106 protein-coding genes and 5 pseudogenes are annotated in these 109,018 nt (G+C 67.4%); 59 read left to right on the top strand and 52 right to left on the bottom strand.

Going from position 1 to position 109,018, the window contains the following annotated elements; translation table 11 throughout:
• The 3 genes and pseudogenes from NGJ44_RS17000 to apbC all read right to left on the bottom strand — a co-directional run.
• A pseudogene (locus tag NGJ44_RS17000) lies at positions 1-1,074 on the bottom strand (translocation/assembly module TamB domain-containing protein); the annotation flags it as partial.
• Positions 1,071-2,963 (bottom strand): autotransporter assembly complex protein TamA, encoded by a 1,893-nt coding sequence (locus tag NGJ44_RS16995; RefSeq protein WP_251864655.1) that lies wholly within the window; start codon positions 2,961-2,963, stop codon positions 1,071-1,073. The gene NGJ44_RS16995 and the pseudogene NGJ44_RS17000, both read right to left, overlap by 4 nt.
• A gap of 3 nt (positions 2,964-2,966) precedes the next feature.
• On the bottom strand, positions 2,967-4,058 hold the full coding sequence (gene apbC / locus NGJ44_RS16990; protein WP_251864654.1) for an iron-sulfur cluster carrier protein ApbC: 1,092 nt from the start codon (positions 4,056-4,058) through the stop codon (positions 2,967-2,969).
• 101 nt (positions 4,059-4,159) lie between these two features.
• Between apbC and NGJ44_RS16985 the strand changes: the two genes are divergently transcribed.
• Complete coding sequence (locus NGJ44_RS16985) at positions 4,160-4,432, top strand: hypothetical protein (RefSeq protein WP_053246808.1); 273 nt, start codon at positions 4,160-4,162, stop codon at positions 4,430-4,432.
• Between the two features lie 151 nt (positions 4,433-4,583).
• Positions 4,584-6,689 (top strand): annotated as a pseudogene (metG, locus tag NGJ44_RS16980) (methionine--tRNA ligase); the annotation flags it as partial.
• A 28-nt stretch (positions 6,690-6,717) separates the two neighbouring features.
• On the opposite strand, the gene NGJ44_RS16975 reads toward metG, so the two are convergent.
• The 3 genes from NGJ44_RS16975 to NGJ44_RS16965 form a co-directional block, all read right to left on the bottom strand.
• Positions 6,718-7,458 carry a sulfurtransferase gene (locus NGJ44_RS16975; RefSeq protein ID WP_251864652.1) on the bottom strand — a complete coding sequence of 247 codons (741 nt, stop codon included), beginning with the start codon at positions 7,456-7,458 and terminating at the stop codon, positions 6,718-6,720.
• Positions 7,459-7,512: 54 nt separating this feature from the next.
• Positions 7,513-8,307: an META and DUF4377 domain-containing protein gene (locus NGJ44_RS16970; RefSeq protein ID WP_251864651.1), complete on the bottom strand. Its 795-nt coding sequence runs from the start codon at positions 8,305-8,307 to the stop codon at positions 7,513-7,515.
• Between the two features lie 130 nt (positions 8,308-8,437).
• Entirely contained in the window at positions 8,438-8,971 is a 534-nt protein-coding gene (locus tag NGJ44_RS16965; RefSeq protein ID WP_053245275.1) for an META domain-containing protein, read from the bottom strand.
• A gap of 291 nt (positions 8,972-9,262) precedes the next feature.
• On the opposite strand from NGJ44_RS16965, the gene NGJ44_RS16960 reads away from it, so the two are divergent.
• Complete coding sequence (locus tag NGJ44_RS16960) at positions 9,263-10,411, top strand: acyltransferase family protein (protein ID WP_251864650.1); 1,149 nt, start codon at positions 9,263-9,265, stop codon at positions 10,409-10,411.
• On the opposite strand, the gene NGJ44_RS16955 is transcribed toward NGJ44_RS16960, so the two are convergent.
• Positions 10,392-10,748 carry a helix-turn-helix domain-containing protein gene (locus NGJ44_RS16955; RefSeq protein WP_286012380.1) on the bottom strand — a complete coding sequence of 119 codons (357 nt, stop codon included), beginning with the start codon at positions 10,746-10,748 and terminating at the stop codon, positions 10,392-10,394. The two genes, NGJ44_RS16960 and NGJ44_RS16955, sit on opposite strands and share 20 nt — an antisense overlap.
• A gap of 585 nt (positions 10,749-11,333) precedes the next feature.
• Here NGJ44_RS16955 and NGJ44_RS16950 point away from each other — a divergent pair.
• Positions 11,334-12,143: a response regulator transcription factor gene (locus NGJ44_RS16950; RefSeq protein WP_082308374.1), complete on the top strand. Its 810-nt coding sequence runs from the start codon at positions 11,334-11,336 to the stop codon at positions 12,141-12,143.
• A gap of 32 nt (positions 12,144-12,175) precedes the next feature.
• Here the strand turns inward: NGJ44_RS16950 and NGJ44_RS16945 are convergent, their stop codons facing one another.
• Positions 12,176-12,784: a TetR/AcrR family transcriptional regulator gene (locus NGJ44_RS16945; protein ID WP_053245277.1), complete on the bottom strand. Its 609-nt coding sequence runs from the start codon at positions 12,782-12,784 to the stop codon at positions 12,176-12,178.
• Positions 12,785-12,989: 205 nt separating this feature from the next.
• Here NGJ44_RS16945 and NGJ44_RS16940 point away from each other — a divergent pair, with 205 nt between their 5' ends.
• From NGJ44_RS16940 to NGJ44_RS16920, 5 genes are all read left to right on the top strand, one after another.
• Positions 12,990-14,459, top strand: a complete 1,470-nt coding sequence (locus NGJ44_RS16940; RefSeq protein ID WP_502802138.1) for an efflux transporter outer membrane subunit — start codon at positions 12,990-12,992, stop codon at positions 14,457-14,459.
• 17 nt (positions 14,460-14,476) lie between these two features.
• Positions 14,477-15,544, top strand: coding sequence for an HlyD family secretion protein (locus NGJ44_RS16935; RefSeq protein ID WP_251864648.1), 1,068 nt, complete (start codon positions 14,477-14,479; stop codon positions 15,542-15,544).
• Positions 15,544-18,288: a ribosome-associated ATPase/putative transporter RbbA gene (rbbA, locus tag NGJ44_RS16930; protein WP_251864647.1), complete on the top strand. Its 2,745-nt coding sequence runs from the start codon at positions 15,544-15,546 to the stop codon at positions 18,286-18,288. The genes NGJ44_RS16935 and rbbA overlap by 1 nt, the downstream gene beginning before the upstream one ends.
• A gap of 1 nt (position 18,289) precedes the next feature.
• Positions 18,290-19,417, top strand: coding sequence for an ABC transporter permease (locus NGJ44_RS16925; RefSeq protein ID WP_251864646.1), 1,128 nt, complete (start codon positions 18,290-18,292; stop codon positions 19,415-19,417).
• An 86-nt stretch (positions 19,418-19,503) separates the two neighbouring features.
• Positions 19,504-19,983: a hypothetical protein gene (locus NGJ44_RS16920; protein WP_353506962.1), complete on the top strand. Its 480-nt coding sequence runs from the start codon at positions 19,504-19,506 to the stop codon at positions 19,981-19,983.
• A gap of 15 nt (positions 19,984-19,998) precedes the next feature.
• On the opposite strand, the gene NGJ44_RS16915 is transcribed toward NGJ44_RS16920, so the two are convergent.
• The 8 genes from NGJ44_RS16915 to NGJ44_RS16880 form a co-directional block, all read right to left on the bottom strand.
• Entirely contained in the window at positions 19,999-20,613 is a 615-nt protein-coding gene (locus NGJ44_RS16915) for a WG repeat-containing protein (protein WP_251864644.1), read from the bottom strand.
• Between the two features lie 116 nt (positions 20,614-20,729).
• Positions 20,730-21,710 (bottom strand): Bug family tripartite tricarboxylate transporter substrate binding protein, encoded by a 981-nt coding sequence (locus NGJ44_RS16910; RefSeq protein WP_251864643.1) that lies wholly within the window; start codon positions 21,708-21,710, stop codon positions 20,730-20,732.
• Between the two features lie 72 nt (positions 21,711-21,782).
• Complete coding sequence (gene tcuB, locus NGJ44_RS16905) at positions 21,783-23,000, bottom strand: tricarballylate utilization 4Fe-4S protein TcuB (protein WP_251864642.1); 1,218 nt, start codon at positions 22,998-23,000, stop codon at positions 21,783-21,785.
• Complete coding sequence (gene tcuA, locus NGJ44_RS16900; RefSeq protein WP_251864641.1) at positions 22,987-24,396, bottom strand: FAD-dependent tricarballylate dehydrogenase TcuA; 1,410 nt, start codon at positions 24,394-24,396, stop codon at positions 22,987-22,989. Before tcuA ends, tcuB begins: the two co-directional genes overlap by 14 nt.
• A gap of 78 nt (positions 24,397-24,474) precedes the next feature.
• A complete protein-coding gene (locus NGJ44_RS16895; RefSeq protein ID WP_251864640.1) occupies positions 24,475-25,401 on the bottom strand; it encodes a LysR family transcriptional regulator in 927 nt (308 codons plus the stop codon).
• Positions 25,402-25,455: 54 nt separating this feature from the next.
• The gene (locus NGJ44_RS16890) at positions 25,456-26,355 is read right to left on the bottom strand and encodes a c-type cytochrome (RefSeq protein ID WP_053243805.1); all 900 of its coding nucleotides are present in this window, start codon (positions 26,353-26,355) and stop codon (positions 25,456-25,458) included.
• On the bottom strand, positions 26,352-27,695 hold the full coding sequence (locus NGJ44_RS16885; protein ID WP_251864639.1) for a cytochrome c: 1,344 nt from the start codon (positions 27,693-27,695) through the stop codon (positions 26,352-26,354). Before NGJ44_RS16885 ends, NGJ44_RS16890 begins: the two co-directional genes overlap by 4 nt.
• Before the next feature lie 193 nt (positions 27,696-27,888).
• Positions 27,889-28,587, bottom strand: a complete 699-nt coding sequence (locus NGJ44_RS16880; RefSeq protein WP_053243807.1) for a glutathione S-transferase N-terminal domain-containing protein — start codon at positions 28,585-28,587, stop codon at positions 27,889-27,891.
• A gap of 134 nt (positions 28,588-28,721) precedes the next feature.
• Here NGJ44_RS16880 and NGJ44_RS16875 point away from each other — a divergent pair, with 134 nt between their 5' ends.
• From NGJ44_RS16875 to prpF, 4 genes are all read left to right on the top strand, one after another.
• Positions 28,722-28,877 carry a hypothetical protein gene (locus tag NGJ44_RS16875; RefSeq protein ID WP_200907968.1) on the top strand — a complete coding sequence of 52 codons (156 nt, stop codon included), beginning with the start codon at positions 28,722-28,724 and terminating at the stop codon, positions 28,875-28,877.
• Between the two features lie 109 nt (positions 28,878-28,986).
• Entirely contained in the window at positions 28,987-29,694 is a 708-nt protein-coding gene (locus tag NGJ44_RS16870; protein WP_053243824.1) for a GntR family transcriptional regulator, read from the top strand.
• Positions 29,691-32,306, top strand: coding sequence for a Fe/S-dependent 2-methylisocitrate dehydratase AcnD (gene acnD / locus NGJ44_RS16865; protein ID WP_053243825.1), 2,616 nt, complete (start codon positions 29,691-29,693; stop codon positions 32,304-32,306). Before NGJ44_RS16870 ends, acnD begins: the two co-directional genes overlap by 4 nt.
• 64 nt (positions 32,307-32,370) lie before the next feature.
• Entirely contained in the window at positions 32,371-33,555 is a 1,185-nt protein-coding gene (gene prpF / locus NGJ44_RS16860; protein ID WP_053243826.1) for a 2-methylaconitate cis-trans isomerase PrpF, read from the top strand.
• A gap of 30 nt (positions 33,556-33,585) precedes the next feature.
• On the opposite strand, the gene NGJ44_RS16855 is transcribed toward prpF, so the two are convergent.
• Positions 33,586-34,587, bottom strand: coding sequence for a fimbrial protein (locus tag NGJ44_RS16855; protein ID WP_251864638.1), 1,002 nt, complete (start codon positions 34,585-34,587; stop codon positions 33,586-33,588).
• Positions 34,588-34,652: 65 nt separating this feature from the next.
• Complete coding sequence (locus NGJ44_RS16850; RefSeq protein WP_251864637.1) at positions 34,653-35,648, bottom strand: fimbrial protein; 996 nt, start codon at positions 35,646-35,648, stop codon at positions 34,653-34,655.
• Positions 35,649-36,108: 460 nt separating this feature from the next.
• On the opposite strand from NGJ44_RS16850, the gene NGJ44_RS16845 reads away from it, so the two are divergent.
• From NGJ44_RS16845 to NGJ44_RS16810, 8 genes are all read left to right on the top strand, one after another.
• Entirely contained in the window at positions 36,109-36,696 is a 588-nt protein-coding gene (locus tag NGJ44_RS16845; RefSeq protein WP_200907969.1) for a cysteine dioxygenase family protein, read from the top strand.
• 8 nt (positions 36,697-36,704) lie between these two features.
• Positions 36,705-37,889, top strand: a complete 1,185-nt coding sequence (gene metC, locus NGJ44_RS16840) for a cystathionine beta-lyase (protein WP_251864636.1) — start codon at positions 36,705-36,707, stop codon at positions 37,887-37,889.
• 42 nt (positions 37,890-37,931) lie between these two features.
• Entirely contained in the window at positions 37,932-39,494 is a 1,563-nt protein-coding gene (locus NGJ44_RS16835) for a rhodanese-like domain-containing protein (RefSeq protein ID WP_053243830.1), read from the top strand.
• Positions 39,495-39,560: 66 nt separating this feature from the next.
• A complete protein-coding gene (locus tag NGJ44_RS16830) occupies positions 39,561-40,385 on the top strand; it encodes a transporter substrate-binding domain-containing protein (RefSeq protein ID WP_053243831.1) in 825 nt (274 codons plus the stop codon).
• Between the two features lie 39 nt (positions 40,386-40,424).
• Complete coding sequence (locus NGJ44_RS16825; RefSeq protein WP_053243832.1) at positions 40,425-41,120, top strand: amino acid ABC transporter permease; 696 nt, start codon at positions 40,425-40,427, stop codon at positions 41,118-41,120.
• Between the two features lie 3 nt (positions 41,121-41,123).
• Entirely contained in the window at positions 41,124-41,816 is a 693-nt protein-coding gene (locus tag NGJ44_RS16820) for an amino acid ABC transporter permease (RefSeq protein ID WP_053243833.1), read from the top strand.
• Positions 41,817-41,837: 21 nt separating this feature from the next.
• Positions 41,838-42,563: an amino acid ABC transporter ATP-binding protein gene (locus tag NGJ44_RS16815; protein ID WP_053243834.1), complete on the top strand. Its 726-nt coding sequence runs from the start codon at positions 41,838-41,840 to the stop codon at positions 42,561-42,563.
• Positions 42,564-42,669: 106 nt separating this feature from the next.
• A complete protein-coding gene (locus NGJ44_RS16810) occupies positions 42,670-43,536 on the top strand; it encodes a LysR substrate-binding domain-containing protein (protein WP_053243835.1) in 867 nt (288 codons plus the stop codon).
• 46 nt (positions 43,537-43,582) lie between these two features.
• On the opposite strand, the gene NGJ44_RS16805 is transcribed toward NGJ44_RS16810, so the two are convergent.
• The 3 genes from NGJ44_RS16805 to NGJ44_RS16795 are packed head-to-tail and all read right to left on the bottom strand — an operon-like array spanning position 43,583 to position 46,026.
• Positions 43,583-44,380 carry an aldolase gene (locus NGJ44_RS16805; protein WP_053243836.1) on the bottom strand — a complete coding sequence of 266 codons (798 nt, stop codon included), beginning with the start codon at positions 44,378-44,380 and terminating at the stop codon, positions 43,583-43,585.
• Positions 44,381-44,388: 8 nt separating this feature from the next.
• Positions 44,389-45,039 (bottom strand): glutathione S-transferase family protein, encoded by a 651-nt coding sequence (locus NGJ44_RS16800; protein WP_053243837.1) that lies wholly within the window; start codon positions 45,037-45,039, stop codon positions 44,389-44,391.
• Positions 45,040-45,066: 27 nt separating this feature from the next.
• The gene (locus NGJ44_RS16795) at positions 45,067-46,026 is read right to left on the bottom strand and encodes a Bug family tripartite tricarboxylate transporter substrate binding protein (protein WP_353506961.1); all 960 of its coding nucleotides are present in this window, start codon (positions 46,024-46,026) and stop codon (positions 45,067-45,069) included.
• 135 nt (positions 46,027-46,161) lie between these two features.
• Here NGJ44_RS16795 and NGJ44_RS16790 point away from each other — a divergent pair, with 135 nt between their 5' ends.
• Complete coding sequence (locus tag NGJ44_RS16790) at positions 46,162-46,689, top strand: XRE family transcriptional regulator (protein WP_053243838.1); 528 nt, start codon at positions 46,162-46,164, stop codon at positions 46,687-46,689.
• A gap of 25 nt (positions 46,690-46,714) precedes the next feature.
• Here the strand turns inward: NGJ44_RS16790 and NGJ44_RS16785 are convergent, their stop codons facing one another.
• The 12 genes from NGJ44_RS16785 to NGJ44_RS16730 all read right to left on the bottom strand — a co-directional run bounded on the left by NGJ44_RS16785 (position 46,715) and on the right by NGJ44_RS16730 (position 57,191).
• Positions 46,715-47,671, bottom strand: a complete 957-nt coding sequence (locus NGJ44_RS16785) for a tripartite tricarboxylate transporter substrate binding protein (protein WP_053243839.1) — start codon at positions 47,669-47,671, stop codon at positions 46,715-46,717.
• A gap of 51 nt (positions 47,672-47,722) precedes the next feature.
• The gene (locus NGJ44_RS16780) at positions 47,723-48,364 is read right to left on the bottom strand and encodes a 3-oxoacid CoA-transferase subunit B (protein WP_053243840.1); all 642 of its coding nucleotides are present in this window, start codon (positions 48,362-48,364) and stop codon (positions 47,723-47,725) included.
• Positions 48,357-49,025 (bottom strand): 3-oxoacid CoA-transferase subunit A, encoded by a 669-nt coding sequence (locus NGJ44_RS16775; protein ID WP_053243841.1) that lies wholly within the window; start codon positions 49,023-49,025, stop codon positions 48,357-48,359. Before NGJ44_RS16775 ends, NGJ44_RS16780 begins: the two co-directional genes overlap by 8 nt.
• Positions 49,026-49,070: 45 nt before the next feature.
• Positions 49,071-50,066: an acyl-CoA dehydrogenase family protein gene (locus NGJ44_RS16770; RefSeq protein WP_251864635.1), complete on the bottom strand. Its 996-nt coding sequence runs from the start codon at positions 50,064-50,066 to the stop codon at positions 49,071-49,073.
• A 21-nt stretch (positions 50,067-50,087) separates the two neighbouring features.
• Positions 50,088-51,245, bottom strand: a complete 1,158-nt coding sequence (locus NGJ44_RS16765; RefSeq protein ID WP_251864634.1) for an acyl-CoA dehydrogenase family protein — start codon at positions 51,243-51,245, stop codon at positions 50,088-50,090.
• Between the two features lie 2 nt (positions 51,246-51,247).
• Positions 51,248-52,024, bottom strand: coding sequence for an SDR family NAD(P)-dependent oxidoreductase (locus NGJ44_RS16760; protein WP_053243877.1), 777 nt, complete (start codon positions 52,022-52,024; stop codon positions 51,248-51,250).
• Between the two features lie 21 nt (positions 52,025-52,045).
• Positions 52,046-53,203 (bottom strand): thiolase family protein, encoded by a 1,158-nt coding sequence (locus NGJ44_RS16755; protein WP_251864633.1) that lies wholly within the window; start codon positions 53,201-53,203, stop codon positions 52,046-52,048.
• Positions 53,200-53,604 carry a Zn-ribbon domain-containing OB-fold protein gene (locus tag NGJ44_RS16750; RefSeq protein ID WP_053243878.1) on the bottom strand — a complete coding sequence of 135 codons (405 nt, stop codon included), beginning with the start codon at positions 53,602-53,604 and terminating at the stop codon, positions 53,200-53,202. The genes NGJ44_RS16755 and NGJ44_RS16750 overlap by 4 nt, the downstream gene beginning before the upstream one ends.
• Positions 53,601-54,398, bottom strand: a complete 798-nt coding sequence (locus tag NGJ44_RS16745) for an enoyl-CoA hydratase/isomerase family protein (protein ID WP_053243879.1) — start codon at positions 54,396-54,398, stop codon at positions 53,601-53,603. The genes NGJ44_RS16750 and NGJ44_RS16745 overlap by 4 nt, the downstream gene beginning before the upstream one ends.
• Before the next feature lie 58 nt (positions 54,399-54,456).
• Positions 54,457-54,921, bottom strand: a complete 465-nt coding sequence (locus NGJ44_RS16740) for a MaoC family dehydratase (RefSeq protein WP_053243880.1) — start codon at positions 54,919-54,921, stop codon at positions 54,457-54,459.
• A gap of 5 nt (positions 54,922-54,926) precedes the next feature.
• A complete protein-coding gene (locus tag NGJ44_RS16735) occupies positions 54,927-55,898 on the bottom strand; it encodes a Bug family tripartite tricarboxylate transporter substrate binding protein (protein ID WP_053243881.1) in 972 nt (323 codons plus the stop codon).
• Between the two features lie 69 nt (positions 55,899-55,967).
• Positions 55,968-57,191, bottom strand: a complete 1,224-nt coding sequence (locus tag NGJ44_RS16730) for a CaiB/BaiF CoA transferase family protein (RefSeq protein ID WP_053243882.1) — start codon at positions 57,189-57,191, stop codon at positions 55,968-55,970.
• A gap of 221 nt (positions 57,192-57,412) precedes the next feature.
• Between NGJ44_RS16730 and NGJ44_RS16725 the strand changes: the two genes are divergently transcribed.
• Complete coding sequence (locus tag NGJ44_RS16725) at positions 57,413-58,225, top strand: crotonase/enoyl-CoA hydratase family protein (protein ID WP_053243883.1); 813 nt, start codon at positions 57,413-57,415, stop codon at positions 58,223-58,225.
• 52 nt (positions 58,226-58,277) lie between these two features.
• Complete coding sequence (locus NGJ44_RS16720; protein WP_251864657.1) at positions 58,278-59,177, top strand: LysR family transcriptional regulator; 900 nt, start codon at positions 58,278-58,280, stop codon at positions 59,175-59,177.
• A 23-nt stretch (positions 59,178-59,200) separates the two neighbouring features.
• Here the strand turns inward: NGJ44_RS16720 and NGJ44_RS16715 are convergent, their stop codons facing one another.
• The gene (locus tag NGJ44_RS16715) at positions 59,201-59,578 is read right to left on the bottom strand and encodes a VOC family protein (protein WP_053243885.1); all 378 of its coding nucleotides are present in this window, start codon (positions 59,576-59,578) and stop codon (positions 59,201-59,203) included.
• A gap of 434 nt (positions 59,579-60,012) precedes the next feature.
• Between NGJ44_RS16715 and NGJ44_RS16710 the strand changes: the two genes are divergently transcribed.
• The 3 genes from NGJ44_RS16710 (at position 60,013) to yddG (ending at position 62,595) form a co-directional block, all read left to right on the top strand.
• Positions 60,013-60,363: a hypothetical protein gene (locus tag NGJ44_RS16710; protein WP_053243886.1), complete on the top strand. Its 351-nt coding sequence runs from the start codon at positions 60,013-60,015 to the stop codon at positions 60,361-60,363.
• Between the two features lie 113 nt (positions 60,364-60,476).
• Positions 60,477-61,676: an MFS transporter gene (locus NGJ44_RS16705; protein WP_053243887.1), complete on the top strand. Its 1,200-nt coding sequence runs from the start codon at positions 60,477-60,479 to the stop codon at positions 61,674-61,676.
• A 22-nt stretch (positions 61,677-61,698) separates the two neighbouring features.
• Complete coding sequence (yddG, locus tag NGJ44_RS16700) at positions 61,699-62,595, top strand: aromatic amino acid DMT transporter YddG (RefSeq protein ID WP_053243888.1); 897 nt, start codon at positions 61,699-61,701, stop codon at positions 62,593-62,595.
• Between the two features lie 193 nt (positions 62,596-62,788).
• On the opposite strand, the gene NGJ44_RS16695 is transcribed toward yddG, so the two are convergent.
• The gene (locus tag NGJ44_RS16695) at positions 62,789-63,436 is read right to left on the bottom strand and encodes a hydrolase (protein ID WP_251864632.1); all 648 of its coding nucleotides are present in this window, start codon (positions 63,434-63,436) and stop codon (positions 62,789-62,791) included.
• A gap of 164 nt (positions 63,437-63,600) precedes the next feature.
• Positions 63,601-64,782, bottom strand: a complete 1,182-nt coding sequence (locus NGJ44_RS16690; RefSeq protein WP_251864631.1) for a LysR family transcriptional regulator — start codon at positions 64,780-64,782, stop codon at positions 63,601-63,603.
• On the opposite strand from NGJ44_RS16690, the gene NGJ44_RS16685 reads away from it, so the two are divergent.
• Both NGJ44_RS16685 and NGJ44_RS16680 read left to right on the top strand, forming a co-directional pair.
• A complete protein-coding gene (locus NGJ44_RS16685; RefSeq protein WP_053243890.1) occupies positions 64,739-65,380 on the top strand; it encodes an HD domain-containing protein in 642 nt (213 codons plus the stop codon). The two genes, NGJ44_RS16690 and NGJ44_RS16685, sit on opposite strands and share 44 nt — an antisense overlap.
• A 38-nt stretch (positions 65,381-65,418) precedes the next feature.
• Positions 65,419-66,330 (top strand): annotated as a pseudogene (locus NGJ44_RS16680) (catalase); the annotation flags it as partial.
• 175 nt (positions 66,331-66,505) lie between these two features.
• Here the strand turns inward: NGJ44_RS16680 and NGJ44_RS16675 are convergent.
• Positions 66,506-67,495, bottom strand: coding sequence for a GlxA family transcriptional regulator (locus NGJ44_RS16675; RefSeq protein WP_251864656.1), 990 nt, complete (start codon positions 67,493-67,495; stop codon positions 66,506-66,508).
• Between the two features lie 569 nt (positions 67,496-68,064).
• Between NGJ44_RS16675 and NGJ44_RS16670 the strand changes: the two genes are divergently transcribed.
• Positions 68,065-68,568, top strand: a complete 504-nt coding sequence (locus NGJ44_RS16670; protein ID WP_152967948.1) for a hypothetical protein — start codon at positions 68,065-68,067, stop codon at positions 68,566-68,568.
• 140 nt (positions 68,569-68,708) lie between these two features.
• Here the strand turns inward: NGJ44_RS16670 and NGJ44_RS16665 are convergent, their stop codons facing one another.
• The 4 genes from NGJ44_RS16665 to NGJ44_RS16650 form a co-directional block, all read right to left on the bottom strand.
• Entirely contained in the window at positions 68,709-68,918 is a 210-nt protein-coding gene (locus NGJ44_RS16665) for a hypothetical protein (RefSeq protein WP_053243893.1), read from the bottom strand.
• On the bottom strand, positions 68,915-70,084 hold the full coding sequence (locus NGJ44_RS16660) for a PepSY-associated TM helix domain-containing protein (RefSeq protein ID WP_053243894.1): 1,170 nt from the start codon (positions 70,082-70,084) through the stop codon (positions 68,915-68,917). Before NGJ44_RS16660 ends, NGJ44_RS16665 begins: the two co-directional genes overlap by 4 nt.
• A 10-nt stretch (positions 70,085-70,094) precedes the next feature.
• Positions 70,095-72,278, bottom strand: a complete 2,184-nt coding sequence (locus tag NGJ44_RS16655) for a TonB-dependent receptor (RefSeq protein WP_053243895.1) — start codon at positions 72,276-72,278, stop codon at positions 70,095-70,097.
• 281 nt (positions 72,279-72,559) lie between these two features.
• Positions 72,560-73,615 (bottom strand): DUF72 domain-containing protein, encoded by a 1,056-nt coding sequence (locus NGJ44_RS16650; RefSeq protein ID WP_053243914.1) that lies wholly within the window; start codon positions 73,613-73,615, stop codon positions 72,560-72,562.
• A gap of 186 nt (positions 73,616-73,801) precedes the next feature.
• Between NGJ44_RS16650 and NGJ44_RS16645 the strand changes: the two genes are divergently transcribed.
• The 3 genes from NGJ44_RS16645 (at position 73,802) to NGJ44_RS16635 (ending at position 76,252) form a co-directional block, all read left to right on the top strand.
• Complete coding sequence (locus NGJ44_RS16645) at positions 73,802-74,056, top strand: hypothetical protein (protein ID WP_082308206.1); 255 nt, start codon at positions 73,802-73,804, stop codon at positions 74,054-74,056.
• Between the two features lie 218 nt (positions 74,057-74,274).
• Positions 74,275-75,537 carry a phosphoadenosine phosphosulfate reductase gene (locus NGJ44_RS16640; protein ID WP_251864630.1) on the top strand — a complete coding sequence of 421 codons (1,263 nt, stop codon included), beginning with the start codon at positions 74,275-74,277 and terminating at the stop codon, positions 75,535-75,537.
• A gap of 64 nt (positions 75,538-75,601) precedes the next feature.
• Positions 75,602-76,252, top strand: coding sequence for an IbrB-like domain-containing protein (locus NGJ44_RS16635; protein WP_251864629.1), 651 nt, complete (start codon positions 75,602-75,604; stop codon positions 76,250-76,252).
• Positions 76,253-76,270: 18 nt separating this feature from the next.
• Here the strand turns inward: NGJ44_RS16635 and NGJ44_RS16630 are convergent, their stop codons facing one another.
• The 3 genes from NGJ44_RS16630 to NGJ44_RS16620 all read right to left on the bottom strand — a co-directional run bounded on the left by NGJ44_RS16630 (position 76,271) and on the right by NGJ44_RS16620 (position 78,948).
• Positions 76,271-77,380, bottom strand: a complete 1,110-nt coding sequence (locus tag NGJ44_RS16630) for a porin (RefSeq protein ID WP_053243899.1) — start codon at positions 77,378-77,380, stop codon at positions 76,271-76,273.
• Between the two features lie 816 nt (positions 77,381-78,196).
• On the bottom strand, positions 78,197-78,724 hold the full coding sequence (locus NGJ44_RS16625) for a DUF488 domain-containing protein (RefSeq protein WP_251864628.1): 528 nt from the start codon (positions 78,722-78,724) through the stop codon (positions 78,197-78,199).
• Positions 78,721-78,948: a hypervirulence associated TUDOR domain-containing protein gene (locus NGJ44_RS16620; RefSeq protein WP_053243901.1), complete on the bottom strand. Its 228-nt coding sequence runs from the start codon at positions 78,946-78,948 to the stop codon at positions 78,721-78,723. Before NGJ44_RS16620 ends, NGJ44_RS16625 begins: the two co-directional genes overlap by 4 nt.
• Before the next feature lie 279 nt (positions 78,949-79,227).
• Here NGJ44_RS16620 and NGJ44_RS16615 point away from each other — a divergent pair.
• Positions 79,228-79,512 (top strand): annotated as a pseudogene (locus NGJ44_RS16615) (hypothetical protein); the annotation flags it as partial.
• Here the strand turns inward: NGJ44_RS16615 and NGJ44_RS16610 are convergent.
• Positions 79,507-79,749: pseudogene (locus tag NGJ44_RS16610) on the bottom strand (Arm DNA-binding domain-containing protein); the annotation flags it as partial. The pseudogenes NGJ44_RS16615 and NGJ44_RS16610 overlap by 6 nt on opposite strands.
• A gap of 357 nt (positions 79,750-80,106) precedes the next feature.
• On the opposite strand from NGJ44_RS16610, the gene NGJ44_RS16605 reads away from it, so the two are divergent.
• The 5 genes from NGJ44_RS16605 to NGJ44_RS16585 all read left to right on the top strand — a co-directional run bounded on the left by NGJ44_RS16605 (position 80,107) and on the right by NGJ44_RS16585 (position 87,571).
• The gene (locus NGJ44_RS16605; RefSeq protein WP_048939786.1) at positions 80,107-80,718 is read left to right on the top strand and encodes a type IV toxin-antitoxin system AbiEi family antitoxin domain-containing protein; all 612 of its coding nucleotides are present in this window, start codon (positions 80,107-80,109) and stop codon (positions 80,716-80,718) included.
• A 95-nt stretch (positions 80,719-80,813) separates the two neighbouring features.
• Positions 80,814-82,289, top strand: a complete 1,476-nt coding sequence (locus NGJ44_RS16600) for a DUF3375 domain-containing protein (protein WP_251864627.1) — start codon at positions 80,814-80,816, stop codon at positions 82,287-82,289.
• Positions 82,290-82,320: 31 nt separating this feature from the next.
• Positions 82,321-82,995 (top strand): DUF4194 domain-containing protein, encoded by a 675-nt coding sequence (locus tag NGJ44_RS16595; protein ID WP_040436294.1) that lies wholly within the window; start codon positions 82,321-82,323, stop codon positions 82,993-82,995.
• Complete coding sequence (locus NGJ44_RS16590) at positions 82,992-86,369, top strand: ATP-binding protein (protein ID WP_251864626.1); 3,378 nt, start codon at positions 82,992-82,994, stop codon at positions 86,367-86,369. Before NGJ44_RS16595 ends, NGJ44_RS16590 begins: the two co-directional genes overlap by 4 nt.
• On the top strand, positions 86,366-87,571 hold the full coding sequence (locus NGJ44_RS16585; RefSeq protein WP_048939784.1) for a DUF3322 domain-containing protein: 1,206 nt from the start codon (positions 86,366-86,368) through the stop codon (positions 87,569-87,571). Before NGJ44_RS16590 ends, NGJ44_RS16585 begins: the two co-directional genes overlap by 4 nt.
• A gap of 21 nt (positions 87,572-87,592) precedes the next feature.
• Here NGJ44_RS16585 and NGJ44_RS16580 read toward each other — a convergent pair whose 3' ends face one another.
• Positions 87,593-88,837, bottom strand: a complete 1,245-nt coding sequence (locus NGJ44_RS16580; protein ID WP_048939783.1) for a type II toxin-antitoxin system HipA family toxin — start codon at positions 88,835-88,837, stop codon at positions 87,593-87,595.
• Positions 88,837-89,244, bottom strand: a complete 408-nt coding sequence (locus NGJ44_RS16575) for a helix-turn-helix domain-containing protein (RefSeq protein ID WP_048939782.1) — start codon at positions 89,242-89,244, stop codon at positions 88,837-88,839. The genes NGJ44_RS16580 and NGJ44_RS16575 overlap by 1 nt, the downstream gene beginning before the upstream one ends.
• Positions 89,245-89,949: 705 nt before the next feature.
• Between NGJ44_RS16575 and NGJ44_RS16570 the strand changes: the two genes are divergently transcribed.
• The 14 genes from NGJ44_RS16570 (at position 89,950) to NGJ44_RS16505 (ending at position 100,664) form a co-directional block, all read left to right on the top strand.
• Positions 89,950-90,711: a hypothetical protein gene (locus NGJ44_RS16570; protein ID WP_251864625.1), complete on the top strand. Its 762-nt coding sequence runs from the start codon at positions 89,950-89,952 to the stop codon at positions 90,709-90,711.
• Between the two features lie 110 nt (positions 90,712-90,821).
• On the top strand, positions 90,822-91,040 hold the full coding sequence (locus tag NGJ44_RS16565; protein WP_251864624.1) for an AlpA family transcriptional regulator: 219 nt from the start codon (positions 90,822-90,824) through the stop codon (positions 91,038-91,040).
• 41 nt (positions 91,041-91,081) lie between these two features.
• Positions 91,082-91,948, top strand: a complete 867-nt coding sequence (locus NGJ44_RS16560) for a ParA family protein (protein ID WP_095377261.1) — start codon at positions 91,082-91,084, stop codon at positions 91,946-91,948.
• Positions 91,932-92,180 (top strand): hypothetical protein, encoded by a 249-nt coding sequence (locus NGJ44_RS16555; protein ID WP_009618214.1) that lies wholly within the window; start codon positions 91,932-91,934, stop codon positions 92,178-92,180. Before NGJ44_RS16560 ends, NGJ44_RS16555 begins: the two co-directional genes overlap by 17 nt.
• Positions 92,173-93,831: a ParB family protein gene (locus NGJ44_RS16550; RefSeq protein WP_251864623.1), complete on the top strand. Its 1,659-nt coding sequence runs from the start codon at positions 92,173-92,175 to the stop codon at positions 93,829-93,831. Before NGJ44_RS16555 ends, NGJ44_RS16550 begins: the two co-directional genes overlap by 8 nt.
• A 17-nt stretch (positions 93,832-93,848) precedes the next feature.
• A complete protein-coding gene (locus NGJ44_RS16545; RefSeq protein ID WP_043223311.1) occupies positions 93,849-94,409 on the top strand; it encodes a DUF2857 domain-containing protein in 561 nt (186 codons plus the stop codon).
• Between the two features lie 2 nt (positions 94,410-94,411).
• Positions 94,412-95,605: an STY4528 family pathogenicity island replication protein gene (locus tag NGJ44_RS16540; RefSeq protein ID WP_251864622.1), complete on the top strand. Its 1,194-nt coding sequence runs from the start codon at positions 94,412-94,414 to the stop codon at positions 95,603-95,605.
• 127 nt (positions 95,606-95,732) lie between these two features.
• Entirely contained in the window at positions 95,733-96,032 is a 300-nt protein-coding gene (relB, locus tag NGJ44_RS16535) for a type II toxin-antitoxin system RelB family antitoxin (RefSeq protein ID WP_009618210.1), read from the top strand.
• A complete protein-coding gene (locus NGJ44_RS16530) occupies positions 96,019-96,306 on the top strand; it encodes a type II toxin-antitoxin system RelE/ParE family toxin (RefSeq protein ID WP_124136600.1) in 288 nt (95 codons plus the stop codon). The genes relB and NGJ44_RS16530 overlap by 14 nt, the downstream gene beginning before the upstream one ends.
• A 28-nt stretch (positions 96,307-96,334) precedes the next feature.
• Complete coding sequence (locus NGJ44_RS16525; protein WP_027350501.1) at positions 96,335-96,526, top strand: hypothetical protein; 192 nt, start codon at positions 96,335-96,337, stop codon at positions 96,524-96,526.
• 123 nt (positions 96,527-96,649) lie between these two features.
• Entirely contained in the window at positions 96,650-97,429 is a 780-nt protein-coding gene (locus NGJ44_RS16520; RefSeq protein ID WP_251864621.1) for a PFL_4669 family integrating conjugative element protein, read from the top strand.
• Complete coding sequence (locus tag NGJ44_RS16515) at positions 97,426-97,974, top strand: DUF3158 family protein (protein WP_251864620.1); 549 nt, start codon at positions 97,426-97,428, stop codon at positions 97,972-97,974. The genes NGJ44_RS16520 and NGJ44_RS16515 overlap by 4 nt, the downstream gene beginning before the upstream one ends.
• Positions 97,971-98,354, top strand: a complete 384-nt coding sequence (locus NGJ44_RS16510) for a single-stranded DNA-binding protein (protein WP_219800255.1) — start codon at positions 97,971-97,973, stop codon at positions 98,352-98,354. The genes NGJ44_RS16515 and NGJ44_RS16510 overlap by 4 nt, the downstream gene beginning before the upstream one ends.
• Before the next feature lie 294 nt (positions 98,355-98,648).
• Positions 98,649-100,664 (top strand): DNA topoisomerase III, encoded by a 2,016-nt coding sequence (locus NGJ44_RS16505; RefSeq protein ID WP_251864619.1) that lies wholly within the window; start codon positions 98,649-98,651, stop codon positions 100,662-100,664.
• A 519-nt stretch (positions 100,665-101,183) separates the two neighbouring features.
• Here the strand turns inward: NGJ44_RS16505 and arsN2 are convergent.
• From arsN2 to NGJ44_RS16480, 5 genes are read right to left on the bottom strand one after another with little or no spacing between them, the layout of a single operon-like run.
• Positions 101,184-102,014 carry an arsenic resistance N-acetyltransferase ArsN2 gene (gene arsN2 / locus NGJ44_RS16500; protein ID WP_251864618.1) on the bottom strand — a complete coding sequence of 277 codons (831 nt, stop codon included), beginning with the start codon at positions 102,012-102,014 and terminating at the stop codon, positions 101,184-101,186.
• Positions 102,011-103,102 carry an ACR3 family arsenite efflux transporter gene (arsB, locus tag NGJ44_RS16495; RefSeq protein WP_251864617.1) on the bottom strand — a complete coding sequence of 364 codons (1,092 nt, stop codon included), beginning with the start codon at positions 103,100-103,102 and terminating at the stop codon, positions 102,011-102,013. The genes arsN2 and arsB overlap by 4 nt, the downstream gene beginning before the upstream one ends.
• A 9-nt stretch (positions 103,103-103,111) precedes the next feature.
• On the bottom strand, positions 103,112-103,609 hold the full coding sequence (locus NGJ44_RS16490) for an arsenate reductase ArsC (protein ID WP_024537141.1): 498 nt from the start codon (positions 103,607-103,609) through the stop codon (positions 103,112-103,114).
• Between the two features lie 12 nt (positions 103,610-103,621).
• Entirely contained in the window at positions 103,622-104,086 is a 465-nt protein-coding gene (locus NGJ44_RS16485) for an ArsI/CadI family heavy metal resistance metalloenzyme (protein ID WP_011829938.1), read from the bottom strand.
• 11 nt (positions 104,087-104,097) lie between these two features.
• Positions 104,098-104,427, bottom strand: a complete 330-nt coding sequence (locus tag NGJ44_RS16480) for an ArsR/SmtB family transcription factor (RefSeq protein ID WP_024537143.1) — start codon at positions 104,425-104,427, stop codon at positions 104,098-104,100.
• Between the two features lie 348 nt (positions 104,428-104,775).
• On the opposite strand from NGJ44_RS16480, the gene NGJ44_RS16475 reads away from it, so the two are divergent.
• The 6 genes from NGJ44_RS16475 to NGJ44_RS16450 all read left to right on the top strand — a co-directional run bounded on the left by NGJ44_RS16475 (position 104,776) and on the right by NGJ44_RS16450 (position 108,812).
• Positions 104,776-105,012 carry a hypothetical protein gene (locus NGJ44_RS16475; protein ID WP_062737789.1) on the top strand — a complete coding sequence of 79 codons (237 nt, stop codon included), beginning with the start codon at positions 104,776-104,778 and terminating at the stop codon, positions 105,010-105,012.
• 25 nt (positions 105,013-105,037) lie between these two features.
• Positions 105,038-105,430, top strand: a complete 393-nt coding sequence (locus NGJ44_RS16470) for a hypothetical protein (protein WP_003141051.1) — start codon at positions 105,038-105,040, stop codon at positions 105,428-105,430.
• A gap of 250 nt (positions 105,431-105,680) precedes the next feature.
• A complete protein-coding gene (locus NGJ44_RS16465; protein ID WP_251864616.1) occupies positions 105,681-106,397 on the top strand; it encodes a DUF5983 family protein in 717 nt (238 codons plus the stop codon).
• A 290-nt stretch (positions 106,398-106,687) separates the two neighbouring features.
• Positions 106,688-107,485 carry a GTPase gene (locus NGJ44_RS16460; RefSeq protein WP_251864615.1) on the top strand — a complete coding sequence of 266 codons (798 nt, stop codon included), beginning with the start codon at positions 106,688-106,690 and terminating at the stop codon, positions 107,483-107,485.
• Between the two features lie 65 nt (positions 107,486-107,550).
• A complete protein-coding gene (locus NGJ44_RS16455; RefSeq protein ID WP_251864614.1) occupies positions 107,551-107,916 on the top strand; it encodes a DUF3085 domain-containing protein in 366 nt (121 codons plus the stop codon).
• 344 nt (positions 107,917-108,260) lie between these two features.
• Positions 108,261-108,812 (top strand): STY4534 family ICE replication protein, encoded by a 552-nt coding sequence (locus tag NGJ44_RS16450; RefSeq protein WP_096219557.1) that lies wholly within the window; start codon positions 108,261-108,263, stop codon positions 108,810-108,812.
• Positions 108,813-109,018: the final 206 nt, after the last annotated feature.

Here is a 109,018-nt window from a genome sequence, read left to right as displayed (position 1 = left end):
ATCCCGGGGCGGGCCATCCCGGGGCGGTGTGCCGCCATCCTGCGCGCGCAGGTCCAGCGCCGCGGAAAGCGAGGAGTCGTCGGGCAGCCGCGCGTCGGCCCGGACGGACCGGATCACCAGCGGCGTGCGCGGCGCCAGGTCGGCCGAGACGTCCAGCGCCAGCCCCGAGCCGCGCCCTTCGAGTTTGGCCTGGATGCCGTCCAGCGACCCGGCGGCGTCGGCTTGCAGCAGCACCCGGCAGGCGGGCGCGGGCGGGCCGACGAACTCCTGCCCGCGGCCGGCCGGCGCTGCCGCGGACTTGCCGGATGTGGCTGACGCGGCGGCCCCGCCCCTGCCGGCGGGGGCCGGCTGCGCCTTGTGCCCCGCGGCGTAAACTTGCCCGATGCGGTCGGCCTCGCACAGGGGAGACTGCGGGCCCGAGCCGTGCGCGGCCACGTCGAGCCGCGCGACGAACGGCCAGGGGTCGGCCATGGCGCTCAGTTCGGCCACGCCGGACACCGCCGCCGTGCCGGCCTCGTGGCCCACGTCGAGGTTGAGCAGCCGCAACTGCGCGCCGTTCGGCCCCGCCGCCAGCGAGGCGCTGAGCCGGCCCAGGCTCACCGGCAGGGGCTCGCCGCCCTGGGTCAGCGTGAACGCGCCCAGCGCGAGCCGGTCGAGCGCGATCTTCACCGGCAGCGCCGGCATGGTGAAGGGCCCTGCGGCGGTTTCCTCCGGTTCGTCCGGTTGCGCAGCCGGCAGGGACACGCTCACCGAATCGGCCGAGAGGTTCCTCACATGCAGCAGCCGGTCGGCCAGCGCCTTCCAGCGCACGTCCAGGTCCAGGCCGCTGATCTCGACGCGGGCGCCGCCCGTTTCCAGTTCCAGCCGCCCCACCTTCAGGCCGCGCAGCAGCGAGCCGCGCACATCCACCGCCTGGCCGCCGAACTGCTGGGCGGCCGTGGTCAGGAGCAGGCGCGTGCCGTGCTCGGAGGCGGCCAGCCAGAACACGAAGCCCGCCGCCAGCACCGACAGCATGACCAGGCCCGGCAGCCACCACACCAGCACGTGGCGCAGGAATTTACGCAACAGCTTCAAAAAGCGATCCCCAGCGAAAAATGCAGGCGCAGGTCGCGCTCGCGCTGCCCGTACGCCACGTCCAGGAACAGCGGCCCCGCCGGCGTGCGCACGCGCGCCCCCACGCCATAGCCCACGGACATGGACATGTCGCCGAACGACCGGGCCGCGTCGCCCGCGTCCACGAACACGCCCACGCCCCAGCGCTCGTCGAAATAATGGTCGTACTCCACGCTGCCCACCAGCAGCGTGGGCGCGCCGACGACGGCGCCGTCGCGATGCAGGCCGATGCTCTGGTACTTGTAGCCGCGGATGGAGCGCGCGCCGCCGGTCCGGAAGCCGAAGTCGTCGGGCACCTGGGTATCGTCGTTGGCCCAGATGCGGCCCACTTCCCCGCGCACGGTCAGCACATCGCGCTTGCCGATGGGCCACCATTTCTGGCCGCGCAGGCGGACGCGGGCATAGGGTTTGCCGGTGTCCAGCACCACGCCCACACCGCCACCCACGGCAATGAGGTTGCCCTCGCGCGGATCGTATTTATTGTCCACGTCGCGGCGCAGCCACTCGGCCGTGGTGGTGACGGTAGGCAGGGTGTATTCGTCGCCATCCTCGATCTTGACGTGATCCTGCGCCAGCAGCACGCCCCAGCGGGTTTCGTATTCGACGCGGCTGTCGCCCGCGCCCTTGCGCTCCTGCGAGCGCGTCGCGCCCAGCGCGTAGCGCGTCACGTCCAGGCCCTGGATATCGGAATGGTCGTACAGCACGCCCACCGAGTTCTTGTAGCCCCGCTCGTCGGGCGGCAGGGTGAAATCCGTGTAGGCGCGCTGGCGCAGGCGGTCCACGCTCAGGCCCGATTCCATGGTCACGGGCTCGCCGAAGACCACGTTCTGGCGGTAAACGGTTTCGAACCGGACGCCCGCCTCGTCGTCCACCCCCAGCGACACGCTCAGCCGCTTGGGCGGCGCTTCGACGACGCGCACCTCGACCGGCAGCGTGACCTCGCCGTCGGAGTCGTAGGCGGACGGCGGGGCGGGCATGGCGCCCGACACGGCGGGGTCGCCCGCCGGCGCCGACGACGCGGCGTCCGCCGCGCCCGGCGCCCGGGCCCGGTCGGACGCAGGCAGGGGCTGCTGGACGGCGTTGCCGGGCTGCTCGAGCGAAACGAATGCGCCGCGGAAAAAGGCGGTGGATTGCAGATCCTGCTGCCACTGGTCGAGCTTGTCCTGCTCATAGGCCGAGCCGGGCGTGTAGCGCACGTAGCGCCGGATCAGCTTTTCCGGCACGCGCTTCAGGCCGTCGGTCTTGAGCTCGCCCATGTGCACCAGCGGGCCGCTGTCGATGGCCACGCGCAGGGCCGCGGTGGCATCCTCGGCCTGGACCTGGGCCGAGGACGAGGTCATGCGCGCCAGCAGGAAATCGCGCGACGACACGTCGTCCAGCAGCGTGGACTTGGCCTTGTTCCACTCGCTGTTGATGAAGGGCTGCCCCGGCTTGAGCAGCCAGTTCTCGCGCAGCTTGCCCACCCGCTCGGCGTACTCGGGACGCGCGATGCGGCCGGTGAAGACGAGCTCGACCGAGCTGACCATGGTGCGCTTGCCCGGCACGATGCCGATGTCCCAGGTTTCGCCGCCGATGTCGGTGCCGCTCTCGAGCGTCACCGTGGGCGAGAAATACCCTTGCGTGGCCAGCGCGGCCAGCGTGGCGTCGCGCGCGCGGCGCCGCAAGCGGTTGATTTCGCCGCCGTCCTGGTCTTCCGCGAGGCGGGCGATGGCGTCAACCGCCTCGGTGATTGACTGCAGCGCGGCCGGCGGCACGCCGCCGGGGTCGACCACGATCTCGGGGCGCTTGGCCCAGGCTTCTCCCGAAAGCACGCACACTCCGGCCAACAAGGCCCCGGCCGCCCACCGCATGCGTCAGGACGGCTGCTGCACGACGATGGACGGGAACTTGCCGGCCATGTCGCGGGGAAGCGCGGCGACGCCGGCGGCCAGCTTGCGGGCGATGCCGCGGTAAAGGGCGGCCGCCTCGCTGCCGGGGTCGGAAGCCACGGTGGGCCGGCCGGCATCCGTCTGCTCGCGGATGGCCAGCGTCAGCGGCAGGCTGCCCAGCCACGGCGCGTGATACTGCTCGGCCATGCGCCGTCCGCCGCCCTCGCCGAAAATGTGCTCGGCATGCCCGCACTGCGAGCAGATGTGGATGGCCATGTTCTCGACCACGCCGAGAATGGGCACTTCCACCTTCTGGAACATGCGCAGGCCCTTGCGGGCGTCCAGCAGCGCCACGTCTTGAGGCGTGGTGACGATGACCGCGCCCACCACGGGCACCTTCTGCGCCAGCGTGAGGGCCACGTCGCCAGTGCCGGGCGGCATGTCCACGATGAGGTAGTCCAGGTCGCGCCAGTTGGTCTGGCGCAGCAGCTGCTCCAGCGCCTGCGTGACCATGGGGCCGCGCCAGATGGCGGGCGCGTCGGCGTCGATCAGGAAACCGATGGAATTGGCCTGCAGCCCGTGTCCGGTCAGCGGCTCCATGCTTTTGTTGTCGAGGCTTTCGGGCCGGCCCGAAATGCCCAGCATGGTGGGCACGCTGGGGCCGTAGATGTCGGCGTCGAGCACGCCCACGGACGCGCCCTGGGCAGCCAGCGCCAGCGCCAGGTTGACCGCCGTGGTGCTCTTGCCCACGCCGCCCTTGCCCGAGGCCACTGCAATGATGTTGCGCACGTTGGGCAGCGGCTTCAGGCCCTTTTGCACCGCGTGGGCCGCCACCTTCCAGCGCACGGCGACCTGCGCGCCCGGCACGCCCGCGGCGTCCAGCGCGGCGACCGCCGCCTCGCGCACGCGCTCGCAGTCCTGAGCGCTGGCCGGATAGCCGAGTTCCAGCGCCAGCGATACGCGCGCGCCCTCCACCTGGATGTCACGATCTTTTACAGACGCGGCCAGGTCCAGACCGGTTTCGGTGTCGCGCGCGGCGCGCAGCGCGGCGCGGATGGTTTCTATCGTTATACTCATGTCAACAAGGTTCCGTAGGCAGCGCGGCTTTTGCGTGCCGGTATGCCCTAAAGGATAGCGGATACGCGGGAACCTTTCGCTGCGTTTTGCATCCCACCTCCATGACCGATACTCTCTTTCGCTTCTTCCGTGCCGTCGCATTCGCCGTCCTGGGCCTGATCGGCATGGCCATGGCGCTGGTCTTCATGCTGTCCACGGCCATCGCCGTGGCGATCCTCTACGTGGTCGCCAAGGTGCGCGGCAAGCCGTTCGGCGTGCGCGCCTACTGGAGCCAGCGCCAGGGCGCCCGCTCCGGGCCGTTCCAGGCGGCTTCCGCCCCGTTCACGCCGCCCCGCGGCGACGTGATCGACGTCGAGGCGCGCGAAGTCCGCTGAGCGCCGCACCGCCGCGGCCAGTCCGCGGCTTGCGCCAGCCGCCTTCCCCATCCGCCAGGCCGGCCGCGTTCGCGCGCGCCGGCCTCGTTGCTTTCCGGCCCCGGGTTTCCCCGGGCGCGGGCGCGGCGCCGGTTGGCGCCATGCCCTAAAATGGCCGGCTCCCCCCCTTTTCAACCCTCAGACGGCAACCATGTCCCGTACCCTTTTCGTCACCACCGCCCTGCCCTACGCCAACGGATCTTTCCACATCGGCCACATCATGGAGTACATCCAGGCCGATATCTGGGTTCGTTCGATGCGAATGGCCGGGCACACGGTGCATTTCGTGGGTGCGGACGATGCGCATGGCGCGCCCATCATGCTGAAGGCCGAAAAAGAAGGCATCACGCCGCAGGCGCTGGTCGCCCGCTACGCGGCCGAGCGCCCGCAGTACCTCGACGGCTTTCACATCCGCTTCGACCACTGGCACTCGACCGACTCGGCCGAGAACGTGGCGCTGTCGCAGGACATCTACCGCGCCCTCAAGGCGCAGGGCCTGATCGAAACGCGCTCCATCGAGCAGTTCTACGACCCGGTCAAGGGCATGTTCCTGGCCGACCGCTACATCAAGGGCGAATGCCCCAAGTGCCACGCCAAGGACCAGTACGGCGATTCCTGCGAGGTCTGCGGCGCGGTCTATGCCCCCACCGATCTCATCAACCCATATTCGGCGCTCACGGGCGCCACGCCGGTGCTGAAGTCCTCCGACCACTTCTTCTTCAAGCTGTCCGACCCGCGCTGCGTGGAGTTCCTGCAGCAATGGACGGCGGGCTCCAACCGGGCCGGCGTGAAGCATCTGCAGTCCGAAGTGCTGGCCAAGACCCGCGAGTGGCTGGGCGCCGACGACGGGCAGGCCAAGCTGGGCGACTGGGACATCTCCCGCGACGCGCCCTATTTCGGCATCGAGATTCCCGATGCGCCCGGCAAGTACTTCTATGTGTGGCTGGACGCGCCCGTGGGCTACCTGGCTTCGCTGAAGGCGTACTGCGCCAGGCAGGGCATCGACTTCGACGCCCTGCTCGACCCGCGGGGCGACACCGAGCAGGTGCACTTCATCGGCAAGGACATCATCTACTTCCATGCCCTGTTCTGGCCCGCCATGCTCAAGTTCGCCGGCCGCAAGACGCCCGACCAGCTCAACGTGCACGGCTTCATCACCGTCAGCGGCGAGAAGATGTCCAAGAGCCGCGGCACCGGCATCTCGCCGCTGCGCTACCTGGAGCTCGGCATGAACGCCGAATGGCTGCGCTACTACATGGCCGCCAAGCTGAACTCGCGCGTCGAAGACCTGGACTTCAACCCCGAGGACTTCATCGCCCGCGTCAACAGCGACCTGATCGGCAAGTACGTCAACATCGCCAGCCGCGCCGCCAGCTTCATCACCAAGCACTTCGACGGCCAGCTCGCCTATAGCGGCGACACCCAGGCCCTGGCGGCCGAATACGCGCAGCAGGCCGAGTCCATCCGCGCCGCCTTCGAGGCCCGCGAATACAACCGCGCGATCCGCGAGATCATGGCCTGCGCCGACCGCATCAACCAGGCGTTCGACACCGCGCAACCCTGGGTGCTGGCCAAGGGCATCGGCAGCGCCGACGCCGAGACGAAGGCGCGCCTGCAGGATATCTGCTCGCGCTCGCTGGCCGGCTTCAAGGCCCTGTCGGTCATGCTGGCGCCGGTGCTGCCGGCCCTGGCCGAACGCGTGGCGCGCGAACTCTTCGGCGCCGACTCGGAATTCACCTGGGCCGACGCCGCCGTGCTGCCGCAGCGCGTGGCGCCGTTCAAGCACCTGATGCAGCGCGTGGAGCCGCAGATGCTCGAAGACCTGTTCGAGCCGCCCGCCGCGCCCGCGGTGGTGCCCGGCGGCGAACCCCTGGCCGACACCATTTCCATCGACGATTTCGCCCGCGTGGACCTGCGCATCGCGCAGATCGTCAATTGCGAACACGTGGAAGGCTCCACGAAGCTGCTGCGCCTCACGCTGGACGTGGGCGAAGGCCGGCACCGCAACGTGTTCTCCGGCATCAAGTCGGCCTACGAGCCCGAAGACCTGATCGGCAAGCTGACCGTCATGGTGGCCAACCTGGCGCCGCGCAAGATGAAATTCGGCGTGTCCGAAGGCATGGTGCTGGCGGCCAGCCACGCCGACGAGTCGGTGGACGCGGGCATCTACGTGCTCGAACCCTTCCCCGGCGCCAAGCCCGGCATGCGGGTGCGCTGACGGCGCGGCCGCCCCGGCGAGGGCCTCCTTACAGGTCTTTGCTGGGCGCCAGCGCCGGGTCCAGGGAAACGCGTTCGTCGAACACGAAGCACTTGCCCTCGAAACCCGGCCCGCCGGTTTCCTCGAAGTATTTCAGGATGCCGCCATCGAGCTGGTACACGCGCTCGATGCCGGCCTCGCGCAGGTAGATGGCGGCCTTTTCGCAGCGAATGCCGCCGGTGCAGAAACTCACCACCGTCTTGCCCTCCAGTTCCGCGCGGTGCGCATCCACCGCGGCGGGAAACTGCGTGAAGCGGTCGATGCGCCAGTCGATGGCGCCGCGGAACGTGCCCTCGTCCACCTCGAACGCATTGCGCGTGTCCAGCATGACCACCGGCCGGCCCTCGTCGTCCGTTCCGCTCGACAGCCAGCGCGCCACCGTGCGCGCATCCACGCCCGGCGCGCGCCCGGCCTCCGGACGGATGGCGGGCCGGTCCATGCGGATGATCTCGCGCTTGATCTTCACGAGCATCTTGCGAAAGGGCGCCGCCTCGCTGTAGCTGAATTTCACTTCGAGGTCGGCGAACGCCGGATCCTGCCGCAGGGACGAAAGAAACGACTCGATGCCGCGCGCCGCGCCGGCGAGGAACAGGTTGATGCCCTCCCCGGCCAGCAGGATCGTGCCTTTGAGCTCCAGCGCGCGCGTCTGCTCCAGCAACGCGGCGCGGCGCTCGGCCAGGCGGTCCAGGGACACGAATTTGTAGGCGGCGATATTGACGACGGAAGCCATGGATTCAGCGTGCGGGCGAAAAACCGGGGATTTTAAAGCCCCGGCCGGCCGCTCTCAGCGCCGCACGATTTCCTGCTCGACCACGGCGTCCAGCACCCAGCGCGCCGCGGACGCATCGGCGGCGGGATCGGGGTCGCGCACCTCGACCACGCGCAGCCGGTAGCGGATGCCGGGCTGGAACTGGAAGCCGGTGATCTCGCCATGCCAGAGCTGCCAGGGCTGGGAGGCGCTGTCGCGCACCTGGTAGCACAGGGTCCGGCCCGCGCCGGCGCTGCACGGCACGCGCTCCGAATTCACGTACACCAGCTTGGTCGGCCCCATCTGGCCGCCGGCCGCCGGATCGGCGCGGCGCCCGAAATCCAGCGTGTCGCCGCTGGCCAGCACGAGCGTCAGGCGCTGCGGATTGCCGGACTTGTCGAACGCGCTGGCGGTGATGCGCGTGAGCCCGTCCAGGAAATCGCGCTCCAGCTTCATGTTCTGCGGCGCGCAGGCCATCATGGTGGCGACGGGACGGGCGCGCACGATGAGCAGGCCGTTGGCCACGGTATAGGGCGCGTTGTACTGGTTGCAGCCCGCGAAGCCCGCCACGCGCGGCTCGCCGCGGTCGCGGATGAATTCCAGCGTGAGCGGGCGGGAGTTGGAAGAGGGATGCGGAATGGGCCGCAGCGCGCCGCCCGGCAGGCTCCAGCGGGCCAGCTCCCAACCCGTCTGGGCGTAGGCGTCGGAGGCGGCGGCGGGCTGGTAGCGGGGATCCTGCGCGTGCCCGCCGCCCGGCGGCGAGGCGCAGGCTCCCAGGCCGATGACGAGAGCGCAGGGCGCGATCCAGCGCCGGGCAGCGGAAAGCAACATAGGACACCTCCAGGAAAACCGCCGCGGCCGCCGGGGGCCGCGTTTCGTCGGCATTGTAGGCCGCATCGCGGCCGCCGCCGCGCCGCGCGCGAACCGGCTGAAACCGATAGAAATGCCGGCGCGGCGGGCGTCAGGGCGTGGGAGGGTCTTGGCGGCGCACGAACTCCAGCACGTCGCCGCCGCGCAGGTTGAAAGTGAGGTGGCGCGGCGCTCCGCCGCTGTCCAGCGTGAACGTGTCGATCGTGGTCAGGGCGCGCAGGTAATCGGCCTCGAGGGTGGCGCGCTCCCGCGGCACGCACGCCATGCGCGTGGAAGCGGCCGGGGCGATGGAGAGCTTGCCGGCGTCCAGCCTGTAGCTGCCCATGTACTGGTTGCAGCCTGAGAAACCGTTGACGCGGTACTGCCTGGCCTGGGCCAGGAAGGTGAGGCGGATGGGCTCGCCGTTGTCGCCATGGGGAATGGCGCGCAGTTCGCCGCCGGGCCGCGACCAGCGCACCAGTTCCCAGGTGGTTTGGGCCAGAGAATCGGCGCTGCTGGCGGCATTGGCCGCGGCGGCGCCCTGGGCGCGCGCGCCGCCGCCCGTGGAGCCGGCGCAACCCGCCAGCACGGCGGCCAGCAGGCCGAGGCACAGCAGGCGCAGGCGCGAAGACAGAATACGAAGCATGGGCAGGAACTCCAAAAGAATGCGTCACCCTCAACTGTAACCGCTGCCGCGCGCCCTCCTTCCTACAACCGTAAACAAAAGCAGCATTAGGAAAAGGGTCCGATTTACTCCGGTGGCCCGTTCGTGCTGCGTCGTATGCCCCATGGCGGGCGCACGGAGCATGCGCGCAGAATCAATGCCAGACCACAAGCCGCCGACAGAGCGACACCGCGCCGGCACGTCCCTGCCGCACGTCCCGGCAGCGCGCCCACCGCGGCGCGACCTGCAGGCATATCAATCGGAGACGCAGCGATGGGACTACTCAGAACATTACTCGCGCTTTCCGTCGTGCTCGATCACCTGGGCGCGGGCGCCACCGACTATCTCGTCGGCGGACGGCTGGCGGTGCAGCTTTTCTACGTGATTTCCGGCTTCCTGATTTCCTACGTGCTGATCGGCACGGACAGCTACCAGGGCGCCGTCGGCAAGTTCTATGCCAACCGGCTGCTGCGCCTGTTTCCCGTCTACCTGGCCGTGGCCGCCATGACCCTGGCCGCGCACCTTCTGAACGGCGGCGAGTTCTTCCGGTTCTATGACCATCTGCCGGCATCGGCGGAGGGCTTCCTGGCGCTGTCCAATCTTTTCATTTTCGGCCAGGACTGGCTGATGTTCTTCGGCGTCCGAAACGGCTCGCTGGTCTTCACGGGCAGCTTCGCGCACAGCGACATGCCGCTCTACCACGGCCTGCTCGTGCCGCAAGCGTGGACGCTGGGCGTGGAGATGACGTTCTATCTCGTCGCGCCCTTCATACTCGGGTCGCCGCGCCGGATGCTCGCGCTGCTGGCCGCGTCGCTGGCGCTACGCGCCATCCTGATCGTCAACGGCATCGGCACGATAGACCCCTGGACCTACCGCTTCTTCCCGACCGAGCTTGCGCTGTTCCTGCTGGGCGCGCTGTCGCACCAGATGCTGCTGCCCCGCTATACGGCATGGACGCGGCGCTATCCGCGCCTGCCCGAACTGGGCGCCGCCGCGCTGCTCTGCTATGTGTTCGTGCACTTTTCCATCGGCATCCCCCACACCGTGCGCGACGCGCTGGCCGTCACGCTGGTCGTCCTGCTGCTGCCGCTGGCCTTTCTGTTCCAGGCCAGATACCGCTTCGACAAATCCGTGGGCGAGCTGAGTTATCCGATCTATATCTGTCACATGCTGGTCATCATGTTCTTTGACGAAACGCTCAATTCGTTTGAACGGTCGCAGCCGGCGCTCTTCACCGCGCTGGTGGTCGCCGGCTGTGTGGGATTCGCCGCGCTGCTGAACGCCTTCATCGCCGACCCCGTGGAGCGGCTGCGCAACCGGCTGCGCGCCGAGAGAAAGGACGCGGCGGACACCCTCGCCGGCCAGCCCGGCGCGCTGAGCCGCGGGCGGCAGCCAATGGGCTCTATACGCCGCGTCCCCTGATATAGGCGGCCAGTACGAGTTCTATCTGCTGCTTTTCCTGTTCGGTCAGGCGCGAATAGGCCTCGTAGGAAATCGAGGCGAACGGCCATGGCGGCTCGGGACCGCCGGCCGCAGCGCCCCCGGCCGGCGCCTCCGCGCCGCCTTCCTGCATCGGGCCTTCTCCGGTGCTGAGCCAGGCCGGGCTGACGCGCAGCGCGCGCGTCAGCTTGATGAGGGCGTCGCTCGACGGCTGCCGGCGCTGCCCGCTTTCGTAATTGCCGATGGCGCTTTGCGAGAGTCTGCTGGCGGCCGCCAGGTCTTTTTGCGTCCATCCCTGGCGCATTCTCGCGGCGCGCAAACGCTAGCTGAACGTTTCTACTCGATCGACTCGAGACATTTGTGCTTTGGTTCTTGGGTTCAATCCGGAATGTCCGGCCCCCCCGCATGCCGCTGGCGGGCGCCAAAGTTTAGGCTGGTTTGGCCCGCGGATAGCGGGAAACAATGTATCGGCGGCCTGCCTCGCCGGGGACGGAACGGCGGAATAAAACAGCGCTCAATGGGGTTTAGCCGTGGCCGGCGCGGAATGTCTGTTACCGCAAGAAACCGAAGAAACGTATCTTCACAAATAAACACAGCCGTGTTTCAATAATCACGGACGTGAAATTCAGACGATGCCGCGCCCGCCGCGCCACCCTGCCTGCCGATATCGTGCATACGGCCTACAGCCCGGACGGCGAGATCCGCGCTCGCCCCATCGAGCCGTCCGCACTCGAACAACATCGCCAGGCGCCGCGCCCGCCGCCTGGCGCGACGCCAAAGGAAGCATGACGCACCACACATACGGCCCCTCCTGTCCGCCTGCGCGGGCGGGAACCGTTTGCCCCGGTCCGGCGCGCGCCCTTCATCCATCCGAAGCCCGGCATGGCGCCAAGGAAGGCACCGAATGAACAACCTGCTGGATGTTCTTCTGCTCGGCAACAACGAAGACCGGCATGCCAGGCTGGCCGACACGCTGTCCCGGCTGGGCTTCAGCATCCGCGTCAGCCCGGATCTCCCCTCCTTCTACGAGAATTATTTCCGGCAGCCCAGCCCGCTCGTGGTGCTGAACGCGCCGCTGCCCGACATCCATAATGCCGCCGTGCGCCTGCGCGCCTCCGATCGCGGCGTGGGCATCGTGGCCGTTGCCGCCTTTCCCGATTCCGACAGCCGCGTGCGCACACTGCTTTGCGGCGCGGACGCCTGTCTCGCGGCCGACGTGGACGGCCTGGAACTGGCGGCCGCCCTGCAGGCGCTGCTGCGCCGCGGCGCCAGCCCGGATGCGGGCGAAGCGGCCGCCGAAGCGAAAGACGAAGGCCAGGCCGCCGGCCCCTGGCGCCTGGCCAACAAGGGCTGGACCCTGGTCGCGCCGTCGGGCCACGAATTGGGCCTCACCACGGGCGAGCGCGATTTCCTGTGCCGCCTGGCGCGTGCTCCCGACCGCAAGGTCAGCCGCGACGCGTTTGGCGAGCACGCCGAAGACGGCGACGCCCCGGGCACGCGCCTGCGCTTCCTGGACGTCATGGTCAGCCGGCTGCGGCGCAAGGCCGCCGCGCACGCGATGATGCTGCCGATACGGGCCGTGCACGGATGGGGGTACATGTTCGCCGCCGACATCGTGCTGGATGCCCGGCCGGCGCAAGCCGCCAACGAAGCCAGCACGCACCAGGAAAAAAGACCGCCGGCGCAGCGTCGCCCGGCCGTGAAGAACGGGTGAGCGCCGGGCGCGCGCGGCCCGCCCGGGCCGGGTCAGTCCGCGCTCAGCATTTCGCTGACCAGCGCCACGTGCGCCCGCTGGCGGGCCGGCAGATTCACTCTCTCGGGTTCGCCCAGCATCGTCATGACCAGGGCGTGCACCAGCGGAGACAGCAGCAGCCAGGGATGCGCCGCCACGACGCCGTTGCCGCACAGGCCGCGCCGGCGCGCGCCCTCGATCAGCCGGCTGACGTCGCGCTGCTGCGCGTCGGCGGCCGCCCTGCGCCAGCGCGCCGCCAGGTGCGGCACCCTGCCGCTTTCGGCCAGCAGCAGCCGCAGCATGCAGGCGATGTCGGGGCGCGCGAGGCTGGCGTACAGGTGCGACACGATGCGCTCGGCCAGCTCCTGCCGGGTGGCCGCGCCGTCGAGCAGCGCGTCCACGTCCAGCGGCGCGGGATGGAGATGGCGGACGAGCAGGGCCTCGAACATTTCCTCCTTGCTGGAAAAATGCGCGTACACGCCGCCCTTGGAAAGGCCGGCCCGCTGCGCGATGGCGTCCATGCGGGCGCCGGCATAGCCCGACGCCGAGAACTCCAGCAGCGCCGCATCCAGTATCTGCCCGATCCGCACGGACGACGGCAGCCGCCGCCGCTGCATCTCCATAATGTTTCCCTTTGGCGTTGAGTCTTTCGGCCATTAGAAACCGACCCGCCGGTCGCTAACTTGACCTGCGTCAAGGAAAAACACGCTGCGGTGCGGAATAATGAAGCCATCGTAAGGGCCGCGGCGCCCGCCTGGCGGCCATGAGCCGGCGGGCGCTTCCCGGCCGCCCCTGCGGGCCGACCGCCGGAGACACCAGGAAGCCGCCATGCAAAACCGCGCCACCCCCCTTCGCGCCGCCGCCCGCCCCCAGGCAGGGAGGCGCGCCGGGCTCCGCGCGGTTTCCGCCGCCCTGGCGTTGCTGCTGGCGGGCGGCTGTATGTCGCTCGCGCCCGACTACCGCCGGCCCGAGGCGCCCGTGGCCGCCGCCTACCGGGAGCCCGCGCCGGCCGCACCCGGCAATCCCTCCGCCGCGCAGACCGCCTGGCGCGATTACTTCGCCTCTCCCGCCCTGCGGCAGCTCATCGCCGCCGCGCTGGAAAACAATCGCGACCTGCGCCTGGCATTGTCGCGCGTGGAAGAAGCGCGCGCCCTGTACGGCGTGGAACGCGCCGGCCAGTTTCCGTCCCTCGCCGCGCAGGCGCAGGGCGAGCGCGGGCGCGTGCCCGGCGACCTGAATCTCACGGGCGCGCCGCTGACCTCCAGCCAGTACCAGGTGGGCCTGGGCATGGCGGCCTGGGAACTGGATTTCTGGGGCCGCGTGCGCAGCCTGAAAGACGCCGCGCTCGAAAACTACCTGGCCTCGGAAGAGGCCGCGCGCGCCGCCACACTGAGCCTCATCGCCCAGGTCGCCGACAGCTATCTTGCGCTGCGCGAACTGGATGAGCGCCTGGAACTCACCCGGCAGACCATCGCGTCGCGCGAGGAATCGCTGCGCATCTTCCGCCGCCGCTTTGAAGTCGGTTCCATCTCCCGCCTGGACCTGACGCAGGTCGAAACCCTGTGGCAGCAGGCCAAGGCGCTGGGCGCCGACCTCGAACGCACCCGCGCCGCCCAGGCCCATGCCCTGGAACTGCTGGTGGGCGCACCCCTGGCGCTCGCGCCGGACGCCTCCGCGCTGGACGACGCCGCCGTCATGCGCGAGCTGCCCGCCGGCCTGCCGTCCGACCTGCTCGCCAGCCGGCCCGACATCGTGGCGGCCGAGCACCGGCTCAAATCGGCCAACGCCAACATCGGCGCGGCGCGCGCCGCGTTCTTTCCCAGCATCACGCTCACCGGCGCGTTCGGCACCGCCAGCGCCGAGCTGGACGGCCTGTTCGCCGGCGGCAGCCGCGCCTGGAACTTCTCGCCCAGCCTCAACCTGCCCCTGTTCGACGCCGGACGCCGCGGCTACAACCTCGACCTGGCGCAAGCCCGGCGCGACCAGGCGGTGGCCGCCTATGAGCAGGCCATCCAGGCCGCGTTCCGCGATGTCTCGGACGCGCTGTCGGCGCGCCGCTGGCTGGCCGAACAGGTGGACATCTTGCGCGCCACCGTGGCCGCGCAGCAGGAACGCGCCCACCTGGCCCAACTGCGCTACGACCACGGCGCCTCGCCCTACCTGGAAGTCCTGGACGCGCAGCGCGACCTGCTCGAATCGCAGCAACTGCTGGTGCAGACGCGCCGCGCCCTGCTCTCCAGCCGCGTAAGCCTGTATGCCGCCCTGGGCGGCGGCTCGCGCGCCAGCCTCGCCCCTTGAAAGAAAGGATTGCCGTCATGCGCCTGCCCGCAAAGAAACTGATTCCCGTCCTCGCCGTGCTGGCGCTGGCCGCCGCCGGCTATGCCGGCTGGCGGCTGATGTCCGATAACGGTCCCGGCAACGGTTTCGTGAGCGGCAACGGCCGCATCGAGGCCACCGAGATCGACGTGGCCACCAAGCTTGCCGGGCGGGTATCCGAAGTGCTGGCGGCCGAAGGCGATTTCGTCGCGGCCGGCCAGCCGCTGGCGCGCATGCAGATCGACACGTTGATCGCGCAGCGCGAGGAGGCGCGCGCGCAGCACCAGCAGGCCATCAACAACGCCGCCAGCGCGGCGGCCCAGACCGCGCAGCGCCAGAGCGACAAAACGGTGGCCGAGGCCGTGGTGGTCCAGCGCGAAAGCGAGCTGGACGCCGCCCGCCGCCGGCTGGCCCGCTCGCAGGCCCTGTCGCGCGAAGGCGCCTCGTCCATCCAGGAGCTCGACGACGACCGCGCCCGCATGCGCAGCGCGCAGGCGGCGGTCAATGCCGCGCGCGCCCAGGTCCTCGCCGCGCAGGCCGCGATCGAGGCGGCGCGCGCCGCCCAGGTGGGCGCCCAATCGGCGGTAGACGCCACCCAGGCCACCATCGATCGCATCGAGGCCGACATCGCCGACAGCGAACTGCGCGCGCCGCGCGCCGGCCGCGTGCAGTACCGCGTGGCCCAGCCGGGCGAGGTGCTGGGCGCGGGCGGCAAGGTGCTCAACATGGTGGACCTGGCCGACGTCTACATGACGTTCTTCCTGCCCGAGCAGGCGGCCGGCCGCGTCGCCATGGGACAGGACGTGCGCATCGTGCTGGACGCCGCGCCGCAGTACGTGATTCCGGCCACCGTGTCGTTCGTCGCGAGCACGGCGCAGTTCACGCCCAAGACGGTGGAAACCGCGTCCGAGCGCCAGAAGCTGATGTTCCGCGTCAAGGCGCAGATCAGCCCCGACCTGCTGCGCCAGCACCTGAAACAGGTCAAGACAGGCCTGCCCGGCGTGGCCTGGCTCAAGCTCGATCCCGAGGCTGCCTGGCCGGCCTCGCTCGAAGTCAAGGTGCCCTGATGGACACGCCCGCCGTCCGCTTCTCGGGCGTGACGCTGCGCTACGGCAGCCACGTGGCGCTGGACGGCATCACGCTGGACATCCCCGCCGGCAGGATGGTGGGGCTGATCGGGCCGGACGGCGTGGGGAAATCCAGCCTGCTCTCGCTGGCCGCGGGATCGCGCGCGGTGCAGGAAGGCACGGTCGCGGTGCTGGGCGGCGACATGCGCAGCGCCCGCCACCGCTCCGATGTCTGCCCGCGCATCGCCTACATGCCCCAGGGCTTGGGCAAGAACCTTTATCACACGCTGTCGGTCGAGGAAAACCTGCAATTCTTCGGCCGCCTCTTCGGCCACGACGAGGCCGAGCGCCGCCGCCGCATCGACGAACTCACGCGCAGCACCGGCATGCACGACTTCCTCTCGCGGCCGGCCGGCAAGCTTTCGGGCGGCATGAAGCAGAAGCTGGGCCTGTGCTGCGCCCTCATCCACGACCCCGACCTGCTCATTCTCGACGAGCCCACCACGGGCGTGGACCCGCTGGCGCGCGCACAGTTCTGGGACCTCATCGCCGACATCCGCCGCGGCCGTCCCGGCATGAGCGTGATCGTGGCCACGGCCTACATGGACGAAGCGGAGCGCTTCGACTGGCTGATCGCCATGGACGAGGGCAAGGTGCTGGCGACCGGGACGCCCGGCGAGCTGCGCGAGCGCACCGGCGCCTCCAGTCTCGAAGACACTTTCATCGCGCTGCTGCCCGAACAGAAGCGGCGCGGGCACCAGCCCGTGCGGATCACGCCGCTGGCGCTGGGCGAGGACGCGCAGATCGCCATCGAGGCGCGCGACCTCACCATGCGTTTCGGCGATTTCGTGGCCGTGGACCACGTGAATTTCCGCATCCGCAAAGGCGAGATCTTCGGCTTCCTGGGATCCAACGGCTGCGGCAAGTCCACCACCATGAAGATGCTGACCGGCCTTTTGCCCGCCAGCGAAGGCAGGGCCTGGCTCTTCGGCGCGGAGGTGAACCCGCGCGACATCGACACGCGGCGGCGCGTGGGCTACATGTCGCAGTCTTTCTCGCTGTACGGGGAACTCACCGTGCGGCAGAACCTGGTGCTGCACGCGCGCCTGTTCCATGTCCCCGAGGCCGAGATCCCCGCCCGCGTCGAGGAAATGAGCGCGCGCTTCGACCTGGGGGCATCGCTCGACGCCCTGCCCGACAGCCTGCCCATGGGCGTGCGCCAGCGCCTGTCGCTGGCGGTGGCCATGGTGCACAAGCCCGAACTGCTGATCCTGGACGAGCCCACCTCGGGCGTGGATCCCGTGGCGCGCGACGGCTTCTGGCGCCTGCTCATCGAACTCGCCCGCAAAGACCACGTCACCATCTTCATTTCCACGCACTTCATGAACGAGGCGCAGCGCTGCGACCGCATCTCGCTCATGCACGCGGGCAAGGTGCTGGTGAGCGCGCCGCCCGACGAGATCACGCGCATGCGCGGCGCGGCCACCCTGGAAGAAGCCTTCATCGCCTACCTGATCGATGCGGGCGCGGGCACCGGCGCGCCGGCCGCGCGGCAAGCGCCGCAGGCGGCAAGCGGGACGGAAACGCAGCCCGCGACGCCGGCCGCGCGCCCCCGCCGGGGCTTTCGCATCGGACGCGCGCTCAGCTACATGTGGCGCGAGTCGCTGGAACTGCGGCGCGACCCCGTGCGCGCCACGCTGGCGCTGGCGGGATCGCTCATCCTCATGTTCGTCATGGGCTTCGGCATCAGCCTGGACGTGGAAGACCTGCGCTACGCGGTCATGGACCGCGACCAGACCGGCCTCAGCCACAACTACGCCCTCAACCTCGCCGGATCGCGCTACTTCATCGAGCATCCGCCCATCCGGGACTATGCCGACATGGACGCGCGCATGCGCAGCGGCGAGCTGTCGCTGGCCATCGAGATCCCGCCCGGTTTCGCGCGCGACGCCCAGCGCGGCAAGCCCGTGCAGATCGGCGCCTGGATCGACGGCGCCATGCCGCAGCGCGCCGAGACCATCCGCGGCTACGTGCAGGGCATGCACCAGGGCTGGCTGGCCGAGCAGGCACGCGAGCGGCTCGGCGCCAGCGCGCAGCCCGCCGTCGGCATCGAAACGCGGTTTCGCTACAACCCGGACGTGCGCAGCCTTCCCGCCATGGTCCCGGCCGTAATACCCCTGCTGCTGCTCATGATGCCGGCCATGCTCACCGCCCTGGCCGTGGTGCGGGAAAAAGAGCTGGGCTCCATCATCAATCTGTACGTCACACCGGTGACGCGCCTGGAATTCCTGCTGGGCAAGCAGGCGCCCTACGTGGCGCTGGCCATGCTGAACTTCCTGCTCATGACGCTGCTGGCGGTCACGGTATTCGGGGTTCCCATCACGGGCAGCTTCTCCACCCTGGCGCTGGCCGCGCTGATCTACAGCGTGGTCGCCACCGCCATCGGGCTGCTGGCCTCCACCTTCACCCGCAGCCAGATCGCGGCGCTCTTCTTCACGATGATAGGCACGCTGGTGCCGGCGGTGCAGTTCGCCGGCCTGCTCACGCCCGTGCCCTCGCTGGAAGGCGCGGGCCGGCTCATCGGCCAGGTCTACCCCGCCACCCACATGCTGACCATCAGCCGCGGCGTGTTCAGCAAGGCGCTCGGCCTGGCCGACCTGGGCGCGTCCTTCTGGCCCCTGCTGGCCGCCATTCCGGTGGTGCTGGGCGTTTCCACGCTGCTGCTCAAGAAGCAGGAGGCCTGAAATGCGCCGGCACCTCGCCAACATCTACCGCCTGGGCGTGAAGGAGCTGTGGAGCCTGGCGCGCGACCCGATGATGCTGATCCTCATCGTGGTGTCGTTCACATTCATGATCTACACGGCCGCCACCGCCGTGCCCGAGACGCTGCACCACGCCCCCATCGCCGTCGTGGACGACGACGCCTCGCCGCTGTCCGCACGCATCGTCTCGGCCTTCTACCCGCCTCATTTCACGCCGCCGGTGCTGGTGAGCCCGGCCGAGGCCGACGCCGGCATGGACGCCGGCCGCTATACCTTCTCGCTCAACATTCCGCCGGATTTCCAGCGCGACGTGCTGGCGGGCAGGCGCGCCGAGATCCAGCTCAATGTGGACGCCACCCGCATGAGCCAGGCCTTTACCGGCAGCAATTACATCCAGCAGATCGTCAACGACGAGATCAACGAATTCGTCCGGCGCTACCGCGCCGCGTCCGAACCGCCAGTGGACCTGACGGTGCGCATGCGCTTCAACCCCAACCTGACGCAGTCGTGGTTCGGGGCGCTGATGGAGATCATCAACAACGTCACCATCCTCTCCATCATTCTCACCGGGGCGGCGCTGATACGCGAACGCGAGCACGGCACCATCGAGCACCTGCTGGTCATGCCGGTGACGCCCTCGGAGATCATGGTCGCCAAAGTATGGTCCATGGGGCTGGTCGTCCTGGCGGCCGCCGGGCTATCGTTGACCTTCGTGGTGCGCGGCCTGCTCCAGGTGCCGGTGGAAGGATCCGTCGCCCTGTTCCTGGCCGGCGCGGCGCTGCACTTGTACGCCACGACGTCCATGGGCATTTTCCTGGCCACCCTGGCGCGCAGCATGCCGCAGTTCGGCATGCTGCTGGTGCTGGTGCTGCTGCCGCTGCAGATGCTGTCCGGGGGCACCACGCCGCGCGAGAGCATGCCCCGGTTCGTGCAGGACATCATGCTCGCCGCCCCCACCACCCACTTCGTGGAGCTGGGCCAGGCCATACTGTTCCGGGGCGCGGGGCTGGACGTGGCCTGGAAATCGTTTCTCGCCCTGGCGCTGATCGGCGGCATACTGTTTGCATTCTCGCTGGCGCGGTTTCGCAAGACCCTCAGCCAGATGGCCTGAGGCCCGCTGTACCGTCCCGGCGTCCGCCAGCCGCGCCGGACACCGGCAATCGTTGTTCCTTGGTGCACCCTGAAAAAGGACTAATGATGAAAAAGACCTCAGCCCCCGAATCCGCGCCGCAGGGTTATGCGAGCGCAAACGCCGCCTATTGCCAGCGCGTGGCCGATCTGCTCAGGGAAAGCCAGCAGCGCTGGCTGGAACTGGGCCGCAGGATCTACGGCGAAGAAGCGGCGCACAGTCTGGACGCCCTGGCCCCGCTGCGCAAGACCGGAAACTGGCAGGAAATGAACCATGCCGCCGGCGAGGCGGCGCGTCAGCAGTGGCAGCGCCAGCTCGAAGCCAGCCAGGCGCTGACGCATGCGGTGCTGAAGGAGCAGGCGCTGCTGGCCGCGGGGCTGAGCGAAGCCCTGACCACCTGGCTGCGCGACACCGCCGCGGCCGGCCAGGGCCTGGCCGACACGCCGCTGGCCCAGTTCTGGCACACCATGTCCAGCCAGGCCGCCAACGCCTGCGCCGCCATGAGCGAAGCCAGCCAGGCCAGCGAACGCCATCCCCGCCAGGGCTGACCCCGAAACGGCGCGTCAGGTGCGGCCGGCCAGGTGCGGCTGGCGAGGTGCGGCCGGCTGGGGCCGGGCGCCGTGTCGCGCCGCCTGCGCTTCCCGGCGGGCGGAGGCGGCATCGTCACGCAGCGGCACCACCAGCCGGCCGCTGCGGTCAATGGCGCCCCATTTGCCGCCGGCCATCAGCGTGTGCTCGCCGTGGGCGCGCGGCGCGCAGCCCTGGCAGACCACCGCCAGGCCGTCTTCGAACGGCTCCGCCCATTCATACGGCGTGGCCAGCGCCAGGCCGAGCCTGCGATCGTAATAGGCGATGCCGCCGTTCAGCATGCCGCGCGCCAGCCCCGACACGAACTCGTCCGGCCCGTTGTCGTAGGTGAGCACCGGCGCCGAGCGGCCGTCTGGCCGCACCCACCGCCAGCCCTCGCCGGCCAGCGCCACGCCGGCCAGACCCCGGGCATCGAACACGAACCGCCGCAGCACGGCGGGATTCCAGCGCGGGACCCCTTGGACGACAGCCGCGCAGTGCGGCACTTCGGTCAGTTCGTCCGGCGCGGGTCGGACGGCGGCAAGGCAGGCGGTGTCGAAGACCGGCGCGGCGGCGACCGCAAGCGCCGCGGCAAATAGCGAAACAGGCATGCGCGCATTGTAGGGACATGGTTCGCGCCCCGCCATGCGCCGAGCCGCCGCCTCGCCGCCACCGCCCTGCTGTATCGCGCTCGCGGCGCGCCGCCGCCGTCGCACGCGGGCCCGCCTCAGTTGGCGGTAGCGCCGGAATCCTTGACGGCCTTGGCCCAGGACGCCATTTCGCTGGCGATGAACTCGCCGAACCTGGCGCCGCTCAGGCCCGAGGCGCGGGCGCCTTCTTCCATGAGACGCTGCCTCACGGCCGGCGCCGCCAGCGCGCCGGACAGGGCCTGGTTCAGGCGCGCCACGACCGCGTCGGGCGTGCCGGCCGGAGCCACGATGCCGTGCCACGACACGGCCTGGAAGCCCGGCAGGCCGGATTCGGCCATGGTGGGCACGTCCGGCATGGCATCGGAGCGGTCCGGCGAGGTCACGGCCAGCGCGCGCAGCGTGCCGGCCTTCACGTGGGGCAGCACGCCCGGAATCGTGGTGAACATGAAGTCGATCTGCCCGCCGATCAGATCCGTGATGGCGGGGCTGCCGCCCTTGTAAGGCACGTGGGCGAAATGCAGCTTCTCGGCGCTCTTGAACATCTCGCCGGCCAGATGGCCCGGCGTGCCCGCGCCCGCCGAACCCATGTTGGCGCGGCCGCCCTGCTCGCGGACGTAGGCGATCAGGTCGCCGACCGAGGCGGCCTTCACGTTGGGCCCCACCACCAGCACGTTGGGCACGGTGGCCAGCAGCGTGACCGGGGTGAAGTCCTTCGCCGCGTCATACGACAGGCGCGGATAGAGCGAGGGATTGATGCCGTGGGTGCTGGCGGTGGCCAGCAGCAGGGTGTAGCCGTCGGGCGCGGCCGAGGCCACCTGCTTGGCGGCGATGGTGCCGTTGGCTCCGCCCTTGTTCTCCACCACGATGGTCTGCCCCAGGGTCTTGGCGGCTTCGGCCGCCACCGTGCGCGCCAGGATGTCCGAGGTGCCGCCCGCCGAGTGGGGCACCACCAGCGTAATGGGCTTGGACGGAAAATCGGACTGGGCGTGCGCGGCCGGCAGAGCCAGCCCGATACAGGCGGCCAGGGCCGCCCCGGTGAAAAGTCGGGTGCAAGTCATGCGTGTCTCCAGAAAATCGTTATGGCCGCGCGGAACGCGCCAGACGTCCCGCGCGGTGCCGTCGGCCCGTCCTCAGTCGGACCCGAGCTGCAGCTTGTTGGGCTGGCGTTTTTCGATGGCCCACTTCAGCAAGGCCGCGCTGCGGTAGATGCCGTGCGCGAACTTGCCGTAGGGCAGCGTGAGGAACAGCGCCATGACCACGCCCAGGTGCACGGCCAGCAGCAGCGCCATCGCGCCCGTGTCGCGCCCCGCCAGCAGGGCCAGCCCGGTGGCGCTGGTGAGGAACAGCAGCGCGATGAATCCCCGGTCCATGGGTTTCTGGGCCGCGTCGCCCTGCAGCGGATGGCGCCGCAGGTTGAGCCACAGCAGGCCCGCCGGACCGATCAGCAGGCCGATGCCGCCCGCCGTGCCCAGCAGCACCGGCGCGCTCAGGAACGGATACGGCGCCTCCTGGCCCAGCAGGTAGTGGTAGAGCGTGGCCACGCAGGTGGCGGCAAAGCACAGCATGAAGCCGTAGAACGTGAAATGGTGGAAACGGCGCCGCCATGGCGTGAAGGCGTCGTCCGCGTTGTTGCAGCCCTTGCCGTGCCCGCCGTCCAGGTAGCGCAGGCGCAGCGCATCATGGGCGGCCTCGGCCACGGCCGCGCCGCTGGCCTCGCCCGGACTCACGTTGCGCCAGAAACGCGCCACGCCCGCCGCCAGCGCCAGGATGGCGAAGCAGAACACCAGGCCGAACATCAGCGCCAGCAGGTTGTGCGGAAAGATCGCGTAGAAGTTGCCCGCCAGCGGCTCGTGGAAAAGCCCGCCGCCCAGGCCCGCGGCCAGCGCCAGGAAGAAGGCCAGCCCCGCGGCCGTGGCCAGCGACAGCGCCAGGCCGTTGCGCTTGTACAGCGCGCCCAGCGCAGGCGGCCACGCATAGTCGGTGTAGGTCTGCAGCCGCACCTTGGCCATGGCCTGCGGCACGTTCACGCCGAACTCGTGCGGCGGCGCGTACTGGCAGGCGTGCAGACAGGCGCCGCAGTTGTGGCACAGGTTCGCCAGGTAATTGATGTCGGCCTTGCCGAACTCCAGCCGGCGGGTCATGGCGGGAAACACCGCGCAGAACCCCTCGCAGTAGCGGCAGGCGTTGCAGATCTGCATGACGCGCGCGACTTCGCCTTCCTCGGCGCTCAGCTCGGCGGCCTGCGGCCGCGCCGCCCTGTCGTGCCACCGCACGGGCTGTTCGGCCACGGCCTGCGCGCGGGATTCCAGAGCCTGCGCCTCGCGCGCCAGGGCCTCAAGCTGCTTCATGCTGCACTCCCGAAAGACGGCGGGCGGCGGCCGCGGCGCGGGTGCCGGCGATGCGGCCGAAGGCGGTGCCGATGGACATGCCCACCCCCGCCGTGTATCCCTTGCCCAGCACGTTGCCGGCCATCATTTCGCCCGCGACGAAGAGGTTGTCGCTGGGCTGATCGTTGAAACGGACCGCGGCGGTTTCATCCACCTTCAGGCCCAGATAGGTGAACGTGATGCCCGGGCGCAGCGCATAGCCGAAGAAAGGCGCTGTGTCGATAGGGCGCGCCCAGTGCGTCTTGGCCGGCGAGATGCCCTCGGTATGGCAGTCGTCCAGCGCGGTGTGGTCGAACTTGCCGACGCGGCATGCCTGGTTGTATTGCTCGATAGTGCGCACGAAGGCGGACTCGTCCAGCCCGAGCTGGCGCGCCAGCCCGGGCAGCGTATCGGCCCGCGCGCCCGGAAACACCGGCGGCATGAAGCGGCCCACAGCCTTGGCGTCGATGATGGAATAGGCGATCTGCCCCGGCTGCATCGCCGTCAGGCGACCCCAGATGGCATAGCGCTTGGGCCAGAAGTCTTCGCCCTCGTCGTAGAATCGCCGGGCGTCGCGGTTGACCACCACGCCCAGCGACACGCAGTCGATGCGCGTACAGATGCCGCCGTCGTACAGCGGCGCGCGCGCGTCGATGGCCACGCAGTGCGACTGCGACGGATCGCCGATGGCGTCCGCCCCCGCGTCCAGCATGAACTTCAGCAGCACGCCCATGTTGTAGCGCGTGCCGCGGATGAGGAAATTGTCGGCCGGCCATTCGCCGCGCTCATTCTGGCCCCAGGCCTCGCGCAGCCATTCGCGGTTGGACTCGAAACCGCCGGCGGCCAGCACGCAGGCGCGCGCCTCGATGCGCTCGTCGCCGATGCGCGCGGCCACGAAGCGGCCGCCGTCGAGCTCCAGCGAGTCTACCGGCGCGTTGTAGCGGATGCGCACGCCCAGCGCCTCGGCGCTGCGGTAATAGGCATTGACCAGCGCCTTGCCGCCGCCCATGAAGAAGGCGTTGGTGCGCGCCACGTGCAGCGCACCCGACAGCGGCGGCTGGAAATTGACGCCGTGCCGGCGCATCCAGTCGCGACAGGTCGACGACTCGCGGATCACCAGGCGCGCCAGCTTTTCGTTGGTGAGCCCGCCCGTCACCTTGAGCAGGTCCTGCCAGTACTCCTCCTCGGGATAGGCGTCCACCAGTACGTCCTGCGGCGCGTCGTGCATGCAGCGCAGGTTGCGGGTGTGCTGCGAATTCCCGCCTCGCCACTCCTTGGGCGCGGCTTCCAGCAGCAGCACGCTGGCGCCCGCCTCGCGGGCCATGAGCGCCGCGCAAAGAGCGGCGTTGCCGCCGCCGATGACCAGTACGTCTACCATGCCTGTGATTCCCTATTCGAGACAGGCACTGTAGCGAGCGGGCCGGCGCCGCGATATCAGCGGGCCGTCAACGGGTCTTCATGATTCGTGAAGAGCGGTCACCGCCCAGCGGCCCTCCCGGGCCAGCCCGCGCGACACGTCGGCCAGCACCAGCCGGGCGGCCAGCGCCGCCGGCGACAGCTCCTCGTCGGAAAGGCTCACCAGCAGGTTGGAGCGGAACAGTTGCTCGTCGTCGATGCGCACCATGCGGATCTGGCCCGGATGCAGCCGCGCCACGGCCGAGCCGGGCTGGATGGTGGCGGCGCAGCCCAGTTGCACCACGTCCATCAGCAGGGGCAGGCCGTCCACCTCGGCCACGACCTTCGGCGCCTGCCCCAGCCGCGCATAGGCGCCATTGACCAGCGTGCGCAGGCCGTGCCGGGCGCTGGGCAGCACCAGGGGCAGGTCGGCCAGGTCCGCCAGCGCGGCGCGCTCGCCCGGCGGCAGGCCGGGCATGTCGGGCCGGGCACAGAGAAACAGCGGTTCGTCCAGCAGGGGCATGATGCTCCAGCGGCGGGCCGACTCGGCGTGGAACACCACGGCCAGGTCCAGCAGGCGGCCGTTGAGCATGTCGCTCAGGTGCCCCGACAGCGCCTCCACCAGGTGCAGGCGGATATCGGGATAGCGCGCGTTCATGGCCTGCGCGTAGGGCGCGCCCAGGATGGCCGCCGTGGTCGAAGGCAAGCCCACGCTCACGTGCCCGGCCAGGCGCGCCTGCTGGGCCGCCTGCACCGCATCGTCGGCGTGGCGCAGCGCAAGCTGCGCCTGCCGGAAGAAAGCCAGCCCCGCGTCGGTGGGCACCACGCCGCTGGCGCTGCGCTGCAGCAACCGCGTTGAAAGCTCTCCTTCCAGCCGGCTGATCTGCTGGCTGAGCGCGGACGTCACCATGCCCAGCGACATGGCGGCGCGGCCGATGCTGCCCGCCTCGACGACGCGCACAAAATAACGTAGCTGGCGTAATTCCATGACGGCCCCGCACCCGGAGTGATACCCGGCTCCGATTGTAGGGCCGGCCCGGCTTCAGTACCGCGCGTCCTTGGGCTTCTTGCCGTTGGGCCAGTCCTTCTCCTTGCCCGGGAAGTCCGGCCGCGGCATGTGGGTGAAGAACTCGGCGATGTCCACCGCGTCCTGGTCAGACAGCGTGCCGTCGCGGCCCTCGCCCCAGCGGCCATGCGTGGCCACGCCCATGGGCATGTTGTTGCGGATGAAGGCCGCGGCCTTGTATGTGCGCGCCAGGCCCGCCCCGATGTTGAACGACTCGTCGCCCCACAGCGGCGGAAACACGACGTTGCCGGCGCCGTCCTTCTTGCCCTCGCCGTTGGCGCCATGACAAGACGCGCACTGCGCCGCATAGAGCGTCTTGCCGCGCGCCGGGTCGGGCACGATGCCCGTATCGATGGGCCAGGCATTCTTGATCTGGACCTGGGCGCCGTGGGGCACATCCTGCGCCAGCCACTTCATATAGGCGATCATGGCCTGCATTTCCCCGGAATCCCTGGCCAGCGGCTTGCCGTTCATCGACCTCATGAAACAGCCGTTGATGCGGTCTTCCAGGCTCACCACCCTGTCCGCCCGCGGGTTGTATTGCGGAAACGCGTTGTAGGTGTTGATGTAGGGCGCGCCCAGCGGCTTCTTGCCCTGCTGCACGTGACAGCTGTTGCAGTTCATGCTGGCCCCGGTGTTCTGCGGCAGCAAGCGGCGCGTCTCGTTCAGCAAGCGCTGGCCGTACCGGATCTGGTCCGCGTTGGGCTCCCTGTCGATCTCCGTATCGGCGGGAATGGCGTAGGCCGGCAGCGGCTTGCCGTCCTTGTCCAGCACGGGATACGTCTGCGGCGCAGAGCCGCCCGGCGCGGCCAGGGCCGTCAAGACGCCGGCAGCCCCCAGCGCGGCCAGCGCCGCTCCGATCTTCTTCTTGCTCATTGCGCGCCTCCCGCGACGATATTGGGCTGCTTGCCGGCCAGGAAGGCGCGGATATGCGCCACGTCGGATTCGGCCACGGCCGGCGCCTGGTTGGTCCAGGCGGTGCGGATGAAATTGATCACGTCGGCGATATCGCGGTCGCTCAGCCGCCGGAAGCCGGGCATGGCGAACGCCATGGCGTCCTGGCCGCTGGACGGCATCCGTCCGCCTTCCAGCGTGATCTGGATGATGGACTGCGCGTTCTGCGCGTATACCGCCGAGTTGCCCGCCAGCGCCGGGAAAATGCGCGGCATGCCCTGGCCGTCGGCCCGGTGGCAGGCCGCACATTGCTCCATATAGATGACCGCGCCGCGCGAGTCGTAGCGGCCCTCCCGCAGCATGGCCGTGGTGGCGTCCTGCTTGGGCGGGAACGCCGGCAGCTTGCCCTGCGCCGGCGGCAACTGCTTCAGGTAGGCCGCCACCGCCGCGATGTCGCCGTCGGTGAAATGGCGCGTGCTGTGCTCGACCACGTCGGCCATCGCCCCGAAAGCCGCCACCTTGTCGGTGCGCCCCGTCTTCAGGAACATGCCGATTTCGCCCTCGCTCCACGACTGCAGCCCCTGGGCCTCGCCCCGCAGGCTCTTGGCGCGCCAGCCGTCGATGACCGCGCCGCTCAGGAACGCGTCGCCGTCGGCCAGCGACAGCGCCTTTTCCTGGTAGGCCAGCCCGCGCGGCGTATGACAGGCGCCGCAATGGCCGGGGCCTTCCACCAGGTACGCGCCGCGCGCCACCCGCTCGTCCGCCCCGGACGGCGCCGCGAAGCCGCGCTTGGGCGCGAACAGGGCCTGCCACCAGGCCATGGGCCAGCGCATGTTGAGCGGCCAGGGAATCGTGGAGCCGGCGCTGGGCTGCGCCTCAGGCTGCACCCGCGTCATGAAATAGGCGTACAGCGCGCGCACGTCCTCGTCCGGCATGATGGCGTACGAGGGATAGGGCATGGCCGGATACAGCGGCGTGCCGTCCTTGCGGATGCCGTACTGCACGGCATTCTTGAAATCCGCGTAGGCGTAGGAGCCGATGCCCGCCGTCTTGTCGGGCGTGATATTGGACGAATAAATCGTGCCCACCGGCGTCTGCATCGCCAGCCCGCCGGCAAAAGGCTTGCCGCCGGGCGCGCTGTGACAGGCCACGCAATCGCCCGTGCGGGCGATATAGGCGCCAGCCTCGGCCAGGCTGCGATCCGCCAGATCGACCCCGGCCGCGTCCGTCTTGCGCGCCGACGTCAGCACGTGCGCCCCGCCCACGGCGCCCGCCGCCAGCACGGCCAGCGCCGCCACCGCCTTGATCCCGAACTTCTTCATATTCCCTCCGAGTGCGCTGGACGGCGTGCACGTCGGGGTATTCGCGCATCGGGGTCCAGCTCTGGAGGAAATCTTAGTTCTATAAGTAATAAGCTAATTACTTGAGGAAATATTTATTCGACCCCTTTTTGATCCGGCTCAAAAAAGGGGCCGGTTCGTGGCCCGGCCGGCGCGCCGGTGCCGGCGGCGCGGCTCAGCCCGGAATGCCCAGGCCCCGCTGCACCGCCGGCCGGGCCACGAACGCCGCCAGCACGCGCGCCACGTTGCGGAACCTGTCGAACGCCACCAGCTCGCCCGCGCCGTAGTAGCCCACCAGGTTGCGCACCCAGGGAAAGATCGCGATGTCGGCAATGGTGTATTCCTTGCCCATGACCCAGTCGCGCCCTTCCAGGCGCTGCTCCAGCACGCCCAGAAGGCGGCGGGCCTCGGCCGCGTAGCGGTCGCGCGGGCGCTTGTCTTCGTAGTCCTTGCCCGCGAATTTGTGGAAAAAGCCCACCTGCCCGAACATGGGCCCGATGCCTCCCATCTGGAACATCAGCCACTGCAGCGTTTCGTAGCGTCCGGCCGTGCCGGCCGGCAGGAGCTGCCCGCGCTTGCCGGCCAGATACAGGAGAATGGCTCCCGACTCGAACAGCCCGAACGGCTTGCCATCCGGCCCGTCGGGATCCAGGATGGCGGGAATCTTGTTGTTGGGGCTGAGCGACAGGAATTCCGGCGAGAACTGGTCTTGGGCGTCGAACGAAACGCGGTGCGCCTCATAGGGCAGGCCGGTTTCCTCCAGCATGATCGACACTTTCACCCCGTTGGGCGTGGGCAGCGAATAGAGCTGGATGCGGTCGGGATGCCGCGCCGGCCATTTTCGGGTGACGGCAAAGGAATCGAGTGCGCTCATGCAAGGGCTCCTGGTTGGGGTGGCGCCCACTGTAGCGCAAGGCGGCGGGCGCGGAAACGGCGGGGGTACGGCGTCCGCGCGCGCCCTGCGCCTAGCGCTATCATGGCCTCACGCCCCCGCCCCAGGAGACTGTCATGCATCGCGCCCTACCCTGGCTGGCCGCCCTGGCCGCCGCCCTGCTCACCGCCTGTTCCGGCCCCGGCGGGCCGCCGCATCCCGGGGCGGTCAACCCCTACAGCAGCGGCGGGTTCCACGACGCCGGCCCCAATTACCCCGATACGGGCATCTGAGCGCCCGGCTTGCGGCCCGCCGCGTTCCGGACTAAATTGTTGACAATCAGTGAATTCCAAGCCGAAATAATCGGCAAAACGCAGTAAAACTCACAAGATTGTCAACACCATGAGCAAAGTGCTCACGCTGCCCGACCCGGCGGGCGACGCCGAGACGCTGTCCGACCAGCTTTTCCGCAAGCTGCAGTCGGCCATCGTCAAGGGTGAGATCGCGCCGGGCAGCAAGATTTCCGAGCCCGAGCTGGCGCGCGCCTACGGCGTGAGCCGGGGGCCGCTGCGCGAAGCGCTGCACCGGCTCGAGGGGCAGAAGCTGCTCGTGCGCGTGCCGCACGTGGGCGCGCGCGTGGTGTCGCTGAGCCAGCAGGAGCTGTGCGAGCTCTACGAAATACGCGAATCCCTGGAGGGCATGGCCTGCCGCCTGGCGGCCGAGCGCATGCACGCGCAAGACGTGCAAGAGCTGCGCCGCGTGCTCGAGGCGCACGAGCGCGACGAGGCGTTCCAGGCGGGCCGCGGCTATTACCAGCAGGAGGGAGACTACGATTTTCACTACCGCATCGTTAAGGGCAGCGGCAACCAGATGCTGTTTCGCATGCTGTGCGACGAGCTCTACCAGCTCGCGCGCATGTACCGCATCCAGTACTCCAACACGCCGAACCGCCCGCGCCAGTCGTACGCGGAACACCACCGCATCCTGGACGCCATCGCCGACGGCGACGGCGAGCTGGCCGAAATCCTGATGCGCCGGCACATCCGCGCATCCCGTCTCAACATCGAACAGCAGATCGCGCAAGGCAAGCTGCAAAAGAGCGAAGCATGAACCATTCCTACCGCAAGCCCCTGCCGGGCACCCGCCTGGATTATTTCGACGCCCGCGCCGCCGTGGAAGCCATCGCCCCGGGCGCCTACGACGAACTGCCCTACACCTCGCGCGTGCTCGCCGAAAACCTGGTGCGCCGCTGCGAGCCCGCGCTGCTCAACGACGCCCTCCGGCAGCTCATCGAACGGCGCCGCGACCTGGATTTTCCGTGGTACCCGGCGCGCGTGGTCTGTCATGACATCCTGGGCCAGACGGCGCTGGTGGACCTGGCGGGCCTGCGCGACGCCATCGCCGAAAAAGGCGGCGACCCGGCCAAGGTGAACCCGGTGGTGCCGGTGCAGCTCATCGTGGACCACTCGCTGGCCGTGGAGTACGGCGGCTACGATCCCGACGCCTTCGCCAAGAACCGCGCGGTGGAAGACCGGCGCAACGAAGACCGCTTCCATTTCATCGACTGGACCAAGCAAGCGTTCCGCAACATCGACGTGGTGCCGCCGGGCAACGGCATCATGCACCAGATCAACCTGGAGCGCATGTCGCCGGTGATCCATGCGCAGGACGGCGTGGCCTACCCCGACACCCTGGTGGGCACCGACAGCCACACGCCGCACGTGGACGCGCTGGGCGTGATCGCCGTCGGCGTGGGCGGCCTGGAGGCCGAGAACGTCATGCTGGGCCGCGCCTCCTGGATGCGCCTGCCCGACATCGTGGGGGTAGAACTCTCCGGCCGTCCGCAGCCCGGCATTACCGCCACCGACGTCGTGCTCACGCTCACCGAGTTCCTGCGCAAGGAGAAAGTGGTGGGCGCCTACCTGGAGTTCTACGGCGAGGGCGCGGCCGCGCTCACGCTGGGCGACCGCGCCACCATTTCCAACATGGCCCCGGAGTACGGCGCCACGGCCGCCATGTTCGCCATCGACGGGCAAACCATCGACTACCTGCGCCTGACGGGTCGCGAGGAAGAACAGGTGGCGCTGGTGGAAACCTATGCCAAGACCGCCGGCCTGTGGGCCGATACGCTGAAGAACGCCCGCTACGAGCGCGTGCTGCGTTTCGACCTCTCCACGGTGGTGCGCACGCTGGCCGGCCCCTCCAACCCGCATCGCCGCCTGCCGGTTTCCGACCTGGCCGAGCGCGGCATTGCCGGCAAGGTGGCAAACACGCCGGGCCAGATGCCGGACGGCGCGGTCATCATCGCGGCCATCACGAGCTGCACCAACACCAGCAATCCACGCAACGTGATCGCCGCGGGCCTGCTGGCGCGCAACGCCAACCGCGCGGGCCTGGCGCGCAAGCCCTGGGTGAAAAGCTCGCTCGCGCCCGGCTCCAAGGCGGTGGCCCTGTACCTGGACGAAGCCGGCCTTACGCCCGAGCTCGAAAAACTGGGCTTCGGCGTGGTGGCCTTCGCCTGTACCACCTGCAATGGCATGTCGGGTGCGCTCGACCCGAAGATCCAGCAGGAAATCATCGACCGCGACCTCTACGCCACCGCCGTGCTGTCGGGCAACCGCAATTTCGACGGCCGCATCCACCCGTACGCGAAGCAGGCCTTCCTGGCCTCGCCGCCGCTGGTGGTGGCCTACGCCATCGCCGGCACCATCCGCTTCGACATCGAGCGCGACGTGCTGGGCGTGGACGCGGAAGGCCGCGAGATCCGCCTGAAAGACATCTGGCCCAGCGACGAGGAAATCGACGCGGTGGTGCGCAGCGCCGTCAAGCCCGAGCAGTTCCGCAAGGTGTACGCCCCCATGTTCGGCATCCAGGACGAGCGCAAGACGGCCGTGAGTCCGCTGTACCCCTGGCGCCCCCAGAGCACCTACATCCGCCGCCCGCCATACTGGGAAGGCGCGCTGGCGGGCGAGCGCACGCTGCGCGGCATGCGGCCGCTGGCGGTGCTGGGCGACAACATCACCACCGATCACCTCTCGCCGTCCAACGCCATCCTGGCCGACAGCGCGGCGGGCGAGTACCTGGCGAAGATGGGCCTGCCCGAGGAGGACTTCAACTCCTACGCCACCCACCGCGGCGACCACCTCACGGCCCAGCGCGCCACCTTCGCCAACCCCAAGCTCTACAACGAGATGGTGAAAAACGCCGACGGCACCGTCAGGCAGGGATCGCTGGCCCGCGTGGAGCCCGAGGGCAAGGTGATGCGCATGTGGGAAGCCATCGAAACCTACATGGAGCGCAAGCAGCCGCTCATCATCGTGGCCGGCGCCGACTACGGCCAGGGCTCTTCGCGCGACTGGGCGGCCAAGGGCGTGCGCCTGGCGGGAGTGGAAGCCATCGTGGCCGAGGGCTTCGAACGCATCCACCGCACCAACCTGATCGGCATGGGCGTGCTGCCGCTGGAGTTCAAGCCCGGCACGAACCGCAAGACGCTGGCGCTGGACGGCACCGAAACCTATGACGTGGTGGGCACGCGCGAACCGCGCGCCGACCTCACGCTGGTCGTCCACCGCCGCGACGGCCGCACCGAAGCGGTGCCGGTCACCTGCCGGCTGGACACGGCCGAGGAGGTTTCCATCTACGAAGCGGGCGGCGTGCTGCAACGCTTCGCCCAGGACTTCCTGGAGGCCGAATCCGCCGCCGGCGCGCAAAAGGCCGGTTGACGCCCGGCAACGACGGCGGGCGCAGGCCCGCCTTTCCCGTAACCCTAGACACCAGGACTGCGCCATGGCACACGCCCCCCAGATCCGTATTCCCGCCACCTACATGCGCGGCGGCACCAGCAAAGGCGTTTTCTTCAAGCTGGACGACCTGCCCGAATCCGCCCGCGTGCCCGGCCCGGCTCGCGACGCCCTGCTGCTGCGCGTGATCGGCAGCCCCGATCCGTACGGCAAACAGATCGACGGCATGGGCGCGGCCACCTCCAGCACCAGCAAGACCGTCATTCTGTCGCGCAGCGCCCGCCCGGACCACGACGTGGACTATCTCTTCGGCCAGGTCTCGATCGACCAGCCGTTCGTGGACTGGAGCGGTAACTGCGGCAACCTCTCGGCGGCCGTGGGGCCGTTCGCCATCGCCAACGGGCTGGTGGACGCCAGCCGCGTGCCGGCCGACGGCGTGGCCGTGGTGCGCATCTGGCAGGCCAACATCGGCAAGACCATCATCGCGCACGTACCCATGACGAACGGCGCGGTGCAGGAAACCGGCGACTTCGAGCTGGACGGCGTGACCTTCCCCGCGGCCGAGGTGCGGCTGGAATTCATGGACCCGGCGGAAGACGGCGACGGCGGGTCCATGTTTCCCACCGGCAACGTGGTGGACGAGCTGGAGGTGCCCGGCGTGGGCACGTTCAAGGCCACCATGATCAATTCCGGCATTCCCACCATCTTCCTGGACGCCGAGGCGCTGGGCTACAAGGGAACCGAGCTGCAGGACGATATCAATGGCGATGCCGCCGCCCTGGCGCGCTTCGAGACCATACGCGCGCACGGCGCGCTGCGCATGGGACTCATCGGCAAGCTGGAAGAAGCCGCCGCGCGCCAGCACACGCCCAAGGTGGCGTTCGTGGCGCCGCCGCGCGAGTACGTGGCCTCCAGCGGCAAGCGCATCGCCCGGTCGGACGTGGACGTGCTGGTGCGTGCGCTGTCCATGGGCAAGCTGCACCACGCGATGATGGGCACGGCCTCGGTGGCCATCGCCACGGCGGCGGCCGTGCCGGGCACCCTGGTCAACCTGGCCGCCGGCGGCGGCGAGCGCGACACCGTGTGCTTCGGCCATCCCTCGGGCACGCTGCGCGTGGGCGCCAAGGCCGAGCAGGTGAACGGCGAGTGGAAAGTCACCAAGGCCATCATGAGCCGCAGCGCCCGAGTGCTCATGGACGGCCGCGTGCACGTGCCGCGCGCGGGCTTCTGAATCGCGCCGCGGGCGGCGCGCCGCCCGCGGCTATTTGTAGTACACGTCGACGACCACCGTCGCGGAAAACGGTCCCGGTTCGCGGCGTTCGGCCATCCACTTCAGGTGTGTATCGATGCGCGCGGCCGTGCGTGCGTCCTTGCCGGGCGGCAGCAACCGGATTTCTTTGCCCCAAGGTATGGGTAAGCCATTCTCGCCGTACAGAAAAATGCCGACGGACTGGTTCTGGGCAGGGAGCAGCGCGTGATCCGCCAATACCGATCCCTTGGTGACGTTCATGACGGCGGATATCCCGGCCTGCAGCGAGCACTTCCTGTCCACCGTAACAAAAAAGGACCGCTCCGAGATGACGCCGCCTGTGGGGGCAGTGGACATGGAAATCGAGCCGAAGTCGATCACGCTCGGCGTTACGCTGGCCGCGGGCTGGCAATAGGCATAGCGCACCTTTTCCAGCCCTGTAAGAACGAGCTTGTAGGAAGAATTGTTAGGAGTGGGAAGCCCATTCTTGTCGCCGATGCTCATCGCGTCGGCGGCGGTGGCCGCGGCCAGCGGCCCCGACAGGCGGGAGGTGTCCCATGGACTCTGCTTCTTGAACAGAAACAGACTATAGGAAATCTGGAAGACCGTCTTGCGGCCTGAGCAACTAATAAAGAAGCAGGACGACGTCTTTCCGATCGACTTGCGGCAGTACGGGGCGATGACGGGGCAGGGTTCGTCGGTTCCATTCATGCGAATGCCCAGTCCGAGCCCCGGGCTGAAGTGGGTATCGTCGGTGGCGCCCGGATACAGGTATATATAGACATCCTCGCCCCAACCCCAGTGGTCGTGATAGCAGACCAGGGTGAGGTTGATGGTGGGAGAGCGCCACAACACCGTGCCCTCGCGCGCGTTGTTGTCCACCAGGATGACCGGGCCGTCGACGACCATGGACTCGTGGAGAGTCAACGGATCCTTGTAGCACCTGAAAGCAGCGTGGCTGTCTGCGGCAAACAGCGTGGCGGCGAAAAAGAACGAAACCAGCCAGCCTCTCATCGAGTTCCTCCCTGAGGAAGGCTATTGCCGCCGGGTCTTGCAGTGATTCTTCTTTGCATCGCTTGCTACTTGTAGTACACGCTGATTACGGCGGCGGCATGGAACGGGCCCGTCGTGGGCTTTTCCGTCAGCCATTTCGGCCGGACCCTGAAGCCGGCGGTGAAGTACACGTTTTCCGTGGGCGGCATCACGGTGAACTCCTCGTTGAACGGCACGGGAGACTTGCCGTCGGCGGCGTAGATGGAGATGCCCAGCGAGGCGTTATGGTCGGGAACCAGCGTGTACTGGTCCAGCAACCTGCCATTGGTCGGCACGATGATGGCCGACAGCCCGTAATAGCTGATGCAGTTCTTGCCGACGATGATGTAGAAGGACTTCTCGGCGATGGGATCGCCGACGCGCGCGCCGCTCATGGGAAGCGGCCCGAAATCGAGCACGGAGGGATACAGCGCTATTTTGGCCAGGCAGCCCACGTAACGCATGCGGTTCAGCCCCGTGACCGTCATGCGGAAGTTCTTGCCCGGACGCTCGTTGATGCCCCCCTCGCCGTCGATCTGGAAGGCGTCGTACTGGGAAAGCCCCGCCAGCACGCCCTCTTTGTATGCGCTTTGCTCCGGTGTGGATTTCTTGGCGATGAAGAAGTTGTACGCAATCGAGAAACGGGTCTTGAAGTTGGTGCACAAGACGGCGCAAGGCTCGGTCTCGCCGATTTCCATGCGGCACCGCTCCAGGCTGCTGCATGTGTAGTCGACACCCTTCAGGTTGACGCCGAACTCGATGTCGGGCCCCAGCTGGGTCATGCCCTGGTCGGTGGGGCTGAGATAGATGAAGACCTTCTCGCCTTGGCTTATCCAATTTTCCTGCTTGCATTCGACGATCATGTGGTAATTGGGCGAGCGCCATAGCACCGTGCCCCTTGCTTCGTCGTTGGGCACGGCGATGGTGGTGCGGATGTCGACCGAATCCTTGGAAAGGCCGCCCTCCTTGAGACAAATGACGGCAAAGCCGGCTTTCGAAAAGCACAGCAAGGCGACGAGCAGAATCGACTGAAGGAGTTTCACTTTTTCCTCGATATGCCGCGGATGACCGTGGGCCGGGAAGCGCGGAAGACGGGCGGCGCGACGGCTGGATATTTCGCCGCCGGGGAACTCCGCCCGGGGCAACCCGATGCGGCGCCGGCACAGGATTGGGAATCATAAGAAGAGCGCAGGCGCCGCCACCATAGGATGAGACTGACAAGTGCGTAGGAAAAAACTCAAGCTTGTGCAGGTCGCTGCGTCCGCGGCCCGGCCCGGCGCCCGCGCGAGTTGCTCCAGGGCCGGAAAATGGATCAGTTTCTTATTGGTATTTTCCCCTAGAGACGGACGGTCCTCCGGCGCGCTCTTCTCGCCATTCCTCTATGAAAGCGGAAAATACATTAGCAATCCTAATGAATTTCAATGCAACTCTAATTTGAATCGCGCGGTCCGGCTCTTTAAGGTGGGCGCCTGTTTCCCACAAAAGACACGGAGCCCATACGCCATGCAGCAAGCCAACCCGGGATCGGCCCAGATCCGCGCCGCCATCGACCAGATCAAGGGGCTGTTCGAGCGCGGCGGAGAAAACCGCGACACCCTGGCCCAGGTCCTGGACAAACTGGTCGGCCTGGCCGCCCACAAAGACTGGTGGAGCGCCGAGCGCTACCCCGCGCCCGAGCAGGGGGAACTGCAGGCCCGCTACCTGATCCAGGAAGACGAAGACAAGTCCTATGCGCTGTACCTGAACGTCATGCGCCCGGGCAAGAAGATCGTGCCGCACAACCACACAACCTGGGCCTGCATCGCCGCGGTCGAAGGCGTGGAACTCAACTACACCTACGACCGCAAGGACGACGGCAGCGAGCCGGGCCGCGCCACGCTGGAGCAGACCGGAACCGTGGTCGTCGAACCCGGCGCCGGCATCGCTCTCATGCCCGACGACATCCACGCCGTGCACATCGAGGGCCAGGACGTCATCCGCCACCTGCACATGTACGGCCGTGCGCTGGAAACGCTGGACCGCCGCATCGCTTTCGATCTCGAAAAAGGCACCTGCCAGCAGATGGCCATCGGCGTGCAGACCCGCAAATGAGACGCGACATGGCCAAGGACCAGCACGCGCCGCAAGGCGCCTACGAAACCCGGCTGCTGCGCAGCGGCCGGCCCCACCAGGGCTGGGTGAACACGCCGGTAACGCGGGCCAGCACCTATGTGTTCGACAGCGTGGCGCAGTGGCGCGAGACGCGCCAGCGCCGCGGCCAGGAGCGCCTGCGTTCCTACGGCGCGCGCGGCACCGACAGCACCTATGCGCTGGAAGACGCGCTGGTCGAGCTGGAAGGCGGCTACCGCGCCAAGGTGTTCCCGACCGGGCTGGCGGCCATCGCCATGGTGTTTCTCGCCTACCTGAAGGCGGGCGACCACGTGCTCATGACCGACGGCGTGTACGAACCGGCGCGCGCGCTGTGCGCGCAGAGCCTGGCGCGCCTGGGTATCGAGCACAGCTACTACCAGCCCGATGGCTCCGACCTGGCGGAGAAGATCCGGCCCAACACGCGCATGATCTATGCCGAAAACCCCAGCTCGCTCGTCTACGAGATGATGGACCTGCGCGCGGTGTCGGCCCTGGCCCGGAAGCATGGCTGCCTGCTGGCGGTGGACAACACCTGGGGCTCGGGCTTCCTGCACCAGCCGCTGGCGCTGGGCGCCGACATCTCCATCATCGCGGCCACCAAGTACCTGAGCGGCCACGCCGACGTCATGATGGGCACGGTGGTCACGACCCGCGAGGCGTGGCCGGAACTGGAAACCGCGCAGGTCAATTACGGCCAGACCGTGGGCGCGGACGACGCCTACCTGCTGCTGCGCGGCCTGCGCACCCTGCCCGTGCGCCTGCGCGCCCACCAGGCGCACATGCTCGAAGTGGCGGGCTGGCTGCAGCGGCACCCGCGCGTGGCCCGTGTCTATGCCGCCGCCTGCGCCGAAGGCGCGCAGCGCGAGATCTTCGAGCGCGACTTCCGCGGCAGCAACGGCCTGGTGTCGGTGGAGTTCGCGCCCGAGGTCGGCCCCGAGCGCATGGAAGCCATGATCGACGCGCTGGCGCTGTTCGGCATCGGGGCCTCGTGGGGCAGCTACGAGAGCCTGGTCGTGCCCATGAACATGGCTTCCGCGCGCAGCCTGTCGTCCTGGAGCGGGCGCGGTCCGATGTGCCGTTTCCATATCGGCCTGGAAGACCCGGCCGACCTCATCGCCGACCTGCAACAGGCGTTCGACGCCCACCTTTCGTAGTCCTCCGCGCCGGCGCGGCCGGCGCTTCTTCCTGTTGAACCCATGGCAATCACACCCTCGATCCGCGCGCGCGTAGGCGCCGCCACGCTCAAAGACTGGCTGCACGACGGCCACGAGATCGCCCTGCTGGACGTGCGCGAGCATGGCCAGTATGGCGAGTCCCACCTTTTCTATGCCGTCAACGCGCCGTACAGCCAGCTCGAATTCGAAACGCTGCGCCTGGTGCCGCGCAAGACGACCCGCGTCGTGGTCTACGACCAGGCCAACGGCGTGGCGGAACCGGCGGCCGAGGCGCTGCGCGCCCTCGGCTATACCCAGGTCAGCGTGCTGGATGGCGGCGTCGACGCCTGGCGCGGCCAGGGCTATGCCCTCTTCGCCGGCGTCAACCTGCCGAGCAAAACCTTCGGCGAGCTGGCCGAACACGTCTTCCACACGCCCGCCATCACGGCCGAGGAACTGAGCCGGCGCCTGGCCGCCCGGGACAACCTGGTGGTGCTGGACGGCCGGCCGTTCGCCGAATACCAGAAGATGAGCATCCCCACGGCCACCTGCTGCCCCAACGGCGAGCTGGCGCTGCGGGTGGACGAGCTGGTGCCCGACGAGAACACCACCATCGTGATCAACTGCGCCGGCCGCACCCGCAGTATCATCGGTGCGCAGACGCTCATCAACCTGGGCGTGAAGAACCCGGTGTACGCCCTGGAAAACGGCACCCAGGGCTGGTACCTCAAGGACCTGCCGCTGGACCACGGCCAGTCGCGCCGGCATGGCATGGAAACCTCGCAGGCGGCGCTGGCGCGCGCCAGGGAGCGCGCCCAGGCGCTGGCGGCGCGCTACGGCGTTGCCGCTATCGACCCCGCCGCCCTGGCCGCCATGCGGGCCGACGGCGCGCGCACGACCTACGTCTTCGACGTGCGCACGCCGGAGGAATATCAGGCCGGCACCTACCCCGGCGCCGCCAGCGCGCCCGGCGGCCAGCTCATCCAGGCCACCGACCAGTATGTGGGCACGCGCGGCGCCCGGCTGGTGCTGGTCGACGGCGAGGGCGTGCGCGCCCCCACGGTGGCCAGCTGGCTGCGCCAGATGGGCTGGGAAGTCCACGTGCTGGAGGCCGCCGCGCTGGACGCGCCTCCGCCGCCTCCGCCGGCCGTGGAAAGCCGGTTGGCGCGCATCGACAGCGCGCAGGCCCGCGCGCTGCTGGAAGAGGGCGCCGCCTTCGTCGACCTGCGCCCCAGCATGGCCTACCGCAAGGCGCACATCGCCGGCGCGCGCTGGGCCATACGCGGCAAACCCGCCGCGGCCGACCGTCAGACCGTGCTCGTCGCCGAGGATCCGCGCGTGGCCGAGCTCTATGCGCGCGGCCTGCCCGGGAGCCTGGAACCGCTGCTGCTCGCCGATCCGCCCGCCGCCTGGACCGGCGCGGGTCTGCCGGTGGAGTCCAGCCCCGGCAACCCGCCCGACGAAGACTGCATCGACTTTCTTTTCTTCGTGCATGACCGCCACAGCGGCAACAAGGCCGCCGCGCGCAAGTACCTGGAATGGGAAACCAATCTGGTCAACCAGATCGACGAGCGCGAACGCGCCGCTTACCGCTTCGCCCCCTGAGGCGCGGCCGGCGGCGCGGACCGCCGGCGCCGCCATCCACCATCAAGACAGTCCAAGGAGAAAACCATGAAGCCGTCCCTCGCAGTCATTGCCCTGTCCCTTTCCGCGGCCGCGGCCGCCAGCGCCCAGGCACGCGACCTGAAGGAAATCGAGGCCAGCAAGAAGCTCGTCTGCGGCACCCAGAGCGCCAGCGAACCCTATGCCTTCCAGGATCCGGCCACGCGCAGGTTCGTGGGCTACGACGTCGACGTGTGCCAGGCGCTCGCCAAAGGACTGGGCGTGGAACTGGTGCACAAGCCGCTGTCCACCGAAGCGCGCATTCCCGAACTGAAAATGGGCCGCGTGGACGTGGTGGCCGGCTCCATGGCCTACCTGCCCGAACGCGCCGCCCAGGTCGACTACAGCCTGCAATACCTGCAGGGCAGCATCAAGGTGCTGGTGCGCCGCGACGAGAAGATCGGCTCGCTGGCCCAGCTCGAGGGCAAGCGCGTCTGCGCCAGCAAGGGCTCGTCCTCGGCCGCCATCGCCAGCCGCGTGCTGGCCAAGTCGAAAATCGTGACCTATCAGGATCTGGCCACCTGCTACCTGGGCCTGCAGAACGGCAAGGTGGACGGCATCTCGGCCGGCGAGCTCACGCTCAAGCGATTCGAGATCGAATCCGCCAAGACCGGCTCGCCCGCCGTGCTGGTCGACGAACCGCTGTTCACCGAGCGCATGGGGGTGGTGGTGTCCAAGGGCAACACGGGGCTGATGCAGGCCGTGGACAAGGTGCTCGCAAAGATGGACGCCGACGGCGAGCTGGACGCCATCTACGCCAAGTGGCTGGGCAAGGACTCTATCTACAAGCTCACCCGCTCCTTCAAGGTCGAACCGGTCGCCAAGGCCAATTGAGGATGAGGCGGCGGCCTCGCGCCGCCGCCGCTGCCGCTTATGGATCTGGATATTTCTTTTCTGCTGCACGGGCAATACGGCGAGCTGCTGCTCGACGGCCTGAAGACCACCCTGCTGGTGTTCGCGCTGTCGTGGCTGCTGGGCATGGCGCTGGCCGTCGTCATCGTGCTGCTGCGCGCCATACCGTTCAGGCCGCTGGACGCGCTGATGTCGCTCTTCGTGGAGTACCACCGCAACGTGCCCACGGTGGTGCAGATCATGGTGTGGTATTTCGGGATGCCCCAGGTGCTGCCGCCCGGGTTGAAAGCCTATGTCAACGCCGGCAACACCGAGCTGCTGTTCGCCGTGATCGCCCTGTCGCTCAACGTCAGCGCCTACATGTCGGAAGACCTGCGCTCCGGCCTGAAGGCCATTCCGGCCGCCCAGGCCGAGGCGGGCCGCGCCATCGGCCTGGGCTTTCTGCAGAGCATGCGCTACGTGATCCTGCCCCAGGCGCTGCGCATCGGCGTGCCGCCTCTGGTCAACCGCTCGCTCATTCTCTTCAAGGACACGAGCCTGACCATGGTGATCGGCGTGACGGACCTCACCTACCAGGCCAAGAACATCGACAACCTCACCTTCCGGACCTTCGACGTCTTTGCCGTGACCACGCTGATCTACCTGCTGTGCTCGCTGGCGATCATGCTCGTGGGCAGCCGCGTGGAGAAGGCATTTCCGTCGGCCTACAAGGGATAAGCCATGCTCGACATCCTGCAAAAATACGGCGCCATGTTCCTGGTGGGTTCCTGGCCCAACGGGCCGCTGGGCGGCTTTGCGGCCACCCTGCTGCTGGCCGTGCTGGGGCTGGGCCTGGCCTTTCCCATCGCCGTGCTGCTGGGCTTTGCGCGCGTGGGGCACTACCGCCTGCTGCGCATCCTGGCCACCTGCTGGATCACGGCCTTCCGCGGCGTGCCGCTCATCATGATCATCTTCTGGGCGTACTTCGCGGTGCCGCTGGTCACCGGCATGACGATCTCGGCCTTCAAGACGGCGCTCGTGGCCATCGTGCTGTATGAGAGCGCCTTCCTGGCCGAAATCGTGCGCGCCGGCCTGCAGGGCCTGCCGCGCGGCCAGACCGAGGCGGCGCGCGCCGCCGGACTGTCGTACTGGCAGAGCATGCGCTACGTGATCCTGCCCCAGGCGCTGGTCAACATGATCCCGTCGCTGGTGAGCCAGTTCGTGTCCACCATCAAGGCCACTTCCATCGTCTACGTCATCGGGGTGGAGGAAGTCACCTTCGTCGGCCAGCAGATCAACAGCATCGAACTCACGTCGGCCCTGCAGACGTATCTCATCCTGGCCGGCTTCTACTTCGCGGTCTGCCTGGCGCTCTCGCGCCTGGCCGCACGCATCGAAACCCGCATCCAGAAGCGCCGGCTCGGGCTGGCCTGACCATCACAGGGGGAAACCGCCATGATCGAATTGAAGAACGTGAACAAGTGGTACGGCGAATACCACGCGCTGAACGACGTCTGCGGCCGCGTCGAGAAAGGCCAGGTGCTCGTGGTGTGCGGCCCGTCCGGCTCGGGCAAGTCCACCATGATCCGCACCCTGAACCGGCTGGAGAACATCCAGAAAGGCGACATCACCGTCAACGGGGCCAGCATCTACGATCCGCGAAACGACCTGAACAAGCTGCGCGCCTCCATCGGCTTCGTGTTCCAGCAGTTCAACCTGTTTCCGCATTATTCGGTGCGCGAGAACGTGACATTGTCGGCGCGCAAGGTGTTCCGCATGCCGGCGCGCGAGGCCGACGAGCTGGCAGAAAGCCTGCTGGCCAAGGTGGGCCTGGCGCACAAGATCGACGCCATGCCCGCCAACCTGTCCGGCGGCCAGCAGCAGCGCGTCGCCATCGCCCGCGCCCTGGCCCAGCGGCCGCCCGTCATTCTGTTCGACGAGCCCACCAGCGCGCTGGATCCGGAAATGGTCAACGAAGTGCTCTGCGTCATGAAACAGCTCGCCGCCGAGGGCATGACCATGGTGGTCGTCACCCACGAAATGGATTTCGCCCGCGAGGTCGCCGACCGCATCTGGTTCATGGACGCCGGCTGCATTCTCGAAGACAGCACGCCGGCCGAGTTCTTCAGCGCTCCGCGCCATCCCCGCGCCCGCAAGTTCCTCGAGGACGTGCGGCACTGAGGCGGGGCGGCCGCGCCCCGGCGTCGGGCGGGGCGCGGCCGCGCATGCGCCGCGCCCCGATTTGCGCTAAGGTCCGCCGGTATGCCCGACATTCCGAGGATCTTCCATGCGCAACCTGGACCTGGACCTGCTGCGCACGCTGGTCGCCATCGCCGAACACGATTCGTTCTCCGCCGCCGCCGACAGCCTGCACAAGACCCAATCGGCCGTCACGCAGCAGATGCAGCGGCTGGAGCACCTGATCGACCTGCCGCTCTTCGAGAAGCGCGGCCGCAACAAGCGCCTTTCCAGCCACGGCGAGAAACTCGTCACCTATGCGCGCCACATGCTCGCCATCAATGACGAGGCCCTGCGCTCGCTGCAGGACAGCCTGCTGGAAGGCGAGCTGCACCTGGGCTCGCCGCACGACGTGGCCGACAGCATCCTGCCCAGCGTGCTGACGCACGTGGCGCGCACCTTTCCGCGCATCAAGCTGGAGATCCGCGTCGACCGGAGCCCGCACCTGATGACCGCGCTGCGCAACGGCGAGCTGGATCTCACGGTTTCCACCCGCTTCGACCCGGACTTCGAGGGCGTGGTGCTGCGCACCTCGCCCACCGTCTGGCTGTGCTCCGCCGACTACGTGCACGACATGCACGCGCCCGTGCCGCTGGTGCTGGCCGACGAGCCCAGTATCTTCCGCCGCATCGCGCTCAATGCGCTGGAGCAGTCCCAGGTCCACTGGCAGACCAACTACGTGGCTCCCAACCTGGTCGGCATCAAGGCGGCGCTGCGCGCGCGCCTGGGCATTACCGCGCGCAGCGTGGAGCTGCTAGGTTCGGACATGCGCGTGCTGGGCGAGAAAGACGGCCTGCCGCCCCTGCCCGACGTGAACTACTTCCTGTGGATGCGCCGCGACCACATCAACCCGCTCACGCGCCACGTCTACGACATGCTCAAGACCAACCTGCGGCTGTCTTCCAACGGCGCGTAGCGCCGGGGCGCCCGGCCTGGCGGGGCGAGGCGGCCGGCGACCCGTCCTAAGCCGGCCGCAGGCAGTCCGCGTTGCGCGGGTTCTTCAGCGCACGGCGGGCGTAGTACTCGAAGGCGATAGTGTTGCGTCGCGGGCGCAGGATCCAGTCGTGCGCTTCCTTGCCCAGCGCGGGGTCGATGGGCTTGATCTCGCCCGCCGCGCCGGCGAGCAGCTGCATGCGCGCGGCGCGCTCGAACGCAATGGCCAGCACGCAGGCCTCTTCCACCGACGAGCCGGCGATCAGCAGGCCATGGTGCGAGAGCATCAGCGCGCGCTTGCCGCCGAGCGCGCCGGCGATGAGTTCGCCTTCTTCGTTGCCCACCGGGATGCCCGGCCATTTGGCCACGAAGGCCACGTCGTCGTACAGCACGCAGTTGTCCATGTGCGAAACGATGAGCGGCTGCTCCAGCATGCCCAGCGCCGCGGTGTGCACGGCATGGGTGTGGATGATGCAGTTCACGTCCGGCCGCGCGCGGTAGACCCAGGAGTGGAAGCGGTTCGCGGGGTTGGGCATGCCGTCGCCAGCCAGCACATTGAGGTCTTCGTCCACGCGCAACAGGTTGTCTTCGGCGATCTCGTCAAAACCCAGGCCGAGCTGCTGGGTGTAGAACGTGCCCGGCGTCTCGGCGCGCGCCGTGATCTGGCCGGCAAGCCCGGAGTCGTGGCCATTGTCGAAGAGAATGCGGCAGGTCAACGCCAGCTTCTGGCGCAGGGAGTAGGCGCTTTCCGGGAACTGCTGGTCGATCTTGCGGGTGGACTGCGAAACCAGCGTGGCCTTGTCGAGCTTGAAAGTGTCGGTGTTCATGGGTAGACCTAGGGATGTTCTGCGGTGGAGAGATTGCGTTCCGGCTGGCCCGGGAAGAGCGCCTGGTATCCCGGCAGGCGCTCCACGCGCGCCAGCCAGGCCCGGATGGCGGGGTAAGGGTCCAGCGCGATGCCGCCCATGGGCGCCATGCGGGTATAGGGGTAAAGGGCCACGTCGGCGATGCTGGGGTGGTCTTGCGTGGCCACCCACCCCTGCGCGCCCTGCCGTTGCAACTGCGCCTCCAGCACCTGCAGCGCGGCGTGCGCCGCCCGCGCATGGCCGGCGTAAGGCTCGCTTTGCGGATCGCCGCGCCGGTGCAGCGCGAGGTTCAGGCGCAGCTGCGCCAGCGGCTTCATGTGACGGTCCTGCTCGAACGACAGCCAGCTCAGCACCCGGGCCTGCGCCAGGGCGTCCCGGGGCCACCACGGGCTGCCCTGCGCCAGGTAGTGGAGAATCGCCATCGACTCGGCCAGGTGCGTGCCGTCCGGCAGTTGCAGCACCGGCACGTGCGCCATGGGCGCGATGGCCAGGAATGCCGGGCTGGCCAGGTCGCCCCGGTCGATGGACAGCGTGCGGCGCGCCAGCGGCACGCCCAGCAGGCTGGCCATCAGCCGCACCTTCCAGGCATTGCCCGAACGCAGGGTGTCGTAAATCAGCATGTCGTCAACCCTCCTCCCGAAGCCGCGTCAATCGAGGCGCGTGCCCGCGGCCTGGATGACCTTGGACCATTTCTCGGTTTCGTTGGCGACGTGCTTCCGGTACGCCTGGACCCCGGTGGGCAGCGGCTCGATGCCCATCTGCGCCAGGCGCTGCACGAGCTCGGGACGCTCGAGCGCCTGCGCCAGCGCCTTGTTCAGCGCCTCGACCGTGGAAGCGGGCGTGCCGGGCGGCGCGATCAGCGCATTCCAGGAGCCGATCTGGAATTGCGGCAGGCCCTGCTCCACGCTGGTTTTCAGGTCGGGCGCCACGCGGCTGCGCCGCGCATCGGCGATGGCCAGCATTTTCAGCCGGTGCGCCTTGGCCTGCGGCTCAATGACGGGCAGCGCGTCGATCACGATGTTCACCTGGCCGCCCACCGCGGCGTTGACCGCCTCGGCCCCGCTCTTGAAGGGAATGTGCACGATATCCGTCTTCGTGGCCAGCTTGAAGAGCTCGATTCCCAGGTGCGGCGAACTGCCGTTGCCCGCGGACCCGAAATTCAGCCGCGCGGGGTTGTCCCTGGCGTAGCGCACCAGCGACTGCAGGTCGTCCACGCCCTCCACCCCGTTGACCGCCAGCACGTACGGCGAATTGCTGACCAGCGACACCGGCGTCATGGCCGCCGGGTCGTAGCCCAGCTTGCGGTAGAGCATTTTGTTCACCACCTGCGTGCCTACGGTGCCCAGCAGCAGCGTGTAGCCGTCGGGCTTGGCGGCCGACAGCGCCTGCGCGGCGATCGCCCCGCCCGCGCCGGGGCGGTTCTCTATCACGATCTGCTGCGACAGGGCCTCGCCCAGGTATTGCCCGACCAGGCGGCCCGCCACGTCGGTGATGCCGCCGGCGCCGAACGGAATGATCAGCCGGATGGGCTTGTCCGGGTACCGCGGCTGCGCCGCGCCCGCGGCGGAGCCCGCCACGCTTGCCGCGCCGCAAAGCACGGCCATCATGATCGCCCGACAACGTTTTCCGAACGTCATAACATATCCCCTTGCAAGTGGGCGGTTGTGGAGAGGCCGCCCGGTTTTTTGATCTATGACAAGAAACAAGTTGATTTTAGGACACAAGTGTCCAACAGGAAAGCAATGGCCGTCAAATTGAAGTTGTTACGCGTGCAGGCGGGCTTGACGCTGGAAGAGCTGGCCCAGGCGGCCGAGCTCACGCGCAGCTATGTGTCCAAGCTCGAAAGAGGGGTGTCCACGCCGTCCATCGGCGCCGCCCTGCGGATCGCGAAGGCGTTGGGCGTGAAAGTGGAGGAGCTGTTCGCCGAGTCGCCGGAAGACGATCCCATCGTCATCAACCGCGCCCAGCCCGGCGCGGACGCGCCGCGCCGCGCGCCCCGGGTGGTGTCCGGCACGCTGCCCGGGCACCGGATGGTCGCCTTCGTCATGAGCCCCACCGACGAGCCCGTGCGCAACCACCCCATGAGCCATCACCAGGGCGAGGAGATCCTCTATGTGCTCAAGGGCACCGTGAGCCTGCAGCTCGCGCGCCGGCGCGAAACCCTGAACGCCGGCGACAGCGCGCATTTCAACTCCAGCATCCCGCACAAGATTACCTCGGTGGGCAAGCATCCCGCCTCGGTGCTGCTGGTGATCGCGGAGGAGAAGTAGGCGGCGAAGGCCGCCCCTTGCTGCCTTACTGCACTTGCGGAATGCCCGCCTCCTCGATCACCTTCTCCCATTTGGCGATTTCGCTATCGACGAAGGTGGAGAACTCCCGGGGTGTGCTGGAGACGGATTCGACGCCCAGGGCGGCCAGCCTGTCGCGCACGTCGGGCAGCGCCGCCACGCGCGCCACTTCGTCCGCCCAGGCCCGGGCCACGTCCTGCGGCATGCCGGCCGGCCCCATGAAGCCCACCCACGACGTGACGAAGTACCCGGGATACTTTTCGCTGACGGCGGGCACCTGGGGCAGCGATTTCAGCCGCTTTTCGCTCGCCACGGCGATGTACTTGAGTTTTCCGGTTTCCACCTGCGGGTTCATCAGGAACACCGAGTCGAAGGTCAGGTCGACTTCGCCGGCCACGCCCGCCATCACCGACGGGCCGCTGCCTTTGTAGGGCACGTGCACCATGTCGACGCCCGCCAGCGACTTGAGCAGCTCGCCGCCGAGATGGATGATGGTGCCGTTGCCCGACGACGAATAGGTCAGCGAGCCAGGCTTCTTCTTGAGCTGGGCGATAAGCTCGTCCAGCGTGTTCACCGGCGTGCGGGGATTGGCGGCGATGGCCAGCGGGATCATTCCCGCCATGCTCAGGTAAGTGAAGTCCTTGCGCGTATCGTAGGGCAGGGATTTGTACAACGGCGCGTTGCTGGTGATGCTTGCCGTGGCCAGCACGACCGTATAGCCGTCAGGCTCGGCCTTCGCCGCCTGGTTGAGCCCGATCGTGGTTCCCGCCCCCGGGCGGTTCAGCACGATGACGGGCACGCCCCAGTGCTGGGTGATCTTCTCGGCGTACAGGCGCGCGATGGGGTCCACCGCGCCGCCGGGCGGATACGGCACGATCAGGTTGATGGGCCTGCTGGGAAACGGCGCGGCGGACGCCGCCGACGAAAACACGCACAAAGCCAGCAACAGCATTCGGATCATCATGACGCCTCCTCCCTTGTAAGACTCGTTGTCCGCAGCACGGCCGGATCGCCGCTACGCGAACCGCAAGACCGCCTCCGTTTTCCCGAGCAATTCATCCTGGCTCACGCCCGGCGCCATCTCGCGCACGACGAACGCATCGCCGGCGCATTCGAAGATTCCCAATTCCGTATAGACGCGCGTCACGGTGCGCACCGCCGTCAGCGGAAAAGCGCAAGCCTGGACGAGCTTGGGCGCTCCCGCCTTGTCCTGGTGGCGCATCATGACCAGCACGTTCCTGGCGCCCACGGCAAGATCCATCGCACCGCCCACGCCCCCGCCGCCTTTCTGGCCCGGCACTTTCCAGTTGGCGATGTCCCCGGACGCCGACACCTGCAGGGCGCCCAGGATGGAGTAGTCCAGCCTTCCGCCCCGGATCAGCGCAAACGAATCCGCATGATGGACAATGGACGCGCCCGGAATGAGGGTGGCCTGCTTCTTGGCGGCATTGACGACGTCCGGGTCTTCGCGTCCGGGCTGCGGCGCGGGTCCGAGCCCGATGATTCCGTTCTCGGAATGGAAGAAGACGGTCTTTCCCGCCGGGATGTGGCCGGCGACCCGCACGGGCAGGCCGATTCCCAGATTGACGACCGCGTGCTCCGGCAGATCCGCCGCCACGCGGGCAGCGATTTCGTCTTCCGACCATCCTTTAGTCATTTCCCACCTCCACCATCCTGTCCACGTACACGCCGGGAGTATGAATGTCGTCGGGGCCGATGCCGCCCACCGGAACCTTCTTCTTGACCTCGGCGATCGTGGTGCGCGCCGCCATGGCCATGATGGGATTGAAGTTCCGGCTGGCGAGCCGATACCTGAGATTGCCGTAGGGGTCGGCGAGATCCGCCTTGATGAGGGCGAAGTCGCCCCTCAGCGGCCGCTCGAACACGTATCCCCTGCCGTCGATGATGCGGCACTCCTTGCCTTCGGCCAGTTCGGTTCCGTAGCCGGTCGGCGTGAAGAATCCGGCCAGGCCGGCGCCGCCCGCGCGGATGCGTTCGGCCAGCGTGCCCTGCGGCACCAGCTCCACCTCGACGGCCCCGGCCTCGTGGGCGGCGAAATAGTGGTGCGAATCCGGCTGCGAGGGAAACGAGGCGATCAGGCGCGACACCTGGCGGTTCTTGAACAGGCGCGACAGCCCCAGCTCGCCGGTTCCGGCGTTGTTCGAGACAATGGTCAGGTCCCTGACGCGCGTGCGCGCCAGGGCGTGCAGAAGCTCGAACGGAAGACCGATGTCCCCGAAGCCGCTAACCAGTATGGTGGCGCCGCTCTCAATCACGCTGACCGCTTCGTCGGCGGATTCGTATGTCTTGTCGAACATGGCGTTGAACTCGTCGGAAGAAATGGGGCGGCCGTCCGGAGGGCGTCAGGGATGCAGCGCGCGCACGAACTCGGCCGCGCCCGCCCCGCCCTGCATCAGCGCCTTGCCCACCACGCCGTTCCAGTGCGCTTCGGAGCCGTGCGCGAGCCGCCAGGCATGCAGACGGCGCGTATGGAGCTGCAGGTCGTATTCCTCGGTAATGCCGATGGCGCCGTGCACCGCGTGCGCGATGGAGGCGGCCAGCGCCGCCGCTTCGCTGGCGCGGGCCTTGGCGACGGCCGACGGCAGAAGCGCGGGCTGCGTGGCCTGCGCGGGAAACGCGGCGGCGGTGGCGATGCGCGCGGCGGCGACGTGCTCGGCCATGACGGCCAGCTGGTGCTGGATGGCCTGGAACTTGCCGATGGAGCGGCCGAACTGGCTGCGGTCGTTGCCATATTGCAGCGTCAGCTCGAAACAGCGCGTCATGGCGCCCGAGAGCAAAGCCGCGTGCAGCGCCGCCCCCCAGGCCGCCAGGCGGCCATCGGCATTTTCTTCGAGCCGCACGCCCTTGCGCCGCCAGGCGTCGCCTTCCCAGGAAAGGTCGGCGGTGGATTCGCCGTGCAGGCCGCAACCGGCGCGCCGGGCGTCGGCCGCGTCGAGCAGCCAGAGCGCGCCATCGATTTCGGCCAGCACCGCGGCGGCCAGCATCCCGTAGGGCACGCGCCGCGCCGCGAGTCCGCCGCCGGCCCCTTCCGCCGCGCCGGGCGCGAACGTGGGCAGTCCGGCCGGCGGGGACATGCCGGCCGGCAGCAAGGCGCGCAAGGCCATCGCCTGGCCAACCGGCAGCGGCACGGCATGGGCGCCCAGCGCCATGAAAAGCGGCAGCGCGTCGGCCAGGCTGGCGCCGGCGCCGCCGGCGTCCTCGGGCGCCAGCAGCTCCAGGAACCCGGACTGCCCGATGGCGTCCCAGAGCGCCGCGTGGCTGCCGCCCGCATCGATGGCGCGCACCACGGAAGGTTCGCAATGGCCTTTCAGCAGGTCTTCAAAAGCTTCGCTATACATGGGGTTCAAGCTCCACGCGGTTCAACGCAGGCCCAGGCCGCGGGCGATCATGCCGCGCAGGATCTCGCGCGTGCCGCCGCGCAGCGAATAAGTGGGACATACCTGGTTCACATAGGCGCAGGTGCGCAACAGTTCGGTGTCTATTTCCGCCGACGGGTCCGCGCCGAGCGCGGCTTCGATCACCGCCGGGATTTCCTGCTCGAAGGTCGTGCCCAGATCCTTTACCAGCGCGGCCTCCACCACCGGGCTCTCGCCCGCGGCCAGCCGCGACGTCACCGACAGCGACAGGCTGCGCAGGGCCGCCAGATGCGTGGCGAAACGGCCGGCCACCGGCGCCTGGACGGCATCGCCGCGCCCGCGCAGCCAGCGTATCCAGGCGTCCAGCAGCACGATGCTGGAATAGATGCGCTCGGGTCCGCTGCGCTCGAACGCCAGCTCGGCCGTCACCTGCTCCCAGCCGCTGCCTTCGTTGCCGACAAGCGCGTCGTCGGCAAGCGGCACGTCGTCGAAGAACACTTCCGAGAAATGCGCGTCGCCCGCCAGGTCGGCAATGGGGCGCACCGTCACGCCCGGCAGGGACAGGTCCACGATGAACTGCGACAGCCCCTGGTTGCGGTCCTGCGGCGTTCCCGAGGTACGCACCAGCGCGATCATGTAATGGCAGTGCTGGGCATTGGTGGTCCAGATCTTGCGGCCCGAGAGCGTCCATCCGCCGCCCTCGCGGCGCGTGGCGCGGGTACCCACGCTGGCCAGGTCGGACCCCGAGTTCGGCTCGCTCATGCCGATGCAGAAAAACGCCTCGCCGCGGCAGATGCGCGGCAGGTAGAAGCGGCGCTGCGCCTCGCTGCCGAACTTGCGGATCAAGGGCCCGCTCTGCCGGTCGGCGATCCAGTGGGCCGATACCGGCGCCCCCGCGCACAGCAGCTCTTCGATGAGCACGAAGCGCGAGAACGCATCCATTTCCGCGCCGCCGTATGCGCGCGGCAGGGTCACGCCCACCCAGCCGCGCGCGGCCAGCTTGCGGCTGAAGTCCGCGTCGAAACCCATCCAGGAACGCGCGCGGCGGTCGGCCGGCAGCGCCGGCATCTCGGCCTGGAGAAACGCCCGGACCTCGCGGCGGAAGGCTTGCGCCGCCTCGGGCAGCGCGGCCAATTCGAAACGATCGATGAGGGTAGTCACGCTTACAGTCCGATGGTGTAGCCGCCGTTGACCGACAGGTGCTGGCCCGTCACGTAGGAAGCGGCGTCAGACAGCAGGAAACACACGGGCCGCGCCACCTCGTCGGCCTCGCCCCAGCGGCCCAGCGGAATCTGGCTGAGATAGGTGTCGCGGAACTTTTCGCCGCGTATGGTTTCGGTCATGGGCGTTTCCACCACGCCGAAGCCCACGGTGTTGACGCGGATGCCGTACCGGGCCCATTCGCGCGCCGCACACATGGTCAGGCCCAGCACGCCGGCCTTGGCCGCGCCGTAGTTGATCTGCCCGATGGTGCCGCGCCGGCCCGCGTCGGAAGAGATGTTCACGATGGAGCCCGCGCCGTCGCCGCCGGCCTTGGCGCGCGCCAGCAGGTGCCGGCCCAGCGCCTGCAGAAAGAAGAAGGATCCCGTCAGGTGCACGTCGATGACCTGCTGCCAGTCGGCCGCCGACATCTTGTCGATCATGGCCGTGCGCGTGACGCCGGCGTTGTTGACCAGCGCGTTAACGCCGCCGAACGCCGCCACGCCGGCGTCCACCGCCTGCCGGGCCAGCTCCGGGTCGGCCACGTTGCCCGCCACCGTCACGCAGCGCTCCGCGCCCAGCGACTCGCGCAGCGCCGCCAGCGCGTCGGCATTGAGATCCACAGCCACCACGCGGCCGCCCAGGTCCGCGATGGCCGTGGCCAGCGCGCGGCCGATGCCCTGGCCCGCGCCCGTCACGATGACTTGCCGGTTCTCCAGCGAAAGTAGGTTGTTCTGCATCGGGTTCTGCTCCGTTGATATTCAGATCGTGTCTTCGACGCCCAGCACCAGGGTGGCCTGGCTGGACAGTTCGCCGCCGTTGCCGTGCGCCAGCGCCAGCTTCGCCCCCGGCACCTGGCGCTCGCCCGCGCTGCCCGCCAGCTGCTGGGCCGCCTCCACCATGGTGAAAAGGCCGTACATGCCCGGATGCACGCAGGACAGGCCGCCGCCGTTGGTATTGACCGGCAGCTCGCCGCCCGGCGCAATGCGGCCGCCTTCCACGAAGGCCGCCCCCTCGCCCTTGGCGCAGAAGCCCAGGTCTTCCAGAAACAGAATGGTGTTCAGCGTGAAGGCGTCGTACAGCTCCACCACATCGATGTCGCGCGGGGCGACGCCGGCCAGGGCCATGGCGCGCGGGCCGCTCAGCGAGGCGGCCGTGACGGTCAGGTCGGGCATGTTGGTGATGTCCTTGTGCCAGGCCGCGGCCGCGCCGCCCAGCAGGTAGGCCGGCCGCGCGGCCAGGTCCCGCGCCCGGTCGGCGCGCACCATCACCACGGCGGCCGCGCCGTCCGTCACCAGGCAGCAGTCGCGCACCGAGAACGGGTCGCACACCATGCGCGAGGCCAGGTACTCCTCCATGGAAAGCGGCTCGCGCATGAAGGCGTCGGGATTCTTCTGCGCCCATTGCCGCGCCGCGATCGCCACGGCGCCGAGCTGCTCTTTCTTCAGGCCGTACCGCGCCGCGTAGCGCGAAGCCGCCAGCGCGTATCCGCCGACCGGCCGGGCGAGCCGGTACGGCCCTTCGTAGGGCGAGGGCCGCATCGAGCTCACCAGCTTGCCCGCGCCGCTGCGCTGGTTGCTGCCGTAGGCGATAAGCGCCACGTCGCACAGCCCCGCGTCCAGCGCCAGCGCGGCGTGGATGGCGTGCGTCTGGAACGACGAACCGCCGGTGCGGTTGTTGTCGGTGAGACGCGGCGAAATGCCCAGGTATTCGGTGAAGCTCAGGCCCGACAGATAGTCGTCGGGCAGGCCGATAAAAAGGCCGTCCACGTCGGCGGGCGCCAGCCCCACGGCGGACAGCGCCTGCACGCTGGCGCGCACGGCGAGGTCCAGCGAAGTCAGGCCCGGCGCCTCGCCGATGCCGTAGGTGGCCGACGAAACGATCGCGGTCTTGCCGCGCGGGAAACGCTCCTGGCTCATTTCGGCTCCTTTGCGGCGGGATCGAACACCACCAGCGGCTGGCCGTCCTCGTCGCGCGAAATGCGGGCGCGCACGGCCATGCCCACCCGCACCTCGGCGGGGTCCATGCCCTCGACGCGGCTCATCATGCGCGGCCCTTCCTCCAGTTCGACGAGGCACACGTTGTAGGACGGCGCGGGCGGACGCACGCGCATCACCGTGGTGGCATACACCGTGCCCCGGCCCGAGGCCGGCACCCACTCCAGGTCCAGCGCGCCGGTGCGCGGCGCGGCCACGCGCGGAAAAAACACATATTCGCCGCTGGAGCGGGACCGCTGGATCATGAAGCGTCCCTCTGCCAGATGGGCGAAGTATTCCTGCTGCGGCCGCGGCGCGGCCTCCGGATGCGGTCGTTCGGTCATTTCTGCTCCTGCGGCCATTGATACAAAGGAGGCTGCTTTTCCATGAAACGGCGCGCGGCCTCCTGGTGAAACGGGCTTTCGCGGCACAGCGATTGCGCCATGGCTTCCTGCATGTAGACGGTGTGCCGGTCGGACTCGAAGGCGCGGTTCATCACCGACTTCATGATGCCCAGCGCCCCCGCGGGCGCGTGCTCGAAGCGCGCGGCGAACGCCAGCGCCGCGTCCAGCACCGGCCTGTCTTGCTCGACCTGGTGCGCGATGCCCAGCGCCAGCGCCTCCTGCGCGCTCACCACCCGCGCCGAGAACGCCAGCGCCTTGGCGCGCGCCAGGCCCACGGCGCGCGGCAGCAGGTACATGCCGCCCAGGTCGGGCACGTAGCCGATGCGCGCGAACACGGCGCAGAACGTGGCGCGCGGCGAGGCCAGCACGAAGTCGGCAGCCAGGGCCAGCGACAGGCCCGCGCCGTAGGCCACGCCGTCCACCGCGGCGATGACGGGCTTTTCAAGGTCCACCAGCTCGTCGAACCAGCGCTGCATGCCGATGATGCGGCTGCGGCCCTCGAAGACATCGGTCTTGCCCTGCCCCGCCGCCATGGCGCGCAGATCGCCACCGGCGCAGAAATGCCCGCCGGCGCCGGTGAGGACCACCGCGCGGATGGCGTCATCGTCCCGCACCCTGGGCAGGGTTTCGGCCAGCGCGCTGCGCAGCTCCAGGCTCAAGGCATTGCGCGCCTCGGGCCGGTTCAGCGTGAGCACGGCGCAGGCGCCCACGCGGGAAAGTTCGAGTACGGACATAACGGTTCCTGGTAAATCGGCGTTTCATCACGCTCCGGAAGGCAGCCCGGGCGGGCGTCTAATAACGGATCTGCATCAGCCACTCGGCCACCATGGCCGGCCGTTCCGCGCCCTGCACGCGCACGTCCACTTCCCACAGGCAGCGCGCCTCGTTCTCGCGCAGTTCGTCCACCCGCGCCAGCCTGAAGCTGCCCACCAGCGCCGAGCCGCTGGGCACCGGCGCGGGAAAGCGCACCCTGTCGAAGCCGTAGTTCAGCGCCAGCTTTCGGCCCGGAAACTCGAACAGGCGGTGATACCACCCGGTAATGAGCGACAGCGTGAGCAGGCCGTGCGCGATGGTGGCGCCGAAAGGCGATTCGGCCGCCGCCCGCGCCGGATCGACGTGGATCCACTGCCGGTCGTGCGTCACCGCCGCGAAGGTGTCGATGGCGTCCTGGTCCACGACGATGGGCTGGCCCGTGACGGCGGGCTGGCCCACGAAGCCTTTCAGGGCCGCGATCGAATCGAAGCTTTTCTTTTCCATGGCGCTCAGTCCGCCTTCACGCCCAGCGATCTGGCCAGCGGCATCCACTGCTTGCGCTCGGCATCGATGAACTGGGCGAATTGCTGTTGCGACCCCGGCATGGGCTGCGCGCCGATGCGCCGCAGCTTCTCCACCAGCTCGGGCTTTTTCAGCGCCTCGTTGATGGCCCGGTTCATTTCGTCGATGACGGGCTGCGGCGTGCCCGCGCGCGCCATCACGCCGAACCAGGCGGCCGCCTCGAGCCCCGGGTAACCCAGTTCCCTGGCGGTAGGCACGTCGGGCAGTTGCGGGAAGCGCTGGTCGTCCAGAATGGCCAGCGGCACGATGCGGCCGGCCCTGGCCTGCTGCATGCACGAAGGCAGGGCGTCGAACATGATGTCGATGTTGCCGCCCATCATGCTGACGATGGCCGGGGCGCTGCCCGCGAACGGCACATGCGTCACCTTGAAGCCCATCTTGCTGACCGCGTATTCGCCCGCCAGATGCGTGATGTTGCCGCTGCTGGCCGAGCCCATGGTGAGCCTGCCGTCTTCCTTGCTGCCCTGCGCGATCAACGCCTGCACGTCCCGGGCGCCCAGGTCCTTGCGCGTGACCAGCAGCAGCGGCGCCTTGCCCATGCCCGCCACGGGAATGAAATCCTTGGCGGGGTCGTAGGACATCCGGGAATAGATGGCCTGGTTGATGACGATGGGCGCGTTGGCGCCGACGTAGAACGTGGCGCCGTCGGGCGCGGCCTGCAGCACCGTCTCGGCCGCGATCATGCCGGCCGCGCCGCCCTTGTTCTCGACCACGATGGGAACGCCCAGGACGGCCGAGGCGTCGTTGGCCACCAGACGCGTGATCTGGTCGGCCGCGCCCCCGGCGGGATACGGAACCACGTAGCGGATGGACGAGGGCTTGGCCTGCGCCAGGCCGCCGGCGCAGCAGGCCGCCAGGGCCAGCGCCAGGGCGCTGCGGAAAAAGGAACGACGCGGCATGGGTTTGTCTCCTGTGTTTTTTATGTCGAGAGGAATGGACCGCCCGGCGCGCCGCAGCGCGCCGGCGCTTCAGATGGCGCCCGCCGCGCGCAGCTCGGCAATGCGCCCGGGCGGAAGGCCGAGCCGCTCGGCCAGCACGCCTTCGGTGTGCTCTCCCAATAGCGGCGCGGAGCGGCCGTACCGGATCGGGGTGCCGGACATGCGTATCGGGCTGGCGACGGCCGGCGCCTCCACGCCCGCGCCGTGCGGCAGCGACAGCCGCATGCCGCGGTGCCGCACCTGCGGATCCTCGAACACCTGCTTCATGTTGTAGATGGGCCCGCAAGGCACGTTGGCCGCCTCCATGAGCTCCACCCACTCCTGCATGGTGCGCGCCAGCATGGCCTGCGCGATCTCGGGAATGAGCGTGTCGCGATTGCGGTTGCGCTGGCCGGGCGTGGCGTAGCGCTCGTCGGCGGCCAGGTCTTCGCGCCCGATCAGCCGGCAGAACGCGCGGAACTGGCCGTCGTTGCCCACCGCCACGATCACGTCGCCTTCTTTGCAGCGGAACACCTGGTAAGGCACCATGTTCGAGTGCGCGTTGCCCATGCGGCGCGGGATCTTGTCCGACAGGAAATGGTTGATGGCCTGGTACGAGCTGATGCTCACCACGCAGTCGAGCAGCGACATGTCGATGTACTGGCCCTGCCCGCTCACATGACGGTGCTCCAGCGCGGCCAGGATGGCGGTGGTGGCGTACATGCCGGTGAGCAGGTCGCTGATGGCAATGCCCACCTTCATGGGCTCGTCGCCCGGCGAGCCTTCCGGCTGGCCCGTGATGCTCATCAACCCGCCCATGCCCTGGAACACGAAGTCATAGCCCGGCAGCGCGGCGTAGGGCCCGTCCTGCCCGAAGCCGGTAATGGAGCAATACACCAGTCGGGGGTTCACTGCCTTCAGGCTTTCATAGTCCAGCCCGTAGCGCGCCAGCGTGCCCACCTTGTAGTTCTCCACCACCACGTCGGCCTGCGCCGCCAGCTCGCGGATCAGCGCCTGCCCCTCGGGATGGGCGAGGTCCACGGTGATGGACTTCTTGCCCCGGTTGGCCGCCAGGAAGTACGAGGAGTCGGCCGTCTCGCGGCCTTCACCGTCCTTCAGGAAGGGCGGCCCCCAGGCGCGCGTGTCGTCGCCCACGCGGGGACGCTCCACCTTGATGACCTCGGCGCCCATGTCCGCCAGGTTCTGGGTTGCCCAGGGGCCCGCCAGGATGCGCGTCAGGTCCAGCACCCTGATATGCCCAAGCGCCGTCTTCATCTGCCCTGTCTCCTCATGTTTTTCTGCCGTCCAGCTTAGGAGCAGGGTTCTTTCCGCGTCCAATATTATTTATTGATAATTTGATATTCGTTGCATATCAAAAGCCTTGCCGCATACACTTTTCCGACGAATTTCCGGCCGCTGCGGAAAACGGGCCGGCGCAACGCAAATATCAGACTCATCGAAACGATAGCTTCACCATCCCCCAGGAGGCCCGGCCCATGAGCGATTTTCTTTCCTACACGCAGCGCGGCCACGTGGTCACGCTGACCATGAACCAGCCGGAGAAGCGCAATCCGCTCACGGGCAACACCGCGGTGGACGAATTCGTCGCCGCCGTGGCGCGCATCGAGGCCGACCCCGGCGTGCGCGCCGTCATCCTCACCGGCGCCGACCCCGCCTTCTCCGCCGGCGGCGACATCCGCGCCATGCGCGAGCAGTCCGACCCCGCGGTGGAACCCATGCGCATTCGCAACGACTACCGCACCGGCATCCAGCGCCTGCCGCTGGCCCTGTTCAACCTGGAAGTGCCCGTGATCGCGGCGGTCAACGGCCCGGCCATCGGGGCGGGACTGGACCTGGCCTGCATGTGCGACCTGCGCATCGCCTCCGAAAAAGCCAGGTTCGCCGAGAGCTTCATCAAGCTGGGCATCATTCCCGGCGACGGCGGCGCGTGGCTGCTGCCGCGCCTGATCGGCATGGCGCGCGCAGCGGAACTCACCTTCACCGCCGACATCATCGACGCGCAGCGCGCCCTCGAATGGGGCCTGGTGTCGCGCGTGGTGCCGCACGGCGAGCTGCTGGACACCGCCCACGCGCTGGCCGAACGCATCGCCGCGCATCCGCCGCAGGCCATGCGCATGACCAAGAAGCTCATGCGCGAAGCCCAGCACACCCGACTGGACACCTTGCTCGAACTGTCCGCCGCCTACCAGGCCCTGGCTCACAAGACCCCCGAACACGCCGAAGCCGTGTCGGCCTTCCTCGAAAAGCGCGAACCGCGCTTCGACAACCCGCGCCCCGCCCATGGCTGATCCGCGCAAGCGCATCGAGGCCGCCGCCGGCGGCGACACCGCGCCCGATCCCATGCTGGACCTGCGGCGCGTGCGCCAGTTCGTGGTGCTGGCCGAAACCCTGAACTTCCGCCGGGCGGCCGACCGCCTGCACATGACGCAGCCGCCGCTCACCGTGGCCATCCAGAAGCTGGAAGCGGAACTCGGCGCACGCCTCTTCGAACGTGGCGGCTCGGGCGGCGTGTCGCTCACGCCCAGCGGGCACGCGGCCCTGGCCGAAGCGCGCCGCCTGCTCTTTCACAATGCGCAGATGGCGGCGGCCGCCCGCGCCGCGTCGGCCGGCACCGGCGGCGCGCTGCGCGTAGGCTTCGTGGGGTCCACCACCAATGGCGTACTGCAGCGCATCGTGCGGCTGTTCCGGGCGGAGTACCCTGGCGTCGAACTGGTGCTGAAAGAAAGCACCTCGGTGCGCATCGCCGAGCGCGTGGACAGCGCCGACTTCGACGTGGGCCTGGTGCGCACGCCGCTCCTCACGCCTTCGCGCGCGCAGCTCGCGCCCCTGCTCGCCGAGAACTTCGTGGCCGCCCTGCCGCCCGGCAATCCGCTGGCGCGCAAGCCCGACCTGCGCATCGAAGAACTGGCCAGCGAATCCTTCGTGTTCTACACGCGCGAAGAAGCCGCCGGCTTGCACGCCATGGCCATGCTGGCCTGCCAGCGCGCCGGCTTCCTGCCCCGCATCACACAGGAAGCCACTCAGGTGCAAACCCTGCTGTCGCTGGTGGAAAGCGGGCTGGGCGTGGCGCTCGTACCCGCCGTCATGCAGTACAACCCCAGCCCGCGCGTCGCCTACCGCGTCATTGCCGACATTTCGCCCGCGGCGGAGATCGGCCTCGCGCTGCTGCTGGCGGAGCCGTCGAGCGCCGCCGCGCAGCGCTTCCGCGACGTGGCGCTGCATTGCTTCGGCGAAGACTGACGCGCGGCCCGGCAGGCTGACGCCTATGCCCGCTCGGAGATCTCGATCAGATTCAGATCGGGGTCGCGCAGGTAGATGGAGCGGATCGGGTAGTTGGCGCCCGTGCGCAGCACCGGCCCTTCCACGATCTGCGCGCCGCGCGCCTTCAGCGTCTCGATGACCTGGTCCAGCGGCTCGGACGCGATGAAACACAGGTCCAGCGCGCCCGGCACGGGCAGATGCGCCTTGGGCTCGAACTCGCTGCCCTTCACGTGCAGGTTGATCTTCTGCTGGCCGAACTTGAACGCCTTGCGCCCCTGCCCGAAGGTTTCCAGCTTCATGCCCAGCAAGCCCACGTAGAAGTCCACGCACGCCTGCTCGTTTGCCGTGGTGAGCACCAGATGGTCGAGGTGATCGATCATTGCAGCCTCCTTGCCGCTTTCAGATGTCCGGGCCCCGCTATCTGCCGCAGGGATACGCCTTGCCCAACGCCTCCGTCACCCCGGCCGACGCGCTCTCCGTCTGCCGCGCCGGCGGCAGGTCCGCCAGATAATCCAGCACCACGCCGGGCAGCGCGGGCTTGCGGGGCGGCGGGCAGACAAAGACATGGAACACTCTTCGATGCGGACCGAGTCCGGATGGTATCAGCCGCCGGCAACGCGGCAACGGCGCAAGACGGCCGGCGGCCCGGCGCGGACAGACCTGGTTGCTTTTTTTACAAGGCGGCGCGCCCGCCCGTGGCAAGATGGGCCGCGTCGCCACCCCGAACAACAGGCCATCCCGTGACTTTCCTCTTGCGGCGCGCCGCCTCGCCCGACCGCCCATGCGCCCCGCCGCCGGCGCCGGAAGCCCGGCCATGAACGGCGTCAGCATCGAGCCCCTCGAACTGCTCACCTTCTTCGAGGCCGAGCCCCAGAGCGAAGAGCCCGAGGTGCCGTGGTACTACGGCAGCCACACCTACCAGACCCGGGTAGGCGACCACCACATCAGCTTCGGCCTGCTGCCCGCGCACGGCGACGTCTCGCTCACCATCCGCCACCAGGACCGCGACCTCTACCACCTCGTCGCCCTCTCCGTGCGCGACATCCGCTACCGGCGCGACGGCGCCGTGGAAACGCTGGAAATCATTCTCTCCGAACGCGACCGGGTCTTTCTCCGGCTGCGGCCGGACGTGGTGATCACGCAGGACGCCTCCGGGCTGGGGTGAGCCCGCCCTCGCCCCGGTATAAACTCCCCAGACGCCTCAACCCTCCGGCCCCGGGCGCCGCGGACTGGCCGCGCCTTCCGCAGGCGCCAGGCGCCCTGGGCATCGTCAGTGAAATGTCGCAACAAGAAGATTCCTTCGACCTGAAGAAAATCGCCGTTCCCGCTTTCGGCCCCTCTCTCTTCTACGGGCTCAGCAACGGCGCCATCCTCCCCGTCATCGCCCTCACCGCCCGCGACCTGGGCGCCTCCGTCGCCACCGCCAGCCTCATCGCCGCCCTCATCGGCATCGGCTCGCTGTTCAGCAACATTCCCTCGGCCCTGCTCACCGAACGCTACGGCGAGAAGTACGCCATGACCGGCGCGGCCCTGCTGAGCGTCGTCGGGCTCCTGATGGTAATCACCCTGCCCAGCCTCTGGGTGCTGGCGATCGCCATGCTCATGCAGGGGGTCGCCCAGTCGGTGTTCCAATTGGCGCGGCAGAGCTACATGATCGAGATCGTGCCGCTGCAATACCGCGCCCGCGCGCTCTCCACGCTGGGCGGCACCACCCGCATCGGCACCTTCATCGGCCCTTTCGCCGGCGCGGCCCTCATTCACTTCATCGGCCTGGACGGCGCCTACTGGGTCGCCCTGGCCGCCATGCTGGGCGCCGGCCTGATCGCCTTCACCGCCCCCGACATCGAGCCCCGCGCCGTCCACAGCCAGGCCGCCGCCCGGACCAGCATCGGCCAGGTCGCGCGCAGCCACTGGCGCGTTTATCTCACCCTGGGCGTCGGCGTCATGCTCATCAGCGCGCTGCGCGCCTCGCGCCAGGTCGTCATTCCCCTCTGGGCCGACCATCTCGGCCTCGAGCCGGCCACCACCTCCCTCATCTACGGCCTGGTCGCCGCCGTGGACATGTCCGTCTTCTACCCCGCCGGCAAGGTCATGGACCAACGCGGCCGCCTGTGGGTCGCGCTGCCCTGCACCCTGCTCATGGGCCTGAGCCTCATGACCATTCCCCTCACCGGCGGCGCCCTCAGCTTCATCCTCGTGTCCCTGTTCCTCGGCTTCGGCAACGGCATCGGCTCCGGCATCGTCATGACCCTGGGCGCCGACGCCTCGCCGCCCGGCGCCCGCACGCAGTTCCTGGGCATCTGGCGCCTGATGTCCGACCTCGGCACCAGCGGCGGGCCGGTCCTGCTGTCCGGCCTGACCGCGCTGGCGTCGCTCGGCATGGGATCTTTCGGAGTGGGACTGCTGGGGCTGGTGGCGGCCGCGGTGTTCTGGAAGTGGCTGCCGGCCCGATCCCATACGCCGGCCAAGGCGGGCTGAAATGGGCCGGCCGAAACCGGGAATGCGCAGCAGGAATGCCACGCTGGTCGGACTGGTCGCCGTCCTGCTCTGGAGCGCGATCGTCGGCCTGATACGCAGCGTGAGCGAGAGCTTCGGCGCGACCGGCGGCGCCGCCCTGATCTATACCGTCGCCTCGGTTTTCCTGCTGCTGACGGTCGGATTTCCCCGCGTCCGCGAGTTTCCGCGCCGCTACCTCATATGGGGCTCGCTGCTCTTCGTGGCATATGAGCTGTGCCTCGCCCTGTCCATCGGCTATGCCCACACCGGCCGGCAGGCCATCGAGGTCGGCATGGTGAACTACCTGTGGCCCTCCCTCACCATCGTCTGCGCCATCCTCTTCAACAAGCAGAAATCCGGCCTGCTGATCATCCCCGGCTTCATCCTCTCCATGCTCGGCATCTGCTGGGTGCTCGGCGGCGACCAGGGCCTGGATCCGGCCGGCATGCTCGCCAACGTCCAGGACAACCCCCTCAGCTACGGCCTCGCCCTGGCCGGCGCCCTCATCTGGGCCGCCTACTGCACCGTCACCGCCCGGATCGCCAACGGCAAGAACGGCGTCACCCTGTTCTTCGGCATGGTGTCGCTGGTGCTGTGGATCAAATACTTCGCGACGGGCGGCGGCGACATGGACTTCACCTACCGCTCCGCCGCCCACCTCGTCATGGCCGCCGGCGCCATGGGCTTCGGCTATGCCGCCTGGAACGTCGGCATCCTGCACGGCAATGTCACCGTCCTCGCCGGCGCCTCCTACTTCATCCCCGTCTTCTCCGCCGCCCTCGCCGCCTTTCTTCTCAACACCCCGCTGTCCCTCGGGTTCTGGCAGGGAGCGGCCATGGTCTGCGGAGGCTCGATTCTCTGCTGGGTGGCGACGCGGCGGAGGGAGAGAAGCGGAGGGTAGGCTGACGGCGCGGCTTCGTTGCGTCGATGCCGCACTGGGCGACCCGCTGCCGCGCATCGCCACGAGGACGGCGCCCGCCCGCGGCCATGCGCTGCTGTGGCCGACGCCGGACACATTGCCGTCCCCCCGCATCTTCACGCGAACGCCCCCTTCGACAGCGTCGCACATCCTGCCGGCGTCTGTCTCAGCGCTACTAGTGCTTCGGCAGCATCGTCTGCGCATACTGGATGCCGACGCCAAAGGCGCCGCCGAATCTGCGCGAGATGCCGACGGTCAGGTCGTAGGTTTCCACGCGCGCCCAGTCGCGCTGCAGTTCCAGCAGATACGTCAGCGAGGTAATGGGTTTCGCGCCCGCCTGGAGCATGCGCTGGACGGCACGCTCGTGCGCTTCAGGAGTGCAATCGCCGCAAGCGTCGGTCACGACATAGACTTCGAAGCCTTGTTCCAGCGCCGAGATGACCGGACCATTGCAGCAGACCGAGGTCCACAGGCCCGCCATGACCAGCCGGTTCCTGCCCACCGCGTTGACGCGCGCGATGAAATGCTCATCTTCCCAGGCGTTTGACGTCGTACGGTCGGTAACTTCCGCGTCGGGAAAGACGTCGGTAATTTCGTCAAACAAAGGACCGGCAAACGTGTCCTTGGAAATCGTGGTGACGATGGTCGGCACTTTGAAGCCCTTGGCCGCGTTCGCCAGGATCGCGGTATTGGCGCGGAGGTTAGTGACATCGATGGACTTGGTGTTGAACGCCATTTCCGCCTGATGGTCGATCAGAATCAGCGCGTGATCGTTCGGGCTCAATAAGCTTTTTGCAGGCTTGGCGGTCGCGTTGATGCGCATCGGAATCTCCTCGGTGGATCAGGCTGCCCGAAAAGCTGGTTTGCCGAGCTGGCCTGCGGTTGTGTGGTGCGGAAAATTGTAGGAGCCGCCCCGCCAGACTTGTGTGCGGCGACGCCAAACCTTCTTTGCAAAAATGCCGATCCGGGCGCCGGCCCGCTGCCACGCTACGAAGAAGCTCCGCCGCGCGGGGCCCTGCCTTCGATGATGTCGCGCTGCGCCTCGATGGCCCGGCCGCAATGCGCCATGAATGCCTTGACGCGCGGCGATTTGCGGATGTCGGGGTGAGTCAGCAGCCAGAGTTCGTCGTAGACCTCCCTCTCCACCGGGCCGACTCGGACCAGACGGGCGTCCAGATCGCCGTGCATGCAGGGAAGCAGGCCGATGCCCAGGCCGTTGCGGATGGCTGCGGCGACGCCGTAGATCGAGTCGCTGCGGTAACTGACGTTCTGCGACGGCACGCGCTCGCGGACATAGCGGTGCGCCTTCAGGCCGGACAAGCTTTTGCCGTACGACACCCATGGCCGTTCGTGAAGCGTCTGCGGCAGCAAATCCCGGCCCAGGCGGCCGCCGCGCGGGCCGTATACCGCCCAGGCGACAGTGGCCATCCGGCGGCCGCACAGATTGTCCGGCACCGCCAGCGCGGCGCGCAAGGCGATGTCCGAATCGCCGCGGGCCAGGTTCAGGGCCCGGTTGCCGACGATCACGTCGATCTGGATGCCCGGATGCGCGGCCCGGAAGCTGGCGATGACGGGCGTCAGAAAATCCTGCAGCAGTGCGTCGCTGGTAGTGAGGCGCAGCTCTCCCTTGAGCTCCTGCGATTGTCCCGCGACCCGGCGCAGCACGCTCAAAATGTCTTTTTCCATGCGGCCGCCCAGCGCCAGCAGCTCCGCGCCGGCATTGGTGGGCAGGTAGCCCGTGCGGCGGCGCTCGAAGAGCGCGACGCCGAGCGCGCCCTCCAGCGCCGACAGCCGCCGTGACAGCGTCGAATGATTCAGGTCCAGCGCCAGCGCCGCGCTCATAAGGCCGCCGTGCTCGCCGATTGCCTTGATGATGCGCAGGTCGTCCCAGGACAGTTCCTCGGTGGAGTGCTTCATGGCGTCGTCGGAGAAGAAGGCGGCGGCGCCGCCAGGGAAGTGATTTTGTCGCACCGCCATCGCGCCCGCGCCGGCAGTGGCGCGAAACAGCGCCTGGTTGTCCGGATTCGATGCCACGCCGTCGTTGAACGGCCGAGGCGCCGATGCTGAAATTTCTTGGACCGCCGCCGCCCGGCGTTCCGGGCATACCCACCAGGAGGATCTTCCCATGGCAGAGACTATTGCCGGCATCCGGATTCCGGACAGCGCCATTGCGCGCGCCGCCACCGAGCTGGTGCGCGACACCGAAGACGACGTGCTGTACAACCACAGCCGCCGCGTGTTTCTCTGGGGCGCGCTGACGGGAGAACGCCGCGAGCTCCAGTACGACCCCGAACTGCTCTACCTCGGCGCCATGTTCCACGACATGGGCCTGACCGCGCGCTACGCCAGCCCAGACCTGCGTTTCGAAGTCGACGGCGCCAATGCCGCTCGCGAATTCATGCAAAGCCATGGCGTCTCCGAACGCGACATCGAAGATGTATGGACCGCCATCGCCCTGCATACCACGCCTGGCATTCCGGAACACATGCGGCCGACCATCGCACTCGTGACTGCCGGCGTCGAGATGGACGTGCTCGGCATCGCCTATCACGACTTCACGCCGCAACAGCGCGACCACGTGTGCACGCACCATCCGCGCGAACACAACTTCAAGGAGAACATCATCGATCACTTCGCCGAGGGCATCAGAAAGAAGCCGCAGACCACCTTCGGCAACGTCAAGGCCGACGTGCTGGCGCTCAAGGATCCTGACTACCAGCGGATGGACTTCTGCTCGATCATCCTGAGCTCGCCGTGGGCGAACTGACCGGGTTAGCCACGGGTCCGCGTTCCGGCGACATTTCCGTGACCGACAAGCCATTTTCCGGCGCCGCCGCGCCGCAATCCCTCACGCACGCGACCGGCGCGCCGGTCGCCGACAATCTCAATACGATGACCGTGGGCGCGCGCGGGCCGGTGCTGCTGCAGGACATCTGGCTCATCGAGAAACTGGCCCATTTCGACCGCGCAGTCATCCCTGAACGCCGCATGCACGCCAGGGGCTGAGGCGCGGCCGGCGCCGAACGCGACATCCGCGGCTTCGCCGTGAAGTTCCACACCGAGGAAGGAAACTGGGACATCGTGGGCAACAACACGCCCGTGTTCTTCTTCGGCGATCCCTTCCGCTTCCCGGACCTGAACCACGTGGTCAAGCGCGACCCGCGCACGGGACTCCGTTCGGCCGACAGCAACTGGGACTTCTGGTCGCTGCTGCCCCAGGCGCCGCACCAGATCACCATCGTGATGTCAGACCGGGGGATTCCCAGAACCTTCCTCCACCTGCATGGCTTCGGAAGCCACACTTTCTCGATGATCAACGCCGCCAACGAACGCATCTGGGTCAAGTTCCATTTCCGCTCCCGGCAGGGCATCGAAAACCTGACCGGCCAGGAAGCCGGCGCAATCATGGCCGGCGACTACGAAAGCCACGGCCGCGACCTGCTGCAGGCCATCGAACGCGGCGACTTCCCGCGCTGTACGCCGCACATCCCGGTGATGACGCAGGAACAGGCGCGCCGCCACCGGCACAACCCGTTCGACCTGACCAAGGTCTGGCCCAAGCGCGAGTATCCGCTCATCGAGGTGGGCGTCATGGAACTGAACCGCTATCCCGACAATTACTTCGCGGAAGTCGAGCAGGCCGCCTTCTCGCCCGCGGACGTGGTGCCGGGCATCGGCTTCTCGCCGGACAAGATGCTGCAGGCGAGGCTTTTCTCATAGGGCGATGCGCAGCGCTATCGCCTGGGCGTGAACTTCAGGAACACGGCGCACGCGATGGGCGGCGCGCGCGAGTAGGTGAAGCGGCGTCACATCGAAAACTGCGCCAAGGCCGACCCGGCCTGTGCCGCCGGCGTCGCGACAGCGCTCGGCCTGTAGCGCCGCCCGTGCACCGCTACGCCATCGCCCCGCTCGCCGCAGAACAGGCCTGCCGATGGAAACTGGCGCGATATTGCGCGGGCGTCACGCCCAGGCGCTCGCTGAAGACCACCCGCATTCTATCCACCGACCCGAAACCGCAACTGAATGCGACCGACTTCAACGGCCGTTCGCTCGCCTCCAGCATCCTGCGCGCGGCGTCGATGCGCGCTCGCAGCACAAACTCGTGAGGCGTGATTCCGGCCTGCTGCATGAAATACCGCGCCAGATTACGAGGGCTCATGCCCGCTTGCGCCGCCAGCGATTGCAGCGTGTGCCGCTGGCCGATGTTCGCCATGACCAGCGCCTGGACGCGCGCCACGGGCGAACCCGGCTCGCAAGACGCCGCCAGATACGGACTGAACTGAGACTGTCCGCCCTGGCGCTGCGCGACCATCACCAGCCGCTTGGCCACGGCCAGTGCGACGCCTTGCCCGTGGCTTTCCCCGATCAGCGCCAGCGCCAGATCGATGCCCGCGGTAATGCCGGCGGACGTAACCAGGCGCCCGTCGCGGACATAAATCGCGTCCGGCTCGACCTCGGCCTGCGGAAACATCCCGGACAGCTTGCGGGCTTCCTGCCAGTGCGTCGTGACGCGCCGCCCATCGAGCAGGCCCGCATGCCCCAGCGCAAAAGCGCCGGTGCAGACCGACCCATAGACGCCCGCCCTCTCCGTCGCCTTGCGCAGCCAGGCCGTCAAGGCCGGATCGGGAGATGCATCGGGCATGGCCGGACCACCCGCGACCAGCAGGATGTCGAACGCGCCAGCGGCCTGCGCGTAATCCAGGTCGGCCACCAGTTGCATGCCATTGGACGCCCGAACCGGCGCGCGGCGCACAGCCACGAGCGCCGTCTCGTAGCGTTCGCCCGAGGACAGATGCGCATTGGCCTCGTGCAGCGCATCCACCGGCCCGGCCACATCCAGCGCTTGCACGCCTTCGTGTATGACGATCGCCACCCTCTGCACTGTCATGGACGGGTTCTCCCGCAACGTCCGCCCGCGCCGTGTTTCATCCTCTTGGGGCCGGCGCGGCGCGGGCTGTGTCTCGTTGATCGGTTTTCCGATATGGGCTTCAGGCGCGGGCGCGGCGACGTCATACGGGCCACATGCCGGCGCACGCCGACATTAATGCCGTCGCCCCCCTGGCGGCTTCCCGCCCAGAACGGAATCCTACAACGGAGCCGCCCGCCTCGGCGACGAATTGTCGTTGCGGCCGGGATCCGCCGCCGCCATTTCCCCGGGGCATCGTTCCCCGTGGCCAACGTCTCCGGAACGTCGAAGCGCTGTTTCTGCGAGACGGCGATGGCCGCGCCCTGCCCGACGCCGAGTACTACACCCGCGTCGACAAAAGCTGCACAGCCACGGAAAGCGCCCTGCGGTTTCTCCACATCGAAGGCTGCTTCGGCGCCGGGCCGGAAGCGTCCGCCCGCCTTCGGAGCAGCGGCCTGAGGTAAAACAGCCAATACTCCGCATCCCCGGCGACGGCTTCGTGTCGTCGCGCGGATCGTCTCCACTTTTCGACAGGGCCCTTGCCAATGACCTCCGCACCCGCTGCCCCCGACCTCCCTGCCGAAGTCCGGCATCTCATTGAAGCGTTCGAAGCAGTCCCGGGCATTTCGTCCGTCGAAATAAAAAGGCTGTATCTGCCCGACTTGGCGCTTTCCGATCTGTCGCTTCCCGGAGACTATGCTGACCTGCCCACGGCTGCGCTGCGCCGGTCCGGCGGCGGACGGCCCGACGAAACACTGCTGTCCATTCATTTTGAAATCAGCCGCAACGAAGCCGGCCTCGACGGCCTGGAGTTCCTGGCCTGGTGGACCCGCGACCGGGCCCGCGCCGGCGAAAACGTCCAGCTCAGGGCCATCGCCCTGCCGCCTGTCGCCGGCGGCCGCAAGCAATGGGGAACGACGCTCAGGTTCTCCCTCGATTGGTTCTACGTGGACCCGGCGCAGGACATGGCGCAACTGCTGAAAGCGATGGACGAGGCGGCGGGGAGCATCGGCCTGTTCCTGGATCTGTATGGGGAGGCGTTTCGGTAGCGGGCCGGCGACTGGCGAACGTGTCCGCAGTGGCAAGGCGAACTTCGAGGCGGCGGGATTTGACGTTGAAGCACCGACGCCGACCTCCGTCTGCCGTGCCGGGCGTCAGCACGTCCGGCTTTTCCGTGAACGCAAACCGCCTACCTGGCCCGCCGGCGCCAGGCCCACGCCACCGCCGCGACTGGCGCAAGAATCGTCAGCCAGGACAGCGCGTCCCAGACCCCGTCGCCCAGCAGCGCCGACACCAGGCCCACGCCGGAGGCCACGCCCAGCCAGACAGGAATCCGAAACACTTCGCCCGCCGACTGCAGGTGGTCGGTGCGCACGTGCCGGGCTTCGTGCTTGTTCATTGCGCGGCCTCCTTTGCGCGGCCGGGGCGCGGCGCGTCCGCGCGATCGGGCGCGCCATCGGTTTGCACGCCCGATGCCGCGACCGCCTTCGGCTTGCGCAGCCACAGGTACAGCCCGCTGCCCAGCACGACGATGGCGAAGATGTCCAGCACGGCCCACAGCAGCTTCAGCGGCAGGCCGCCGTAATCGCCGAAATGCAGCGGTTGAGACAGGAACAGCGTTTTCACGTACCAGGGCATGTCGCGCGAGTCGGTCAGCTTGCCGGTGGCGGCATCCACCAGCGCCGGCTTGAGCAAACGCGAGGTGACGGGCGTGCTGCCTTTCAGGAAAAACGTGTAGTGATGCGGACTGGAGAACATCGTGCCCGGATACGCCACCAGGCTGACCGTCATGTCCGGCACCGCGGCGCGCGCGGCGCGAAGGGACGCCTCCAGATGCGCGGGTTGCGTCACGGGCGGCAAGCCCCGGTACGGGGCCGTCATCTCGGCCATCTGGTCCATCTGCCACAGGCTCAGCACGATGCGGTTCAGGGTATTGATGCTGCCCGTCACGCCGACCACCAGCAGCCACACGACGGTAACGATGCCCAGCAGGTTGTGCCAGTCCAGCCATTTGACGCGCGCGCTGCGCCGGGTGCGCAGCGCGCCGAACTTCAGGCGGCGCATGAACGGGTAGTACAGCACCACGCCCGACACGATGGCCGCCACCATCAGCAAGCCCATCGCACCCAGGAACAGCATGCCGGGCAGCCCGGCGAACATGTCCGTGTGCAACTTGAGCATGACGTACATGAAGCCTTCATTGGTGGCGGGCTCGTCGAGCACTTTGGCGGTACGTGAGTCCACGATGACGGCGTGGTTCTCTTCGGGCGGCGCGTCGATGGCGCTGGCCATCGACACGTACGTGATGTCAGGATGCTCGTCCTGCTCCCAGAACATGTAGCGGATGACCTCGCCCGGGCGGCGCTCCAGCGCGGCTTGCGCAATCCGGTCCAGGCTGGCGTTGGGCGTGCCCGCCGGCATGGGCGGCGCCTCGACCACGCCCGAAAGGTGCTCGATTTCCTCATGAAAAATCAGCGGCAGCCCGGTCAGGCACAGCAGCAGCATGAATACCGTGCAGACCAGGCTGCTCCACTTGTGTATCCATGACCAGGTGCGCGTCGACATTCAGGCCGCCTCAGAACGCGATACCGGTCGATAGCGTAACCGTGCGCGGCGATCCCACGAACAGATAGCCGGCGGTCGCCGTGCCCCAGTAGTCTTTGTCGAACAGGTTTTCCACATTCAGGCGGAAGGTCACGGGTTTGCCGCTTATCTTCGTTTCGTAGCGCGCGCCGGCATCGACGCGAGTCCAGCTCGGCACCGACAGCGAGTTGGCCGCATCGGCGTAGGTGCTGGCGGTATGGATGACGCGGCCGGTCAGCGTCAGGCCCGGTACGAAGGGAGTGTCCCATTCGGCGCCGAGATTGAATTGCCAGTCGGGAACGCCGATGGCCTTGTTGCCTTTCAGGTCGGACGACACGGCCTTGGTGATGGAGCCGTCGATGTAGCTGACGCCGCCCAGCAGGCGCAGGCCGCGCGCCACTTCGCCGGCAAAGGTGGCCTCGACGCCCCGGTTGCGCTGTTCGCCGAACACGCCAAACGTGTTGCCGGAAATGCCCGAGCTGGGACGGGTCAGCTCGAACAGGGCGATCGTGGCCAGCATCTTGTCGTCCAGGTTGTACTTGGCACCGATCTCCTTCTGCTTGGATTTGAACGGCGACAGGGTTTCTCCCGGATTGGTGATCGCGGCGCTGGTGGGCGCGGTGTCGCCCTGGGACAGCCCTTCGACGTAGCTGGCGTACAGCGAGAGATCGGGCCGCACTTTGAGCACCGCGCCGGCGAACGGCGTGGTGGCGCGCTTGTCGTAGCGGGGGCCGCCGGGTTCGCCGGTCATGAAGTTGTAGCTCTGCCCTTCGACCTGCTGCCGGCGCACGCCCAGCGACAACTGCAATCGGTCTTCCATGAAGGACAGCGTGTCCGCCAGCGCATAGCTCGTGAGCTTGGTGCGCTGATAGCGGCGCAGCGGGTTGTCGATGCCGGAGGTGGAGGGCGTGTCGAAGACATCGCCCGAGTAGATGTTGGAGCTGCCGCCAGGATAGCCCGTGTAGAAGCCCAGCCGGGCGTCCTGGTCCAGCTTGGTGTAGCCGAACGCCACACGGTGGCCCACCGGACCGGTGGAAAAATTGCCGCGCAGCCCGGCTTCGGTGGACCTGCTGTCCACGGTCATGCGCTGCCAGCCGCCAAAATAGGAATAGTCGCCCTGCGCATTCAGCAGGACGGGGTTGGCGGCGATGGAAGCCCAATTCAGTTTGCGCTGGCCATAGCCGGCGTAGGCGGTAAGCTTGTCCGTCAGGTCATACTCGACCTTGAACACGCCCGATCCGTTGCGGCCATCGCTCCAACCCAGTCCGGGATACGGGTTCTTGTTGCTCGGCGCCTCGGGAATCGAAGCCAGGCCCGGGCCAAGCTGGAACTGGCGCACGACATTGTCGATGCGTTCCTTCTGCCACAGCAGGTCCAGCGAAGCGCGCAGCGCCTGGCCGCGGTAGTCCAGCGCCAGGGACGCCAGACGCTCGCGCGTGGACTGGTCCTTGATCGGCGTATCGCCGTCGCGGGTCATGGCGTTGACCCGGATGCCGAAGGCATTGTCCGGCCCGAATCGGCGGCCGATATCGGCATGCACGCCGAATACCGAATCCGATCCGACGCTGCCCGTCACGCGCGTGATCGGATCATCCGTGGCGCGCTTGGGCACCAGGTTGACGACACCGCCCACGCTGCCGCCCGGCGTCATGCCGAACAGCGCCGCGGACGGGCCCTTGATGATCTCCACCCGCTCCAGCGTCTCCACCGGCGCGCGCCAGTATGGGGCCAGGCCGAACATGCCGTTGAACGCGAAGTCCCCCGTCGGCACGGTGAAGCCGCGGATGGTGAGGTCTTCGTTGATATTGGAACGCGCGCTGCCCATGCGCACCGACGAATCCGACGCGGCCACGTCGGCGACCGACCGCGCCTGCTCGTTCTCCATGGTTTGCGCGGTATAGCTGGTCACACTGAAGGGCGTGTCCATGACGGACGTGTTGCCCAGGATGCCCATCCGGGCGCCGCCGCCGATCTGCCCGCCCGCGATGGGCGCGGGCGCTTCGTCCATGGCCGCCTGGGCGCCGGAAACGGTAATGACGGGCAGCACCTTCGGCGCGGCAGCATCCGGGCCGGCCGTCTGGGCCGTTACCGTGGCGGCGTACAGCGCCGCGCCGCCCGCCAGCGCCCGTTTCATGGCCGCGGTTACGCGCCGCTGCGCGCGTTTGCGATGCACCATTGCTTTTTCCACCCCTGGCCCCGAATGTTATTTCATGAAACGCGCATGATAATCATTCCTGTTTCATATGACTATCCGGCGTTTCCAGGCTGTTGCAAGGCAGTCACGGTTCGCGGAACGCGGGGCCGCGCGCGACAGGCCCTGCCGGTCCTTCGATGACCGCCGCAAACAAAGGCCGGCGGGCCGGAAACCCGCGAGGCCGCCAATCCCTGGCCGGCCAGAGCGGCATCGGAGAAAAAACGGGACGGGGCGTATGGCCCCAAAAAAGGGACGGGTATAACCTACGCCGCGATGGCCTGGGCCAGTTTCTGGATGGACAACGGCGCGCAGCCCTCGGCATCGTTGCTGACCGTCACGTAGGCCGGCTGGCCCGCGCCCGTGATGCCTCGGATCGTGCGCGCCAGCACCGCGCGAGTAGGGAGATCCTCGCTGAGAATGGCATTGAACGGATCGTGCTTCTTCTGCGCGTCGGCGTAACCATACGCGCCGAAAACGCGGTTCAGGTTCCACCGGCAGACCAGCGGCCCCGGCCACAGGGCGCGCAGCATCGGCAACTGCGCTTCGATCGGCGGCATCTTGCCATGCAGGCCCAGGCAGAAAGTGGCTCCATGCGCCTTGAGCGTCTCGACCAGTGCCCGGCCCAATAGTTCAGGGTCGCGCACTTCCACCGCGACGATCACCGCGTCATGCCCGGACAAAGCCTGCCGGACAGCCGCCAGCATGCCGCCCAGCTTCTCCAGCAGCGAGGCGGGACGGCTCAGCCAGCCCCAAGGCAGGGGACTCAGCTGAAACACCAGGACGCCGAGCTTGGCGCCCAGACCTTCGAGGACCGGCCGCACGAAATCTGCGACGGCCCGCGACGGGTCGAGAAACCCCGGATTGCGTTCGCGCGCCTTGCCTGTCTCGCCGCGCACCTGGGCGTCGGTAATGCTGGCGGGACATTTGACGACGAAACGGAAGCCGTCATCGACCTGCCCCGCATAATCGGCATACTGGCTTGCCGTCAAGGGACGCCAGAAAGAGCGGTCCACGCAAACCGTGCGCAGCAGCGGGTGCCGGTGGTAGGCGACCAGCCCGTGCCTGGACAGCGTGCTCGAATCGTATTCGCCATCCCAGACCAGCCCTTCCCAGCCCGGATACGACCAGGTAGAGACGCCAAAACGCAGCTGCGCCGGAAGCTGCCGCGCGAGCGCGCGCCAGCCCTCCGCCGCGGGGGCGGGCAGCACCTTGGCCGTGCCTCGCGGGGCAGGGGCATCCGGATTCGCACGGGACGCCGCGCGGTTCGACGCGCGGGCCGGCGGCAGGGGAAGCGCATCTCCAAAAAGATCGTCTTGCATGCGGGTCATACTGGCGCTGAGGTAGGCTAAAGGGTACTTCAATGCCGGCCGTGGCGTCCGGAACGGGCCCCGAGATCGGGGCCGCGCGCAGGACACTGACGCAGGCCCCGCATTGCGAGTAAGGTACGAGCAGAGGCCTCGATTGCCCGGCACTTCGGCCTGTGCCGCCAGCGGGAACCAGACATCATGAAGATCCTTCGTTCAGCCCTGCGCCCTGCCCTCGTCGCCGCCGCGTGCGCTTCGATTGCCGCCTGCGCGGACAATCCGCCCCGGCAAACCGATATGGACTACCGGAGCCGCCCCCCTTCTCCCACGGTACGGGACACCAACAGCAGGCCAGGCTCGCCGGGCCAGCGCTTGACCATACAGTCCGGCGAAGGAGAAAGGTTGAATCTCCCCTGGTTCATCCAGGACACGCAGGACTGGATCAACAGCAACTGATGAAGTCCAGCTGACGACGCGCTCCTGTCGAATCCGTTCCCGCCCTCAGCGCCCGGCTCGCCGTCATCGGCAATGAAAACGCCTCCCGGCGTAGACTTCATCGAGAGGAATACGAAACTGCCCACAAATCGACCGCCATTTTCTGCAACACGACGCCCCCTGATTCGAGTGAATATTCCGGGGATGGCAAGCAGGCCATCGGCGGTTGGAGCGGGCGCATGGAAAGACGGCAGGCAAAGCGGCGGATCGGGGTGGGAAAAAAGGCATATGGCCAGGCCGACGTGCTTGCGGCGGCAAGAGCGCGCATCCGCCTGGTGTTCTCGCATTTCGAGCGCGTCTGTGTCGCCTTCTCCGGCGGCAAAGACAGTTCCGTCACCCTGCACCTGGCGCTCGAGGCCGCCAGGGAACTCGGGCGCGGCCCGGTGGACGTGCTGTTCATCGATCTCGAGGGCCAATACCAGGCCACGATCGCCCACGTGGAAAACATGTTCGCCTCCGAAGACGTGCGGCCCTGGTGGATCTGCCTGCCGATCAACCTGCGCAACGCGTCCAGCATGCGCGAGCCCTACTGGTGCGCTTGGGAACCCGGACGCGAGGCCGATTGGGTCCGGCCCATGCCCACGCACCCCGCCGTGATCTCCGACCCGGCCCGCCTGCCCTTCTACCGCTATCGCATGGAGTTCGAGGAGTTCGTGCCGGCCTTCAACGAATGGCTGGCGCGCGACGTGCCCACCGCGGTGCTGGTGGGCATCCGTTCCGACGAATCGCTGAACCGCTACCGGGCGGTCAAGCTCGGCGCCAAGACCAAGAAGCGCGCCTGGACGCCTCCTGGCGGCGAGGGGCCGGTGGCATGGAGCACCCAGGACCAGCCCGCCAGCCGCGCGATCACCTTTTTTCCCATCTACGACTGGAAATTCCCCGACATCTGGCGCTACATCGCGGACCACGGTCATCCTTACAACCGCATCTACGACCAGATGCACCGCGCGGGCGTGCCCTTTTCCCAGATGCGCATCTGCCAGCCCTACGGCGACGACCAGCGCAAGGGGCTGGACCTCTTCCACCGTCTGGAACCGGAAACGTGGTTCCGCGTCGTGCGGCGCGTCTCGGGCGCGAACTACGGCGCGCGCTACTGCCGCCAGCAGTTCCTCGGCTATCGCGGCGGGCTGGGATTGCCGCCCACGTTCACGAGCTGGAAACAGTATTGCCAGTTCCTCTTGCTCAGCATGCCGCCCGTACTGAGGCAGGTCTATCAGCGGCGCATCGACCGCTTCATCCAGTGGTGGGCCGCGCACAACTACCCCGTGGACTGCTGGCCGGACGCCGGCATTCCCGCGCTGGAAAACCGCAAGGCACAGCCGTCCTGGCGGCGCGTGGGAATGTCTCTCATCAAGTCGGACATGGCCCGCTCGCTGTCTTTCGGCTATGCGCGCCAGGACGTCGAACCGCTGTTGGCCACCAGGCCCGGAACGCCTCGATGACGCCGCCCGGACGCACCGCTTACCCTCCCGCCCGGCACGGCCGGGCGTCCTAGGACAGAAACACATGCAGAGCAAAACGCACCAGGCCGTGCTCGATCTGGCGAGCCGGGCCGAAACCATCTTCCGTGAACTGCCCGACCTGCCGTTGGCCGCGCGCGTCGAAGCCATCAACCTGTTGCGCCGGCTGCTGCACCAGTACAGCCCGTTCTCCGGCGAGCCGGTGGATTGCGTGCAGTGGGTGCCCGGCGACGAGGTCGTGGGCAACGACTACAACCCCAACACCGTCGCGCCCCCTGAAATGCGGCTGCTGGAACGTTCCATCGGCGCCGACGGCTTCACCCAGCCCATCGTCGCCCACCTCGATGAAGACGATCGCAGCATCGTGGTGGACGGCTTCCACCGCCAGCGCGTAGGGAAAAAAACCGGCCCCATCAAGGCCCGCCTGCACGGCTACCTGCCCCTTGCGTACGTCCGGAGCGACCGCGGCGACATCGCCAGCCGCATCGCCGCCACCATCCGCCACAACCGCGCGCGCGGCGTGCACGGTGTTGCGCCCATGACCGACGTGGTGGTGAACTTGCTGCGCTCCGGATGGACGGACGGCGAGGTGGCGCGGGAACTCGGCATGGACGACGACGAAGTCCTGAGGTTCAAGCAGGTTTCGGGCCTGCCCGAACTCTTCCGCGATCACGAATACTCGCCATCCTGGTCCTGAGCGCTCCCGCGCCCGCGCTCAGAAGCGGTGCCGCAGGCCGACGGCCGCGGCAGTGCTGCGCAGATCGTCCTGGAACGCGAAGTTGTCGGCGTAGGACGCGTAGGCGTACAGGTTGGTGCGCTTGCTCAGGTCGTAGGTGTAGCCCAGGCTGTAGACGCTGAACGTCCGGTCGTCGCCCGTCAGCCGGCTATTGCCGGGATCGACGTGCTGCCACGACGCCATGATGGTGTTGGCGCCCAGGGGCAAGGTCAGGCCCAGCAGGTATGAGTTCGCGCGGAAGCCGTCGGCCTGCTTGAAACTGCCCAGCGGCTCGCCCTGGCCGGGCGGCAGGGAGTCGAGATCAGCGCCGGAGAACCAGCCATTGCGCGTCTGCCCGAACACGGCCGACAGCTTGAGCACTTCGAGATCATAGGCGCCGCCCACGATGTACTGCTGGATGGGAACCGGCGAGCCGCCGTCGAACGGGTTGCCGCGGCTGGGGTTCATGCGATCGTACGACGCGGCCAGGGTCAGCGGGCCGTCCAGGTATTGCGCGCCGGCGGTGATCACGCGGTTGTTGTCGCTGGTGCGGAAACCGCCGCCTCGGTTGTCATCGGCGTTGAACGAATAGCCGATGCCGGACCTCAGCCCACCGAACGACGGCGTCTGGTACAGGACCAGGTTGTCCAGACGCATCGCCTTGGCCGAGCCGAAGGCCGTGCCCATGCTGGCCGTCTTGTAGCTCTCGCCGAACGGATCGATGCTGAGGAAGTGCTTGGAGGCCAGGTTGGTTTGCCGGCCGAACTCCAGCCGCCCCCAATCGCCGCTTTGCAGGCCGACGGTGGCCTGGCGTCCGAACAGCCGGCTGTGGTGCGACGGCTTGCCGTTGCTGGACGAGAAACCGCCTTCCAGGTTGAACGTGGCCCTCAGGCCATCGCCCAGGTCTTCCGAGCCCAGCAAGCCGAAACGCGAGGCGCCGCTCACGCCGTCCACGGCGCCGACGCGGCTTTCCTTGAAGCCGTCACGGCCTTTCACCTGGTTATAGCCCAGGCCGGCATCCACCGACCCATACAGCGTCAACGACGCCTCCGCGCAGGCCGCGCCCGTGAATCCCCCGGACAGTGCAACGGCCAACAATATCTTTCTCATTGTCGATTTCCCAAAGCGGTGTAACACGAACGGGCATGCGCAACCCGTTTGTGCGATAGGCGAGAGCCAACGCGCATGTGGGGGTGAAGCTATCACCGCTGGAAAATCCACATAATGACCTCCAGTCTGGTTTCTTGGGCGTAATGGCGTTGCCGCGTCTCTTATCCGGCTTTGGGGCGGAAACAGTGCCGTTGGCGTTGGAAAAGCAAATACTCCGGTGTTCGGGTGTCCGGGTGGCAGCGGCTGCGCGAACGGGAAGCTGAAAACGCCAAGCTCAAGCGCATATCTGCCGATTTGGCGCGGGAGAATACAGCGGTCACCGACATCTTGAATCGAAAATCCTGACGCTGTCGGCCAGGCGCGAAGTGGTGGAAAGCTGGCGCAAGCCACGCTCTCAATCACGCGCGCGTGCCAGATCGCCGGCCTGTCGCGGGCGGCGTACTCCAAGAGGCCAACGCCGGCATTCGAACGGGATGCCCAGGGTCATCCATGCCCTCCATGCCGTTGCCATCCCGCATGGGCCCTGGGGATTCTGGAAGGGTTCTGCCCGGCTGCGGCTCGACGGTCACGGCAGGAATAAAGAGCGCGCTCATCGGGTGCACTGCGACATGCGTCTGAACTTGCCCCGGCGCAGCAAAAAGGGGCTGCCCGACCGGCCGCGACAGCCATTCGGTCCGGCCACAGAGCCCAATCGATGTTGGGCGCTCGACTTCATGTTTCAGACGCCAAACGTGATCGACGAAACGAACCGGGAATGCTTGGCCATCGGGCTAGGCATGTCCATTCCGTCGGCACGCCTGATTCGGATCTTGAGCTTCAGGGATAGACCACCGTGCCATCAGGCCGGACAACCGCCCCCGGCGTCAGGCTCGCAGGATCAATGTGGCCAGGCCCCATGATGTGGAAAACCGCCATGCCCCCGGCCAGGAGATAGTCGGCCACGATGCGCCGGTGGCAGCGCCACCATACCGCCTCGGAACACATCAGCACGATGCGCTGCCGGCTGCCGAGGTCGATAAGATGATCCAGGCCGGCGCGAAACGGGGCCGACATCGCGTAGTCCGCATAGTTGTGGAAGCTGTCGTTTTCCCAGAATCGATTGACAGCGCGGGAAACCGTTTTGGATTTTCCCCGCAGCCCGCCCAGCGCCCCCATATGCTCGTACCCCACCTGCAGGAGAGCCAGCGCGACCGGCAGGACATCCTGATTGAACTGAGGGTTCGCACGCGAACGCGGCACCGTGCGGATATCGGCCACCAGCTCGATGCCGGCCTCTTGCAGCAATCCGGCGAATGCTTCCAGACTGCGGTTCGAATGGCCGATGGTGAAAAACGGCGGCGTCATGTCCGGCCCTTGCCGCGCACGCGCTCTAGCGCCTCGCCCCGGTGGGCGGCAATGTGGCCGGTCTTGTCGCTCTTGATCTCATACTGGGGATGTTCCGGCGATGCGCGATGCACGTGCCCCTTGTAGTCGAAATCCCGGGTATGAATGGCAATGATGGTGCCCGACACCCTGCCTGCCTCGGAATTCCAGGCGACGTAGTCACCGATCCTGAATCTCGTGGCCATTCGGTGCGCTCCTTGTCAGCCAGCAACAGCGTCGATCCATTGTGATCGAATTCTTGGGCCGATGCCAGGACACCGCAATGATAGCGCTCGGCAATCTTGCGCGCCCGGTCATGAACTTCTTCGGTCAGCAGCACGACTTTGCAACACTGCGAACCAGCTCCAGCACCTGCCCGATTTCGTCCCGGCCCATCTGAAAGTTGCGAACGCACACCTGAATGACTTCGTTAAGCACCTGGACGCTGATCACGGGCTGTTCCTGAAGCCAGGCTTCGGCCCGGTCCGCCTTGCTGCTTCCGGTCGGAACGGGTAGTTCACCCTCGCACACGCGACGCCTTGGCCTTTTTGCCTGCTCAGTTCAATGAGCTGGAGTTGATGCCCAAGGAACGCGAGCTGATCGAGATCTGCAAACAGGAGAAGGACGCTGGGCGCAAGACACTGGTCTATTCGGTCTACACCGGCACACGCGATACCACTTCGCGCCTGAAGGGTTTGCTCGAACAAGAAGGCTTCAAGGTAGCGGTGTTGCGCGCAAGCGCGGACGCCTCCCGCCGCGAGGACTGGATTGATGCCTTTGGCCAATAAGGCGCGCGCGTCGTTTCGGCGCACACGCGCTTCCTGCAACGCGACTTCTGGGTACGTCCCCAGCGACATCCGCTTCTGCTTAGTGGCCCAGCAATAGCGAAAGTGCCACGTTTTGCCACCCGTTGGGGGCACCGCCAAGCTGAGTCCGTCCGTATCGGCGACGGTATAAGCCTTGCCCGTGGCTTTCGCCTGTCGGACGGCCAAATCGGAAAGCGCCATGTCTAGCTCCTGACGTCATGTCAGAACTAGATGCTCGTCCGGTCTGTCTCGCGCCCCCAGCAACAATCCGGAACTCGGCCTGTCCGTATTCTGTGGACTAGATTGTGGACTAGAGATGGAGCGGGTGATGGGAACATCACGCCGCACTCAAATCGTTGATTGATAACGGGTTTATTCCGTTGGCGCTACGGAATCAGGCCAGATTATGTACCGGGCGTACCGCGTCGGCAACCAGATCCTGTCCGCATTTGTTTGCTGACATTCACGGTCCGTCATCAACACGCGCTCCAGGCAGACGTGTTTCATTCTATCGTTTGATGTATAAGATCAACGAAATCAAGGAACATCTTTGGAGCGATGGAAAGATCCTCACATGCCCATCGCGCTCTTGCCCTGCTCCACGAGCAGGGCTTCCTGCGCACCAGCGACTTGGACACCATCGGCGCGCCGCGGGTGGTGCTGACACGTCTGTCCACATCCGGGCAATTGGAGCGTGTCGGGCGCGGCCTCTACCGTTTGCCGGGCAACCCCATGTCCGCGCACGAGGACCTCGCCACGATTGCAGTCAAGGTTCCCAAGGCCGTGTTCTGCTTGCTGACGGCACTCCAGTTCCACGAACTGACCACGCAACGGCCTCGCCAGGTCTGGATTGCCATGCCTCGTGGCAGCCACACCCCGCGTATCGAGCACCCGCTGATCAAGATGGTGCAGATGGCGGGTGATGCCTATGCCTCGGGCATCGATGAGCACGAACGCGATGGCGCCAGACTGCGGGTCTACAGTGCCGCAAAAACCGTGGCGGACTGCTTCAAGCACCGCAACCGGATCGGCCTGGACGTGGCCATCGAGGCGCTGAAGGCTGCCTGGAAGACACGCAAGGCTTCAGCCGATGACCTATGGCGCCATGCCAAGGTCTGTCGGGTCGCAAATGTCATGCGCCCTTACCTGGAGGCGGTTTCGCATGAGTGACCACGCCGCCTTGATTCGCGCTTTCTGGGCGAGCCGATCCGTACATTTGGATCGAGACGTCGTTGTCAGCGAACGGCTCGAATAGGCAGCCCATCATGGCACTGGACCACCTCACACTCACGACATACCGCGATCGGCATCCTGCATGGCGATTGCTGGCCTCGCCACATGCGCCATTGGTGGCAAGCTTCCTGTACCGGGTGTTCGTCGCGCCGAACGTGCGGGTGACGAGCGAAGCGGATCTGGCCGAGATGCTGGAAGACGAGTTGTTTGCCCTGCGCGAAGCCCTCGGCGCCGAGGTGTATCCGAAAGCCGCAACCGAATACCTGAATGACTGGTGCGCGCCAGACAAGGGCTGGCTGCGCAAGTTCTACAAGCCCGGCACCGACGAGGCCCAGTTCGACCTTACCCCTGCCACGGAAAAGGCCATCGCCTGGCTGGTGTCGCTGACTGAGCGGCCTTTCGTCGGTACCGAATCGCGCCTGCTGACCTTGTTCGCGCTGCTGGAGCAGATCAGCACCGGAAGCCAGGCTGATCCAGCCAGGCGCCTGGAGGAACTTCGTCGCAAGCGCGACGAGATCGATGCCGAGATCGGACGCGTCCTGTCCGGCGATGTGCCGCTCATGGATGACACGGCCATCAAGGATCGCTTCCTGCAATTTCAGCAACTGGCGCGCGAACTGCTGAGCGACTTCCGTCAGGTGGAGCACAATTTCCGCCAGCTCGACCGCAGCGTCCGCGAGAAAATCGCGTTGTGGGACGGCAGCAAGGGGGCTTTGCTCGACGAAGTCATGGGCGAGCGCGATGCCATCGGAGATTCCGACCAGGGGCGCAGCTTCCGTGCGTTCTGGGATTTCCTGATGTCCAGCCGTCGCCAGGAAGAACTGTCCGCACGGCTCGACCAAGTCCTCGGCCTGCCTGCCGTGGCCGCGCTCAAGCCGGAGCCGCGCACCCGCCGGGTTCACCACGATTGGCTGGAAGCGGGCGAACATACCCAACGCACGGTGGCGCAGTTGTCGCAGCAACTGCGCCGCTTCCTGGATGACCGGGCCTTCCAGGAAAACCGTCGCATCCTCGAACTGTTGCGCAGCATCGAGATAAAGGCGCTTGCATTGCGCGACACGCCACCGGCCGGCGAAGTGATGCTCCTCGACGAGATGGGCGCGGACATCGCCTTGCCGCAGGAACGCCCCCTGTTTGCGCTCCATGCCAAGCCACGCCTGGCGGAACTGATACTTGAATCCGGCGAGGACGACGACATCGACACCGCACGCCTGTTCGACCAGCACGTCGTGGACAAGGCCCGCTTGCGTGAGGCCCTGCGGCAGGCATTGCGGCAACAGTCGCAGATCAGCTTGCGCGCGTTGCTGGAGACTCAGCCGCTGCAACAGGGATTGGCCGAACTGGTCACCTGGCTGGAACTGGCCCACGCGGGAAACCGCGGGCTGGATGGCCTCAGGGCCACGGTGGATGACGATGCGCAGGAGATCGTCGAATGGGCCATGCAGGACAGCGATGGCTCGACGGTACGACGGCGGGCGCGAATGCCGCGCGTGATCTTTACGCGCTGAATGCAAGCTGCGACGGACAGAGCAAAGACCCATGAACGATATGCATCAGGATGATCCAGAAGGCAGTGCCGAATCGCGCCCGCCCGTGGTAGCGGAACTCTCGCAACTGATGGTGCATTTGCTCAAAGGCGTGTTGTACCGCCAGGACGACGAGCGCCTATGGGCCAGTCTGCTGAACCTGCAGGCGCGTGTACGGGAGCAGGCGGCGGTGTTGTTGCTGGATCTGGTGCTGGACGAAGCCGAGGGCTACGCCTTCCTCAAAAGCCAGCCGGAGCCGGAGCATGCGGACGCCACACCTCGCCTGCCACGCCTGATCGCACGACGGCCGCTGTCCTATCCGGTCAGCCTGATGCTGGCCTTGCTGCGCAAGCGCCTGGCCGAATCCGACGCCGGCGGCGGCGATACCCGGCTGGTGCTGTCGCGCGAGGAGATCGCCGAACTGATGCGCGTGTTCCTGCCGGACGGCACCAACGAGGCGCGCCTCATCGACCAGGTCGATTCGACCATCACCAAGGTGGTGGAACTGGGCTATCTGCGCAAGCTCAAGCCCGCTGCCGGTGCAAGTCAGCAGGCACCCCGCTACGAGGTGCGGCGCATCCTCAAGGCGTTCGTCGATGCGCAGTGGCTGGCCGACTTCGATGCGCGCCTGGAGGGTTATCGCACCGCGTTGTCAGGTGGCGATCGCGACAAGGAAGCCGGCCGATGAACGATTTTTCGCCACAGCAGCTCGATTTCGTGGCCGACGACAGCCGCGTCGGCTTTCGCCTGCAGCGGCTGGAAGTCCTGAACTGGGGCACATTCGACCGGCGCGTCTGGCGCTATGAACTCGATGGGCGCAACGGCCTGCTCACTGGCGACATCGGTTCGGGCAAATCCACCCTGGTCGATGCCGTCACCACGCTGCTGGTGCCAGCGCACCGCATCGCCTACAACAAGGCCGCGGGCGCCGAAACGCGTGAGCGATCATTGCGATCCTACGTGCTGGGCCACTACAAGAGCGAACGCAACGAAGCCACCGGCAGCGCTCGCCCGGTGGCGCTGCGCGACACCACCAGCTACAGCGTGATCCTGGGTGTCTTCCGCAACGAAGGCTACGGCCAGGCGGTCACGTTGGCGCAAGTCTTCTGGTTTCGCGAACCACAGGGCCAGCCCGCGCGCTTGTTCGTGACTGTAGAGCGGGAACTGTCCATCACCGAGCACTTTTCCGGATTCGGCAGCGACATCAACGGCCTGCGCAAGAAGTTGCGCGCGATGGGCTGCGAACTGAACGACAGCTTCCCGCCCTACGGCGCCTGGTTCCGCCGCCGCTTCGGCATCGAGCACGAGCAGGCGCTGGAACTGTTCCATCAGACGGTTTCCATGAAATCGGTTGGCAACCTGACCGACTTCGTGCGCAGCCACATGCTCGAACCGTTCGACGTGGGCAGCCGAGTCGAGGCACTGCTCGGCCATTTCGATGACCTCGATCGCGCCCACCAGTCGGTACTCAAGGCCAAGCGCCAGATCGAGCTGTTGACGCCGCTGGTGGAGGATGGCCGTCGCCACGGGCAGATAGCTGCCGAGATCCAGGCGCTGCGCGAAGGACGCGATGCACTGCGCCCATACTTCGCCGGCTTGAAGGCAGCATTGCTGGAGAGGCGCCTGGAATTGTTGACTCAGGATGCGATGCGCTGGGATGCCCGCATCAAGCAACTGGGAGAGCAACGAGACAACGCCCGAATCGAGCAGGGGAAGCTCGAAGGCGCACTGCGCGAGAACGGCGGCGACCGACTGCAACAACTCGCTGCCGCCATTCAGCAGCAGGAGGCAGAGAAACAGCAACGGCAGGAGAAAGCGGACGCCTACACCACGCTATTGACGCGCATTGGAGAAGCAGCGCCGGGAGACGAAGCTGCTTTCATGACACAAAGATCCACCATCGGAGAACACGCCGAAGCGCTGCGCACAAGCATTGCGGACCACGATACGCAGATCAATGAAGACGGATATGCGCTGCGACGGGGTCAGGAAGAACACAAAGCGCTCAGCGACGAGATCGACAGCCTTGCGCGTCGCAAAAGCAATATCGATGCGGCGCAGGTGCGCATCCGCGAAGCCCTGTGCGCCGCTTTGTCCATCGCCGAGGAAGACCTGCCCTTTGCCGGTGAACTGATCCAGGTGCGCGAGGACGAGCGCGACTGGGAGGGCGCGGCCGAACGCCTGCTGCATGGCTTCGGCCTGTCCCTGCTGGTGCCGGATGCGCACTACAAGGACGTGGCCGATTGGGTGGAGCGCCAGCACCTTGGCACGCGACTGGTGTACTTCCACGTGCGTGCACGCAAGTCCACGCAGGCCGTCAGCCTGCACCCCCAGTCGCTGGTGCGCAAGCTGCTCATCAAGCCCGACACGCCGCACTACGACTGGCTGGAACGCGAACTGCACCATCGCTTCGACCTGGCCTGCTGCGACAGCACCGAGCAGTTTCGCCGCGAGACCCGCGCCATCACCCGCGCCGGACAGATCAAGGACCCGAGCGGGCGCCACGAAAAGGACGACCGCCGCCGCATCGACGATCGCAGCCGCTACGTGCTGGGCTGGAGCAACGCCGACAAGTTGCGCACCTTGCGTGACGAACGCGAGGGCCTGGAACAGCGAATGGGCGATATCGGTCTGCGCATTGCCGACGCGCAGCGATTGCGCGGGCAATGCCAGGCGCAACTGGAAGCCTTGGCCAAGCTCGAAGTCTTCACCCGCTACAGCGAGATCGACTGGCAGGCGCCGGCGCGCGAGATGGCCCGCCTGACCGAGGAACGCGACCGCCTCAAGGCGGCCTCCGATACCCTGCGGGAACTGGAAAGCCAACTGGCGCAGGTCGTCGAACGCCTGAAGGAGATCGAAGGCGATCTTGGCGAGGCCCAAGGCAAGCGCGGAGAAATCCGCAGCAAGCACGAAACTGCCTTGGCACAACACGCACAGGCTCTCGAAATCCAGGCGCAAGCCGCACTTGACGACAAGTTGCTGCAAACCCTTGAGGGCTGGCGCGCCGAAGTCCTGGGCGACCACCAGCTCACGGTGGAATCCTGCGACAACCGCGAACAGGACGTGCGCAACGGCTTGCAGGCGCGCATCGATGCCGAAGACAAGCGTCTGACACGCCTGACCGAACGCATCATCAACGCCATGCGCGGTTTCAAGGAGACCTTCAAGGCAGAGACCGCCGAGATCGACATCAGCCTGGCCGCGCTGCCCGAGTTCGAGCGCCTGATGAACGAGTTGCAGCGCGACGACCTGCCGCGCTTCGAGGCGCGTTTCAAGGAGCTGCTCAACGTCAATACCATCAACGAGATCGCCAACTTCAACGCCCAGCTCGCGCGCGAGCGGGAAACGATCAAGGAGCGGGTCGATGCCATCAACCAATCCTTGCAGGTGATCGACTACAACCCCGGACGCTACATCCGGTTGCTGGCGCAACCCAGCCCCGATGCGGAGATCCGCGACTTCCTGCAGGATCTGCGTGCCTGCACCGAAGGCGCGCTGAGCGGCTCGGAAGACGAGCAGTATTCCGAGGCCAAGTTCCTGCAGGTCAAGGCCATCATCGACCGCTTCCGCGGCCGCGAGGGGCTGGCCGAGGTCGACCGGCGCTGGATGCAGAAGGTGACCGACGTGCGCAACGGCTTCCTGTTTTCCGCCAGCGAGCGCTGGCGCGAGGACGATGCCGAACACGAACACTATTCCGACTCCGGCGGCAAATCCGGCGGGCAGAAGGAGAAGCTGGCCTATACCGTGCTGGCCGCCAGCCTGGCCTACCAGTTCGGCCTGGAATGGGGGGCGGTGCGCTCGCGCTCGTTCCGTTTCGTCGTGATCGACGAAGCCTTCGGGCGCGGCTCGGATGAGTCGGCCCAGTATGGGCTGGAACTGTTCCGCCAGCTCAACCTGCAACTGCTGATCATCACGCCACTGCAGAAGATCCACATCATCGAGCCCTACGTGTCCAGCGTCGGCTTCGTGCACAACGAAAGCGGCCGCGAGTCGCGGCTGCGCAGCCTGAGCATCGAGGAATACCGGGCACAGAAGGCTGCCGCCACGGGAGGCGCTGCATGACATGGAGCCGGCCCGCCGACCTTCGCGCGCAAATCGAACGGCTGTGGCAGCGCGGCGAGTTGCTGCGTGCCGTGGTCGGTGACGGCGCGCTGGGCTGGCCGTTGCGGCTGTCGCTCAAGTCGCCTTCCGCTGCCGATCTCAGCAACCGTTTCGATGCCGTGCGCGGCTGGGTGCGCGATATCAGCGCCATGCCACGCGTGCGCATCGAGTGGCGCGAGTGGACGCACCGGGTACAGGGCCGGCAACGCCTGCCGGACACGCTCTGGATCGATACGCTGGAAGACGCTCTGGCGATGATCGGCAAGACCGGAGATGGCCGCCGGTTCCAGGCACTCTGGCAGCAAACTGCCGAAGCGCAACCCGCACTGCTGCCATGGCTGCACAGATCACCGTTGCAGACCCTGGCACTGGCCGAACACTGGCCGCGCCTGCTGGCCGTGGTAGCCTGGGTGCAGGCCCATCCGCGCCCAGGCGTCTATCTTCGGCAGGTCGACGCGCCGGGCGTGGACAGCAAGTTCATCGAAGCGCATCGCGGCATACTGGGCCAATGGCTGGACCTGGCCTTGCCGACTGAAGCCATCGAGCCTGCTGCAACCGGGATGGCCGGGTTTGCCCGTCGCTACGGCTTTCTGGAGAAGCCCGTTCGCATCCGCCTGCGCTTGCTCGATCCGCAGCTGCTCCAGCTTCCCGGCTGCACGGGACTGACCGACATCACCCTGGATGAGGACAGCTTCGCCACGCTCGCCCTGCCTGCGCAGCGTGTTTTCATCACCGAAAACGAGGTGAACTTCCTGGCGTTCCCACCGGTCTCCGGTGCCATCGTCGTGTTCGGTGCCGGCTATGGCTGGGGAGCGCTTGCCCGAGCCAACTGGCTGCATCGCGCCTCTCTGCACTATTGGGGAGACATCGATACCCATGGCTTTGCCATTCTGGACAGCCTGCGCAAGTATTTCCCGCTAGCCGCTTCGTTCCTCATGGACCGCTCTACCCTGATGGCCCACGCACTCCAATGGGGTGAGGAGCCCCTCGACAAACGCCATATGTTGCCCTTGCCCCGACTGGTCGATGAGGAGGCAGCTCTCTACGACGACTTGCGTAATGACCGAATCCGGCCACAGCTGCGGCTGGAACAGGAACGCATCGGCTATCGCTGGCTATGCGCGGCGTTGGCGACAACAGCCCAGGACGATTCTCGGCCGTAGCGGTATGTCCTGCCGATGTCGTCAGGGCGTGGTCGATTCGACGAACGCCGGCTCGAAATCCAGCAGGTCGGTACCGCGCATGCCCAATCCCCGGGCCACTGCGCGCCAGCCCGCCACGGCCTGGGCCACTTCACTCCAGATCGCCTGCGCTTGCACAGCATCCAGCCTGAAATACGACGCGGCGGCCATCAGCATGTCCCGGCTATCGATGACGCCAGTGTCCTCGGTCAGCCAGGTCTTGCTCTCGCGACGGTCGCCCGGCATCGGGTTCAGGTCGAAGGCCGGCGACAGACGCCAGCCGCGCTGGCGTGCGTCGTACAGGAAGCCGGTGTTGCGCAGGTGATCGTCGGTGTTGCAGATCAGGAAGTTGAAGACCAGCCGGCGCCACAACTCATGGATGTCAGCGATCGGATCGGCGCCCGACTGAAGCAGCACATCCACCAGTTCGGTGTAGGCATGCGTCGCATCGCGGCCATCGGACTGGAGCATCGTCGCGGCCGACACGTAGGGGATGCGAGCGCCGTCGTCGGTGCGGTCGAAACGCCGGATGACGGCGACCGCCGTGCTGCCGATCACTTCCACGCGCGCCGGCGCCACCCGGATGCCGGCCTTGGCCGCCAGTTGCATGGCCAACACTTCGCCCCGGATCACGTCGCGCCGATCCGCCTGGCTGGGAAACTTGCCGACCGCCAGGCGTCCATCGATGTCCCGCACCGTGGACTTCGGCCTGGCACCACCCAGCGACGTGCCTTGCCCCAGCAGGTAGCGCAGATCCTGCGCGCTTTCCGTTCCGTCCTCCAGGGCGCGGGCCGCGTGCAGCACCTTGTCCAGTTCCACCAGTGGCGGTACGTGCCGGTTCGCTCCGCCGGCGCGCAGGTAGGCGCGAGATTGCGGATCGAACAGGCGCAGCGCGCCGACGCGCGCCTCGTCGTCCACCCACATCACGAAGTCCACCGGGTCCAGTGCAGGCGTGTCGCGGTCTTCCTGCCGCAGCTTCGCATGGGCGCGCCGGATCACACGCTCGCCCCAGGCGTCGGGCGCGGTGTCCTCCAGCGCGAGGAAGAACACCTGACGGGGATGCTGCACGCCGGCCACCGGCTGGAGATCGGGCGACAGCGTGAAGAACCGGACATCCTGCAGCCAGCCTTCGTCGTAGCTGAACGCGCTGCGCCGGCCGCTGCCCAAGTGCAGGCGCCCCACGACCAAGCCACTTGCCCCCAAGTGGACTTCGAGGTCCGGACGTCGCGCAGGCCGATGCGTTGCCATCAGAAGCCCTCCAGGTCATCGGCAGGCGCGGGCGCATCGCCTTTGTCAACGGGTGCTGCCTGCCGCTTCCTGCCGGCAGAGGTGCGTACCCGCTGCGGCAACTGCTCCCGCACCAGTTCCATGCCGAGCGCATCGTTCTCCAGGGTCATCGCCTGGGCCAGGTCATCGAGCCGGCCCAGCACGTGCAGCGCGCGCAGGAAGGTGTGCAGCGCGGTGCCGGGATAACCATCCTCCATGCGCCTGACGGTGCTCAGGGACGTGCCGATGCGCTGCGCCAGGTCTTCCTGGCTCAGGCGGCGCATGCGCCGCGCCGCCGAGATGTCCTGCCCCAGGCGGCGCAGCGCACGCGCGACGGGCTGCGGCATCGCCACCTGCGCACCAGAGCGCTTTTGCTCGGAAGAAGACATCTTTTAGAACCTCAAATATGAGCTTATTTTTCAAATAAGCGTTCATATTTGAACGCAAAAATGGGGGTCAGTCAACCCAGTCCATGCCTGCCCTTGCAGTTCTGGTAACCGCGCTACTCCATTGCGAGCGGCCCTGTTCGCAGGAGGTATCGCCGGGCTACCAGGACCGGATGAAATCCGACAGGTGATCTCACCTCGTCACCGCTCGATTGTTCGCAGGAGCCACCAAACGGTTCCTACGCACGAGTGGGAGAAACGGGGCGTCATGCTTTGTCGATCTGGGGGCAGACCTCCCGCGTCTTGCCCAAAACCTCGCCGCACTCCGTCGAGGCGGCATCGCCACACCTGTTTCCGCCCGCACTGCGTCTGCTGATAGACCGTCGCTGTCTTGCACGCCGGTAACGCCCAGACTCGAACGCAAGAAGACCGAATCCGTCTTTCGCCGCGATGGCGTCTGTAGCAAAACCTCGTTATCGAGCCATCCCGCCATGGGCAGTCAACCCATTGAAGCATACCGCCACGCAGAGGCTCGGTGCTGGTGGACAAGCGCCATATCGACAGGCGGCTGCTCTGGTGAACATCCGTCATTCCGGCCTTTCTCACAAGCCAAGCCGCCACCGTCTCGCGCCGTGAAGGCGCGTCCCGGCAGCGATTCCAATCAACGAGGGAAGCAGATGTCCTGAATCCGGTTACCAGGGAGCAGTCATGCGAAAGTCATTTTCTTCCGGCGCCCACGCCAAGGTCTTCTACCGCCCAATCGAGGCGGCCATCCAGTGGGCAGGGCTGTCGCGTTTCGAGCGTCGCATCCTCGATGTCGCCAAGGGGATGAACCGCTTGCCGGAGCACCCCGAACTGGCGCGCTGGCCACAGCTTCGCCTGAACGCGGAACGGATCTACGACGCACTGGTGCATCTCGACCTTCCCTACGGCAAGGACGGCATCACGAGCAACGACCCCGCCTTGCTCGATGACCCCAGCCTCACGATCCGACATGTCGATCTGAAGGCCTGGATGATCCGCTTCTATCCCGACCAGCGACCGGCCTTCCTGTTCGATGCCTTCGAGCGTCACCTGCATCCGGCCGTCAGTGTCGATGCTGTGCAGGCACTGGTCATGGATCGCGAGGCATTGAAGCTCCAGCTTGCCGACAGGGTGCAAGCCTGGGATGCGCTCTATGCCCAGTTCCAGACGCTCAGCCAGGAGCACCAGGCACGTACGGAGCGCGAGAAGCGCTCCGGGATGCCGGGCGCCCGCAGTGAGTCCACCTACCTGAACATCGTTGGCGGTCTTTTGACCCTGCTGCTGGGCAAGTCGCCCAATGGCGTTCCCTATTCTTCCTTCGAGACGCTGGAATCGGTCATCAGTGCGCTGGTTGCCCATTACGGCGACAAGTCCGGGATCAGCGAGCGAACGCTGTGGGCGAAGTTTTCGGCAGCCAGGCGTCATCTCGCCACCCAGGACCGCTGACTGCAAGTGCAGACGCCGAGCCTGCACTTGCGGTGACTGCGCGGGAACCGCGCTATTGAATACGGGGCACGTCCATCACCGCCGCTACACAGCGCCAAGGAGTGCCCCTCGTGACTGCCCAGACCATCGCCACCGCGGCGCCGAACGAACATCGCATCCTGCGTCGCGCGGAAGTCGAGGCCAAGACCGGCTTCAAGCGCGCCCACATCTACAACCTGATCAAGGAGGGCAAGTTTCCCAAGCCCCTGCGCCTCGGGGTACGCGCCATCGGCTGGGATTCGGTGGAGATCGATCAGTGGATCGCTGATCGACTCAGGGAACGGGCGTGAGCCCGCGCTCCGTCGGAATCCCTTCCACGAGGAGTCGCGCCATGCAGGTGGTATCCATCATCTCGACCAAGGGGGGCGTCGGCAAGACGACCACCGCAGCGAACCTGGGCGGCTTCATCGCCGATGCAGGGCTGCGCGTGCTGCTGCTGGACCTGGACGTACAGCCCACCTTGTCGAGCTACTTCACGCTCGGCACGCATGCGCCTGCCGGTATCTACGAGATGCTGGCCTTCAACGAGCAGCGTATCGAGCAATTGGCTTCGCAGACCGCTGTGGCAGGTCTCGACCTGGTGGTGTCGAATGACCACCGCGGCGAACTGAACACACTGCTGCTGCATGCACCCGACGGACGGCTGCGCCTGCGTCACCTGCTTCCCGCGCTGGCGTCGCACTACGACCTGCTGCTGATCGATACCCAGGGAGCGCGCAGTGTGCTGCTGGAGATGGCGGTACTGGCCTCCAGCCTGGCGCTGTCGCCGGTGACACCGGAAATCCTGGCGGCGCGTGAGCTGAGGCGCGGCACGCTGCAACTGATCGAGGATATCGCTCCGTATCGGCACCTCGGCATCGAGCCGCCACCGCTGCGCTTGCTCATCAACCGTGTGCATCCGGTTTCGTCGAACGCCCGACTGATCCAGCAGGCCCTGCGACAAGTGTTCCAGGCGCACGCTGGCATACAGGTCCTGAACACCGACGTCCCGGCCATCGAAGCCTACCCACGTGCCGCAACACGGGGGCTGCCAGTGCATCGCGTCGAGTACCGGCAACCAGTGGGCCGTACTGCGCCTGCGGCGTTGGAGACGATGCGTGCGCTGGCTGGCGAGCTGTTCCCGGCATGGCGGGAGCGCTTCGCGTGCGTTACCGGCAGGGGCCGCGCAGGGGGAGCCAGTCATGGCGAACGCGCATGAACTGGCCCGCGGCCATGCGCGGCTGCGCGCGCTGATCGAGTTCGCGCTGGGCGAAGGTTGGCACGTGAAACGCACGCGCGGCGGGCACCTGATGTTCACCAAGCCCGGCTGCGCCGCGATCTACACCAGTTCGACCGCGAGCGATCATCGCGCCAGCCGCAACGCTCGCGCGCAGCTTCGCCGCGCCGATCGACAGGCACTGACGGCATCTCGGGAGAGCAGCGATGGCTGAGCCGACGCCGCAGGACATGGCCGCCAAGCTGCTGGCCAAGGGCTTCGAACGCAGCGGTCCTTCGGCCGCGGCCTTGACCGACCCCATTGCCGACACACCGATGGTGGTGACGCTGGACGAGCTGCGCCCCTATGAACATGACCCGCGCGTGACGCGCAACCCGGCCTACGAGGAAATCAAGGCGTCGATCCGCGAACGCGGGCTGGACGCGCCCCCCGCGATCACGCGCAGGCCGGGCGAGGCGCACTACATCATCAGGAACGGTGGCAATACGCGGCTCGCCATCCTGCGCGAACTGTGGGGCGAAACCAGGGAAGACCGCTTCTTCCGGATCGCGTGCCTGTTCCGCCCGTGGCCGCCGCGCGGCGAAATCGTGGCGCTGACCGGGCACCTGGCCGAGAACGAACTGCGCGGCGGGCTGACCTTCATCGAGCGCGCCCTGGGCATCGAGAAGGCGCGCGAGTTCTACGAGCAGGAAAGCGGCCAGGCGCTGTCACAGAGCGAACTCGCGCGGCGGCTGACGGCCGACGGCTATCCGGTGCCACAGTCACACATCAGCCGCATGAACGATGCGGTGCGCTATCTTCTGCCGGCGATACCGAACCTGCTCTACGGCGGCCTGGGACGACATCAGGTGGAACGGATCTCGGTACTGCGCAAGGCGTGCGAGCGCACCTGGGAGCGGCGTGCGCTGGGCCGCACGGTGGCCGTGGACTTCGCCACCTTGTTTCAGGACGTGCTGACGCAGTTCGACACGCAGCCGGATGACTTCTCGCCGCAGCGGGTGCAGGACGAACTGGTGGGCCAGATGGCCGAACTGCTGGAGGCGGACTACGACACGCTGGCGCTGGAGATCGACGACAGCGAAAGCCGCCAGCGTGCGCTGAGCAGCGAACCGGCGGCGCCGACACCACCGGCAGCGCCCGTCGCGCCTGCTGGTCCTCCTCCGCCGGTCTCCGCGCCTCAGCAGCCACCCGCCTCGTCCGTGCCGCGCGACACCACGCCGGTCGCGCCTCCGGCGCCAGCAGCGACACCGCCTGCATCGCCTGAAGCGCCGGAGGACCAGCACGGGGTACGCGAAGAGCGCCTGCAAGGGCACATCGTGACACCGGCACCGACCACCGAGCGCCTGCAGTCCATCCAGCGGATGGTTGCGGACCAGCTCGGCGACAAGCTGCCCGACTTCGAGACCGACGCGCTGCGTGCGATCCCCGTGCAGGTCGGCGGGCTCTATCCCATCTCGGACGTCTGGTACGTCGAGCCGGCGCTGGACGTGCCGGATCGCCTGCGCGTGCACATCGCGCAGTTCGCGCGCGAGATCGGCGAGGAAGCGGCGGTCGGCGACCACATCGAGGCCAGCGTCGGCGGCATCGGCTTTGTCTGCGTGGCGCCGGCCGTGGGCCAGGCAAAGGCGCTGCCTGCGTTCGCGCGGGCGGTGCTGACCCTGCTGGAGGCGCTGAGTTCGGCGCCACCCGCCGCGAACGGCTTGGACCGTGCACTGCTGGCCGACGAGTTGGCGGCGCTACTGCATGGCCACGGCGGCTCGGCCGCACGGCTGAGCGATGCTGCGCTGGTGAAGCTGTTCCGTCTGCTGCGCCTCGCGCGCCGGCTGCTGGATCTGGAAGCCGGCGTAGCGAGCCAGGATTCCTGAGCGCAGGAGGCTCCCGCATGTCGGCACCGCACCCGCTCAACCAGGCCGTGATCGCCCAGGCCCTGCACGACCTGCGCAACGGCCAGCTGCGCCGCTGCAAGGCCATGGGCTTCGGCGAGGAGGAACTGGATGCGCTGAAGCACCCCGAACTCGTGAGCATGCTGGTGAATGCCACGGTGTCGTGGTGTTCGGTATCGGTGAACCGGGAAGTGTTGAAGCGGCTGCTGAGCCAGGTGCACGACGTAGAGCGGGAGATCGCCACGGTGGACCGCATGCTCCGCCTGGGGGCGAGCACGGAGATGGTCAGCAAGTTCTACGGCCTCACGCATCAGGAAGTGGCGCTGCGCCGCGACATCCTCGGGCTGCCCAAGCGCAAGGGCCGGCATCCGGTGCTCGACGAGGCGCAGGACGTGGCCTTGTGGGAGCGCTGGAAGGCCGGCGTCTCCGAGCGCCACATCGCCCTGACCGACGACATGGCGATGCTGGCGCTGACCATGGATCTGGCCGAGGCCATGACCCTGCCCATGTCGGTGATCTGGTCGGCGATACGGAACTGGATCGACCAGGGGCTGGTGTAGCCATGGCCACGTGCGGCGCACCACGGCGCGATGGCCCGGTTGCGCTGTCGTCGGTGTTCGACGAGGCGCTGCGACACCTTGAGCCGAAGGAACCGGCGCAGGAAACGGCGCCGGCCGCCGACGGTTTCCTCTACAGCGGCAACCGCCATGAGAGCGTGCCGCGCAGGCTGTTCCTCGACCGGCGCCTGACGCCGCTGGAGCGCAACGCCTGGCAGGTGTTCCGCCTGCAGCTCAACGACGACGGCGTGACCGCCTTTCCCACCTACGACCAGCTCCGCCCCTATCTGGCGTCCATGCCCTGTGCGGCGCAAGCCTCGCACGAGACCGTGGCGCGCGCCCTGACGCTGCTGCGGCTGACGCGCTGGCTGAGCCTGGTGCGACGACGGCGCGACCCGAAGACCGGCCGCATCCAGGGCAACCTCTACGTGCTGCACGACGAACCGCTGTCGCCCTTCGAGGCGATGCAGCTCGATGCCGACTACCTCGGCCTGGTCAGCCAGGCGCTGACCCATGCCGCCAAGGCGGTGCAGATCGTGGGCATGAACACGCTCAAGGAGATTGCCGAAGACCCGCTGCTCAGCGGCCGCACGCTGCCGACCCGCCTGCAGGTGCTGGCGCAGCGCATGGCGCGGCATGGCTGGACGACGCCAGGTTATCCACAGGAGGGTGCGGACCACGAATCCGAAGAAGGCCTGGAAGCCCTTCTTCGGAATGCTGCGCACCCGTCTTCGGAATCCGAAGCAGGGCCGAAACCCGCGCCGGACGGCTCTCTTCGGATTCCGAAGGAGGACCGTACAGTACGTAATGATCGTATGAATGAAGTACGTACAGTACCGCGCGCGAGGGCCTTGCAGAACCTGCGGCTGCCAGACCGCTTCCAGCGTTTGAAGCACGAGCAGCAGTCCGGCGCGCTGGTGGCCTTGCGGCAGGTGGACGAAGCCCAGCGGCAGGCGGTGCTGGACGAATGGGAGGCGCGCTGCTGCAACAGCTCGGTGCGCAACCCGGCCGGCTACCTGTTTGGCATCATCCAGAAGGCGATCCGTGGGGAGTTCAAGGCCTGGGCGGGCGACAGCGCCACGGTGCCGCCTGATTCCCGTCCACCCGCGCCGGCACCGGCGCCATCGACACCGCCGGTATCCCCCGAAGTGGCGCGCGCCCACTTGGCGCGGCTGCGGGCGGCCCTGCGCGACCCGTGACCGGCCGAGCTATCCCCAGGGGATAGCTGGGACAGGGAGCCTTCCGGCGGGTCGATCCGGCTGCACCCTTGCCAAGGTCTCAATTGAGATACAAAATAGGGGCTAATGCATAACAGGAGAAGCAACGATGGCCGCACAGACTTCGATGCTGCACATCCGTGTGGACGATAAGCTCAAGGCCGATGCCGCCGAGAAGCTCGCCGGGGTCGGCCTCACCGTTTCGGACGCCGTGCGCATCCTGCTGACCCGTGTGGTCAAGGAAGGCGCGCTGCCGGCTGGCCTCACGGCCGACCCGGAGGCCTACGATGCCTGGTTCCGGGCGAAGGTCCAGGAGGCGCTGGCCGACACACGGCCGCCGGTGCCGCACCAGCAGGTCATGGACGAGGCGCAGGCGCTGATCGACAGGAAGCGGCGTGCGCGTACTTGAGTGGCGGGAAGCCGCCCGCGCTGACCTGCTGGCGATTGTTGAATACATCTCGGACGACAACCCCGATGCCGCGCAGCGGTTGAAGGACGACATCGAGGCCAAGGCCGCGAAGCTGCCGGAGCGCCCGAAGCTCTACCGGCTTGGCCGCGTGGCCGGCACGCGGGAGATGGTCGTGCGTGCGAACTACGTGGTGGTCTACATGGAGGACACCCGCGCGGTGTCCATCCTGCGCGTGTTGCACGCCGCGCAGCAGTGGCCGCTGGCACAGGAGTGAAGGCGGTTTTCCTCACTGGAGATTCACCATGAATGCCAAGGAGCCTGAAGCAGCCAAACTCAAGGCGCTGCAGGAAGCAGCTTGCATGGGCTGGGCCGACATCGCCGCCGGCCGCCATGCCGATGTTGCCGACGGCCAACTCGAAGGTTTCATTGCACAGTTGGGACAGCAGGCGGCGCTTGCCGTCGCTACCCGCCGCGAGGCTATCCCCAGGGGATAGCTGGGACAGCCAGCCTTCCCGCCACCGACAAACCGGGCGCACGCCGATTGCGGTTTGTTGACTGACGGCCTTCCGGGCGGTGCCGATGCTGGCGACTCGTTCCGTTAATGCGAGTCGTCACCCATGGCCAATGAACCCCTGCAACTGAATCTCGGGTCGCTGCGCAGCGCGATGTCGCTGACGCTGCACACGCACCACGCTTCGCGCATCTGGCACGGCCGTGCGCCGACCGAGGGGCGCGCCGGCATCATCGGACTCAACGGCTTCATCAGTGCGATGAACAAGATGAAGCGCGGTTCCGAGCAGGACGATCCGTACTCCGATTTCTGGATGCTGCGTATCGAAGACAAGCTGGAGCAGACCAAGAGCACGCTGCAGGCGCTGCGCGAGCAGGTGGATCAGGCCCTGGCCGATGTACCCCCGGCGCTGTCGCTGGGCGAGAACATGAACGTGCAGCCGGTAAAGCTGCCGCTGTTCGTGAACGCCCAGCTTGGCTTCATGGCGGTGTATCTGCTGGCCGACTACGACGACCTGGCACGCAAACTCATCCTGGCGCACCACACGGCGCTGATTGACCGCAGCACCCTGGAGCGCTGGCTCAATGATGGCGCGCACGCGCTGCGCAGCCTGTTCTCGCTGGCCCAGCAGTACCGCTACTCGGGCACGACGCGCGACGACTTCGCGGCGAAGAACGCTGCGGCGCGAGCGGCGCTGGAGAAGTTCGGCGAGTTGCCGCAGGACGTGCTGGAAGGCACGCGCCGCTCGCGCTTCGCGCCAGCGATCGCGCGGCGGACAACCAAGCCCGGCACGCCGCCTGCTGCGCCCACCATCGAGCCCGATGCGCCGGATCACACCGATGGCGCAGCCGATGGTGCGGCGGGCGATGAGGGTGCAGGCGCATGACGGCATCGCTCCCCATCGGCCATTCCCCGCGCTTCGTGGCGCTGGAACAGGCGGACTTCCAGCGGCTGGAACACGCAGGCTACCTAAAAGGCCTTTTACAGCCCTTTAAGGGTAAGGGAAGTCTGGAGACCTGGGCCAGCCAGTGCGCAGCGCTGCGCGACGACCTGATTGGCCTGGCGCAGCGGCGCGTGCTGCCCCAGGCGCGGGCCTACCCCTTCAGCCTGCTCGACGTGCAACTGGCCCAGCAGGCCACTGGCGCAGGGACGACCTTCCTGCGCTGGCGCAACCTCGACCGTTCCTCCATGGGCGTGGCGTTGTGGGAGGCCCTGCTGGCCAACCCCGCGACGCCGGCCTCGATGATCGACGAGCTGTACGCGATCGAACTGCAGCGCATCGTGCTGAACATGCAGATCAGCCTGACGCACAGCATCGCTCGCCAAGCCCTGGAATGCGCCAGCAAGGCCGCCCAGGCCGAAGCGGCTTACCTGCGGCGTGTCCACGGGCATACCGCGGCCGTTCCACCCACCACCAAGGAGTCACCATGAGCACGCACTTCGTCGGCGAGGGCAACATCGGTTCTGTGCCGGACTACCGCGAATTCCCGAACGGCAACGACGAGCCGCGCCGGCTACTTCGCCTGAACGTCTACTTCGACAACCCGATCCCGAAGAAGGACGGCGAGTACGAAGATCGCGGCGGATTCTGGGCGCCCGTGGAGCTGTGGCACCGCGACGCCGAGCACTGGAAGACGCTGTACCAGAAAGGCATGCGGGTGCTGGTCGAGGGCCGCACCGTGCGCGACGAATGGGAGGACGCCGACGAGAACGAGCGCGTGACGTTCAAGGTCGAGGCGCGGCGCGTGGGCATCCTGCCGTACCGCATCGAGTCGGTGGCGCTCAGCGCCAAGCCGGCCGGCGGACAGTAATTCGCCCATCGCCGTTCCCCCGAGGGCGGCTGTAGCAACCGTCATACGCCCGCGATGCACCAGCGAGCTATCCCCAGGGGATAGCTCCAAGGTCATCCAAAGAGTTCCAGCCGCCCTCCCGTAACGACGCTCTTGCTGTGCCAGCTCCTGCGGTCTATGCGCACTGCTGCGGCAACGGACCGCCTGCCGATCACAAAGCGGTGTCCGCATCGATCGGCTTCCTTGCTGCCGGCATCTCCTGGCCCTGCCAAGCTGGCGCCCATCCGACGAACCGCACATTTTCAAGGAGGCTTCATGCGCGTGTTCCTGTGCGAGAAGCCGTCCCAGGGCAAGGACATCGCCCGTGTGCTGGGTGCCGGCCAACGCGGCAACGGCTGCTACAGCGGCGCGGGTGTCGTCGTGACCTGGTGCATCGGTCATCTGGTGGAGGCGGTTCCGCCCGAAGGCTACGGCGAGCAATACAAGCGCTGGGCCATCGAGCAACTGCCCATTCTTCCTGAGCGTTGGCGTGTCGAGCCCAAGGCGGCGACCGCAGCGCAATTCAAGGTCGTGCAGCAGCTCGTCGCCAAGGCGGGCGAGCTGGTGATTGCGACCGACGCCGACCGCGAGGGCGAGATGATCGCCCGCGAGATCATCGACCTGTGCGGCTACCGCGGGCCGATTCAGCGCCTGTGGCTGTCGGCGCTCAACGATGCGTCGGTCCGCAAGGCGCTGGGTGCGCTCAAGCCGTCCGCCGAGACGCTGCCGCTGTATTTCTCCGCACTCGCCCGATCGCGCGCCGACTGGCTGATCGGGATGAACCTGAGCCGCTTGTTCACACTGCTGGGGCGCCAGGCCGGCTACTCCGGCGTGCTGTCGGTGGGGCGCGTGCAGACACCGACGCTGAAGTTGGTCGTGGACCGCGATCGCGAGATCGCGCGCTTCGTCTGCGTACCGTTCTGGGCCATCGAGGTTGCGCTATCGCATGCAGGCCAGTCCTTCGTCGCAAACTGGACGCCGCCGCAAGGCAGCACCGACGATGCGGGCCGCTGCCTGCAACAGCCGGTGGCGCAGCAGGCCGCCGAGCGCCTGCGCACGGCCGGCTCCGCCCAGGTGCTGTCGGTAGAAACCGAGCGCGTTCGCGAAGGGCCGCCGCTGCCGTTCGACCTGGGCACGCTGCAGGAGGTGTGCTCCAAGCAGTTGGGCCTCGACGTGCAGGAGACGCTGGACATTGCCCAGGCGCTGTACGAGACGCACAAGGCGACAACGTATCCGCGCTCGGATTCGGGCTACCTGCCCGAGAGCATGCTGGCCGAGGTACCGACCGTACTCGACAGCCTGGTCAAGACTGACCCCAGCCTGTGGCCGCTGATCGAGCGCCTGGATCGCCAACAGCGTTCTCGGGCCTGGAATGACGGCAAGGTCACGGCGCACCACGGCATCATTCCCACGCTGGAACCGGCGAACCTCTCGGCGATGAGCGACAAGGAGCTGGCCGTCTACCGGCTGATCCGCGCCCGCTACCTCGCGCAGTTCCTGCCGCATCACGAGTTCGACCGGACGGTGGCGCAGCTCACGTGCGACGGGCAGTCGCTGGTGGCGGTCGGCAAGCAGATCGCGGTGACCGGATGGCGCCAGGTGCCGGCGGCGCCGGAACCCGAGGACGGTGACGGTGAGGATGCACAGCGCGGACAGGTGTTGCCGGCGCTGCAGGCTGGCGCCGCCTGCCAGGTCGGCCAAGTCGAACTGAAGGCGTTGAAGACGCTGCCGCCCAAGCCATACACGCAGGGCGAGTTGGTCAAGGCCATGAAGGGTGTCGCCAAGCTCGTGACTGACCCGCGCCTGAAACAGAAGCTGCGAGATACCACCGGCATCGGCACCGAGGCGACACGCGCCAACATCATCAACGGTCTGATCGGTCGCGGCTACCTGGTCAAGAAAGGCCGCGCCGTCCGCGCTTCCGACGCGGCATTCACGCTCATCGACGCGGTGCCCTCAGCCATCGCCGACCCCGGCACCACGGCGGTGTGGGAGCAGGCGCTCGACATGATCGAGGCCGGCCAGATGACGCTGGACACCTTCATCGAGAAGCAGTCCGTGTGGGTCGGCCAACTCGTGCAGCAGTACCGCGGCGCAACGCTCTCGCTCAAGCTGCCGCCGGCGCCGGCCTGCCCGCAGTGCGCCGCACCGATGCAGCAGCGCACGGGCAAGAGCGGCGCGTTCTGGTCCTGCTCGCGCTACCCGGACTGCAAGGGCACGTTGCCGATCGAGTCCCCGACGGGCCGGCGCAGCGCACCGCGCAAGCGGCGCGCTGCCTCCAAGGCGTCCTGATCCTCGCTTCCCCCTGCCGCGCCGGCCACTTCACTGGCGGCGAGGCAAACGTCCCGCACCGCGCGGGACTCCAAAGCGCGCGTCTCCTTCTGCAACGGTGTGCGCGCCCCGTCTGCCCGCCATCGGGTGACGGGGCGAGAAGGTCATTGCTCCACGAATCGCGCCCGCCGCCATTCCCTTGATCGGTGTGCCTTGCCTCGGCCACGAGGGGCTTCCTGACGCCTTGCCGCCGCGCGAGCCGTGAGGAGGCCCCTTGGGCCCAGGGTATTCCGTGCCGGTGCCCGCCGGCGGAACAATGGGCTCCCTTTGTGCGCGTATGCGTGCCAAAGGTTTCCGGCCCCAGCCACGAAACGGGCCGGGTGCGATTGCTGATGCAGCGAACGGCTTTGACGACGGCCCGCGCTGACGCAGCCCACAGGTGGTTTTCCTTCCTCTCCAGCCGAAGGCCCGCGTGGCCTTCGGCGATTAGTCATTTCACTGATGCACCTCTGTGTCCCGGGATGTCCTTGCGAGGGCACATCACAGTGACATTCGACGTCCAAGCAGCACGGCGCTCGAAGGACAAAGGCTTGCGGCTCGCCGTGTGGCAAGGATGGCCGCCGGTGCGGCGCTGCGCTCGATTGGCTTGAAGCCCGCGCGCTCGAAGAACGGCGCAGCCGTCGTGGTCAGCAACCAGGCGTCGCGCCCGCCCTCGTCGAAGGCACGGCGCAGCAGCAGTGCGAACATTCCGCCGCCGATGCCGCGATGGCGTGCGTGTGGCAGCACCACCAGGGAGCGCACGAGCACGTCTCGGCCCAGGCGCTCGAAGCCGCCGTAGCCCACGCGCTCGCCGGACACCGTGGCATAGGCGAAGAAGCTGCGCCCTGATTCGGCCAGGTCGTCCGTGGGAAGCACGGCCTCTTGCAAAGCCAGGGCGAGGTCCGGGTCGCTGCCGGCGATCGGCGTATCCACCAGCAGCGGCGTGCCATCCTCCTTGCGGTTCTCGCCCGCCGGTCGTTGCGGCAGCAGGTCGATCACCATGTCCGAGGGGCGGCACAGGCGCACGCCCGAGCGCGACACCACGATGGGCCGATTGATGAGGATCGGGTACGCCAGCATCTGATCGATCAACTGGTCGTCGCTCCAATGCGCGGCATCCAGGCCCAGTTCCTTGTAGGGCGTGCCCTTGATGCGCAACACATCCCGCACGCCCATGCCCATCCGCGCGATCAGCGCCTTCAAGGTCTCGCGGTCGGGCGGCGTCTTCAGGTACTCGATGACCGTGGGCTCGATGCCGCTGGCGCGGATCAGCGCCAGCGTGTTGCGCGACGTGCCGCAGTCCGGGTTGTGGTAGATCGTGACGGTACTCATGCCGGATGCCTCGCTGCGTTGCGCGGGGCCTGTTCGTACCAGGCGCGGGAACGGTTGACCACGCGCACCACCAGCAGCATCACCGGCACTTCGATCAGCACGCCGACCACGGCGGCGAGGGCCGCGCCGGAATGGAAGCCGAACAGGCTGATGGCCGCTGCCACTGCCAGCTCGAAAAAGTTGCTGGCACCGATCAACGCCGAGGGACACGCGATGTTGTGCTTCTCGCCGACCCTGCGGTTGAGCCAGTAGGCGAGGCCGGAATTGAAGAACACCTGGATCAGAATGGGCACGGCGAGCATGGCGATCACCAGCGGCTGTCGCAGGATGGCCTGGCCCTGGAAGGCGAATAGCAACACCAGCGTCAGCAGCAGCGCTGCGATTGAGAGCGGGCCGAGGCGCTCCAGCGCGCGGTCGAACGCGGCCTGTCCACGACGCAGCAGCGAGCGGCGCCACACCTGCGCGAGGACGACGGGGATGATGATGTAGAGCACCACTGAGGTCAGCAGCGTGTCCCACGGCACGGTGATCGCCGACAGGCCCAGCAGCAGCCCGACGATGGGCGCGAAGGCGAACACCATGATGGTGTCGTTCAGCGCCACCTGCGACAGAGTGAATACCGGGTCGCCGCCGGTCAGTCGGCTCCACACGAACACCATCGCTGTGCACGGTGCGGCGGCCAGCAGGATCAGGCCGGCGACGTAGCTGTCGAGCTGGTCGGCCGGCAGCCAGTCGGCGAAGACATGGCGGATGAACAGCCAGGCCAGCAGTGCCATCGAGAACGGCTTGACCGCCCAGTTGACGAACAGCGTCACGCCGATGCCACGCCAGTGCTGGCGAACCTGGCCGAGCGCGCCGAAATCCACCTTGAGCAGCATCGGGATCACCATGACCCATATGAGCAGGCCGACCGGCAGGTTGACCTGGGCCACTTCCATGCGGCCGACGGCCTGGAACGCGCCAGGCGCGAGCTGGCCCAGGGCGATGCCGGCGACGATGCACAGCAGCACCCACACCGTCAGGTAGCGCTCGAAGATGCTCATCGAGAACGATGGCGTGGCGGCGACGGCTTCTGTCTGTACGGTCATCGTGCTACCTCACTGCTTGCCGATGACGCGCAGCTCATGCTGCAGCGACATGGCATCGAGCCGTTGGAGCGGCAGCGACAGGAACAGCTCGATGCGACGCTTGAGCGTCAACGCGGCGTCCATGAACGCCTTGCGCTGCTGTTCCTCGCTGCCTTCGACGGCGGCCGGATCGGGCACGCCCCAATGGGCCGACACCGGCTTGCCCGGCCATACGGGACACACCTCGCCAGCGGCGTTGTCGCAGACGGTGAAGATGAAATCGAACACCGGCGCACCGGGCGCCACGAATTCGTCCCAGCTCTTGCTGCGGTAGCCGGTCGTTGGCAGGCGCAGGCGCTCCAGCGTGGCGAGCGCCAGCGGGTGGACTTCGCCCTTGGGGTGGCTCCCCGCCGAGTAGGCGCGAAACCGTCCCAGGCCCAGTTCGTTGAGGATGCCTTCGGCCAGGATGGAACGCGCCGAATTTCCGGTGCAGATGAACAGCGCGTTGTAGGTGGTTTCAGTCGTCATCGATGCCTCGCGTCAGCAGCAAGAAGCAGCCCGTTTCGCGGCGGCGCGACTGTCACTCGGCGCGCAGCAAGCTGGAGCTGTGCTCGGCGCGGGCTGCGGCGCTTCGTTGAACACGGGGATGTTGCCCAGCGTGTGGAAATGCTCCCAGGCCACGCCCTGCGGGTCGGTGACCCAGTGCTTCTCACTGCGTGCATAGCAGCAGGTCGTGGTGCCTTCGTCGAGCAGCGCCATGTCGGCAGCCTGCGCGCGGGCCTTCAGGGCGGTGAGTTCGTCGGCGTCATCGGTCTGGATGCCCAGGTGGTCGATGCCCGGCTTGCTGCCGCGCGTGGAGATGGCGAAGTTGACCGGCGGGTCTTCGAGCATCCACTTCGCGTAGTCGGCCTCGATGCGAGCCGGCTGCGCGGCGAACAGTTGGGAATAGAAGCCGATGCTGCGATTCAGGTCATCGACGTGCAGGTGGACGTGGAAGCGTTTCATGGAGGTTCCTTTCAGCAGGAGGCGCAGGCACGGGTGGATTCATTGGCCTCGCACACGCCACCTTGGCAGCAGTGCTCGGTCAGGTAGCCGAGCAGCCCGTTCATGTGGGCGAAGTCGGCGCGGTAGATCAGGTTGCGGCCCTGTTGCTCGATGGTGACGAGGCCGGCATGGGCCAGCTCCTTCAGATGGAAGGACAGGGTGTTGCGGGCCACGTCGAGCTGGTCGGCCAGGACGCTGGGCGTGAGCCCTTCGGGGCCGGCGACGACCAGGGCGCGGAACACGCGAAGGCGCTGGGTGTGGGCCAGGGCGCCCAGGGCGGAAACGGCTTGGGTCTCGTTCATAGTTCAATAATACAACATCTATTGAATAATTGTGCAAGCACATCGCAATAGAGGACCGGGCGCGCCCGACCCCAATCGGGGACGCCACTGCGCCCGATTGCTGCGTGACGCGGCTATCTGATAGTCCGAAGCTCACCCTCATGCGTTGCTGACCGTCGTCAGCGGCATGCCCTGGCAGTCCCGGTCTTCAAGACTGCAACGCGGTTCGCCGCGTTGACCGATCCAGTCCGCTTCGCATCGCTCACCGCGGACGCTCGCCGGCCAGGCGACGATGCACTTTTCTCAACCACCCGAGGGGAACCCATCCCCTGCGGGATGCGTGCTCCCCGACCCACCAAGGAGCACGGCATGTCTGTACCTTCCGCATCTTCCTCTGCAACCGCAGTGCGCAGTGGTGCGCTGGCGCTGGCCTGGACCGGCAAGCGTTTGCCGCTACAGGTGCTGCGCAGCGCGGCCGGCCACTACATCGGCACGCAAGACGACGAAGGCCCGGTATCGCGGGAGTCCGTCGAGTATTTCCCGAACCACCTCGCAGCACAGCGCGCCCTGGATACCCATGCCTGGACACAGCGCGCTCACCCCTGATTCCCACCCTTCAAGGAGTTCTCTCATGAATCTGTCTTTGCCTGAAGACGTGCTCGATCAGATGGCGCTGGAACAGGCGCACTTCGACGCTGCACCGCAGGCCTTCTTCGAGGCCTGGAAGCGCGGCGCGCAGATCGCCGGCCACGAGTGGTTCGGCGACGGCACACGCGAAGGTCTGCAGCGTGCCACCACCAAGTGGGACCTGCGGCCCAACATGCTGATGCTCAACGACGCCCTGGGCGTGCTGAGCAGCGGTCAACGCATGTTCCTGTCCGCGATGGTGAGCTTCTACAACTCCCGCGAGGGCGGCGCGATGCTCAAGCGTTGCGGCTTCGAGGGGCTGTCCGACTTCGGCGGCCTCGATCTGGAACGGCGCCAGGTCATCGCTGACCTCACGCTGCACTACAACGGCTGGTGAGCCGCGCCTGGCAACCCACCGTCCTTTCATCCCACCCCACGAGGGACATGCATCCCCGTTCGGGGCCATGTCCCTCCTTCCTTTCGCAGGAGCGGCCATGTCCCGAATCAGCATCTTCCACTGACCTGCACCGCCCGCCACCAGGGCGGCCCGACGCCGCGGCCGGCTGACCGGTTGCCACTTCATCCACTCGCTGGGGTTCAATCCCCGGCAGGGGATTGCCTCGGCCATCCTCTGCTGGAGGAATCCCATGTCTCATTCCAAAAACCCCTTCGTCCGCGGCTACGATGGCCTGTCCGTGCAGCGGCTGCTCGCCATTTCCTACGACGACGGCTGCCCGCTGAGCTATCTGCCGCTGCACGTCTCGCAGTCGCACCTGCCGGACAGCCAGGTCGAGCGCCATGCCTGCGTCTTCTGCGACGACTTCGCGCTGATCACGGAAGGCCAGAACGTGCCGCCCGAGCTGGACGCGCAGTGTCCCAGCCACGGCATCGCCCGAAACCTCGTCTACGCCGTCATGGCCGAAGAAGCCGGCCAACCGCTGCACGTCGGCGATACCTACTCCGAGGAAGCCGCGCGCGAGGTGGTGCGGCGCCTGCGCTTCGAGACCGGCTTCTACAGCCGTGCCTGGGAAATCAGTTCGGCGCACATCACCGAGGAGGCCGGCCGCTTCCTCGCCGAACTGGCGGACGTCGCTGCGCCGAGCGGCTTTCTGTTCGTCGCCTTCCGCATTCCCTACAGCCCGGCGGTCGGCGTGAAGCTGATCGCCCCCCCCTGGACGGATGCGAACCTGCAGCATGTCGAGGGCATCACTGCCGAAGAGCTGCGGCAGGAGCACCGGGCCAAGGGCGTGCCGGAGTCCCTCGTGGAGGTGTTGCACCTGGCTGCGCGCGCCGACGTGCGGCTGCTGATCTTCGATGCCGACGCGCCCGTGCTGGACGGACTGACGCTCTACGACGACGAGTAACCCGCAACCCATTCGAGCCCCCACGTCGGGGCTCTTCTTTTTCGCGGAACGCGGTGCCGGCGCATTGCCGATTCCCAACGGACGGCCGCAGCCATGTGCCGCACGCTGGCCGCATGTTCGCTGGCGTTGCCGGCAGCATGCCCAGGCAGTCGAGACCTTCGAGACTGTGGCGCGGTTCGCCGTGCTGGTTGCTTCGTTCTCCGGGCGCCCCCGCGTCCATCCACCTCACCCTCAAGGGATCGACCTCCCTTGAGGGAGGGAGTCCCTTGGTTGCCACAAGGAGTCTCCCCATGGATACCCAAGCCATCCGCGCACAGATGCCGACGCTCGTCGTCGGTCATGTGCCTTCCAACGTCCGTTCGTTCAAGTTCAACATCTTCGACGGCCAGCCCAAGGTTTCGACGCTGGGCTTTCACATCGACCCGAAGCCTTTCGAGGGCAAGGTCATCGCCACCACCGACGAGGCCGTCATAGTCAAGACGGCACGGGCCGAGTTCGCGGTGCTTGATCGCACCCTCGTGACCGAAGTGCCCGACGAGGGCGCCAAGGTGCAGGTCGAACCCTATGTCAGACGCCGCTTCGACGGTCAGCGGGCGGACACGCCCGAGGAGCAGACCGAGTTCACCGCCGACGGCCAGCCCTACACGGTGAAGCGGTTCGTGCTCGGGTCTGCACCGGCGAAGCTGCCGATTCCCGAGCCGCGCTGCCCGGAGCTGCAGGAGTTGGTCGACCAACTTGAACAGTTGCCCGCTCCCGATGGTTTCCGGCGCATCACCCACATGCTGGTGGATGCCGGTGCGCGGGACATCACCTGGGTCGATCCGCTGCCCGCCGACATCATCCGCACGCCACCGGCCATCGGCTTCACCGTCGACACGATGAAGTTCCAGGGTCGCGTCACCGTGCTGTATGAGCGTGGCCTCGACCTCTACGCGGTGGAGCTGCGCCGCGACGGCGAGCTGGTCGAACGGGTCGATGAGGTGTTCTTCGACACCCTCGGCGAGACGCTGGAACGGCTGATCGACGACGGGAGCTGGAGGCGCATCCGCGTGCAGTGCCTGTCGAGTCGCAAGGCTGTCCGGCACTGACCTCTCAGCAGCTTCCCGCCCTCGCGGCGGGAAGCTTCTTTTCCTGCCCCCTGGAGATCACACCCATGACTGTTCGATTCAAAGGCACGGAGCTGCGGCCCGTGCTCGCCGAAGCGGTGGCGAATCAATGCCGCGTCATCCTGGTCAAGGATCAGGGCGTGTACTTCCTGGCCGAGCGCGGCGAGCGCCGACCCGATGGTCGCCAGAAGACCATCGCCTATGCCGCCAGCTGCAACCCGGATGTCGATGGCTTCGACGACTGGTGGGAACTGGCGCGTGCCGAATTCGGCGGCGATGACTTTGGCGAGTTCTTCGATCCGCAGGAGGGCGTGTTTGCGCGCATCCTGCGCAGCGAGGACGACCTCGACGTGTCCGCTACCACGACACACCTGTCGCTGCAGGCGGTTCCTCCCACGCCCAGCGGTAACTGACCGCCCATCCCTGGCCCCCGCTCCGGGAGCCTCATTCTTCCCGGCAATGCGGATAGCCGCGAGTGCCGATTGCCGCTCGCCTGCGCACCGTCCCGGCGCCACGCTTTCGGCCATGTTCCGCTGACGTCCGTCAGCGACATGCCCAGGCAGCCACGATCTTCAAGGCTGCGACGCGGTTCCGACCGCGTTGATCACCCCAGTTCGCACCGGCATCCATGCGCGAACGGCCATCGGTTCTCGATGGCGATGCCACCAGGCTGCTCCATCAACCCACGCGGGGGTTCCACACCTTCCCCGCCTTGGGTCGGGTGTGTCTCCGCCTCATTGTTCCCAGGAGATTCACCATGACCACTTCCAACGAAAAGTCCTACTTCGATCTGCACATCACCGGCCTCGGGTATCTCAATCGCATCCGCGAAGTGAAACCCAGGAAAGGCGATGCGTTCCTGGCCTGCGACATCGCAGCCCTGAACGGTCCCAGCGATGACGTCTCGTATGTGCGTTTCGACACGCGCGTATCGGGATCGGAAGCGCAGCACCTGGTGCGCCGCTGCATTCAGGCGGTCGACACCGAGAAGAAGGTGATGATCGGCTTCCGCCTGGGCGACCTGTGGACCGACACCTTCACCTACTCCAAGGGCAAGCGTGCCGGCGAGCAGGGGGTGAGCCTCAAGGCCCGCCTGCTGTTCGTCAGTTGGATCAAGGTCGACGGCAAGCTCGTCTACAAGGCAGAACCCAAGCCGACCGAGACCGACGAGCGCGAGCCGGAAGTCCCCGTGACGTCCGACGCGCCCGCTGCGCAGCAAGCCTCGGCACCGGAGCCTTCCAAGCCCGTCGCCGATGCTGCCGACGACGCTGCCGATGCCCCCGCATTGGCCGTTGCCGAGTCGTTCTGATCCGCAAGGTCCCATTCCCGGGGCCTTGTCTTCTCTTCGTCAGCAGGAGACCTTCATGATCACCATCCCCGGCCAACTGGTGAATTGCCCCGGGTTTTGCGGAGGCTCCAACCTTTGAGAGAATGGAGCCCTTATGAGCAAGCAGAACAAGTTTTCCCCGGAAGTCCGTGACCGCGCCGTGCGTCTGGTACAAGAGCATCGTGGCG

The organism is Achromobacter sp. Marseille-Q4962, from assembly GCF_943737005.1.
Lineage (GTDB): Bacteria > Pseudomonadota > Gammaproteobacteria > Burkholderiales > Burkholderiaceae_B > Achromobacter.
This window is presented reverse-complemented; position numbering and strand designations above follow the sequence as displayed.

What these genes read in the sequence shown, in the direction of transcription:
- NGJ44_RS16740 (WP_053243880.1), bottom strand. Translation starts at nt 54,921, where the DNA reads ATGGAAAAGAAAAGCTTCGATTCGATCGCGGCCCTGAAAGGCTTCGTG.
- NGJ44_RS16460 (WP_251864615.1), top strand. Translation starts at nt 106,688, where the DNA reads ATGGATACCCAAGCCATCCGCGCACAGATGCCGACGCTCGTCGTCGGT.
- acnD (WP_053243825.1), top strand. Translation starts at nt 29,691, where the DNA reads ATGAACCATTCCTACCGCAAGCCCCTGCCGGGCACCCGCCTGGATTAT.
- NGJ44_RS16820 (WP_053243833.1), top strand. Translation starts at nt 41,124, where the DNA reads ATGCTCGACATCCTGCAAAAATACGGCGCCATGTTCCTGGTGGGTTCC.
- NGJ44_RS16890 (WP_053243805.1), bottom strand. Translation starts at nt 26,355, where the DNA reads ATGAGCAAGAAGAAGATCGGAGCGGCGCTGGCCGCGCTGGGGGCTGCC.
- NGJ44_RS16560 (WP_095377261.1), top strand. Translation starts at nt 91,082, where the DNA reads ATGCAGGTGGTATCCATCATCTCGACCAAGGGGGGCGTCGGCAAGACG.
- NGJ44_RS16580 (WP_048939783.1), bottom strand. Translation starts at nt 88,837, where the DNA reads ATGGCAACGCATCGGCCTGCGCGACGTCCGGACCTCGAAGTCCACTTG.
- NGJ44_RS16760 (WP_053243877.1), bottom strand. Translation starts at nt 52,024, where the DNA reads ATGCAGAACAACCTACTTTCGCTGGAGAACCGGCAAGTCATCGTGACG.
- NGJ44_RS16985 (WP_053246808.1), top strand. Translation starts at nt 4,160, where the DNA reads ATGACCGATACTCTCTTTCGCTTCTTCCGTGCCGTCGCATTCGCCGTC.
- NGJ44_RS16595 (WP_040436294.1), top strand. Translation starts at nt 82,321, where the DNA reads ATGAACGATATGCATCAGGATGATCCAGAAGGCAGTGCCGAATCGCGC.
- NGJ44_RS16945 (WP_053245277.1), bottom strand. Translation starts at nt 12,784, where the DNA reads ATGGAGATGCAGCGGCGGCGGCTGCCGTCGTCCGTGCGGATCGGGCAG.
- NGJ44_RS16970 (WP_251864651.1), bottom strand. Translation starts at nt 8,307, where the DNA reads ATGTTGCTTTCCGCTGCCCGGCGCTGGATCGCGCCCTGCGCTCTCGTC.
- NGJ44_RS16600 (WP_251864627.1), top strand. Translation starts at nt 80,814, where the DNA reads ATGGCACTGGACCACCTCACACTCACGACATACCGCGATCGGCATCCT.
- NGJ44_RS16895 (WP_251864640.1), bottom strand. Translation starts at nt 25,401, where the DNA reads ATGGAATTACGCCAGCTACGTTATTTTGTGCGCGTCGTCGAGGCGGGC.
- NGJ44_RS16720 (WP_251864657.1), top strand. Translation starts at nt 58,278, where the DNA reads ATGCTGGACCTGCGGCGCGTGCGCCAGTTCGTGGTGCTGGCCGAAACC.
- NGJ44_RS16745 (WP_053243879.1), bottom strand. Translation starts at nt 54,398, where the DNA reads ATGTCCGTACTCGAACTTTCCCGCGTGGGCGCCTGCGCCGTGCTCACG.
- NGJ44_RS16490 (WP_024537141.1), bottom strand. Translation starts at nt 103,609, where the DNA reads ATGACGACTGAAACCACCTACAACGCGCTGTTCATCTGCACCGGAAAT.
- NGJ44_RS16770 (WP_251864635.1), bottom strand. Translation starts at nt 50,066, where the DNA reads ATGTATAGCGAAGCTTTTGAAGACCTGCTGAAAGGCCATTGCGAACCT.
- NGJ44_RS16705 (WP_053243887.1), top strand. Translation starts at nt 60,477, where the DNA reads ATGTCGCAACAAGAAGATTCCTTCGACCTGAAGAAAATCGCCGTTCCC.
- rbbA (WP_251864647.1), top strand. Translation starts at nt 15,544, where the DNA reads ATGGACACGCCCGCCGTCCGCTTCTCGGGCGTGACGCTGCGCTACGGC.
- NGJ44_RS16750 (WP_053243878.1), bottom strand. Translation starts at nt 53,604, where the DNA reads ATGACCGAACGACCGCATCCGGAGGCCGCGCCGCGGCCGCAGCAGGAA.
- NGJ44_RS16795 (WP_353506961.1), bottom strand. Translation starts at nt 46,026, where the DNA reads ATGATGGCCGTGCTTTGCGGCGCGGCAAGCGTGGCGGGCTCCGCCGCG.
- NGJ44_RS16485 (WP_011829938.1), bottom strand. Translation starts at nt 104,086, where the DNA reads ATGAAACGCTTCCACGTCCACCTGCACGTCGATGACCTGAATCGCAGC.
- NGJ44_RS16605 (WP_048939786.1), top strand. Translation starts at nt 80,107, where the DNA reads ATGGAAAGATCCTCACATGCCCATCGCGCTCTTGCCCTGCTCCACGAG.
- NGJ44_RS16940 (WP_502802138.1), top strand. Translation starts at nt 12,990, where the DNA reads ATGCAAAACCGCGCCACCCCCCTTCGCGCCGCCGCCCGCCCCCAGGCA.
- NGJ44_RS16695 (WP_251864632.1), bottom strand. Translation starts at nt 63,436, where the DNA reads ATGCGCATCAACGCGACCGCCAAGCCTGCAAAAAGCTTATTGAGCCCG.
- NGJ44_RS16585 (WP_048939784.1), top strand. Translation starts at nt 86,366, where the DNA reads ATGACATGGAGCCGGCCCGCCGACCTTCGCGCGCAAATCGAACGGCTG.
- NGJ44_RS16550 (WP_251864623.1), top strand. Translation starts at nt 92,173, where the DNA reads ATGGCTGAGCCGACGCCGCAGGACATGGCCGCCAAGCTGCTGGCCAAG.
- NGJ44_RS16545 (WP_043223311.1), top strand. Translation starts at nt 93,849, where the DNA reads ATGTCGGCACCGCACCCGCTCAACCAGGCCGTGATCGCCCAGGCCCTG.
- NGJ44_RS16935 (WP_251864648.1), top strand. Translation starts at nt 14,477, where the DNA reads ATGCGCCTGCCCGCAAAGAAACTGATTCCCGTCCTCGCCGTGCTGGCG.
- NGJ44_RS16455 (WP_251864614.1), top strand. Translation starts at nt 107,551, where the DNA reads ATGACTGTTCGATTCAAAGGCACGGAGCTGCGGCCCGTGCTCGCCGAA.
- NGJ44_RS16775 (WP_053243841.1), bottom strand. Translation starts at nt 49,025, where the DNA reads ATGTTCGACAAGACATACGAATCCGCCGACGAAGCGGTCAGCGTGATT.
- NGJ44_RS16875 (WP_200907968.1), top strand. Translation starts at nt 28,722, where the DNA reads ATGCATCGCGCCCTACCCTGGCTGGCCGCCCTGGCCGCCGCCCTGCTC.
- NGJ44_RS16730 (WP_053243882.1), bottom strand. Translation starts at nt 57,191, where the DNA reads ATGAAGACGGCGCTTGGGCATATCAGGGTGCTGGACCTGACGCGCATC.
- NGJ44_RS16465 (WP_251864616.1), top strand. Translation starts at nt 105,681, where the DNA reads ATGTCTCATTCCAAAAACCCCTTCGTCCGCGGCTACGATGGCCTGTCC.
- NGJ44_RS16920 (WP_353506962.1), top strand. Translation starts at nt 19,504, where the DNA reads ATGAAAAAGACCTCAGCCCCCGAATCCGCGCCGCAGGGTTATGCGAGC.
- NGJ44_RS16690 (WP_251864631.1), bottom strand. Translation starts at nt 64,782, where the DNA reads ATGGCGCTGTCCGGAATCCGGATGCCGGCAATAGTCTCTGCCATGGGA.
- NGJ44_RS16555 (WP_009618214.1), top strand. Translation starts at nt 91,932, where the DNA reads ATGGCGAACGCGCATGAACTGGCCCGCGGCCATGCGCGGCTGCGCGCG.
- NGJ44_RS16995 (WP_251864655.1), bottom strand. Translation starts at nt 2,963, where the DNA reads ATGCGGTGGGCGGCCGGGGCCTTGTTGGCCGGAGTGTGCGTGCTTTCG.
- NGJ44_RS16880 (WP_053243807.1), bottom strand. Translation starts at nt 28,587, where the DNA reads ATGAGCGCACTCGATTCCTTTGCCGTCACCCGAAAATGGCCGGCGCGG.
- NGJ44_RS16950 (WP_082308374.1), top strand. Translation starts at nt 11,334, where the DNA reads ATGAACAACCTGCTGGATGTTCTTCTGCTCGGCAACAACGAAGACCGG.
- NGJ44_RS16480 (WP_024537143.1), bottom strand. Translation starts at nt 104,427, where the DNA reads ATGAACGAGACCCAAGCCGTTTCCGCCCTGGGCGCCCTGGCCCACACC.
- NGJ44_RS16510 (WP_219800255.1), top strand. Translation starts at nt 97,971, where the DNA reads ATGAGCACGCACTTCGTCGGCGAGGGCAACATCGGTTCTGTGCCGGAC.
- NGJ44_RS16780 (WP_053243840.1), bottom strand. Translation starts at nt 48,364, where the DNA reads ATGACTAAAGGATGGTCGGAAGACGAAATCGCTGCCCGCGTGGCGGCG.
- NGJ44_RS16590 (WP_251864626.1), top strand. Translation starts at nt 82,992, where the DNA reads ATGAACGATTTTTCGCCACAGCAGCTCGATTTCGTGGCCGACGACAGC.
- NGJ44_RS16870 (WP_053243824.1), top strand. Translation starts at nt 28,987, where the DNA reads ATGAGCAAAGTGCTCACGCTGCCCGACCCGGCGGGCGACGCCGAGACG.
- NGJ44_RS16830 (WP_053243831.1), top strand. Translation starts at nt 39,561, where the DNA reads ATGAAGCCGTCCCTCGCAGTCATTGCCCTGTCCCTTTCCGCGGCCGCG.
- NGJ44_RS16960 (WP_251864650.1), top strand. Translation starts at nt 9,263, where the DNA reads ATGGGACTACTCAGAACATTACTCGCGCTTTCCGTCGTGCTCGATCAC.
- NGJ44_RS16825 (WP_053243832.1), top strand. Translation starts at nt 40,425, where the DNA reads ATGGATCTGGATATTTCTTTTCTGCTGCACGGGCAATACGGCGAGCTG.
- NGJ44_RS16785 (WP_053243839.1), bottom strand. Translation starts at nt 47,671, where the DNA reads ATGATGATCCGAATGCTGTTGCTGGCTTTGTGCGTGTTTTCGTCGGCG.
- NGJ44_RS16800 (WP_053243837.1), bottom strand. Translation starts at nt 45,039, where the DNA reads ATGCTGATTTACGACACCCTGCGTTCGGGCAATGCCTGGAAGGTGCGG.
- relB (WP_009618210.1), top strand. Translation starts at nt 95,733, where the DNA reads ATGGCCGCACAGACTTCGATGCTGCACATCCGTGTGGACGATAAGCTC.
- NGJ44_RS16470 (WP_003141051.1), top strand. Translation starts at nt 105,038, where the DNA reads ATGAATCTGTCTTTGCCTGAAGACGTGCTCGATCAGATGGCGCTGGAA.
- NGJ44_RS16685 (WP_053243890.1), top strand. Translation starts at nt 64,739, where the DNA reads ATGGCAGAGACTATTGCCGGCATCCGGATTCCGGACAGCGCCATTGCG.
- NGJ44_RS16650 (WP_053243914.1), bottom strand. Translation starts at nt 73,615, where the DNA reads ATGCAAGACGATCTTTTTGGAGATGCGCTTCCCCTGCCGCCGGCCCGC.
- NGJ44_RS16505 (WP_251864619.1), top strand. Translation starts at nt 98,649, where the DNA reads ATGCGCGTGTTCCTGTGCGAGAAGCCGTCCCAGGGCAAGGACATCGCC.
- NGJ44_RS16910 (WP_251864643.1), bottom strand. Translation starts at nt 21,710, where the DNA reads ATGACTTGCACCCGACTTTTCACCGGGGCGGCCCTGGCCGCCTGTATC.
- NGJ44_RS16710 (WP_053243886.1), top strand. Translation starts at nt 60,013, where the DNA reads ATGAACGGCGTCAGCATCGAGCCCCTCGAACTGCTCACCTTCTTCGAG.
- NGJ44_RS16815 (WP_053243834.1), top strand. Translation starts at nt 41,838, where the DNA reads ATGATCGAATTGAAGAACGTGAACAAGTGGTACGGCGAATACCACGCG.
- NGJ44_RS16670 (WP_152967948.1), top strand. Translation starts at nt 68,065, where the DNA reads ATGACCTCCGCACCCGCTGCCCCCGACCTCCCTGCCGAAGTCCGGCAT.
- NGJ44_RS16855 (WP_251864638.1), bottom strand. Translation starts at nt 34,587, where the DNA reads ATGAGAGGCTGGCTGGTTTCGTTCTTTTTCGCCGCCACGCTGTTTGCC.
- NGJ44_RS16735 (WP_053243881.1), bottom strand. Translation starts at nt 55,898, where the DNA reads ATGCCGCGTCGTTCCTTTTTCCGCAGCGCCCTGGCGCTGGCCCTGGCG.
- NGJ44_RS16635 (WP_251864629.1), top strand. Translation starts at nt 75,602, where the DNA reads ATGCAGAGCAAAACGCACCAGGCCGTGCTCGATCTGGCGAGCCGGGCC.
- NGJ44_RS16525 (WP_027350501.1), top strand. Translation starts at nt 96,335, where the DNA reads ATGAATGCCAAGGAGCCTGAAGCAGCCAAACTCAAGGCGCTGCAGGAA.
- apbC (WP_251864654.1), bottom strand. Translation starts at nt 4,058, where the DNA reads ATGAGTATAACGATAGAAACCATCCGCGCCGCGCTGCGCGCCGCGCGC.
- NGJ44_RS16715 (WP_053243885.1), bottom strand. Translation starts at nt 59,578, where the DNA reads ATGATCGATCACCTCGACCATCTGGTGCTCACCACGGCAAACGAGCAG.
- metC (WP_251864636.1), top strand. Translation starts at nt 36,705, where the DNA reads ATGGCCAAGGACCAGCACGCGCCGCAAGGCGCCTACGAAACCCGGCTG.
- arsN2 (WP_251864618.1), bottom strand. Translation starts at nt 102,014, where the DNA reads ATGAGTACCGTCACGATCTACCACAACCCGGACTGCGGCACGTCGCGC.
- NGJ44_RS16620 (WP_053243901.1), bottom strand. Translation starts at nt 78,948, where the DNA reads ATGGCCACGAGATTCAGGATCGGTGACTACGTCGCCTGGAATTCCGAG.
- NGJ44_RS16915 (WP_251864644.1), bottom strand. Translation starts at nt 20,613, where the DNA reads ATGCCTGTTTCGCTATTTGCCGCGGCGCTTGCGGTCGCCGCCGCGCCG.
- yddG (WP_053243888.1), top strand. Translation starts at nt 61,699, where the DNA reads ATGCGCAGCAGGAATGCCACGCTGGTCGGACTGGTCGCCGTCCTGCTC.
- NGJ44_RS16925 (WP_251864646.1), top strand. Translation starts at nt 18,290, where the DNA reads ATGCGCCGGCACCTCGCCAACATCTACCGCCTGGGCGTGAAGGAGCTG.
- NGJ44_RS16575 (WP_048939782.1), bottom strand. Translation starts at nt 89,244, where the DNA reads ATGTCTTCTTCCGAGCAAAAGCGCTCTGGTGCGCAGGTGGCGATGCCG.
- NGJ44_RS16885 (WP_251864639.1), bottom strand. Translation starts at nt 27,695, where the DNA reads ATGAAGAAGTTCGGGATCAAGGCGGTGGCGGCGCTGGCCGTGCTGGCG.
- NGJ44_RS16665 (WP_053243893.1), bottom strand. Translation starts at nt 68,918, where the DNA reads ATGAACAAGCACGAAGCCCGGCACGTGCGCACCGACCACCTGCAGTCG.
- NGJ44_RS16645 (WP_082308206.1), top strand. Translation starts at nt 73,802, where the DNA reads ATGAAGATCCTTCGTTCAGCCCTGCGCCCTGCCCTCGTCGCCGCCGCG.
- tcuA (WP_251864641.1), bottom strand. Translation starts at nt 24,396, where the DNA reads ATGGTAGACGTACTGGTCATCGGCGGCGGCAACGCCGCTCTTTGCGCG.
- NGJ44_RS16640 (WP_251864630.1), top strand. Translation starts at nt 74,275, where the DNA reads ATGGAAAGACGGCAGGCAAAGCGGCGGATCGGGGTGGGAAAAAAGGCA.
- NGJ44_RS16755 (WP_251864633.1), bottom strand. Translation starts at nt 53,203, where the DNA reads ATGAGCCAGGAGCGTTTCCCGCGCGGCAAGACCGCGATCGTTTCGTCG.
- arsB (WP_251864617.1), bottom strand. Translation starts at nt 103,102, where the DNA reads ATGACCGTACAGACAGAAGCCGTCGCCGCCACGCCATCGTTCTCGATG.
- NGJ44_RS16655 (WP_053243895.1), bottom strand. Translation starts at nt 72,278, where the DNA reads ATGGTGCATCGCAAACGCGCGCAGCGGCGCGTAACCGCGGCCATGAAA.
- NGJ44_RS16540 (WP_251864622.1), top strand. Translation starts at nt 94,412, where the DNA reads ATGGCCACGTGCGGCGCACCACGGCGCGATGGCCCGGTTGCGCTGTCG.
- NGJ44_RS16660 (WP_053243894.1), bottom strand. Translation starts at nt 70,084, where the DNA reads ATGTCGACGCGCACCTGGTCATGGATACACAAGTGGAGCAGCCTGGTC.
- NGJ44_RS16975 (WP_251864652.1), bottom strand. Translation starts at nt 7,458, where the DNA reads ATGGCTTCCGTCGTCAATATCGCCGCCTACAAATTCGTGTCCCTGGAC.
- NGJ44_RS16805 (WP_053243836.1), bottom strand. Translation starts at nt 44,380, where the DNA reads ATGAACACCGACACTTTCAAGCTCGACAAGGCCACGCTGGTTTCGCAG.
- tcuB (WP_251864642.1), bottom strand. Translation starts at nt 23,000, where the DNA reads ATGAAGCAGCTTGAGGCCCTGGCGCGCGAGGCGCAGGCTCTGGAATCC.
- NGJ44_RS16965 (WP_053245275.1), bottom strand. Translation starts at nt 8,971, where the DNA reads ATGCTTCGTATTCTGTCTTCGCGCCTGCGCCTGCTGTGCCTCGGCCTG.
- NGJ44_RS16450 (WP_096219557.1), top strand. Translation starts at nt 108,261, where the DNA reads ATGACCACTTCCAACGAAAAGTCCTACTTCGATCTGCACATCACCGGC.
- NGJ44_RS16810 (WP_053243835.1), top strand. Translation starts at nt 42,670, where the DNA reads ATGCGCAACCTGGACCTGGACCTGCTGCGCACGCTGGTCGCCATCGCC.
- NGJ44_RS16845 (WP_200907969.1), top strand. Translation starts at nt 36,109, where the DNA reads ATGCAGCAAGCCAACCCGGGATCGGCCCAGATCCGCGCCGCCATCGAC.
- NGJ44_RS16835 (WP_053243830.1), top strand. Translation starts at nt 37,932, where the DNA reads ATGGCAATCACACCCTCGATCCGCGCGCGCGTAGGCGCCGCCACGCTC.
- NGJ44_RS16625 (WP_251864628.1), bottom strand. Translation starts at nt 78,724, where the DNA reads ATGACGCCGCCGTTTTTCACCATCGGCCATTCGAACCGCAGTCTGGAA.
- NGJ44_RS16790 (WP_053243838.1), top strand. Translation starts at nt 46,162, where the DNA reads ATGGCCGTCAAATTGAAGTTGTTACGCGTGCAGGCGGGCTTGACGCTG.
- prpF (WP_053243826.1), top strand. Translation starts at nt 32,371, where the DNA reads ATGGCACACGCCCCCCAGATCCGTATTCCCGCCACCTACATGCGCGGC.
- NGJ44_RS16515 (WP_251864620.1), top strand. Translation starts at nt 97,426, where the DNA reads ATGACGGCATCGCTCCCCATCGGCCATTCCCCGCGCTTCGTGGCGCTG.
- NGJ44_RS16725 (WP_053243883.1), top strand. Translation starts at nt 57,413, where the DNA reads ATGAGCGATTTTCTTTCCTACACGCAGCGCGGCCACGTGGTCACGCTG.
- NGJ44_RS16520 (WP_251864621.1), top strand. Translation starts at nt 96,650, where the DNA reads ATGGCCAATGAACCCCTGCAACTGAATCTCGGGTCGCTGCGCAGCGCG.
- NGJ44_RS16630 (WP_053243899.1), bottom strand. Translation starts at nt 77,380, where the DNA reads ATGAGAAAGATATTGTTGGCCGTTGCACTGTCCGGGGGATTCACGGGC.
- NGJ44_RS16475 (WP_062737789.1), top strand. Translation starts at nt 104,776, where the DNA reads ATGTCTGTACCTTCCGCATCTTCCTCTGCAACCGCAGTGCGCAGTGGT.
- NGJ44_RS16570 (WP_251864625.1), top strand. Translation starts at nt 89,950, where the DNA reads ATGCGAAAGTCATTTTCTTCCGGCGCCCACGCCAAGGTCTTCTACCGC.